The sequence below is a fragment of the Stenotrophomonas sp. Steno-C15 genome, assembly GCF_056393265.1.
The window spans coordinates 227821-342431 of record NZ_JBWJPF010000001.1 but is presented as its reverse complement, the minus strand read 5'-3'; the positions used below and the strand labels follow the sequence as shown (position 1 = coordinate 342431).

98 protein-coding genes (2 of these 98 only partly in view) are annotated in these 114611 nt (G+C 68.4%); 62 read left to right on the top strand and 36 right to left on the bottom strand.

The genetic code is table 11. The annotated features are described in order from the left end of the window. The 3 genes in view from modA to AC06FB_RS01480 are tightly spaced (at most 3 nt apart) and all read left to right on the top strand, a layout consistent with a single transcriptional unit that may run on beyond the window. Positions 1–430 carry the 3' portion of a molybdate ABC transporter substrate-binding protein gene (gene modA, locus AC06FB_RS01490; RefSeq protein WP_111186846.1) on the top strand. The gene continues 314 nt to the left of window position 1, outside the view, so 430 of the gene's 744 nt are visible here — the last part of the coding sequence; its start codon lies beyond the left edge, outside the window; its stop codon occupies positions 428–430. 3 nt (positions 431–433) lie between these two features. Next, entirely contained in the window at positions 434–1117 is a 684-nt protein-coding gene (modB, locus tag AC06FB_RS01485) for a molybdate ABC transporter permease subunit (protein WP_065176130.1), read from the top strand. After that, the gene (locus AC06FB_RS01480) at positions 1107–1775 is read left to right on the top strand and encodes a sulfate/molybdate ABC transporter ATP-binding protein (protein WP_111186847.1); all 669 of its coding nucleotides are present in this window, start codon (positions 1107–1109) and stop codon (positions 1773–1775) included. The genes modB and AC06FB_RS01480 overlap by 11 nt, the downstream gene beginning before the upstream one ends. Positions 1776–1820: 45 nt before the next feature. Here AC06FB_RS01480 and AC06FB_RS01475 read toward each other — a convergent pair whose 3' ends face one another. Continuing rightward, the gene (locus tag AC06FB_RS01475) at positions 1821–3353 is read right to left on the bottom strand and encodes a flavodoxin domain-containing protein (RefSeq protein ID WP_478053296.1); all 1533 of its coding nucleotides are present in this window, start codon (positions 3351–3353) and stop codon (positions 1821–1823) included. Next, positions 3350–3778 carry a PAS domain-containing protein gene (locus AC06FB_RS01470; RefSeq protein WP_065176127.1) on the bottom strand — a complete coding sequence of 143 codons (429 nt, stop codon included), beginning with the start codon at positions 3776–3778 and terminating at the stop codon, positions 3350–3352. Before AC06FB_RS01470 ends, AC06FB_RS01475 begins: the two co-directional genes overlap by 4 nt. Positions 3779–4209: 431 nt before the next feature. Here AC06FB_RS01470 and glgA point away from each other — a divergent pair, with 431 nt between their 5' ends. The 7 genes from glgA to glgX are packed head-to-tail and all read left to right on the top strand — an operon-like array spanning position 4210 to position 16336. Beyond that, complete coding sequence (gene glgA / locus AC06FB_RS01465; RefSeq protein ID WP_263174481.1) at positions 4210–5736, top strand: glycogen synthase GlgA; 1527 nt, start codon at positions 4210–4212, stop codon at positions 5734–5736. Next, a complete protein-coding gene (locus AC06FB_RS01460) occupies positions 5733–7967 on the top strand; it encodes a 1,4-alpha-glucan branching enzyme (protein WP_478053295.1) in 2235 nt (744 codons plus the stop codon). Before glgA ends, AC06FB_RS01460 begins: the two co-directional genes overlap by 4 nt. Next, positions 7964–9682 carry a malto-oligosyltrehalose trehalohydrolase gene (gene treZ / locus AC06FB_RS01455; RefSeq protein WP_478053294.1) on the top strand — a complete coding sequence of 573 codons (1719 nt, stop codon included), beginning with the start codon at positions 7964–7966 and terminating at the stop codon, positions 9680–9682. Before AC06FB_RS01460 ends, treZ begins: the two co-directional genes overlap by 4 nt. Next, positions 9679–11523, top strand: coding sequence for a 4-alpha-glucanotransferase (locus AC06FB_RS01450; protein WP_478053293.1), 1845 nt, complete (start codon positions 9679–9681; stop codon positions 11521–11523). The genes treZ and AC06FB_RS01450 overlap by 4 nt, the downstream gene beginning before the upstream one ends. Further along, the gene (treY, locus tag AC06FB_RS01445) at positions 11520–14093 is read left to right on the top strand and encodes a malto-oligosyltrehalose synthase (RefSeq protein ID WP_346475118.1); all 2574 of its coding nucleotides are present in this window, start codon (positions 11520–11522) and stop codon (positions 14091–14093) included. The genes AC06FB_RS01450 and treY overlap by 4 nt, the downstream gene beginning before the upstream one ends. After that, complete coding sequence (locus AC06FB_RS01440; RefSeq protein ID WP_080375226.1) at positions 14062–14232, top strand: DUF2934 domain-containing protein; 171 nt, start codon at positions 14062–14064, stop codon at positions 14230–14232. The genes treY and AC06FB_RS01440 overlap by 32 nt, the downstream gene beginning before the upstream one ends. Continuing rightward, entirely contained in the window at positions 14219–16336 is a 2118-nt protein-coding gene (glgX, locus tag AC06FB_RS01435) for a glycogen debranching protein GlgX (protein ID WP_180875268.1), read from the top strand. The genes AC06FB_RS01440 and glgX overlap by 14 nt, the downstream gene beginning before the upstream one ends. Positions 16337–16402: 66 nt before the next feature. Here glgX and AC06FB_RS01430 read toward each other — a convergent pair whose 3' ends face one another. Together AC06FB_RS01430 and AC06FB_RS01425 are read right to left on the bottom strand one after the other, a co-directional pair. After that, positions 16403–16702, bottom strand: coding sequence for an AzlD family protein (locus AC06FB_RS01430; RefSeq protein ID WP_053516356.1), 300 nt, complete (start codon positions 16700–16702; stop codon positions 16403–16405). After that, positions 16699–17433 (bottom strand): AzlC family ABC transporter permease, encoded by a 735-nt coding sequence (locus tag AC06FB_RS01425; protein WP_065176122.1) that lies wholly within the window; start codon positions 17431–17433, stop codon positions 16699–16701. The genes AC06FB_RS01430 and AC06FB_RS01425 overlap by 4 nt, the downstream gene beginning before the upstream one ends. A gap of 125 nt (positions 17434–17558) precedes the next feature. Here AC06FB_RS01425 and AC06FB_RS01420 point away from each other — a divergent pair, with 125 nt between their 5' ends. From AC06FB_RS01420 to AC06FB_RS01350, 15 genes are all read left to right on the top strand, one after another. Continuing rightward, entirely contained in the window at positions 17559–18023 is a 465-nt protein-coding gene (locus AC06FB_RS01420) for an Lrp/AsnC family transcriptional regulator (protein ID WP_478053292.1), read from the top strand. Positions 18024–18170: 147 nt separating this feature from the next. Next, on the top strand, positions 18171–18851 hold the full coding sequence (locus AC06FB_RS01415) for a TonB-dependent receptor (protein ID WP_053516350.1): 681 nt from the start codon (positions 18171–18173) through the stop codon (positions 18849–18851). 16 nt (positions 18852–18867) lie between these two features. After that, positions 18868–19398, top strand: a complete 531-nt coding sequence (locus tag AC06FB_RS01410) for an RNA polymerase sigma factor (protein ID WP_346475119.1) — start codon at positions 18868–18870, stop codon at positions 19396–19398. A gap of 69 nt (positions 19399–19467) precedes the next feature. After that, entirely contained in the window at positions 19468–20448 is a 981-nt protein-coding gene (locus AC06FB_RS01405; protein WP_346475208.1) for a FecR family protein, read from the top strand. A gap of 53 nt (positions 20449–20501) precedes the next feature. Continuing rightward, positions 20502–21050 (top strand): hypothetical protein, encoded by a 549-nt coding sequence (locus AC06FB_RS01400; protein WP_180875265.1) that lies wholly within the window; start codon positions 20502–20504, stop codon positions 21048–21050. Between the two features lie 143 nt (positions 21051–21193). Beyond that, positions 21194–21754, top strand: a complete 561-nt coding sequence (locus tag AC06FB_RS01395) for a hypothetical protein (protein WP_258012752.1) — start codon at positions 21194–21196, stop codon at positions 21752–21754. 57 nt (positions 21755–21811) lie between these two features. Further along, positions 21812–22249: a type II secretion system major pseudopilin GspG gene (gene gspG, locus AC06FB_RS01390; protein WP_065176116.1), complete on the top strand. Its 438-nt coding sequence runs from the start codon at positions 21812–21814 to the stop codon at positions 22247–22249. Between the two features lie 54 nt (positions 22250–22303). Next, a complete protein-coding gene (gspK, locus tag AC06FB_RS01385) occupies positions 22304–23164 on the top strand; it encodes a type II secretion system minor pseudopilin GspK (protein ID WP_111186859.1) in 861 nt (286 codons plus the stop codon). Then, positions 23161–24327 (top strand): type II secretion system protein GspL, encoded by a 1167-nt coding sequence (gspL, locus tag AC06FB_RS01380; protein WP_263174453.1) that lies wholly within the window; start codon positions 23161–23163, stop codon positions 24325–24327. The genes gspK and gspL overlap by 4 nt, the downstream gene beginning before the upstream one ends. Then, positions 24324–24851, top strand: a complete 528-nt coding sequence (gene gspM / locus AC06FB_RS01375; protein WP_478053291.1) for a type II secretion system protein GspM — start codon at positions 24324–24326, stop codon at positions 24849–24851. The genes gspL and gspM overlap by 4 nt, the downstream gene beginning before the upstream one ends. After that, a complete protein-coding gene (gene gspD / locus AC06FB_RS01370; protein ID WP_478053290.1) occupies positions 24848–27223 on the top strand; it encodes a type II secretion system secretin GspD in 2376 nt (791 codons plus the stop codon). Before gspM ends, gspD begins: the two co-directional genes overlap by 4 nt. Positions 27224–27225: 2 nt before the next feature. Then, positions 27226–28662, top strand: a complete 1437-nt coding sequence (gene gspE / locus AC06FB_RS01365) for a type II secretion system ATPase GspE (protein ID WP_478053320.1) — start codon at positions 27226–27228, stop codon at positions 28660–28662. Positions 28663–28669: 7 nt separating this feature from the next. Continuing rightward, positions 28670–29869, top strand: coding sequence for a type II secretion system inner membrane protein GspF (gene gspF / locus AC06FB_RS01360; RefSeq protein ID WP_478053289.1), 1200 nt, complete (start codon positions 28670–28672; stop codon positions 29867–29869). Positions 29870–30081: 212 nt separating this feature from the next. Next, a complete protein-coding gene (locus AC06FB_RS01355; protein WP_478053288.1) occupies positions 30082–31257 on the top strand; it encodes a substrate-binding domain-containing protein in 1176 nt (391 codons plus the stop codon). 205 nt (positions 31258–31462) lie between these two features. Further along, positions 31463–43861 carry a filamentous haemagglutinin family protein gene (locus AC06FB_RS01350; RefSeq protein WP_478053287.1) on the top strand — a complete coding sequence of 4133 codons (12399 nt, stop codon included), beginning with the start codon at positions 31463–31465 and terminating at the stop codon, positions 43859–43861. 221 nt (positions 43862–44082) lie between these two features. On the opposite strand, the gene AC06FB_RS01345 is transcribed toward AC06FB_RS01350, so the two are convergent. Genes AC06FB_RS01345 through gspH form a run of 3 tightly spaced genes read right to left on the bottom strand, consistent with a single transcriptional unit; the run spans position 44083 to position 45499 of the window. Then, positions 44083–44697 carry a prepilin-type N-terminal cleavage/methylation domain-containing protein gene (locus tag AC06FB_RS01345; protein ID WP_461288457.1) on the bottom strand — a complete coding sequence of 205 codons (615 nt, stop codon included), beginning with the start codon at positions 44695–44697 and terminating at the stop codon, positions 44083–44085. Then, entirely contained in the window at positions 44694–45053 is a 360-nt protein-coding gene (gene gspI, locus AC06FB_RS01340) for a type II secretion system minor pseudopilin GspI (protein WP_414487427.1), read from the bottom strand. The genes AC06FB_RS01345 and gspI overlap by 4 nt, the downstream gene beginning before the upstream one ends. Beyond that, positions 45053–45499, bottom strand: a complete 447-nt coding sequence (gene gspH / locus AC06FB_RS01335) for a type II secretion system minor pseudopilin GspH (protein ID WP_053516372.1) — start codon at positions 45497–45499, stop codon at positions 45053–45055. The genes gspI and gspH overlap by 1 nt, the downstream gene beginning before the upstream one ends. A 115-nt stretch (positions 45500–45614) precedes the next feature. Here gspH and AC06FB_RS01330 point away from each other — a divergent pair, with 115 nt between their 5' ends. After that, the gene (locus AC06FB_RS01330) at positions 45615–46073 is read left to right on the top strand and encodes a hypothetical protein (RefSeq protein ID WP_461288453.1); all 459 of its coding nucleotides are present in this window, start codon (positions 45615–45617) and stop codon (positions 46071–46073) included. 7 nt (positions 46074–46080) lie between these two features. Here AC06FB_RS01330 and AC06FB_RS01325 read toward each other — a convergent pair whose 3' ends face one another. Beyond that, positions 46081–46416, bottom strand: a complete 336-nt coding sequence (locus AC06FB_RS01325) for a hypothetical protein (protein ID WP_197600049.1) — start codon at positions 46414–46416, stop codon at positions 46081–46083. 201 nt (positions 46417–46617) lie between these two features. Here AC06FB_RS01325 and AC06FB_RS01320 point away from each other — a divergent pair, with 201 nt between their 5' ends. The 6 genes from AC06FB_RS01320 to AC06FB_RS01295 all read left to right on the top strand — a co-directional run bounded on the left by AC06FB_RS01320 (position 46618) and on the right by AC06FB_RS01295 (position 53408). Then, positions 46618–48240 (top strand): ShlB/FhaC/HecB family hemolysin secretion/activation protein, encoded by a 1623-nt coding sequence (locus AC06FB_RS01320; RefSeq protein WP_263174436.1) that lies wholly within the window; start codon positions 46618–46620, stop codon positions 48238–48240. A gap of 38 nt (positions 48241–48278) precedes the next feature. Further along, positions 48279–50063, top strand: coding sequence for a DUF2341 domain-containing protein (locus tag AC06FB_RS01315; protein ID WP_478053286.1), 1785 nt, complete (start codon positions 48279–48281; stop codon positions 50061–50063). A gap of 10 nt (positions 50064–50073) precedes the next feature. Continuing rightward, positions 50074–50487, top strand: a complete 414-nt coding sequence (locus tag AC06FB_RS01310; RefSeq protein ID WP_053516303.1) for an ExbD/TolR family protein — start codon at positions 50074–50076, stop codon at positions 50485–50487. A 39-nt stretch (positions 50488–50526) separates the two neighbouring features. Beyond that, positions 50527–51192 carry a cell envelope integrity protein TolA gene (gene tolA / locus AC06FB_RS01305; protein ID WP_478053319.1) on the top strand — a complete coding sequence of 222 codons (666 nt, stop codon included), beginning with the start codon at positions 50527–50529 and terminating at the stop codon, positions 51190–51192. A gap of 42 nt (positions 51193–51234) precedes the next feature. Then, positions 51235–52980 (top strand): putative porin, encoded by a 1746-nt coding sequence (locus AC06FB_RS01300; RefSeq protein ID WP_478053285.1) that lies wholly within the window; start codon positions 51235–51237, stop codon positions 52978–52980. A gap of 98 nt (positions 52981–53078) precedes the next feature. Further along, positions 53079–53408: a hypothetical protein gene (locus tag AC06FB_RS01295; RefSeq protein WP_065182343.1), complete on the top strand. Its 330-nt coding sequence runs from the start codon at positions 53079–53081 to the stop codon at positions 53406–53408. Here the strand turns inward: AC06FB_RS01295 and AC06FB_RS01290 are convergent. Then, positions 53405–53818 (bottom strand): OsmC family protein, encoded by a 414-nt coding sequence (locus AC06FB_RS01290; RefSeq protein ID WP_065182342.1) that lies wholly within the window; start codon positions 53816–53818, stop codon positions 53405–53407. The two genes, AC06FB_RS01295 and AC06FB_RS01290, sit on opposite strands and share 4 nt — an antisense overlap. A gap of 222 nt (positions 53819–54040) precedes the next feature. On the opposite strand from AC06FB_RS01290, the gene AC06FB_RS01285 reads away from it, so the two are divergent. From AC06FB_RS01285 to AC06FB_RS01255, 7 genes are all read left to right on the top strand, one after another. Then, a complete protein-coding gene (locus AC06FB_RS01285; RefSeq protein ID WP_053516292.1) occupies positions 54041–54541 on the top strand; it encodes an RNA polymerase sigma factor in 501 nt (166 codons plus the stop codon). A gap of 82 nt (positions 54542–54623) precedes the next feature. Then, on the top strand, positions 54624–55580 hold the full coding sequence (locus AC06FB_RS01280) for a FecR family protein (protein ID WP_478053284.1): 957 nt from the start codon (positions 54624–54626) through the stop codon (positions 55578–55580). Positions 55581–55752: 172 nt separating this feature from the next. Further along, complete coding sequence (locus AC06FB_RS01275) at positions 55753–58887, top strand: TonB-dependent receptor (RefSeq protein WP_478053283.1); 3135 nt, start codon at positions 55753–55755, stop codon at positions 58885–58887. Positions 58888–58941: 54 nt separating this feature from the next. Next, positions 58942–59706 (top strand): Slam-dependent surface lipoprotein, encoded by a 765-nt coding sequence (locus AC06FB_RS01270; RefSeq protein WP_065176177.1) that lies wholly within the window; start codon positions 58942–58944, stop codon positions 59704–59706. Between the two features lie 91 nt (positions 59707–59797). Further along, entirely contained in the window at positions 59798–61252 is a 1455-nt protein-coding gene (locus AC06FB_RS01265) for a surface lipoprotein assembly modifier (RefSeq protein ID WP_478053282.1), read from the top strand. Between the two features lie 145 nt (positions 61253–61397). Further along, the gene (locus AC06FB_RS01260; protein ID WP_065176179.1) at positions 61398–61802 is read left to right on the top strand and encodes a response regulator; all 405 of its coding nucleotides are present in this window, start codon (positions 61398–61400) and stop codon (positions 61800–61802) included. 9 nt (positions 61803–61811) lie between these two features. Continuing rightward, positions 61812–63407: a sensor histidine kinase gene (locus tag AC06FB_RS01255; protein ID WP_478053281.1), complete on the top strand. Its 1596-nt coding sequence runs from the start codon at positions 61812–61814 to the stop codon at positions 63405–63407. A gap of 29 nt (positions 63408–63436) precedes the next feature. Here AC06FB_RS01255 and AC06FB_RS01250 read toward each other — a convergent pair whose 3' ends face one another. Then, positions 63437–63661, bottom strand: a complete 225-nt coding sequence (locus AC06FB_RS01250) for a hypothetical protein (protein WP_053516280.1) — start codon at positions 63659–63661, stop codon at positions 63437–63439. A 166-nt stretch (positions 63662–63827) separates the two neighbouring features. Between AC06FB_RS01250 and AC06FB_RS01245 the strand changes: the two genes are divergently transcribed. The 3 genes from AC06FB_RS01245 (at position 63828) to AC06FB_RS01235 (ending at position 67019) form a co-directional block, all read left to right on the top strand. Then, positions 63828–64244, top strand: a complete 417-nt coding sequence (locus AC06FB_RS01245; protein ID WP_053516277.1) for a baeRF12 domain-containing protein — start codon at positions 63828–63830, stop codon at positions 64242–64244. A gap of 5 nt (positions 64245–64249) precedes the next feature. Continuing rightward, positions 64250–64573 (top strand): thioredoxin family protein, encoded by a 324-nt coding sequence (locus AC06FB_RS01240; protein ID WP_053516275.1) that lies wholly within the window; start codon positions 64250–64252, stop codon positions 64571–64573. A 91-nt stretch (positions 64574–64664) separates the two neighbouring features. Further along, entirely contained in the window at positions 64665–67019 is a 2355-nt protein-coding gene (locus tag AC06FB_RS01235; protein WP_065182336.1) for a GH92 family glycosyl hydrolase, read from the top strand. A 34-nt stretch (positions 67020–67053) separates the two neighbouring features. Here AC06FB_RS01235 and AC06FB_RS01230 read toward each other — a convergent pair whose 3' ends face one another. Then, entirely contained in the window at positions 67054–67797 is a 744-nt protein-coding gene (locus AC06FB_RS01230; protein WP_065182361.1) for an SDR family oxidoreductase, read from the bottom strand. A 107-nt stretch (positions 67798–67904) separates the two neighbouring features. Here AC06FB_RS01230 and AC06FB_RS01225 point away from each other — a divergent pair, with 107 nt between their 5' ends. Beyond that, positions 67905–68798, top strand: a complete 894-nt coding sequence (locus AC06FB_RS01225) for a LysR family transcriptional regulator (RefSeq protein WP_065176182.1) — start codon at positions 67905–67907, stop codon at positions 68796–68798. Here AC06FB_RS01225 and AC06FB_RS01220 read toward each other — a convergent pair. The 5 genes from AC06FB_RS01220 to AC06FB_RS01200 all read right to left on the bottom strand — a co-directional run bounded on the left by AC06FB_RS01220 (position 68758) and on the right by AC06FB_RS01200 (position 72755). Then, entirely contained in the window at positions 68758–70152 is a 1395-nt protein-coding gene (locus tag AC06FB_RS01220) for a heavy metal sensor histidine kinase (RefSeq protein ID WP_197600038.1), read from the bottom strand. The genes AC06FB_RS01225 and AC06FB_RS01220 overlap by 41 nt on opposite strands. Continuing rightward, positions 70149–70847: a heavy metal response regulator transcription factor gene (locus AC06FB_RS01215; RefSeq protein ID WP_263174407.1), complete on the bottom strand. Its 699-nt coding sequence runs from the start codon at positions 70845–70847 to the stop codon at positions 70149–70151. Before AC06FB_RS01215 ends, AC06FB_RS01220 begins: the two co-directional genes overlap by 4 nt. A gap of 31 nt (positions 70848–70878) precedes the next feature. After that, on the bottom strand, positions 70879–71763 hold the full coding sequence (gene copD, locus AC06FB_RS01210) for a copper homeostasis membrane protein CopD (RefSeq protein ID WP_346480230.1): 885 nt from the start codon (positions 71761–71763) through the stop codon (positions 70879–70881). A gap of 9 nt (positions 71764–71772) precedes the next feature. Further along, positions 71773–72150, bottom strand: a complete 378-nt coding sequence (gene copC / locus AC06FB_RS01205; protein WP_053516266.1) for a copper homeostasis periplasmic binding protein CopC — start codon at positions 72148–72150, stop codon at positions 71773–71775. 116 nt (positions 72151–72266) lie between these two features. Beyond that, positions 72267–72755 carry a MerC domain-containing protein gene (locus AC06FB_RS01200; RefSeq protein ID WP_340044585.1) on the bottom strand — a complete coding sequence of 163 codons (489 nt, stop codon included), beginning with the start codon at positions 72753–72755 and terminating at the stop codon, positions 72267–72269. A 31-nt stretch (positions 72756–72786) separates the two neighbouring features. Here AC06FB_RS01200 and AC06FB_RS01195 point away from each other — a divergent pair, with 31 nt between their 5' ends. The 8 genes from AC06FB_RS01195 to AC06FB_RS01160 all read left to right on the top strand — a co-directional run bounded on the left by AC06FB_RS01195 (position 72787) and on the right by AC06FB_RS01160 (position 79364). Further along, positions 72787–73317, top strand: a complete 531-nt coding sequence (locus tag AC06FB_RS01195) for a ZrgA family zinc uptake protein (protein WP_346480231.1) — start codon at positions 72787–72789, stop codon at positions 73315–73317. After that, the gene (locus tag AC06FB_RS01190) at positions 73314–74006 is read left to right on the top strand and encodes an ABC transporter ATP-binding protein (RefSeq protein WP_193395843.1); all 693 of its coding nucleotides are present in this window, start codon (positions 73314–73316) and stop codon (positions 74004–74006) included. The genes AC06FB_RS01195 and AC06FB_RS01190 overlap by 4 nt, the downstream gene beginning before the upstream one ends. Next, positions 73999–75252: an ABC transporter permease gene (locus tag AC06FB_RS01185; protein WP_081284414.1), complete on the top strand. Its 1254-nt coding sequence runs from the start codon at positions 73999–74001 to the stop codon at positions 75250–75252. The genes AC06FB_RS01190 and AC06FB_RS01185 overlap by 8 nt, the downstream gene beginning before the upstream one ends. Before the next feature lie 2 nt (positions 75253–75254). After that, on the top strand, positions 75255–75800 hold the full coding sequence (locus AC06FB_RS01180) for a DUF3299 domain-containing protein (RefSeq protein ID WP_164152801.1): 546 nt from the start codon (positions 75255–75257) through the stop codon (positions 75798–75800). Then, positions 75790–76410, top strand: a complete 621-nt coding sequence (locus AC06FB_RS01175) for a DUF3299 domain-containing protein (RefSeq protein WP_346480233.1) — start codon at positions 75790–75792, stop codon at positions 76408–76410. Before AC06FB_RS01180 ends, AC06FB_RS01175 begins: the two co-directional genes overlap by 11 nt. Continuing rightward, entirely contained in the window at positions 76410–77156 is a 747-nt protein-coding gene (locus AC06FB_RS01170; RefSeq protein ID WP_253118521.1) for a hypothetical protein, read from the top strand. Before AC06FB_RS01175 ends, AC06FB_RS01170 begins: the two co-directional genes overlap by 1 nt. A 125-nt stretch (positions 77157–77281) precedes the next feature. Continuing rightward, positions 77282–78814, top strand: a complete 1533-nt coding sequence (locus tag AC06FB_RS01165) for an MFS transporter (RefSeq protein ID WP_478053280.1) — start codon at positions 77282–77284, stop codon at positions 78812–78814. A 4-nt stretch (positions 78815–78818) separates the two neighbouring features. Continuing rightward, positions 78819–79364, top strand: a complete 546-nt coding sequence (locus AC06FB_RS01160; RefSeq protein ID WP_065182328.1) for a TetR/AcrR family transcriptional regulator — start codon at positions 78819–78821, stop codon at positions 79362–79364. 44 nt (positions 79365–79408) lie between these two features. Here AC06FB_RS01160 and fdhD read toward each other — a convergent pair whose 3' ends face one another. Continuing rightward, positions 79409–80263 (bottom strand): formate dehydrogenase accessory sulfurtransferase FdhD, encoded by an 855-nt coding sequence (gene fdhD / locus AC06FB_RS01155; RefSeq protein WP_164152761.1) that lies wholly within the window; start codon positions 80261–80263, stop codon positions 79409–79411. A 212-nt stretch (positions 80264–80475) separates the two neighbouring features. On the opposite strand from fdhD, the gene AC06FB_RS01150 reads away from it, so the two are divergent. Continuing rightward, positions 80476–82767 carry an FdhF/YdeP family oxidoreductase gene (locus tag AC06FB_RS01150; protein WP_478053279.1) on the top strand — a complete coding sequence of 764 codons (2292 nt, stop codon included), beginning with the start codon at positions 80476–80478 and terminating at the stop codon, positions 82765–82767. Positions 82768–83271: 504 nt separating this feature from the next. Continuing rightward, complete coding sequence (locus AC06FB_RS01145; RefSeq protein WP_460255747.1) at positions 83272–83799, top strand: DUF411 domain-containing protein; 528 nt, start codon at positions 83272–83274, stop codon at positions 83797–83799. Between the two features lie 40 nt (positions 83800–83839). Here AC06FB_RS01145 and blaL1 read toward each other — a convergent pair whose 3' ends face one another. The 6 genes from blaL1 to AC06FB_RS01115 form a co-directional block, all read right to left on the bottom strand. After that, the gene (gene blaL1, locus AC06FB_RS01140) at positions 83840–84706 is read right to left on the bottom strand and encodes a L1 family subclass B3 metallo-beta-lactamase (RefSeq protein ID WP_478053278.1); all 867 of its coding nucleotides are present in this window, start codon (positions 84704–84706) and stop codon (positions 83840–83842) included. A gap of 85 nt (positions 84707–84791) precedes the next feature. After that, positions 84792–85433, bottom strand: a complete 642-nt coding sequence (locus AC06FB_RS01135) for a response regulator transcription factor (protein ID WP_478053277.1) — start codon at positions 85431–85433, stop codon at positions 84792–84794. Beyond that, a complete protein-coding gene (locus AC06FB_RS01130) occupies positions 85426–86481 on the bottom strand; it encodes a sensor histidine kinase (RefSeq protein ID WP_478053276.1) in 1056 nt (351 codons plus the stop codon). The genes AC06FB_RS01135 and AC06FB_RS01130 overlap by 8 nt, the downstream gene beginning before the upstream one ends. A gap of 119 nt (positions 86482–86600) precedes the next feature. Then, the gene (locus tag AC06FB_RS01125) at positions 86601–87341 is read right to left on the bottom strand and encodes an MgtC/SapB family protein (protein WP_065176105.1); all 741 of its coding nucleotides are present in this window, start codon (positions 87339–87341) and stop codon (positions 86601–86603) included. Between the two features lie 30 nt (positions 87342–87371). Beyond that, positions 87372–90131, bottom strand: coding sequence for a magnesium-translocating P-type ATPase (gene mgtA / locus AC06FB_RS01120; RefSeq protein ID WP_478053275.1), 2760 nt, complete (start codon positions 90129–90131; stop codon positions 87372–87374). Positions 90132–90194: 63 nt separating this feature from the next. Beyond that, a complete protein-coding gene (locus tag AC06FB_RS01115) occupies positions 90195–90494 on the bottom strand; it encodes a hypothetical protein (protein WP_197571384.1) in 300 nt (99 codons plus the stop codon). Positions 90495–90868: 374 nt separating this feature from the next. On the opposite strand from AC06FB_RS01115, the gene AC06FB_RS01110 reads away from it, so the two are divergent. From AC06FB_RS01110 to AC06FB_RS01095, 4 genes are read left to right on the top strand one after another with little or no spacing between them, the layout of a single operon-like run. Further along, positions 90869–92050, top strand: coding sequence for an efflux RND transporter periplasmic adaptor subunit (locus tag AC06FB_RS01110; protein WP_053515919.1), 1182 nt, complete (start codon positions 90869–90871; stop codon positions 92048–92050). Then, entirely contained in the window at positions 92047–95160 is a 3114-nt protein-coding gene (locus AC06FB_RS01105) for a multidrug efflux RND transporter permease subunit (protein WP_053515917.1), read from the top strand. Before AC06FB_RS01110 ends, AC06FB_RS01105 begins: the two co-directional genes overlap by 4 nt. Further along, entirely contained in the window at positions 95157–95846 is a 690-nt protein-coding gene (locus AC06FB_RS01100) for a heavy metal response regulator transcription factor (RefSeq protein WP_053515914.1), read from the top strand. The genes AC06FB_RS01105 and AC06FB_RS01100 overlap by 4 nt, the downstream gene beginning before the upstream one ends. Next, positions 95843–97204, top strand: coding sequence for a heavy metal sensor histidine kinase (locus AC06FB_RS01095; protein ID WP_478053274.1), 1362 nt, complete (start codon positions 95843–95845; stop codon positions 97202–97204). The genes AC06FB_RS01100 and AC06FB_RS01095 overlap by 4 nt, the downstream gene beginning before the upstream one ends. A 9-nt stretch (positions 97205–97213) precedes the next feature. On the opposite strand, the gene pip is transcribed toward AC06FB_RS01095, so the two are convergent. Further along, a complete protein-coding gene (gene pip / locus AC06FB_RS01090) occupies positions 97214–98173 on the bottom strand; it encodes a prolyl aminopeptidase (RefSeq protein ID WP_111186908.1) in 960 nt (319 codons plus the stop codon). A gap of 61 nt (positions 98174–98234) precedes the next feature. Here pip and AC06FB_RS01085 point away from each other — a divergent pair, with 61 nt between their 5' ends. Both AC06FB_RS01085 and AC06FB_RS01080 read left to right on the top strand, forming a co-directional pair. After that, entirely contained in the window at positions 98235–99344 is a 1110-nt protein-coding gene (locus AC06FB_RS01085) for a DNA glycosylase AlkZ-like family protein (RefSeq protein WP_111186909.1), read from the top strand. 127 nt (positions 99345–99471) lie between these two features. Next, a complete protein-coding gene (locus tag AC06FB_RS01080; protein ID WP_193395828.1) occupies positions 99472–100263 on the top strand; it encodes an exodeoxyribonuclease III in 792 nt (263 codons plus the stop codon). Between the two features lie 44 nt (positions 100264–100307). Here the strand turns inward: AC06FB_RS01080 and AC06FB_RS01075 are convergent, their stop codons facing one another. The 8 genes from AC06FB_RS01075 to AC06FB_RS01040 form a co-directional block, all read right to left on the bottom strand. Continuing rightward, entirely contained in the window at positions 100308–100502 is a 195-nt protein-coding gene (locus tag AC06FB_RS01075) for a hypothetical protein (protein WP_111186911.1), read from the bottom strand. Further along, positions 100499–101131 (bottom strand): DNA-3-methyladenine glycosylase, encoded by a 633-nt coding sequence (locus AC06FB_RS01070; RefSeq protein WP_065176091.1) that lies wholly within the window; start codon positions 101129–101131, stop codon positions 100499–100501. Before AC06FB_RS01070 ends, AC06FB_RS01075 begins: the two co-directional genes overlap by 4 nt. 69 nt (positions 101132–101200) lie before the next feature. Beyond that, entirely contained in the window at positions 101201–102160 is a 960-nt protein-coding gene (locus AC06FB_RS01065) for a cation diffusion facilitator family transporter (protein ID WP_478053273.1), read from the bottom strand. 70 nt (positions 102161–102230) lie between these two features. Beyond that, positions 102231–102842, bottom strand: a complete 612-nt coding sequence (locus tag AC06FB_RS01060) for an AprI/Inh family metalloprotease inhibitor (protein ID WP_478053272.1) — start codon at positions 102840–102842, stop codon at positions 102231–102233. Positions 102843–102977: 135 nt separating this feature from the next. Continuing rightward, a complete protein-coding gene (locus AC06FB_RS01055; protein WP_053515893.1) occupies positions 102978–103235 on the bottom strand; it encodes a hypothetical protein in 258 nt (85 codons plus the stop codon). Beyond that, entirely contained in the window at positions 103232–104584 is a 1353-nt protein-coding gene (locus tag AC06FB_RS01050; protein WP_460255740.1) for a TFIIB-type zinc ribbon-containing protein, read from the bottom strand. The genes AC06FB_RS01055 and AC06FB_RS01050 overlap by 4 nt, the downstream gene beginning before the upstream one ends. A gap of 21 nt (positions 104585–104605) precedes the next feature. Further along, a complete protein-coding gene (locus tag AC06FB_RS01045) occupies positions 104606–105745 on the bottom strand; it encodes an SPFH domain-containing protein (RefSeq protein WP_193395822.1) in 1140 nt (379 codons plus the stop codon). A gap of 96 nt (positions 105746–105841) precedes the next feature. After that, complete coding sequence (locus AC06FB_RS01040; RefSeq protein WP_460255739.1) at positions 105842–106714, bottom strand: NAD(P)-dependent oxidoreductase; 873 nt, start codon at positions 106712–106714, stop codon at positions 105842–105844. Between the two features lie 204 nt (positions 106715–106918). On the opposite strand from AC06FB_RS01040, the gene AC06FB_RS01035 reads away from it, so the two are divergent. Next, positions 106919–107380: a helix-turn-helix transcriptional regulator gene (locus AC06FB_RS01035; RefSeq protein ID WP_111186918.1), complete on the top strand. Its 462-nt coding sequence runs from the start codon at positions 106919–106921 to the stop codon at positions 107378–107380. A 10-nt stretch (positions 107381–107390) separates the two neighbouring features. Then, positions 107391–107816: a VOC family protein gene (locus AC06FB_RS01030; protein WP_053515885.1), complete on the top strand. Its 426-nt coding sequence runs from the start codon at positions 107391–107393 to the stop codon at positions 107814–107816. A gap of 45 nt (positions 107817–107861) precedes the next feature. Here the strand turns inward: AC06FB_RS01030 and AC06FB_RS01025 are convergent, their stop codons facing one another. After that, on the bottom strand, positions 107862–108557 hold the full coding sequence (locus AC06FB_RS01025) for an HAD family hydrolase (RefSeq protein ID WP_111186919.1): 696 nt from the start codon (positions 108555–108557) through the stop codon (positions 107862–107864). A 93-nt stretch (positions 108558–108650) separates the two neighbouring features. Continuing rightward, entirely contained in the window at positions 108651–109565 is a 915-nt protein-coding gene (locus AC06FB_RS01020; protein ID WP_478053271.1) for a hypothetical protein, read from the bottom strand. Between the two features lie 205 nt (positions 109566–109770). Between AC06FB_RS01020 and AC06FB_RS01015 the strand changes: the two genes are divergently transcribed. Next, a complete protein-coding gene (locus AC06FB_RS01015; protein ID WP_346475144.1) occupies positions 109771–111345 on the top strand; it encodes a S15 peptidase family protein in 1575 nt (524 codons plus the stop codon). Here AC06FB_RS01015 and AC06FB_RS01010 read toward each other — a convergent pair. After that, positions 111319–113751 carry an ATP-binding protein gene (locus tag AC06FB_RS01010; RefSeq protein ID WP_478053270.1) on the bottom strand — a complete coding sequence of 811 codons (2433 nt, stop codon included), beginning with the start codon at positions 113749–113751 and terminating at the stop codon, positions 111319–111321. The genes AC06FB_RS01015 and AC06FB_RS01010 overlap by 27 nt on opposite strands. 264 nt (positions 113752–114015) lie before the next feature. Then, positions 114016–114611: the 3' portion of a response regulator gene (locus tag AC06FB_RS01005; RefSeq protein WP_065182300.1), read on the bottom strand. Its footprint extends 43 nt past the window's final position; 596 of the gene's 639 nt are visible here — the last part of the coding sequence; its start codon lies beyond the right edge, outside the window; it ends in the stop codon at positions 114016–114018.

Genomic DNA, 114611 nt, shown 5'->3' with positions numbered 1-114611 from the left:
GGTGGTGCCGCCGCAGACCCGGGGCGGGCCGCGTAGCCTGAAGGATCTCGCGGGTGCCGACGTGCGGCGCCTCGCGCTGGGCAACCCGGACAGCGTGCCGGTCGGCCGCTATGCCAAGGGTGCGCTGGAAGCGGCGGGCCTGTGGCCGTCGGTGCAGGGCAGGATCGTCACCACGCAGAACGTACGCCAGTCGTTGGATTACGTGGCGCGGGGGGAGGTGGACGCCGGTTTCGTCTACGCCACCGACGCACAGGCCATGGCCGGCCGCGTGCGTCGTGCCTTCGCAGTGCCGGTGTCCGGACGCATCGCCTATCCGCTGGCGGTGACCCGGGCGAGCACGCAGCCAGCCGAAGCCAGGCGCTTCGCCACCTTCGTGCGGTCGGCACAAGGTCAGGCGATCCTGGCCAGGCACGGGTTCGGCAAGCCCTGACGGATGGACCTGGACTGGAGCGCGCTGGGGTTGTCGCTGAAGGTCGCCGGCTGGGCCACGGCGATCAATCTGGTGCTGGGCGTTGGATTGGGGGCGTTGCTGGCGCGTCGGCGCTTCCCCGGCCGCGAACTGCTGGATTCGCTGCTGACCCTGCCGATGGTGCTGCCGCCGACGGTGCTCGGTTATTACCTGCTGGTGCTGATAGGGCGCAACGGCCCCATTGGCGCGTGGTTGCAGTCGTGGTTCGGCATCAACCTGATCTTTACCTGGCAGGCGGCGGTGGTCGCCGCGGCAGTGGCTTCGCTGCCGCTGGTGTTCAAGCCGGCACGCGCGGCGTTCGAGGATGTGGACGGGCAGCTGGAGCAGGCCGCGCGCACGCTCGGCGTGTCGGAGGCGGCGGTGTTCTTCCGCATCACGCTGCCGCTGGCCTGGCGCGGCATTCTCGCCGGCCTCCTGCTGGCGTTTGCCCGGGCGATGGGTGAGTTCGGCGCGACGCTGATGGTGGCCGGCAGCATCCCGGGTCGTACGCAGACGCTGTCGATCGCCATCTACGAGGCGGTGCAGGCAGGGCAGGACGGCAGGGCCAATGCGCTGGTGATCCTGACGTCGGTAGTGTGCATCGTCATCCTGCTGCTGGCGGCACGCTTGGTGGGCGGGCATCGCAGGGAGCTGCGCGATGTGGCTTGACCTGAAGGTGCGGCGCCGGATGCAGGCAGCGGGCCAGGTCTTCGAACTGGACGTCACGCTGCAGTGCACGCAGCGCCAGGTGGTGGTGTTCGGCCCGTCCGGGGCAGGCAAAAGCCTGACGCTCAAGGCCGTGGCCGGACTGCTGCGTCCCGGACAGGGCCATGTGACGCTGCAGGGGCAGGTGCTGTTCGATTCCCACGCGCGGGTCGACCTGCCACCGCAGCGGCGTCGCCTGGGGTACGTGTTCCAGGACTACGCGCTGTTTCCCCACCTGAGCGTGCGCCAGAACGTGGCGTTCGGGCTGCAGCGGAGCTGGTTCAATCCACGCCGTGGCCAGCGCTTCGACGTCGTCGAGCAGTGGCTGCAGGCGTTCCGTATCGACCACGTGGGGGATCTGCTGCCGTCGCAGATCTCCGGCGGCCAGCGTCAGCGTACGGCCCTGGCGCGGGTCATGGTGACCCAACCGCAGGCATTGCTGCTGGACGAGCCGTTCGCTGCACTGGACCACGACCTGCGCCAGCACCTGCGCGAGGAGCTGGCGGCGGTGCTGGACAGTACCGGCATTCCGCTGCTGCTGATCAGCCACGATCCTCAGGATGCCGTTGTCTTCGGCCAGCAGGTCGCGCACATGGCGGACGGCCGGGTCGTCGGCGATTGATGCATGCGCTCGTGCCGGGCCACGGCCGGCCGAATCGATGCAGGGTCAGTACAGCTCGCAGTGAATGCGGCCCTCCCCGCGCAGCAGGTCCCAATGCCCCTGGCCGCCAATGGCGTCGATGGCCTCGCGCACCGCGTCTTCCAGGTGGCGCTTGTTGCCGCACAGGTACAGGTGCCCGCCGCGGGACAACACCTGCCTTACTTCGCGGGCGCGCTGCCGCAGCACATGCTGCACATACACCTTTTCGGTTCCGTCACGCGAGAAGGCAGGATGCAGGCCGGCGAGCACGCCGCGCGCATGCCAGTCCTGCAGCTGCTCGCGATAGAGGTAATCGTGTTCGCAATGCTTCTCGCCGAACACAAGATGCAGTTCGCGTCCGCAGCCATTGGCCTGCACCTGCTGCACCAGGCCGATCAGCGGCGCGATGCCGGTGCCGGTGCCGATCAGCAGCAGGGGCGCGCTGCCGGTGTCGGCCAGATGGAAGCCTGGATTGGAGCGGCAGTACACGCGGGCGTGGCTGCCCCCCCGCAGCAGGCTGCCGGTGGCGGTACCGGAACGCTCGCGGCCGCGCAGGGTGTAGCGCACTTCGCGTATGCACAGGCTCAGCTGGCCGTTGCCGGGATGCGAGGCGATCGAGTAGGCCCGTGGCAGGCGCGCTGACAGGATGTCGCGCAGCCTGGCCAGCGGCACGCGGTCCGGGCTGGCGTGGTCCTGCAGGATATCCAGCACGTCCAGACCGTGCAGGTAGGCATCCAGCTCGCGCTTCTGGCTGACCTTCAGCAGCGACTTCAACCGCTCGCTGCCGCCCAGCCTGGCCAGCTCGCGCAGCACGCCCCTGCCCAGCAGCCGCAGTTCGCGGTCCTGCAGCATGGCGATGGCCGCATTGTCGCCGTACCAGGTGGCAAGGGCCTGCAGCAGTGCAGGGTCGTGGTCCGGCAGCACGTGCACCGTGTCGCCGGCGCAGTAGGCCATGCCACTGCCGGCAATATCCAGCTGCAGGTGCCACGCGGCCGGATCACTGCTGTTGACGCGGTGGCGCTCGACGATGGGCGCGGCGAAGGCATTGTCGTGACCGTAGGCGGTAACCTGCAGATGCAGGTCCTGGCCGGCGGCGGCATCGCCCTCGAGCACCTGGCGGAGCACCGGCTGCCACTGCTGGAAGAACCGTTCATAGCCGAGGTCGGCGTCGACCCGTCGCAGCAGCGGCTGCGCTTGGCGTTCGCTCAGCGCCGCGTCCAGCGCTCGGGTGAAGCCGCAGAATCGAGGGTAGCCGGTGTCGCCCAGGCCGAACACCGCGTAGCGCAGGCCGGGCAGCGACCCGGTCTGGCACACGCTCTGGAAGAAGCGTTCGCCGTTCGCGGGCGGCTCGCCGTCGCCGAACGAACTGGAGATCGCCAGCAGCACATCGCCCTGGCCCAGGCTGGCAACGTCAATGTCGTTGAACGGCAGCACCTGCGGCGCGAGCGCTTGCAGGCCAGGGTCCGCGCCCAGGCGCTGGGCCAGGGCGCGGGCATTGCCCGATTCGGAGGCGAAACCCACCAGCAGGCGGCGAACCGGTGTGGCAGCGATGGTGTTCACGCGGCCTCGTAGAAGTCGTCGAATTTCTCCTTGCTGAACTCGACCTGCTCGAAGTCCTGCATCAGGTCGTTCACCACACGGCGGATGCTGATGTACGCGGTGATGTTGCCTTCGGCGTCGAACAGCGGCTGCACGGTGGTGTCGACCACATAGAGCACGCCCCCCTTGCCCAGGTTCGGCACGATGCCGGTCCAGATGCCGCCGGCCTTGATCGTGTCCCACATGTCCTTGTAGACGGCCTTGGGCACATCCGGATGGCGCACGATGCTGTGCGGCTGGCCGATCAGTTCTTCACGTGCGAAGCCGGTGAGCGTGCAGAACAGATCATTGGCGTAGGTGATGTTGCCCTGCAGGTCAGTGGTGGAGATCACCATGACCTTCTGCAGGGCGTTCAGGAGCTGGCTGTTGTCGGGGGTGTCGTGCATTGCAGGGTCCTTGTGGCTGCCGGAAACGCCGGCATGTTCGGGGCCTGCATAGAGATACCCCCGCGTGCCGGCGGCCGGTTTGACATTGGTCAAGGGGGAGGCAGGGATCGCCTGCGACGGGATGTCGCATATGGCACCCAGCCGACCGCCACCACCCAGGCCACGGGCAGCGCGCGCACGGCATCCAGGTGGATGTCCCGTCCGGGAGGCATCGATGGGCGTGATGAACGCGGCATGCGTACTCAGCTCATGACGCGTTGTCACAAAGAAATCGCCAGGGCTTCACGGCCGATTGATCGCATTCGGGGCTATTGTCCTCCTGAGCCTCTCGCTGACGTCCCCCACGTTCTGCGTCGACTTCCCTCTCCGCTTCAGCGCCCGTCCGGGCGCCGTTGGCGTCCGTCTGCCTGAACACTTCCGAGATCATCGCCATGGCCCGCGTCGTCCAGTCCGCTTCACCCGTTGCGACGCCTCCCGCTGCATCTGTACCAATCGGGACCCGCCGGGGCCACTCACAGCCGTTGAAGTTGCCGGAACTGGTACAGCGCGTGCTGTTTGTCGCGACCGAAATGGCCGACTTCGTCAAGGCGGGAGGCCTGGGCGATGTGGCCGCGGCCCTGCCACGCGCGGTGCGCGGCGCGTGTGATTCGCGCGTGCTGCTTCCCGGCTACCCGGAAGTGCTGCAGCGCCTGCCGCAGCTGCGGCCGGTGGGGCAGGTCAGCCCAAGGGCCGGCCTGCCTGCGTGCACCATCGGCATGGCGGTGCAGGCCGACGGCCTGCCGATCTACGTGCTGCTCTCGCCTGAGCTGTATGAGCGGGAAGGCTCGCCCTACGTGGATGGGCAGGGACAGGAGTGGAAGGACAACGCGGTTCGCTTCGCCACGCTGTCACACGCGGCTGCGGAGATTGCGGCCGGGCGTGCCGGGCTGGACTGGTCACCGCAGCTGCTGCACCTGAATGACTGGCCGGTGGCCATGGCCGCCGCCTACGTGCGTTGGGACCGGACGGCAGTGCCGACGCTGCTGACGATCCACAACCTGGCTTATCAGGGCCTGTTCCCGTATGCGCTTGCGCCGGTGCTGGGCGTACCGGCCGCGCACCTGGATGAACTGCACTTCCACGGACAGATGTCATTCCTGCAGGGCGGCATCACCAATGCCACGCGGCTGAACACAGTCAGCCTGCGCTATGCACAGCAGATCACCGCCCCGGATGATGGATGCGGACTGCATGACCTGCTGGCCCGGCGCGCCGCCGGCGGTCACCTGAGCGGCATCGTCAACGGCATCGACGCCAGCTGGGATCCGCGACGCGATATCCACCTCAAGGCGCACTTCGGCATCGGCGAATGGACCGGACGCGCGACCAACGCACATGCGGTGCGCAGGGCGTTCGGCCTGGCGCCCTCGACCGGCCCGCTGTTCGCGGTGGTTTCCCGCCTGGTGCACCAGAAGGGCCTGGACATCACCTGTGACGTGGCGCCACAGATCGTCGCGGCCGGGGGGCAGCTGGTCGTCATCGGCGGCGGCGAGCCGCAGGTGGAAGCACAGGTGCAGGCGCTGGCCCGGCGCTACCCGGGCCGGGTGGGCGCATTCATCGGGTTCGAGGAAGCGCTGGCGCGCCAGATGTTCGCCGGCGCGGACTTCCTGCTGATGCCTTCGCGTTTTGAACCCTGCGGGCTCAGCCAGATGTACGCGCAGCGCTTCGGCTGCCTGCCGGTCGCGCATGCGACGGGCGGGCTGGTGGACACCGTCGAGGATGGCGTGACCGGTTTCCTGTTCCACGGTGCCAATGCCGATGGCCTGCGCCGCTGCGTGGAGCGGGCGATGCGCACCTTCCGTCTGCCAGGCCTGCTGCAGGCCATGCGCCGCGCCGCCATGCTGCGGCCGGGCGGCTGGGATGCGGCCGGGCGAGCCTATCTGGCGCTGTACCAGCAGACCTGCCAGGTGGCCGCATGAGCCACGACAGCGCGCATCTGGCCGCCCTCGAGGACGACATCACCGCGGACACAGCACTGGATCACCGCATCGCGCCGGCGCTGGAGGACCTCGTCCATGCCCGCCCGGCAGATGCATTTGCCTGGCTGGGCCCGCACCGCCAGCGCGAGGGTGAACGGCGGTTGCGCGTGCTGGTGCCGCACGCGCAGCGCGTCGAGGTGATCGGAGAGGACGGGCGACGCTGGGATCTGCACCCGGGCCCCTTGCCCGGCCTGTTCGAGGGCGCCGCCGGTGAAGCGGCGGTGCCGCTGCTTGCCCTGCATTTCGAGCAGGGTGTGGAGCAGGTGCACGATGCCTATGCCTTCGGCCCGCTGCTGGACGAGGCGCTGCTGCAACGCTTCCATGCCGGTGATGCCGATGCGGCGCGCCAGCTGGGCGCGGTCCCGATGCAGGTGCAGGGGATCGCCGGCGTGCGCTTCGCGGTGTGGGCGCCCAATGCGCGGCGGGTCGCCGTGGTCGGCGATTTCAACGGATGGGATGGCCGACGCCATCCGATGCGGCTGCGCCATGCGGCTGGCGTGTGGGAACTGTTCCTGCCCGGCGTGCAGGCCGGTGCCCGCTACAAGTTCCGCATTGTCGGGGCTGATGGCCAGGTGATGCCCGACAAGTTCGACCCGATGGCGCGCTGGGCCGAACTGCCACCGGCCACCGCCTCACGCGTGCCTTCGGCGGCGCCGATGCAGTGGCATGACGAGGGTTGGAGGGCGGCCCGGCGCCAGGCGGGCGCCAGCGCGCCGCTGTCCATCTACGAGGTACATGCGGGCTCCTGGCAGCGCGGCGATGATGGCGCACCGCTGGACTGGGATGCGCTGGCCGACCGGCTGATTCCGTACGTGGCCGGACTCGGCTTCACCCACATCGAACTGCTGCCGGTCACCGAGCATCCCTTCGGCGGTTCCTGGGGCTATCAGCCGCTGGGGATCTACGCACCGACGGCACGCCATGGGACGCCGCACGCCTTTGCGCGCTTCGTGGATCGCTGTCACCAGGCCGGAGTGGGGGTGATCGTGGACTGGGTGAGCGCACACTTCCCCAACGACGCGCATGGCCTGGCCGGTTTCGACGGAACCGCGTTGTACGAGCATGCCGACCCGCGCGAAGGGGTGCACGCTGACTGGGACACGCTGATCTACAACTATGGCCGCAACGAAGTGGCCGCTTACCTGATCGGTAGTGCCTTGGAGTGGGTGGAGCGGTTCCACATTGACGGACTGCGCGTGGACGCAGTGGCGTCCATGCTGTACCGGGATTACAGCCGTGCTGACGGTGAGTGGATACCCAACGAGCAGGGCGGGCGAGAGAACCTGCAGGCGGTCGCCTTCCTGAGGCGGATGAACCAGACCCTGCGTGAGCGCTTCCCGGACGTGTTGGTGATTGCCGAGGAATCCACCGCGTGGCCGGGGGTGACCGCGCCGGTGGAGGAGGGCGGGCTTGGCTTCACCCACAAATGGAACATGGGCTGGATGCACGACACCCTGCAGTACTTGGGGCGCGATCCTGTCCATCGCCAGCATCACCACAGCGAGATCAGCTTCGGCCTGGTCTACGCCTTCTCCGAACGCTTCGTGCTTCCGCTGTCGCATGACGAGGTGGTGCATGGCAAGGGCGCGCTGCTGGCCAAGATGGCAGGCGAACCGGCGCAGCGGCTGGCCCAGCTTCGTGCGTATTACGGCTTCATGTGGGCGCACCCGGGCAGCAAACTGCTGTTCATGGGCGGCGAGTTCGGCCAGGGACATGAGTGGTCGCACGATGCAGCACTGGACTGGGAACAGGCGACCAGCAGTGAGGGCCGGGGCCTGTCGCGTCTGGTGGGCGACCTCAATGCCGTGCTCCGCTCCGAACCCGCGCTGCATCGTGACGAGCGCGATGAACGCGGTTTCGACTGGAGCGTGGCCGATGACAGCCGCAACAGCGTGTATGCCTTCATCCGCCGGGATCCTGCCGGCAGCGGCCGCACCCTGCTGGTGGTGAGCAACTTCACCCCGGTGCTGCGCGAGGGTTACCGGGTTGGCGTGCCGCAACCGGGGCGCTGGACGGAACGCCTCAACACCGACAGCGCGCATTACCACGGCGGCAATGCGGGCAACCTCGGAGCGGTGCAGACCGAGCCAAGGCCGATGCATGGCCACGCCCAGTCGCTGCGGCTGACCCTGCCGCCGCTGTCCACGCTGTACCTGCAGGTTGATGCATGACCACAGCGTCGCCGCGTCTGGGCGCTTGGCGTGCGGCCGGTGAGGGGGTGGAGTTCCGTCTGTGGGCGCCGGACGCGGACACGATGACGCTGTGCCTGCAGGGCGCGCTGCGGCCGATGCAACGCGAGCCGGACGGTTGCCACTGGCTGCGGACACAGGCATCGCATGGCGACCGGTACCGGTTCCGCCTCCCTTCAGGCCAGGACGTGCCAGATCCGGCCTCGCGCTGGCAGCCGGACGGCGTCGATGGCGACAGCGCCGTGGTGCTGGACACCGGCAGGGCGCAGGCCACGTGGCAGGGGCCCGCCTGGCAGGACCTGGTCATCTGTGAGGTGCACATCGAGGCAGGCGGCGGCCTCGCTGCACTGACCGCGCAGCTGCCGATGCTGGCCGCAACGGGCATCACCGCCATCGAGCTGATGCCGGTTGCGCAGTTTCCCGGCCGGCGCAACTGGGGCTACGACGGTGTGTTCCCCTACGCACCGGCCCATGTCTACGGCGGGCCGGCAGCGCTGAAGGCTTTCATCGACGCGGCGCATGATGCCGGACTGTCGGTGCTGCTGGATGTGGTCTACAACCACTTCGGACCGCAGGGCAACCCTCTGCGTGACTACGCGCGGGCGTTCTTCCGTGACGATCGCAGCACCCCCTGGGGTGAGGCGATCGACTTCCGCCAGCCCTGGGTGCGGCGCTTCTTCATCGACAATGCGCTGATGTGGTTGCGCGACTATGGCTTCGATGGGCTGCGCCTGGACGCGGTACACGCCATCGACGATGACCGCTTCCTGCAGCAGCTGGCCGACGAGGTGCGCGCGGAGGTGCCGCACGCGCACCTGGTGCTGGAGAACGAACGCAACCAGGCGTGGTGGCTGCGCGGTGCCTATCAGGGGCAATGGAACGACGACTTCCACAACGCGCTGCACGTGATGCTGACCGGCGAGCAGGAAGGCTATTACGCGGCCTACGCCGGTCGCGCCGACGCGCTGCTGGCCCGCTGCCTGGCAGAAGGATTCGCCTGGCAGGGTGAACCTGACCTGGGCGGCCATCCCCGCGGCGAACCCAGCAGCGACCTGTCGCCCGCGCGTTTCGTTGTATTCGCGCAGAACCACGACCAGGTGGGCAACCGTGCCTTCGGCGAGCGCCTGTCGATGCTGGTGGATCCGGCGCGGCTGCGCGCGGCACTGGCGCTGACCCTGCTGACGCCGATGATCCCGCTGCTGTTCATGGGTGAACCGTGGCAGGCGCGGTCGCCGTTCCTGTTCTTCACCGACTATGCGCCGCCGCTGGACGAGGCGGTGCGCGAGGGACGTCGCCGCGAGTTTTCCGGCTTCAGTGCCTTCGCCGATGCCGCCTCGCGTGCGCGTATTCCGGACCCGAACGATCCGGCCACCCTGCAGGTCTCGTACACGCCGCCGCCCGGCGATGATCCCTGGTCGCAGCAATGGCTGCGTTGCACAGGCGGGTTTTTGGCCCTGCGCAGACGCTATCTGCAGCCCGGCCTGCTGCAGGCCCGGTCGCTGGGTGCGCGGGTGCTTGGCGAGGGGGCGGTGCAGGCGGGTTGGCAGCTGCCATCGGGCCAATGGTGGATCGCGATCAATGTGGGCCCACGGCCCGTGGCGCATGCGGTGCCGGCCGGCGAGCGCGTTGTGGGTCCCGACGTTGCCGGTGTGCTGCCGGCAGGCGGCAGTGTTGTTGCGTGCTGGGTGGCGGCATGAGGACGGATATATCGGTTCGGGACGCCGCACGCCGGGCAGGTCTCCTGGAGCGCTGGACCGACGTGGCCGGCGTCGAGCGCGAAGTCGCGCCGGACGTGCTTCGCGCGGTGCTGGAAGGGCTGCAAGGCGATGGTGCGCCGGTGCGCGCCCGCTTGCTCACCGCCTGCTGTGGCCAGGTACTGGTGATGCCGGAGGCGACGGGGGCGGCGTGCTGGGTGGATGAACAGGGGCGCGAGCTGCCAGCACGGCCTGATGCGCAGGGGCGCTGGCGCGTTCCGGATCAACCGGGCTATTGGCAGTGGCGCCGGGGCGGGCGGCAACAGGCGGTCGCGGTGGCGCCGCCGCGAGCCTGGTGGCCACCGCGCCTGCTGCGCGGTTGGGGTCTGTCGGTGCAGGTCTACAGTCTGCGCGCCCGCGGCGATGCAGGCATCGGTGACAGCGCCGGCTGTGCGCAGTGGCGTGAGCTGCTGCAGCGGCATGGAGGCGATGCACTGGCGTTGAGTCCGCTGCACGCCGGCTTGCCACCCGGCCTGGGCCATAGCCCCTATTCGCCCAGTGACCGGCGCTGGCTCGACCCGCTGCAGGTATCTCTTCCGCAGGTGCTGCCGGAGGCTGCCGACAGCGTGCTGCGCCAGGACGAGGCACTGGCGATGGCAATTGATGCCGCCACCGCTGCACGCCGCATCGACTGGCCGCACTCGGCGGCATTGAAGTGGCGCTGGCTGCGACAGGTGCGCCACTGGCTGCGGCAGCAGGCACCGGCACAGTGCGAGCAGATCGAGACCTGGTGCGATGCGCAGGGCGAACCGCTGCTGCGCTATTGCCAGCATGCCGCCGACGGGATCACCGGGAGCGCCGACGACCATGCATTTGCGCAGTGGCTGGCGCAGCAGGGCTGGGTGCAGGTGCACGCGGCGCTGCGCAGTGATGGCGCGTCGATCGGATTGATTGCCGATCTGGCCGTGGGCTGTGCACCGCAGGGCGTCGAGGCACGCACCGGTGGCGCCGATCTGCTGCAGGGGCTTGAACTGGGTGCGCCGCCGGATGCGTTCAATCCGCTCGGCCAGGCCTGGGGCATCACCAGCTGGTCACCGTTGGCGTTGCACCGCGAGGGCTTTGCACCGTTCATCCGCGTACTGCGCGCCGTGATGGCCGGCCGCGGTGGCCTGCGCATCGACCACATCCTCGGCCTGCAGCGGCTGTGGGTGTTGCCTCACGGCGCTGGCGCCAGGCAGGGCGTGTACCTGCGCTATCCATTCGATGACCTGATCAATCTGCTGGTGCTGGAATCGTGGCGGCATCGCTGCGTGCTGATAGGTGAAGACCTGGGGGTGGTGCCGCCGGGCATCCGCCAGCGGCTGGCAGCCCGGGGCATCCTGGGCATCGAGGTGCTGCCGTTCGCCCGCAACGGCGAGCGCTTCCTGCCGGCGTCGCGGTGGCGCCGCGATGCGGTGGCCATGCCGTCCACCCACGACCTGCCGCCACTGGCCGGCTGGCTGCGCGGGCGCGACCTGCGCTGGCGTGCCCGCCTGGGTGAGCTGGAGGACCTGTCGGCGGCACTGCGCGCGCGCGCGCGGGATGTGCAGGCGCTGGCCGCGGTCTGCGGTGGTGACGGCGCGACCGTGGAGGACGGAGCGCTGTCACTGGTTGCCCACGCAGCGTCGCGGCTGGCGCTGCTGCCATTGGAAGATGTGCTGGGCAGCCGTGCGCAGGTGAACCTGCCAGGCACCGTCAGCGGGCATCCGAACTGGCGACGGCGGTTGCCGCTGGCGTGGGACGGTGCCGCCGCCGATGCGCGGCTGGCGCGCCTGAGCAGCACGCGCCGCAGGACGGGACCATGACGAGGTTGCGTGCCACCGCGCGCCTGCAGTTGCACGCAGGCTTTGACCTGGAAGCGGCCGCAGCGCAGGTGCCGTATTACGCCGCACTGGGCGTCAGTCACCTTTACCTGTCGCCGATCGCGGCTGCGGTCCCGGGGTCCTCACATGGCTACGATGGCATCGACCCGGCCAGCATCAATCCGCAGCTGGGCGGCGAAGCGGCCTTCCGCCAGCTGGCCACCGCGGCGCGCTCACACGGCCTGGGTCTGATCCTGGACATCGTGCCCAACCATCTGGCGGCATCCCCGCACAGCCACTGGTGGAGCGATGTGCTGATGCACGGGCGTCGAAGCCGCCACGCAGGCTGGTTTGACATCGACTGGGAGGCGCCGGGCTGCGAAGGCCGGCTATGGTTGCCGGTGCTGGACCGGCCACTGCACGACGCCGTGCGCGACGGCGTACTGCGGGTGGGGGTGGACGATGAGCGGCCAGGGTTGCGCCATCATGGGCTGGTCCTGCCGTTGTCGCCGCGCAGTCATCCCCTGGACGCCGCGCAGTGGCCGGCGTGGGCCGAACGCTGCAACCGCAGCGTCGAGCGGTTGCAGGCACTGCTGCAGCGGCAGCACTACCGGCTGGCGTGGTGGCGCACGGCAGGCGATCAGGTGAACTACCGGCGCTTCTTCGATATCAACGAACTGGCCGCGCTGCGGGTGGAGCGCGAGGACGTGTTCGAAGCGGTGCATGCGCTGCCGTTGCGGCTGGTGCGTGAGGGCTGGGTGGATGGCCTGCGCATCGACCATGTGGATGGCCTGTCGTCGCCCGGCGACTATCTGCAGCGCCTGCGCGAGGCGGTGGATGCTGCCTGCGCGGCCGGGAGCCGTGATCCGGAGGCGGTGACTCTGCACGTCGAGAAGATACTGGCCGAGGGCGAGCAGCTGCCCGAGGGGTGGGCCTGCGACGGGACCACCGGCTATGACTTCATGGACCAGGCCGGCGCGTGGCTGCACGATCCGGCAGCGGCGCCCGCGCTCTCACGCGCCTGGCAGGCGGCGAGCGGCGACACGCGCGACTTTGACCAGATACAGCAGGACGCGCGCGGGATGCTGCTGCGCCAGTCGCTTCACACCGACTTCCAGCGCCTGCTGCGCAGTGCGCAGCAGGTTCTGCAGCCCCGGCTGGCCGAGGCCGACATCGGTACGGCCGCCCTGGCGCGCGCGCTGGCCGCGCTGCTGCGGCACTACCGCACCTACCGCCCGTACTCGTTGCGTGACGCGGGTGAGCGGAAGGCACTGGTCGCCGCTGCTGCCACGGCACGAGCCGCGCTGGACGGTGCCGGACGGGCGGCACTGGACCTGCTGCTGCAGGCACTTCCCGGCCAGGCACCGGCTGAAAGCGAGCTGCGCGTGCGCTTCGGGCAGCTGGCCGCGCCGTTGAACGCCAAGTCGGTGGAGGATACCGGCTTCTATCGTTACTTCAGACTGCTCTCACGCAACGAAGTCGGCAGTGATCCGCAGCGGCTGGGCATGCAGGGACGCGAGCTGCTGCAGCATGCAGCGCGGCGCCTGCGACGCCATCCCGAGGCACTGCTTGCGCTGGCGACCCACGATCACAAGCGGGGCAGCGACAGCCGGGCGCGGCTGGCGGTGCTCAGCACCTGCACGGCGGAGTGGCGGGATGCTGTACGGCGCTGGAGCCGGATGGCAGCCAAGGCCGGCATGCCGCTGCCGTTGCCGGGCGCCGAGGCGTATGCGCTGTGGCAGGCGCTGGTGGCGGCGTGGCCGATGCAGGGCGCCCCCGGTGCCGACTTCGCATCGAGGATGGCGGACTGGCTGACCAAGGCCCTGCGCGAGGGCAAACGGATCAGCAACTGGTCCGATCCCGATGTGGCAGTGGAGGACGCCGCCGCGCAGTGGCTGCACGCGCTGCTGGAGGGAGCACCCTTGCTGCCGGTGCGCGAGGCGCTGGCGACCTTCGTGGCCCGCATCGCGCCGGCGGGCGCCTGCAATGGATTGGCACAGCTGTGCCTGCAGCACTGCCTGCCCGGTGTGCCTGACCTCTATCAAGGCGGCGAAGGCTGGGACCTGAGCCTGGTGGACCCGGACAACCGCCGGGCCGTGGACTATCCGGCGCGGCAGGCATGGCTGCGGGACACGCGCTCCTGGCCCGCGCTGCTGCAGGACTGGCGGGACGGCGGCATCAAGGCATTGCTGCTGCGGCAGCTGCTGGATTGCCGCCGCAGGCACCCGCACCTTTTCCTGTACGGCGAGCTGCAGCCGCTGTCCGCGCCTGCGCGCTCGCCCTGGCTGGCGTTCGTGCGCAGGCACCAGACGCAGGTACTGCTGGTGATCGTGCAGCGTGGCTCGCCCATCGCCATGCCCGGGCCCGGCCTGAACGTTGTGCGTGACGTCGCCACCGGCCCAACGCTGCGCGGGCTTCCGGCAGGACGCATGCGCAACCTCCTGGACGGACGCATCGAACATTTCAATGAAACCGCGGATGCAGCACGGCTTCTGGCTGGCAGCCCGCTGGCGGTATGGATCAACGAGGAGACGGGTAGGGATGGACAGCAGGGAACGACGGCAGCGGATTGAGGCATTGGCCCACCAGATATGGGAAGCGGAAGGGCGCCCGGACGACCAGCAGCAGCGGCACTGGCACATGGCCGAGCGGCTGGTGGAGGCCGAGATTGCCGCGGCGCGCGGCGAGGAGGGCAGCGATGGCGAGCCGTAAGTGGGCACAGACCTCGCGCGTGCGCGAAGGCCGGCCCTTCCCGCTGGGTGCAACCTGGGACGGGCTGGGCGTGAACTTCGCGCTGTACTCGCGGCATGCCACCCGGGTCGAACTCTGCCTGTTCGACGCGCGCAACCGCGAGGTGGAGCGCATCGCGCTGCCCGAGTACACCAATGAGATCTGGCACGGCTATCTGCCCGATGTAAGGCCCGGGCAGCGCTACGGCTACCGGGTGCACGGTCCGTATGCGCCGGAGGAAGGGCATCGCTTCAATCCCAACAAGCTGTTGCTGGACCCTTACGCCAAGCAGATCGTCGGCGAGCTGAAGTGGGCGCCCCACCTGTTCGGCTACACCCTGGGCCATCGCGATGGCGATCTCAGTTTCGACCGCCGCGACAGCGCCAGCTACATGCCACGCTGCGCCGTGATCGATCCGGCCTTCAGCTGGGGTGTCGAGCGTGCACCCGAAACGGCCTGGGACAGGACCGTGATCTACGAAGCGCACGTGCGCGGGTTGACCATGCAGCATCCTGATGTCCCGCAGGCCGAGCGCGGCACCTTCTCTGCACTGCGGCATGATGCGGTGGTGGACCACCTGAGCCATCTGGGTGTGACCGCCATCGAGCTGCTGCCCGTGCACGCCTACGTGGACGACCAGCAGCTGCTCGAGCGTGGGCTGCGCAACTACTGGGGGTACAACACCATCGGCTTCTTCGCCCCACAGCCGCGTTACCTGTCGACGGGCACCGTGGCCGAGTTCAAGCAGATGGTCGCGCGGCTGCACAATGCCGGCATCGAAGTGATCCTGGACGTGGTCTACAACCACACCGCCGAGGGCAACGAGCTGGGCCCCACGCTGTCGTTCAAGGGCATCGACAATGCCAGCTACTACCGATTGGCCGATGATCGCCGCTATTACATCAACGATACCGGCACCGGCAACACGTTCGACCTGACCAATGCCGGCGCGCTGCGCATGGTGATGGACTCGCTGCGCTACTGGGTGACCGAGATGCGGGTAGACGGTTTCCGCTTCGACCTGGCGACCATTCTTGGCCGTGAGCGCCATGGCTTCGACGCCTCGGGCAGCTTCCTCGATGCGGTACGCCAGGACCCGATCCTGAGCCAGGTGAAGCTGATCGCCGAGCCCTGGGACATCGGCCCGGGCGGCTACCAGCTGGGCCAGTTCCCGCCGGGTTGGGCGGAATGGAACGACCGCTTCCGCGATACAGTGCGCGCGCTGTGGCGTGGCGATGGCGGGCAGCTGCCGGAGTTCGCCACCCGTTTCACCGGCTCGGCCGACCTGTTCGAACACCACGGCAGGCGGCCGTCGGCCAGCATCAACCTGGTAACGGCACACGACGGGTTCACCCTGCACGATCTGGTGAGCTACAACGACCGCCACAACGAGGCCAACGGCGAGGACAACCGCGATGGCCATTCGCACAATCTTTCCAGCAACCACGGTGTGGAGGGCGACACCGATGATCCGGCGATCCTCTCGTTGCGTGCACGGCAGATGCGCAACCTGCTGGCCACGCTGCTGCTGTCGCAGGGCACGCCCATGCTGCTGGCCGGCGACGAGTTCGGCCATTCGCAGCAGGGCAACAACAACGCGTACTGCCAGGACAACCCGCTGAGCTGGATCGACTGGGAGCGTGCCTCGCAGCCGGCGGCGCAGGCGCAGGTGGCATTCGTGCGGCGTGCACTATCGCTGCGCCGGCGCTATGGCCTGCTGCGCAGGAACCGGTTCCTGCGCGGTGAATACGATGAAGCGCTGGGCCTGCGCGATATCGACTGGCGGCATCCGGACGGCCGCAGCATGGAGGAGGCGGACTGGCACGACCCCGAACTGCGCGCGCTGCTGATTGTGCTGGACGGTCGAAGCCCCGACAGCGGCCTGCGTGAGCCCGGGCGGCATGTCAGCCTCGCCCTGCTGTTGAATGCCGGAGACCAGCCGCAGCGGTTCCGCGTATCGGATCAGGCGCTGTCGTTCCGGCGCGTACTGCTGCAGACCGACGAGGCGCCGCTGGAGCAGGACGGCACCGGCGACTGGACCCTGCCGCCGCGCAGCCTGTGCCTGCTCGCGGCCAGCAGCGCCTGATTGCAGCGCGCCCGCTCGGCGCGAAGACCGATCGGCAGCGCCGGGTCCCGCCCGGCCTGCCGTGAATCAGCCCAGCAGATGGCGCAGCAACCCGGCCGAGACCACGCCGATCAGCACGGTCGGCAGCATCGACAGCCGGGTGGCGGCCAGCAGGGTGATGGCCAGCGCAGCCAGATCGGCGGGCTTGTCGGCGACGAAATCCGGGGCGATCACCGAGATCAGCACGCAGCCCGGCGCGGCCTCCATGACCGTCACCGCACGCTTGCCGAGGGTGCGGTTGCGCAGGGCCAGGAAGCCGATGATGCGGGTGAGGTAGGTAACGGCTGCCATCAGCACGATGGTGAGCAGCGAGCTCCACTGGATCATGCCGCGTCCTCCGCCAGCAGCCAGGCGGCCACCAGCCCGGCCAGCGCACCGCTGGCGACGTACCAGGCGCCCGGAACCAGCAGATGGGTGCCTGCGGCCACCAGCAGGCTGACCAGCCAGGGCCGCGCTGCGCGCAGGCCCTGCCACATGCCACGCAGCAGCACCAGGAACACTGCGGGGAAGGCCATGTCGAATCCATAGGCATGGATGTCGCCCAGCAGCGGGCCGGCGATCGCCCCCAGCGTCGTGCAGGTCACCCAGACCCCATACAGGCCGGCCGAGGTGCCCAGGTAGTAGGCGAGGCTGAAACCGTGCATGCGCCGCCGCGCGTCGGCGACACCCAGGGCCCAGCTTTCGTCACACATGAAGAACAACGCCGGCAGCGTGCGACGGCGTGGCAGGTGCTGCAGCAGCGGTGCCAGGCTGGCCCCCATCAATAGATGGCGACTGTTGACCAGCGCGGTGATCGCTACGATGAGCGCGATGTGCGGAGGTGACGTCCACAGCTCGATGGCGGCGAACTCCGAGCCGCCGGCGAAGTTGAGCCCGGTCATGAGCGGTACTTCAAGCGCCGACAGGCCCTTCTGCGCAGCCTGTGCACCGAGCACCAGGGCGAAGGGAACGAAGCCGATCATCACCGGCACGGCAGCGCGCAGGCCGCGCAGGAACTCGGCGCGGGGCGTGACGTGGCAGGGGGCGTCAGGCGGAAGGAGGGAGGGTTGGGCGTCCATGTAGCGGAAGCGAGCGAGGGGGGCTTCATCCTAGCGGCGACGGCACGAAATCGGGTTGCGTTGATGCCATTCGATTGAGAATGTTGCGCATCTGATGCGGCAGATGGCCATGAGGGTGGAATCCAATGCAATCTCAACTCGATAACCTTGATCGCCGGATTCTCGAGGCGCTGCAGGTCGATGGTCGTCTGCAGAACCTGGAGCTGGCCAGGCAGGTCGGTCTTTCGCCGTCGGCCTGCCTGCGCCGGGTCCGCCTGCTGGAGGACGGCGGCTACATCGACCGCTACGTGGCGCTGCTGAACGAGACCAAGGTTGGACGGGGCTTCACCGTATTCGTGCGGGTCTGGCTGCGTGGGCAGGACGAGGACACCACCAACCACTTCATAAACAGCATCAAGTCCCTGCCGGAAGTGCTTGAATGTCATCTGATGGCAGGCGATTGCGATTTTCTGCTGCGGGTGGCCGTGGCCGACCTGGATGCGTATCGCCAGTTCCAGATCCGGCATCTGAACAGGATCGCCGGGGTGCAGAACACCAAGACCGAGATCCCGATGCAGCGGATCAAGCAGACCACCCGGCTGCCGCTTTGAGGCCACGCCGCGCCGGCCCCGGTGCGGTGGTCATCGCAATGACATCTGCCCCCGGTAGGGTCTGACCCCGCTTGCCGGGCGCGCGCGGGCGACCTCCCGGTCGTGCCGCCTGCCTCCGTCACAGCTGCGGTCGCTGCCGAGGGTCATGTGTTCAACGTCAGGGGGCTGGATGGACGCCACGCGGTCAGAACATGGAGAGTGGCCATCGCTGCGTGGCTGCTGCTGGCCTTCGTCGCCACGGCCGAGGACGACGTCCGTGCCTACGACATTCCGGCGCAGCCGCTGGAGCAGGCAGTGGAGCGCTTCAGCGTCAGCAGCGGGTGGTCGGTGATGTACGCCGGCGAACTCGCTGCCGGTCGGCGCAGTTACCCGCTGCACGCCAGCCTGCCGCCGCTGCAGGCGCTGCAGACCCTGCTGCAGGAGACCGGCGTCGAAGCCGAGGTGATCGGCGCGCAGCGCGTGGTGCTTCGGCTGGGCGCGCAACCCGAACGCGCAGCCGGTACCGTCGGCCTGCTGCCGGAATCCGAGCGCAGCCGTCGTTTTGGCGGGCTGCAGCAGCGGCTGCGCGACGCGTTCTGTGACGACCCCCTGCTCGCACCGGGCCGCTACGCGGCGACGCTGCGTTTCCGCATCACCGCCGAGGGCCATGTCGACGATGCCGAACTGCTCGTCGGCAGCGGCGACGCCCGGCGCGATCGGCGCCTGTTGCTCGCCATCGGCAGGCTGGCGCCGTCCATCGACGCCGCCGCGTTGCCGCAGCCGGTGACCCTGCAGATCCAGCCCTCCCGTGCCGACCACGACTGTGGCCGGCGGCAGCCCCTTCCATGATTTCAAGGATTCGAACATGAGCAACGGAACGGCCGGGGCGGTGGACCTGATGGATCACCTGCTGGGGGCCTACGATGAACTCAAGCGCCGGCTGGTGCGCAAGCTGGGCTCGGAAGAGCTGGCGGGCGATGCGCTGCAGGACACCTGGATGCGCCTGAGCGCACGCCGCGACCGGCTGGACCCGGTGCAGAACCCAGCGGCCTATCTGCTGCGGATGGCGATGAACACCGTGATCGATCGGCAGCGCGCCGACCATCGCCTGCTCAGTCTGGAAGAAGTGGACGCGCTGATGGAGATGGCCGATCCGGGCCCCGGTCCGGCACAGGCCGCGGAGCTTGATAATGCCCTCGAAGACATGGTCGGCCTGCTGCAGCGCATGCCCGAACGCCGCCGCCGGATCCTGCTGGCGATCCGCGTGGACGGCCTGCAGCAGCGGGACGTGGCCGAGCAGCTGGGCGTGTCGCTGCGGCTGGTGCAGCGCGAACTGAAAGCGGCCCAGGACTATCTGGCCGAGCGCAGCGGGCAGGACCGGCAGGTGCGGTTCTGACCGGCGGCGTCCGTCTACACTTTGACGCCGAGCAGAACCCCGCAGCGTGCGGGCATGGCTGGACTGCGCATGGACCCTGATGATCGCCCGCACCGCACGCTCGACGCCGTGGAGCGCCAGGCGCACGCCTGGGTGGTGCGTCTGACGTCGGGCGAGGCCACGGCAGCCGACGGACGCAGGTTCCGCCAATGGTGCGCGACCGATTCGCGTCACCGCGAAGCGTTTGCCCGTGCGCGGCGGCAATGGGAGCAGGTGCGCGTGGCCGGTGAGCAGGTCCCGGCTGCGGCGCGCCAGCCGCAGGCACCGGGCCTGGCACGGCGATGGAGCCGGCGTGCATTCCTGGGGGCGGCCATCGCCGCCCCCGCCAGCCTCGCCGTGGTGGCAGCGATCCGTCCACCGTTGGGGCTGTGGCCGTCGGTGAGTGCGATGGCGGCCGACTTCCATACCGGCACCGGCGAGCGCCTCCAGCTTGCGCTGACGCCGCAGTTGACGCTGGAGCTGGATACGCAGAGCAGTCTGCGGCGCCGGATGGGTGCGGGTGGCGAGGGTTACGAGCTGGTGCAGGGGCAGGCGGCATTCGAGACCGCTGCGGGTTCACGCCTCGCACTGTACGCGGGGCCGGGCTGTGTGATCGCCGATGAGGGCGCAGCCCGGCTGGACGTGCGCAATACCGGGGGACACGTCCGGGTGACGTGCCTGCGCGGCAGCGCCCGCATCGAGCACCCGCAGGGCCGGCTGCGGCTGCAGGCCGGACAGCAGACCCGCTACGACGAGCGCCTGAGCGGGGTGGTGGCCGAGGCCGTGGCCGCCGAGGTCAGCGCCTGGACCGAAGGCATGCTGGTGTTCCGCCGCGCGCCGTTGCGCGAGGTGGTGGACGAGATCAATCGCTATCGCCGCGGCAGGGTCCTGCTCGGTGACGGCGCACAGGCGCGTGCGCCGGTCAGCGGTCGCTTCCGCATCGATGACCCGGACGCGGCGCTGGAACAGCTGCGGTTGACGCTGTCGTTGGAGCTGCGTCGCTTCCCGGGCGGTATCGCCGTCCTGGGGTAGAGTCCCCGGCCACGCGCGTCGCGTGGCTGCCGCATGCAAGGAGAAGCCAAGGAATGCGCAACGAGACCATCGGTGTGCTCGACCTGCGACGCAACCTGTCCGCATTGCTGGAGACCACGCAGCGGCGTCCATTGACGGTGCATCGCTATGGATCGCCCTGGGTCTGCGTGGTCTCCGATCCGCAGTGGCAGGAACAGTCCGTGCTGCTGGATTTCGACCCGCAGGGCCATCCGCTGGCTGCCCTGCTGAGGTTGCAGCAGGCGCTGTCGCTGCCGGAGAAGGGCAGCGTATCACCGGCAATGGCGGCCCGCGGTCTGCTGCTGATGGCGATGCATGGCATACAGGGCCTGCCACAGTTGCACGATCAGGTGATCCATCACCGCTTGTGGCACTGGTTCGTGGCCGGTGCGGTGATTGCGATGGACGGATGGCAGTTGCCGGCACTGCGCCAGGCCACGGCCGCGTTGCTGGCCGACGCGGACGCGGCCGGGTTGCTGTCCGCATTTGCCCGACGTCCCGACGTGATGGTGCTGGCACGACAATGCGGCGGCATCGCTCCGTTGCTGGATGCCGATGCCTGCAGGCGCATGACGTCGCTGTGACAGAGCGGCTGAAGCGCAACGCACGGCACATCACGCGCAACGCGCTGTCGCTTCATCGACCCTGCTGACGTCTTCTCCAGAGTACGGCGCATCCGCGTCGTGGAGCGCAGGCAGCGTCGATGGCGGAACGTCGCAGGATCAGCATGCTCGAGCTGGATCGTCACCTGAGCCGGTCGCTGGAACAGGCCCGGCACGCGCCGCTGTGCGTACAGCGCTACGGGCATCCGTGGGTCTGGGTGCTTTCCAGCGACGCCTGGGCAGACGCCGCGCGATGGGCGGCGCTGGACGTCGAGGCGCATCCGCTGCTGGCGCTGCGCCGCGCAACCGATGCGCAACTGCCGGCGTGGCCGGAAGCAGCCATCGCGACGCTGCCCCTGGACATGGACGATGTCCGCATGCTGCAGCGTGCCGCTCTGCTGCTGTGGGTGCAGGCACTGGACAGCGCGCAACGGGTACACGATGACCTGCGCCATCACCAGGTGTACCGCCGCTTCGTCGGCTTCGGCCGTGGCAGCGCCTGGTCGCCGACGCAATGCGTGCGGATCCTGCAGGCCAGTCGCCACCCGCTGCTGCGTCGCTGCGTGGAAGGCGCGTTGGCGGCGGTACCTGCAACGCTGCTGCAGTCGGCTGGCGTGCCGCCTGCGGGCGCCAGCGCAGACAGGGTGGAGCAGCAGCGAATTGCAGGTGGATGTTTATCGTACTGACACATGCGCCGCTGACCATGGTGCAGCGGTCCCTTCCAGGATGACGAGGGCGGAACAATGGCAAGACAGCTTCGTGGTGGCAGGGCCCGGCAGCACGGTTTCAGCCTGATCGAGATCATGGTGGTGGTGGTGATCATCGGCATTCTTGCCGCACTGATTGTGCCGCGCCTGATGGATCGTCCCGATCAGGCGCGGGTGGTGGCGGCACGCCAGGACATCGCCGCACTGATGCAGGCGCTGAAGCTCTATCGCCTGGACAATGGCCGCTACCCCAGCACCGAGCAGGGATTGCAGGCGTTGGTGGCGCCGCCCCAGAGCAGCGGCGCGATGCCGACAACCCCCTATCTGGACCGCCTGCCGAACGACCCGTGGGGGCATCCGTACCAGTACCAGAACCCGGGCGCGCACGGCGACATCGACGTGTTCTCCCTTGGCGCGGACAGCAAGGCCGGAGGTGATGCCGGCAATGCGGACATCGGCTCCTGGCAGCTGTGAGGTCCACCGATGTCGCCTCCGATGGCAGCCTTTCCGTGTCGTCGCCAGCAGGGCATGGCGGTGATCGTCGCGATGCTGGTGGTCGCACTGGTGGCGGTGATCGCGACCGCGCTGCTGACCCGCCAGGCCGCGCAGCTGCGTGCGCTGCGTGGCGACCAGCTGCGGGCGCAGGTACGCATGGCCGTGGATGCCGCGCTGGAGCGCGCGGGGCAGCAGCTTCGTGACGACGCGCGCGAGCAGCTGACCACCGTGCGCGACGGTCGCTGGGCACGGCCGGTGCAGCTGGATGCGCCGCTGCCGGTGCGCCTGCAGATGGTGGACGCGCAGTCGCTGTTCAACCTGCGCAACCTGTTGTCGCAGGGCCAACCGGATGCGCAGGCGCGGCAGGCCTTCGTGGCGCTGTGCGTGGAGCAGGGGGTGTCTGCGGCCGCATGCAGCGGTGCCGCGGACCACATCCAGGCACGGCTGCGCGACGGTGATCGCGCCGCGCAGGCGCCCCTGCCGCGCGAAGCCCTGATCGGGCAGGCGCTGGCCGGTGCCGAGCCACGCGCCGTCCGGGCGTTGTCCCGGCGCACGGTGGTGTTGCCGGCGCAGACGCTGGTCAACGCCAATACGACTGACCTGGCCGTGCTGCAGGCGGTTGCACCCGGCGCTGATCCGGGCCGGCTGCGGGCGCTGGTGGACGAGCGCGATGGCGGCCGCTGGCTGCTCAACCGCGGTGATATCGCCAACCGCCTGCAGGTGAGCAGCGAGCAGATGTCGGTGATGCCGCTGGGCATCCACAGCGAATGGTTCCTGGCGGTCGGACAGGTCCAGGCAGACGACCGCGACGTCGATTTCCGCGCGTTGATCTGGCGTGAGTACCGCGATGACAGCGTGCGCGTGCAGCGTGTATGGACGAGGATCGGCGCATGAGCGTGCAGCTGCGGGTGCGCCTGCCGGCGCTGGATCGACTGCAGGCCGACAGCCGGGTGGAGTGGGCGCAACTGCAACGCGGTGACGTGGCGGCGCATGGCTGCGAGGCGCTATCGGCGTTGGGACAGCGCCATCCGCAGGCACAGGTGCACGCCTGCCTCGATCCGCATGACCTGATCCTGCTGGAACTGCAGCTGCCGCCGCTGTCAGGTCGCCGGCTGCAGGCCGCGCTGCAGGGCGAGGTGGAGGCGATGCTGCTGGACGACCTGCAGGATGTTGCGCTGGCCAATGGGCCGCAGGCGGCTGACGGGACCGTGCCGGTGGCATGGCTGGGCCAGCAGGCCGTGGCCCAGGCGCAGCAGCTGCTGGCGTCGTGCGGCCTGAGCCTGCAGGGGCTGTACCCGACGCCGCTGCTGCTGCCGTGGACGGAGGGGCGGGCCACGCTGGAGGCGAAGGGCGAGCACCTGCTGGTACGCAGCGGGCGCGACCGCGGCTTCGTGCAGTGGAGTGGCGGGCGCGACGTGGCAGCCGTGCTGCAGGCAACCTCCCTGCGCCTGCAGCAGGCCGGCGTGCAGGCCGTGCAATGGGTGCATGCGGTGCCCTCGGGTTGGCCCGGACACCTGCAGACCAGCACAGTGGCCGCGGGCAGCGAGGCCAGCGGCCCGCTGCCGGCATGGGCACTACCGCTGCAGCGCGGCGGACGACGCCTGCCACGAGTGGCGATCGGGCTGGCACTGGCGGCCGCGGTGCTCGCCGCGACGGGCCTGCAGTTGCAGGTCTCGCGCTGGCGCGGCGAAGGTGAGGCGTTGCAGCGGGAAATGACGCGGCAGTTCAGCGCGCAGTATCCGGAAATCACCGAGGTACTGGATCCGGTCCTGCAGGCACGGCGTGCGTTGGCCGCACCGGTGCAGACGGCTCCACTGCCGCGGATACAGCAACAGGTCGCGCTGGCATTGCAGGCGGTTCCGGAGCTGGCCGGCCGCGTTCGCGGCATGGACTACACGCCCGGCGCGCTTGAACTGGAACTGGACGCCGATGCGCAGGCGCTGGCCGATGATGCGCAGCATCTGGAACGATGGCAGCAGGCGGCGCAGGCGCAGGGCCTGCAGCTGGTCCGCCAGGGCGGTGGCCGCCTGCGGCTGAGCACCGGAGGCAGCCGATGAGGGTACGGACTGCGTGGATGGAAGGCGGCATCGCGGCGCTGTCGCAGTGCTGGCGGCGCCTGCAGCTACGCGAACGCGTCATGCTGACGACGATGGTGGGTGCACTGCTGGTCGCTGCGCTGTGGGCATTTTGGCTGGAGCCCCTGCTGAAGCAGCGCAGCTACTGGCAGGTTGAGCTGCCGCGCCTGCAGGCACAGATGCGGGCACTGGCGCCCTTGCTGGACGCGCGCGAGCGCCAGCGCCTGGCCCGGGAGCAGCGGCCGACACTGACCAGCCTGCGTTCGCGGATCGCCGCCGCCGGCCTTGCCGATGGGGTGCGGGTCGACGCGCGCGAGGGACGCTGGCACGTGCAGGTGCAGTCGGTGCCCGCCGATGTGCTCTGGAACTGGCTCCTGCCGCTGCTGGCCGACCCGACCATCGAACTGCAACGACTGCAACTGCAACGCACAGGGGACGCGGATATGCCGGCGGCACGTATTTCAGGAAGCATCGTGATGAAGGCCGTTGCGGGTGAGCTTCGATGAGGTCGATGCACGGTCTTGCCTGTGGCGCGGTGCTGGCTCTGGTCGTGGGGATGCTCCACCTGCCCGCGCCGGCATGGGCGCAGGATGCCAGCGACGAGCCGGTGCAGTTGAATCTGGTGGATACCGATATCGGTGGCGTGCTGCGGATGGCGGCGCGTTTCACCGGCCGCCAGTTCCTGATCGATCCACGCGTGACCGGCAAGATGACGGTGGTATCGGATGGGCCTGTCAGTCGCGCGCAGGCCTATCAGCTTCTGCTCGGCGCACTGCGCATGCGTGGCTTCGCCGTGGTCGAGAACGGTGGCATCAGCCGGGTCGTGCCACAGGCCGATGCCAAGCTGCTCGGCGGCCGGGTAGGCGGCGGAGCGGCAGGTGGAGAGGTTGCCACACGGACCTTCGCGCTGCGTTACGAGAATGCGGCCGCACTGGTCGCGGTGCTGCGGCCGATGATCAGTCCGGACAACCCGATCACCGCCAACGCGGGCAACAATACGCTGGTCATCACCGACTATGCCGACAATCTGGAACGCATCGCGCGGGTGATCGCCAGCGTGGACACCCCGGCTGGCATGGACACCGACGTGGTCAAGCTGCAGCAGGGGATCGCCGTGGATGTGGCCGCGATGGTCGCACCGTTGCTGGATGCGCAGGGCGCCGAGCCGGGCCAGAAGGTGATGGTGATGGCCGATCCGCGCAGCAACAGCGTGCTGCTGCGCTCCAGCAGCCCGGGGCGCACGCGGTTGGCACGCCAGCTGGTGGAGAAGCTGGACCGGGCACAGGACGAGTCCGGCAACCTGCATGTGGTCTATCTGCGCAATGCACAGGCCACGCAGCTGGCGGGCGTGCTGCGTGGCGTGGTGGCCGGGCAGAGCGACGCGCAGGCGATGGGCAGCAGCGAGGGCATCACGCCGCTGCCTGGCGGGGCCGCTCGCAGCGCGCCGACGCAGCCGCAGCCGCAGCAGGCCGGGGCCACGGGCAATGCGCTGCCGTCGCAGCGGCTCGATCCGGACCGGCGCGACCCCGCTGATGCCGGCAGCAGTGGCTTCAGCCAGAACGGCATCTCCGTACAGGCCGATGTCGCCACCAATACGCTGCTGATCTCGGCGCCGGAGCCGGTGTACCGCAACCTGCGTCGGGTGATCGACCAGCTCGACCAGCGGCGCGCGCAGGTGCTGGTGGAAAGCCTGATCGTGGAAGTCAACCATACCGATGCCGCTGAACTGGGGGTGCAGTGGATGTTGGGCAATGGCCGCACGTTCGCAGGCACCCACTTCGGTGGTGCGACCGGCGGCAGCGGCCTCAATGGCACGGCGCGCACCACGCTGGACGTGCTGCCGCGCGATGGCCTCAACGTGGGCGTGATCGATGGCACCATCACGCTGCCGGGCGTGGGTCAGATCCTCAACATGAAGGCACTGGCCAACGCGCTGCAGAGCAAGGGCGGTGCCAACATCCTGTCCACGCCGAACCTGATGACGCTGGATAACGAGGCCGCCAGCATCATGGTCGGCCAGACCGTCCCATTCGTCAGCGGCCGCTATGTCACCGACGGCGGAGGTGGCAGCAACAATCCGTTCCAGACCATCGAGCGCGAGGACATCGGCCTGAAGCTGCGGGTGCGCCCGCAGATCTCCGAAGGCGGGACGGTGAAGCTGGACATCTATCAGGAAGTGAGCAGCATCGACGGGCAGAGCTCCGGCAGCGAGGGCATCATCACCAACAAGCGGGCACTGGACACCAGCGTGCTGCTCGACGACGGCCAGATCATGGTGCTGGGCGGCCTGCTCGAGGACAGCGTCAGCCACGGTCGCGACGCGGTGCCGGGCCTGGGCCGGATTCCGGTACTGGGCGCGTTGTTCCGCAGCGACACGCGCAGGCGCGCCAAGACCAACCTGATGGTGTTCCTGCGACCGCACGTGGTGCGTGACCCGGCGGCCGGCCAGCGCCTGACCCGCGATCGCTACGACTACATGCGCAACGCCCAGGCCGGTGCACAGCCGGTGCAGAGCTGGGCATTGCCGGCGCTGTCTGCGCCGCAGCTGCCGCCACAGGACCTGGGTACGCTCGGCCAGGGCAACGCGCGCGACGGCCAGGGGCGACCATTGCAGAACACCAGTCTGGCCGCCCTGTACCCGACCGGCGAGGGCACCGCGCAACATGTGCAGTTCGCGCAGGGCCTGGACCCCGCACGCGCCGCGCAGGCGGTGGCGCAGGTGCGGGCATTGGGGATGCAGGCGTACGCAGAAGCCACACCCGGCGCAGCGGGTCAGCGCCTGCGGGTGCGACTGCCACGCGATCCGGCACAGCTGGACCCGGCCCTGCAGCAGCTGCGGGGCTTGGGATACACCCCGGAGCTGGTGATCGGGCCGTGACCGTGGCCAACGATCTGCGATCACTGCCGTATGCCTGGGTGCGCAGCCACGGTGTGCTGCTGGCCGACACGGATGATGGGCCGGTCCTGCTGGGTACCGCCGAGACGCCGGCCTGGGCTGTCGCCGAGCTTCGCCGCCGGCATGGACCCCTGCCGTTCCAGCAACTGGACGGTGCGGCCTGGCAGCAGCGGCTGGGCGAACAGTATCGTGACGGCGGCGACGCCGCGGCGGTCGTCGGCGCGGCGGAGAGCGAAGTCGACCTTGACCGGCTGATGCAGGACATGCCGGAGATCACTGATCTGCTGGATGCACAGGATGACGCGCCGGTGATCCGCATGATCAATGCGCTGCTGGCACAGGCCGCGCGCGATGGCGCCAGCGACCTGCACATCGAGCCGTTCGAGACCCATTCGGTGGTCCGCTACCGTGTCGATGGCACGCTGCGCGACATGGTGCAGCCGCGGCGCGCCCTGCATGCCGCCCTGGTGTCGCGCATCAAGATCATGGCGCACCTGGATATTGCCGAGAAGCGCCTGCCACAGGACGGGCGCATCGCCCTCCGCGTAGGCGGCCGGCCGCTGGACATCCGCGTGTCCACCGTGCCGACCGGGCACGGCGAGCGCGCGGTGCTGCGCCTGCTGGAGAAGGATGCCGGCCGGCTGCAGCTGCAGCGCCTTGGCATGGCCGACGACACCCTGGCCACGTTCACCGGCCTGATCCGCCAGCCACACGGCATCGTGCTGGTCACCGGCCCTACCGGTAGTGGCAAGACCACCTCGCTGTACGCCGCGCTCGGCCAGCTCGACAGCAGCACCAGCAACATCCTCACCGTGGAGGATCCCGTGGAGTACGACTTCGCGGGCATCGGCCAGATCCAGGTCAATGCGCGTATCGGGATGACCTTCGGCACCGCGCTGCGCGCGATCCTGCGCCAGGATCCGGACACCATCATGATCGGTGAGATCCGCGACCTGGAAACCGCGCAGATCGCCGTGCAGTCGTCACTGACGGGTCATGGCGTGCTGGCCTCGCTGCATACCAACGATGCGATCTCGGCAGTGACCCGGCTGGCAGACATGGGGGTGGAGCCGTTCCTGCTGGCGTCTTCGCTGCGCGGTGTGCTGGCACAGCGGCTGGTAAGGCGCCTGTGCATGCAGTGCCGGCGCGCGGAGGTCGATGCCGACGGTCGCACGGTGTGGCGGGCAGTGGGCTGCACGGCCTGCGCACACAGCGGCTACCGTGGGCGAACCGGCATCCATGAGCTGTTCGTGGTTGATGATCGGGTGCGCGCGCTGATCCATGAAGGGCAGGGTGAGCCCGCGCTGCGCCAGGCGGCACGGGCCGCCGGCATGCGCAGCCTGCGCGAGGACGGCCAGCGTTGGGTCGACAGCGGGCTGACCACGCTGGAGGAAATCCTGCGCGTCAGCGGCGACGGTTGACGCGACGATGGCGCTGTTCGACTACCAGGCCGCCAACGCGCAGGGACGCATCGAAAAGGGCCAGCTGGATGCCGACAGCCCGCGTGGCGCGCGCCAGCTGCTGCGCGGGCGTGGGCTGACGCCCGTGCAGGTCAGCCCCGCGCGCGGCGCAGGCGGGGGCTGGGGAACACGCCGGCTTTCAGCGAGCGAACTGGCCTGGGCCACCCGCCAGCTGGCCAGCCTGCTCGCCGCCAGTCTGCCGCTGGAGGGCGCATTGAGTGCCGTCATCGAGCAGGCAGAGCGACCGCATGTGGCCCAGGCGCTGACCTCGGTGCGCGCCGATGTGCGTGCGGGTCAGCGCTTGACCGTGGCCCTGGCGGCCCGGCCGCGCGACTTCCCGCCGATCTATCGCGCCCTGGTCGGCGCCGGCGAGGACTCGGGCGACCTGGCGCGGGTGATGGAACGCCTGGCCGATTACATCGAGGAGCGCAATGCGCTGCAGGCCAAGGTGCTCACGGCGTTCATCTATCCAGCGGCGATCAGTCTGGTATCGGTGGCGATCGTGATCTTCCTGCTCAGCTATGTGGTGCCGCAGGTGGTGACAGCGTTCGTGCAGGCACGGCAGACACTGCCGATGCTGACCCAGGTGATGCTGGCCGCCAGCGCGTTCGTGCGCAGCTGGGGTGCATGGACAGCGCTGGGCATCGGCCTGCTGATTGCGGCATGGCGGCTGGCGTTGCGCCGCACCGATCTGCGCCTGCGCTGGGATGCGATGCTGCTGCGCGTACCGGTGATGGGCCGCTTCGTGCTTGGCGTGAACAGTGCGCGCTTCGCCTCGACGCTGGCCATCCTGCTCGATGCCGGCGTGCCATTGTTGCGTGCGCTGGAGGCAGCGCGGCAGACACTGGGAAACACGCTGCTGGCGCGCTGCGCCGAGGATGTTGCCGCGCGCGTGCGTGAGGGCGCGGCACTGGGCGCTGCGTTGAAAGTGCAGAAGGTCTATCCGCCGATCCTGGTGCATCTGGTCACCAGTGGTGAAAAGACCGGCACACTTGCGCCCCTGCTGGATCGCGCCGCGCAGACCCTCTCGCGCGAGATCGAGCGGCGCGCGATGGCACTGACCGCACTGCTCGAGCCGACCATGATCCTGGTGATGGGCGGGGTGGTGCTGACCATCGTGCTGGCGGTGCTGATGCCGATCATGGAAATGAACCAGCTCGTGCAGTGACGGGCGTGCGGCGCACAGGCCACGCTTCTCCACACAATCCTCCATACCTTTTTTCGATCTTCCACAGGTTTCTTAAGCGGCCTGTCATCGGCACGGACGAGCATGAGCCTGTCGTCGCGGAGCGGGCTGGGAGGCCCTCAGCGACAGCAGGCGTGTAGTGACCGTTCCTCCCTTGGCGTTTCCCTTCGCAGCAAACCCTTCAGGAGAAGATCATGTACAAGTACAAGACTCTGGCCGCGCTGGTTGCCACCGCGCTGCTCGCCACTGCCGGCGCCGCGTCGGCGCAGACCGTTACCGGCGGTGGTGCATCGCTGCCGGCCGACCTCTATAAGGGCCAGGCTGACAGCATCCTGCCGGCCAACTTCAGCTACGCCGTGACCGGTTCGGGCACCGGCAAGAAGGCGTTCCTGGAGAACAATTCGGCGCTGTTCTCGACCACCGGCACCGTGCATTTCGCTGGCAGCGACTCGGTGCTGAGCGCGACTGAACTGAGCACCTACACCACCAACTACAACCAGTCGACCAATGCCAACCGCTACGGCGCCCTGATCCAGGTGCCCTCGGTGGCCACCTCGGTGACCATCCCGTTCAACAAGCCGGGTTCGGCCGTCAACCTGAGCGTGGCGCAGATCTGCGGCGTGTTCTCCGGCGCGATCAGTGACTGGTCGACCATCGACTCCAACCGCAGCGGTCCGATCCGTGTGGTCTACCGCACCGAAAGCAGCGGCACCAGCGAAATGTTCACCCGCTTCCTGGCTGCGGCCTGCGCCGCTGAGCCGGCTGCGACCTCGAACCTGGTCGGCGGCACGTTCGCCGTGAAGTCGACCTTCGCCGACCTGTACAAGCGCGATGCCAACAACAATCTGCCGGCGTTCCTGGTCGCCGCGCCGGCCACGGGCGGCACCTCGCTGTACAACGCTGTCTATGCGGCGGACGGCCGCATCGGCTACGTCGGCCCGGACGTGATCCCGAGCCTGACCGATGCGACCAAGGTTGCCAAGGTCAAGGGCTTCTCGCCGGACCAGGTGAGCGTGCAGGCCACCCTGGATACCGTCGCTCCGCCGACCGGCACCGCTGCCGAGAACCCCGCCAACTGGGTGCCGGTGTTCGGCAACCCGTCGGCCGGCTATCCGATTGCCGGCTACACCAACCTGGTGATCGGCCAGTGCTACAAGGATTCGGCGGTTGCCACCAGCCTGCGCGGCTTCCTGGCCCGTCATTATCCGGCGACCTACCCGGCGGCCTACGAGGCGTCGATCACCGGCCATGGTTTCATCCCGCTGACCAAGGCCTGGCGCGATGCGATCCGCAACCGCTTCGTGCTGGCCAGCAGCGCAGCCGGCCTGAACAATCCCAGCACCTGTGCGGGCATCGGCCGTCCGCTGTAATCCGCAGCACCGCGTGAACCCTGTTTGACCCGGCGCCGGCCCCTGTGGCCGGCGTCGCCATTTCCGCCGTGCGGCGTGCAGCGCCATCGCCCCCTGCACGCTGTCGGCTTCATGTCATGCGAACCGTCTATCAGTGGCAGGGCATGCGTTGCGCGTGTCTGCGATCACCGCCGCCAGTGCGGTCCACCAGGTTGATGAGGTTACGATGTCGCACCCGCTCCCGTCCGCTGTTCATCCGGCCGCGCCGATGCGCCGCAATCATCCGATGGCCTGGGCCATCGCGGTCGCACTGGGAAGCGTGGTCGCCCCGGCCAGCCAGGCCCAGCAGGCGTTCAGCCCGGCCTGGTTCGCCGAGCGCGGCGCAGCGCAGGGCGCGGCCAGCCAGAGCGGGCGCATGCCCAACGGCGTGCCCATCCAGTTCCAGTTGCCGGCCCAGCAGCAGGATGCTGCGCGGCAGAAGCTGCAGCAGTCGATCGACAATCTCGGCACCGCCGCGCAGGCCATCGCCCTGCAGCAGCGCCTGCAGGATCAGGCGCGGCAATCGCGGCGGCAGGCCGGGTTCATCGTTGCCGACGGACTGGGCAGGGACGGGTTGAAGGTCGATGAGAATCCGTTGACCCGGGGCTGGATCAACGCCCGCGAGGCGATCCAGTCACAGGGCAGTGACGGACGTGTCCAGGTCAGCATCGAGCAGACCGCGGACAAGGCGATCCTGAACTGGGAGACCTTCAATATCGGCGGCAGCACCACGCTGAACTTCGTGCAGAACCCGGACTGGGCCGTGCTCAACCGGATCAACGATCCGAATGCGCGGCCCAGCCAGATTCTCGGCCAGCTCACCGCGGGCGGCACCGTGTTCGTGGCCAACCGCAACGGCGTGGTGTTCGGCAACAACAGCCAGGTCAACGTCCGCAACCTGGTCGCGGCGGCGGCGCGCATCAGCGATGGCCAGTTCCGCGACACCGGGTTGTACAGCGCGGATACGAATACGGCCGCCCTCAGCGATGCCGTTGGCAAGGTGATGGTGGAGCGGGGCGCACGTATCGCGACCCACGAGCCGACCAGCGCCACGCGTGGCGGCGGTTACGTGCTGCTGGCGGGACACAGCGTGGAGAACGCCGGCCAGATCGAGGCACGAAAGGGCCAGGTGCAGCTGGCGGCGGGCGACAGTTTCGTGATCCGGCGCGGCGTTGGCACCGCAGCCAATACCAGCTCGACCACGCGTGGCAATGAAATCGCGCCGCGCTTCATCGCCGACAGTACCGCGGGCAGCGTGCGCAATACCGGCCTGCTGCGTGCCCGCGAGGGTGACGTGACCCTGGCCGGACGCAACGTCGAGCAGGCCGGCGTGGCCGTGGCCAGCACGACGCTCGCACAGCGCGGCACCGTGCATCTTCTGACCTCGGCCAGTGATGCCGGCAGCACCGTCACGCTCGCCGATGGATCGACCACGGCGGTGCTGATCGAGGACGATGGCAAGGCCACGGCACTGGACACCCAGCGCGACAGCCTCATCAGGGAATCGGCAGAGCAGGATGCGATCCGCGCGGGTGCGCGCTCGGCAACCTTCGACAATCTCTCCCAGCACAACGACCGACGCGACCAGTCGCGGGTGGAGATCGTCTCCGGTGGCAACATCCATTTCCGCCCCGATTCGCTCACGGTTGCCACGGGCGGCCAGGTCATCGCCGACGCGGCGGCCCGCAGCTACGTCGACGATGCAGCACGCGTGGACGTGTCGGGTGCCGTGGGCGTGCAGGTCTCGATGGAAAGCAACAATGTCCAGATCAAGGTGCAGGGCAACGAACTGCGCGATGCGCTGGACAACCGCGACAGCGGCAAGCTGACCAGCAGCGAGGTCTGGGTCGACCGCCGCAGGCTCATCCACGTGCCAGCCGGAACCGGGGGCTACGACGGTGAGCGCTGGTATGCCGCAGGCGGCCTGCTGGAAGTGGGCGGCTACCTCGACAACCAGGGGCATTCGATCGGCGAATGGGCCGCGCAGGGAGGCACCGTCCTGCTGGGTGGCAGTGAAGTGATCACGCATGGTGGGTCACGCATCAACCTTGCGGGTGGCAGCCTGGATGTGCAGAGCGGCGTGATCCGGCAGAGCTGGGTGCGCGGCGTGGATGGCCAGGTGTACCGCCTTGATGACGCACCGGCGGAGATGCTGTTCGACGGGGTGTACAACGGCCATGAGGTGAAACAGGATCGCTGGGGCGTCACCGAGACGTTCCGCGATCCGGTCGTGTTCGCGGCGCAGCGTGTCGACAACGGGTATACGGTCGGCCGCGATGCAGGACGCCTGATCGTCTCCGCCCCGACGGCGGTGCTGGACGGCCACGTGGAGACCGCCACCTTCCAGGGCGCGCAGCAGAACCGCCGGCCCGATGCCGCACTGGACGGCTATGCACAGGCGCAGACGGCAGCAGCGCGCAACGCACAGCTCTACCTCGGGCGTTATGACGGCCAGGGCCGCAGCGGCGTGTTCGGTTCGGACGTGCGCGTGGATGACAAGGCGCCGAAGACGGCGGCGTGGTCACTGCTGGCACCGGTCGGGGAAGAGCGACGCGACACGGTGTGGCTGGACATCGCAGAGTTGAGTGCCCAGCAGTGGGGGCGGATCGATCTGGCGAGCGCCGATCGCATCAGCATTGACGGCCGCCTTCGGTTGCAGGCGGGTGGACAGCTGAATCTGACCGGCAGCGAGGTGGAACTGGCGGGCGACATCGGCATTGCCGGCGGCCAGCTGTCGGCGGGCAACCTGCTGGAGGTGCAGGGCAGGCCGACGGCACTGCTGCACGATGGCCGCGCACGCACCGTTATTGCCGACGGTACCCACATCGATCTTGCCGGTGAATGGAGCAACGCAGCGTTGGGAGAGCCACTGGATGCGGGTGGTGCCTGGACGGATGGCGGCCGCTTGAGCCTGAGCAACAGCCATGACGTGAGGGTGGGCGCGGGGGCGACGGTCGACGTCGAGGCCGGCGCCGCGCTGGACCTGCGCGGCAAGGGTCGTGTCGGCAAAGGGGGCAGCATCAGTCTGCAGGCGAACAGCAGCACGGTGGCAACGGACGGCAGCGGCCGGGTGCAGCTGGGCGAGGGCAGCCGGTTCAGTGGCCTTGGCCAGGGCAGCGGCACGTTCTCGCTGGGCACCGGTGGCCGGGTGCGGGTAGGCGATGCGGATCCGGCCGATGCAGCCGCGCTGCAGATCGATGCCGGCCTGTTCGGCAGCGGCTTTGCCCAGTACGACATCAATGGCCATCAAGGGCTGGAGGTTGCCGATGGCACGCAGCTGGCAGCGCGCATGCCGGGCCTTCGGATCACCGCCGACGCGCGCGCCGCGACGGACCGGAAGGATGCACTGGAGCGCTGGCTGGCACCGCTCTACAGTGCCGATCCGATGAGCGGGCTGGTCCGCCAGCGCAGCGGTGCCAGCGTGAGCCTGCGCTCGGATCGCAACAGCGTCGGCGGCGACCTGCGGGTGGGCAAGGCCGCACTGATCGAGGTCGACCCGGGGCAGGCGATCTCCCTGCTCGGCGCCGGCAACATCGACGTGGAAGGTACGCTGCGTGCGCAGGGGGGACGCATCAGCATCGACGATGTGCGCCTGCCGACCACGCTGTATGCCGGGCAGCGGAGCGAACGGACCTGGCGGTTCGCCGACGGTGCGCTGCTGGATGCCAGCGCAGATGCGGTGTCACTGGCCGATGCCGGTGGCCGCCTGCAGGGACAGGTGCGGGCCGGCGGGCGCATCGAGATCGGCGGCGCGCTCGACTGGGAGAGCTCTGCGTCGGTGGACAACCGTCCGCCTGAAGCCTTCGTCGTGCTCGAGCGTGGCGCGCAGCTGCGGGCAGCGGGCGCCTCGGCGCCGCTGCATGTCGACGGGAAGGGACGGACCCGGGTGGACAGCGACGGAGGGCAGATCGTGCTGCGTTCGGCCAACGCTCTGTACCTGGACGGCGCAATGGATGCCTCTGCCGGCGGCAGTAGCGCGCGTGGCGGCACCTTGGGCGTAGCCTTTGGTGGCAGCGTTCATGCGCGCGGTGCGAGCGAGGAGGTACTGCGCGCGCGTGGCATCACGCTCAGCCAGCGCAGCCCGGTCGACGCGGTGCTGCCGGACCGGCTGGAGTACGGGCACGCGGCGCTGTCGGTGGAGCAGATCCAGGCCGGTGGCTTCGACACCCTGTCCGTGTTCGGTGACGTCCGCGCGGAGGGCGATGTCGACCTGCGCATGGGCCAGAGCCTGCGCATCTACGGACAGGGGCAGTCAAGCCTCGGCATGGCCGTGGCAGCACCGCAGTCCAGCGGCATTTCGCTGAGTGCTCCGCACCTGCTGCTGGCACAGTCGCACTGGCAGTCGCTGCCGGGTGAGAACCTGGTGGTCACCGATACCGTAGCGTCGGCTGCGGAAGGCGACCACGTGCTGTCGGCGAGGGCGGATCTGATCGACATCCGTGATGTCACCTGGCTGCCCGGCTTCAACCAGGTCGTGCTGGACAGCCGCAGCGACGTGCGGCTGCTCAACGCGGTGTCCAACGGCGGATCGATCAGTGCGTTGATGGCGAGCGGGTCGATGGACGTGAGTGCCGCCCGCCTGTACCCCACCTCCGGTGCGACGGGCTACCTCGTCGCGGGTGCGTCTGCGGCGACCGTGGCGACGCCCGGATACTGGTCAGATCCGGATGCGGTGCTGCGCATCCGGGGTACGGGCACGGCGGCGGCCACTCCGCCGGAGTCAGCGCTGGGCGCGTTGCAGCTGGTGGCAGCGACCGTGCAGCAGGGCGGCAACGTGCAGGCGCCGATGGGGGCGCTGCAACTGGGCGGCCTGGTCCTGGGCGGCACACGTGCCAGCCGGGTCGAGCTGTTGCCGGGCAGCATCACCTCCACCAGTGGCGCAGGTCTGGCGCTGCCCTACGGCGGTACCGTGGACGGCGTGTCGTGGAGAAGGGGCAGCAGCAGCCTGGAATCACTGACGCCGGGTGGCATTGCATCCAAGGGCGTGACCCTTACCGCCAACGATGTGGATGTGCATGCCGGTGCGCTGCTGGACGTGTCAGGTGGCGGCGAACTGACCGGCGCGGCGTTTGTCTCAGGCCGCGGTGGTTCCGTCGACGTGCTGCGCACCGCGCTGGCCGATGCCAACCCGCGCTATGCGTTCAGTGCGTCCGGCAACCCGGTGTACGCGATCGTGCCGGGACGTGCCGGCAGCTTCGCACCCAGCAGCGATGATGGCTTCGCTGCTCCAGCGGTGGGCCAGCAGATCACCGTACCCGCCGGCGTTCCCGGGCTGCCCGCGGGGACCTACACATTGCTGCCGGCCAGCTTCGCGCTGCAGCCGGGTGCATTCCGCGTCGAACTGGGCGCGACGGGAACCTCCGGCGTACCGCAGCCGATCCAGACCGGCACCGGGACCTGGCGCGTGTCCGGCCAGCAGGGATCGGCACTGGGTGGGGTGGCGTCGCCGCTGCTCACCGACATCCTGCTGACGCCGGCGGCGGTGGTGCGCCGGCATTCCGGCTACAACGAAACCAGCTACAACAGCTTCGTGCAGGCCACCGCCGACCGTCGTGGCGAGGCGCGCGGCTGGCAGACCATCGATGCGCTGGGGCTGACCCTGGCACTGGGTGAAGGCGCTGGCCGCGAGGGAACCGCGGCCGTCGACTTCGCCGGCACGGCGCGCTTCTCCGCGGCCAATGAAAAGGGACGCGGTGGCACCCTGGTGGCCACGCTCGCCAGCCCGGCCGTGGGTTCGCTGGAGATCGCTGCTGCCGGCAGTCCGTCGCAGGCGCACGATCGTGGCGCGACCTTCACCGACGACGCACTGAATGCGCTGCGGCCGGAACGCATGGTGATCGGCGGACAGTTCAATGAGACGGCTTCGCTGGTGGCGGTGTCCGGCGCGGTGCGCGATGTGGCGATCCGCTCCGGTGCGACCCTGCAGGCGCCGGAGATACTGGTGGCTGCGGCGTCCGGTGGCAGCGGCATCCTGGTCGAAGCCGGGGCGACACTCGATACCTTGTCTTTCGCACGCGACACCGCGTCCGCGCCGACCGTGCCCTATCAGGTCAATGGCGGCCTGCTGGCCGTCTCGAACCAGCGCCTGAACCTGATCACCGGTACGACCGGCGTGGCGGCAGGGCCGGTCGCGATCGACATCGGCGGCTGCCAGACGGACTGCGAAGGCGAGGCACGGCTGGTATCCGATGGCAGCATCGGGGTGGCCACCGATGGCGTGCTGCAGATGCGCGATTCCGCCCGTTATGGCACGCGCCAGCTGGGCGTGAGCATGGCGGCGCTCAACCTCGGCAGCGCCGAGGCGATCGCGCAGGCAGCGGCCGCAGGGGCGTTGCCAAATGGCATGACCATGAACCAGTCCGTGCTGCAGCAGCTGCTGCGCGGCAATGATGCCACCGGCGCACCGGCGCTGGATACGCTGAGCCTGGTCGCACGCGATTCGGTCAACGTGTTCGGCAGTGTCGACCTGGATGCGCGCGACAGTGCCACCGGCCGCGGTGGCCTGCAGACGCTGGTGCTGGGCGCGCAGGCCATCCATGGCTATGGTGCGGCGAGCGACCGTGCGCGCATCCTGGTGGACACACTGGTCTGGGACGGTTCGCTGGCGGCGACGCAGGCACCGGGCAGCGATGCGTCGGCGCCGCCGGCCGATCCCATGGTGGACCGGCTCGGCGCGGGGCAGCTGGATATCGTCACCCGCAATCTGCAGCTGGCGCGCGCGCCGTTCAGCCGTCCCAGCTCCGAGGTGCCCGCGAGCCGCCAGATACTCGGCTTCAGCGCGCTCAACCTCAGCGCATCCGGGCAGCTGCTGTTTTCCGCGCAGGGCACGCTGGACGTGTACCAGCAGCGCGGTGACTATCTCGCGGACAAGGGCTGGCAGTACAGCGGTGGCAGCATCGGCATCGACACGCCGCTGCTGACAGCCGATCCCGGTGCGCAGCTGCGGGTGCGGACCGGCGGCGACTTCCGTCTGCAGGGCGGCCGCGGCACGACCGGCGGCGACGCGCTGGGCAGCGAACTGAGCATCGATGCGCAGCGGATCGCGCTGGACAGCACGATCGCACTGGCCTCCGGCCGCCTGTCAGTGAACGCGCGCGACGGCATCGCGCTCGGCGGCCAGGCGGCGCTGGATCTGGCGGGACGCAGGGTTACGCTGTACGACGTGGACAGGTACAGCTGGGGCGGCGACGTGCTGCTGTCCAGCGATGCGGGTGACGTCAGCACTGATGCCGCCTCACGCATCGATCTGTCGGCGCGCAACAACCGCGGCGGACGGCTGACGGTGAACGCCCTGGCCGGGCGGGCCGATCTGGCCGGTGGCATTGAGGGGGCTGCCAGTGGCCGTTACGACGCAGGTGGCACCGTGGTGCCTTACGACGGCGCAGACATCGTGGTTCGCGCCAGCACGTTGCAGGACTTCGCAGGCCTGAACCAGCGCTTGAACGCGGGCGGTGTCACCGGCGGGCGCACGTTCCGGATCGGTGAGGGTGATCTGCTGATCGGTGACGAGGTGAAGGCGCGCAGGGTCGACATCAGCCTCGACGCAGGCAGCCTGCGCGTAGCGGGGCGCATCGACGCCAGCGGCGAACAGGTCGGTGCGATCCGCCTGTACGCACGTGACGGTCTGCAGGTGGAGGGAACGCTGGATACGCATGGCACCGGCCTGCGCGTGGACAGCCAGGGCAAGATCATCGACAGCCCGAACCGGGCCACGATCGAACTGGGCAGCGCCGCCGGCGGGATCGACATCGGCGCCGGCGCTCATCTGGACCTGCGCGCGGGGACGGCTGTGGCGGTGGGCGGCGGCCGCGGGCAGAACGACGGCGTGGCCCGCGGCACCCTGAAGATCGATGCGCCCCGCATCGGCGGCAACGATGCGGCGATAGCGGTCGCCAACGGTCTGCGCGTCGAAGGTGCGGCCGATATCCAGGTCAATGCGGTGCGACGCTATGAGGACGCGCCCTTGGCGGACACTGTCGACGTCAACGGCAACCGCGCGCAGCGCGTCACCCAGCAGTGGCTGGACCAGATCGTCGATCCGGACAACCGCGCGTGGATGGACGGCGCGCTGGCCAATGCGGATCTCCGACAACGCACGGCTGCGCTGGGCACGCATCGCCTGCGCCCCGGCGTGCAGGTCCTCGCCCGCCGCAGCGAGGCCAATCCCGGAGGTGACCTGACCGTATCCGGTGACATCGACCTGTCCGGCTACCGCTATGGGCCTGAGGCCGATCGCAATGATCCGGCGCGGCGCGGCTTCGGCGAGTCGGCGTCGCTGTTGCTGCGCGCGGAGGGCAACATCAACGTGCACGGCAGCATCAACGATGGCTTCGCGCCGCCACCGGCCAATCCGGACGAGGCAGGATGGCAGTTGCATGAGAGCCGCAACGGCACCGCCGGTCACACCCCGTTCGGCGGCGACCTGGTGGTGCCGGTGGAGGGCGTGAGGCTGCAGCCCGGTACGGAGTTCCGGGCCGGTACCCGCCTGAACTATGACGTGCCGGTCGAATCGGTAACGCTTCCGGTCGGTACCGTGCTGCCCGCGCCGATGGTGATCTCGCAGAACCTGCGCCTGCCCGCGGGCACGGTGCTGGGTGCGGCGGTGACCACCGACTCCGGGCAGACGCTGGCGGCGGGCACCGTGCTGCAGGAGCCGCTGGTGCTGGCGGCCGGTGCGCGACTGGGGGCCGGCTTCCGCCTGCGCAGCGATGTGCAGATGGCCGCCCAGGACTGGCCGGCCGGCGCGATGCTGCCGGTGACCCTGCGCCTGGCACGGGAAGTCGAGCTCAAGGTAGGCGCGTACATTCCATCGTTGACCAAGGTGGAGCTGCCCGGCGACGCATCGGTGAACCTGCGTCCTGCCGACGCCAACGGCAACCAGGGACGCAACTGGGCGCTTGCCCCGATGCTGGCCGAAGGTACGACATCGTGGGACATGACACTGGTGGCGGGGGCTGACAGCGACGCCGCGGATCCGCGTTCGCGACGCTGGGGAAGCGACGGCAGCGTGGTGCTTGCCGATACCCATCAGGGCTCGGTCGGCACCGTGACGACCGAGATCATCTGGGTGGGCGACCGGGTCCTGACCGAACAGGCGTCACTGGACTGGATGGGCGACACCTCCTATGCCGGCCGTCCGATTTCCGAGCTGGCAGACATGTTCGGCTTCAGCGAGGATGAGTTCTGCGCGCTTTCCGATGGCTACTGCGGCCCCGCGCCGCGACAGGTCGCCGCGCAGGGTTCGCTGGACTTCTGGGGCGATGAATCCTACGTCGGCACGCCGGCAAAGGACTTCGCCGAGCTGCTGGGCATGACCGAGGACGAATTCTGCGGAATGGCACCGGGCTACTGTGCCGGCGGTGGCACCCAGACCGAGGTCACCACCTACGGCAAGCGCGCCGGTACACCGGCCTGGAGTGTCCTGCGCACCGGCAAGGGCGACCTGGAACTGCTCGCGGCGGGCGACGTTGCGATGAAGTCCGGGTTCGGCGTCTATACCGCCGGTACGCCAAGCTCACTCGGCGAGGGCCGTGACGCCGCGTTTGATTCACCGCGCGCGGCGGCGCCCTGGAACACCGCGCTGCTGGGTGAGAACCTGGTGCCGGGCAGCTATGACGCCGCAATCGCGGGATACCAGGCCTGGTATCCCGATCATGGCGGCAACCTCCGCGTCGAAGCCGGGCGCGATATCGTCGGTGATGTCTGGACCGCGCGCGCGGAGTCGGGCAGCAGTGAACGCGATCAGGCGCAATACTCCAGTGCCGCGGTCGGCAACTGGCTGTGGCGGCAGGGGACCGGCAGCACGACCGGCGTGGAGCCGGTGCCGACCAGCTGGTGGGTGAATTTCGGTACGTACACCAATGTGTCGGCCATCGCCGGCAGTACCCCGCGGATGGTGGGCTTCACCGGCTTCGGCACATTGGGCGGTGGCAACCTGATGTTGGAGGCCGGGCGCCACGCCGGCGTACGCGATGCGATGGGTGACGCGCTGGGCTCGCTGACGGCGCCGCATTCGAGTGCAATCATCGCTGCCGTGGGATCGACCGGCCGTGTCAGTGATGGCCAGCTGCACCTGACCGGTGGCGGTGACCTGCAACTGCGCATCGGTGGCGCGCTGAACCCGAATCTGCAGGCGACGATCTCCAGCCTCAATCCATCGAGAGCCGCACAGAATCTCGACCTCAACGGTACCTTCAGCAACCTGCGTGGCAGCCTGCTGCTCGACGCGGGCCGCATCGGTGCAATGGGTGTCACCCTGGACAGCTACGCGACGCTGGGCCAGCTGCGTGCAGCCGATCTGTTCGCCGCCGACGCCGCCCGCCCGATGGGCGGGCCGGTGCTGGTGCTGGGCGATGCGGTCGCACAGCTGCAGGCGCGGGGCGATGTCGTGCTCGGCGGCGTCGCCGATGCCGGCCGGGTTCCACTGGCCAACTACAGCACGGTGGCGCAGGACAACGGCAGCCGCGCTGCGGGCAGCACCTGGTTCTCCCTATGGACCGACGCGACCGCCGTGGACCTGTTCAGCGCCGGTGGCGACCTGGCGCCGGGCCTTGCCGGGCCGGAGAACGTGACCGGCAGCAATCTGTGGCCCGAGCAGGTTGCGCTGGCACCGGGCAGCCGGGAGGAGCTGCTGAACTACTGGCTCTATCCTTCGCGCTTCAGCGCCGTTGCCGCCCAGGGTGACATCAAGCTGGACCGGATCAGTGCCGTGACGGGGACGCAGGATGTGATCCTGCTGGCGCCCTCGGCTACCGGGCGGCTGGACGTCCTGGCGGGCGGCAGCATCTTCGCCCGCAGCGGCGCGACCCAGATCACGCGCTCGGGCGCGGATGCGCGCCTGCCGGGGCCGTTCGACCCCGCATTCGTTGCCGAGCAACGCGATGCCAGCGGTAATGTGACGCGTCCGCGGCACAACCTGTCGGTCGATGGCAACATCGCCTCGCCGGAGGCATCGCTTCCGCTGTTCGCGTTCGGCCCGGGTACGCCGTTGTCCACGGTCTCCTCGGCACTGGCACCAAGCCGCTTCTACGCCGTGCAGGGCGACATCATCGGCTTGGCGACAGGCGCCCAACGCACGCTCGACGGCACCGCCTGGCAGCGCACGCAGCTGAACTGGTTCGAGGCAGCAGGCGCGGTGCAGCTGCGGGCAGGGCGGGACATCCTCGGCGTGTCGATGACCGCGTTGAACAGCGCGCCCACCGATATCACGGTGGCGGCGGCGGGACGTGACATCGTGCATCTGGACGCGACGATCGCCGGCCCCGGCAACGTCGAGATCAGTGCCGGCCGTCAGCTGCGCCAGGAGGAGGCGGGCAGCATCGTCAGCCTCGGTGGCATCGTGCAGGGTGACACCCGTCCGGGTGCCAGCATCGCGCTGACGGCCGGCAACCAGCAGATCGATTTCGCCGCCCTGCGTGCCCGCTATCTGGATCCCGCAAACCTGGCCGATCCCGCGCAATCGCTTGCGTCGCAGCCGGGCAGGGCAGTCAAGGTCTACGACCAGGAACTGAAGCAGTGGCTGCAACAACGCTTCGGCATGGCCGCCGATGGCGAGGCAGCGCTGGCTGCGTTCGATGCGTTGCCGCAGGAACAGCAGCGCATCTTCCTGCGCCAGATCTACTACACCGAGCTGCGCGAAGGCGGACGCGAGTACACCGATGCGGAAGGGCCGCGCTTCGGCTCCTATCTGCGCGGGCGCGAGGCCATCGCCACGCTGATGCCGGACAGGAATGCGGCCGGTGCGACGATCGACCGAACCGGCGATATCGTGATGTACGGTGGCTCCGGTATGCGCACCGAGGCGGGCGGCAACATCGAACTGATGGCACCGGGAGGCCAGATCGTGGTGGGTGTACAGGGGGTGGTGCCGCCTGCCAGTGCCGGCCTCGTCACCCAGGGGCAGGGCGATATCCGCCTGTTCAGCCAGGACAGCGTGCTGCTGGGCCTGTCGCGGGTGATGACCACCTTCGGTGGCGACATCCTGGCGTGGTCGGAACAGGGCGACATCAATGCCGGTCGCGGCTCGCGCACCACGCTGTTGTACACACCGCCACGGCGCGTCTATGACACCTGGGGCAATGTGATCCTGTCGCCCCAGGCGCCGGCCAGTGGTGCGGGCATTGCCACCCTCAATCCGATCGCGGAAGTCGCGCCGGGCGATGTGGATCTGATCGCGCCGCTGGGCACCATCGATGCGGGCGAGGCGGGCATCCGTGTCTCGGGGAACATCAATCTGGCCGCGCTGCAGGTACTCAACGCGGCCAACATCCAGGTGCAGGGAGACAGCAAGGGCCTGCCGGTGCTGGCGTCGGTGAACGTCAACGCGCTGGCTTCGGCCAGCGCCGCCGCCAGCAGTGCCAGCCAGGCGGCACAGGATGTGATCCGCAAGAGCCAGGAGGATGCCCGGCGCAACCAGCCTTCGGTGATCAGCGTGCAGATCCTGGGCTTCGGCAACGCCAGCAGCAGCATCAACCCGCCGGCACGCGGCACGACCGCGGCCAGCGGCTACGACGTAGACAGTGCTTTCCAGTTCCCGCAGGCCCGCGAACCGCAGGCGCGTGGAGAGGGTGGCACACAGCGTCGATAGTTGCCGGGGGTGATCCACGCGGTGCGTGGCGATCCGCAATCGGGCCCGCTGCCACGGAGCGGTGGCGGCCCCCGCCAGGACGGCACGGAGGGCAGGGAGCAGCCATCGGCGGTGAGGAGCACCCACAGGCGCCACCGGGCGCGGGACAGCGCCCGGTGGCCGGGATGGCGGACGCTACGCCCCGGATGACGTGGGTCGACGGCGTGCAGCTGCGTCTGCGGCTAGAGTTCAAGGACGCGACGGTAGCTCAACGGACCGCGGCCATCACGCAGCCGCAGCCTCAGTTCCAACCCGGTGGCCGGCAGCAGCACGCCCTGACTGGGCAGCGTCGTCCAGCCGGCGCCCGGCTGCCAGGCGCGCACATCGAAGAACTGGACATCGTGCGCCACGGCCAGCCCGCGTGACTGCTCAGGTGTCGGCAACGGATAGCGATCCGATGGCGGCCCGCTGGCCCGCCACAGGGTATTGCCCTGGCGCCACCAGCGCACCCGCTGCCAGCGCAGCCCGTCGCTGCCGACGCTGCGGGTGATCTCCAGCGCGAAGCTCCCGTCGGCCTGCCGTTCGCTGACCAGCGCCGGCGGCAGCAGCCGCTGTGGCTCGTCAGCGGGGCGTACCGCACCATTCATCAGGGCATCGTCCGCACGCATCTCGATGTCGCGCTGGAACTGCTGCAGCACCCGCAATGCGGCATTGGTGCCTGCATCAGCCTGGCGCAGTCGCTGGTCACTAGTGGACACGCTGTCCAGCGCACGCCAGCAGATCACGGCCAGCACGCCCATGAGGGTGATCGCGATCATCACTTCGATCAGGGTGAAGCCCTGCACGCGCCGTTTCACGGTGCAGCGGTCCATGGCAGCAGCATGCGTGCCAGCGACTGTGTCGGTGCATCCTCCGCCACCACGATGAGCTCCAGCAGCGGCTGCCCGTCGCTGCCGCTGCCCAGATGCTGCCGCACCAGGAAGCGGCTGCGACCCTGCACGCAGCGCTGCTGCACATCCGCGGGCGGTTGCGCGGCCAGCCGCAGTTCCTGCCAGCGGTCCTGTGCGCACAGCAGTGCCAGACGTCGGTCGCGCAGCCGCGACTGGTCATCGGTTGCCACTGCCACCGAGCGCATCACCGCCGCCAGCGCGACTGCCACGATGGCCAGTGCGATCAGTACCTCGATCAAGGTGAAACCCCGCCGCGGCCGCATCACTGCACGACCTGCAGCTGTCCACTGCCGTCGTCGCGAAGGCGCAGCTGTCGCCCCTGCAGCGACAGCGCCAGCTCCCACGGCACGCCGATCCATTCCGGACTCAGTTCGATGGCTGCCGCCGGCTGTACGGCGATGCCCGGGCTCTGCCACCGCTGGGGGCGCAGCAGGTCGTCGCGCTGCACGTCGGTCCAGCGGTCGCCCTCGCGTCGGCTGAAGCGGTAGCCCTCGGCATCCGCCTGCCAGCGGAGGCTGCGGCCATCGATGCGGGCCTCATCGCGTGCCACCTGCAGGCGTTGCGCCAATCGCTCGCCTTCCTGACGGAGCTGGCGCGCAGGATCGAGCAGTGTGCCCAGGCCCAGGCCGATGGCCGTTGTACAGATGCCGATGATGACCAGCACCACCATCAGTTCCAGCAGGGTGAAGCCGCGCGGGATGCGCCGCATCGACATCGCCTCCTGTGCCTGCCGATCGCGGACAGGGTAGCGGCGGATGATGAAACAAAAGCGTCAGCGGCGACTGCTAGCGTGGTGGCCGTCAATGTCGACGAAGGTGCGGAACATGGACAGCAGGCGCTGGGATCGCAATCACCTGCTGACACTGCTGGCGGCGACGCTGCTGCTGGCCGTGATGGCCTACTGGGGCATTGCCCTGTTCGCTGCAGGACCACCCGCGGCGGCCAGCGCGGTAAGGCCGTCGACACCGGCCCGGCCACCGTTCGACGCTGCGGCCAGCGCTCCGCTGGTGCGGCTGCTGTCACCGGGTGCGATCCACACCGAGGTAGTGGTGCTGGGTGTGATGGCCAGCGCGCACGCACCGCTGGCACTGCTGTCGGTCGATGGTGGCGCGGTCGATGCCTATGTGCCGGGGCAGCGCCTGGGACCGTCCACGGTACTGGCCGGCATCGGCGCGGAGACCATCGAACTGCAGCAGGCGGGGCGGTCGCGCAGCCTGCCGGTGCCCGCGCTGCCGCCCGTTCCTGCCGATGGCATCGTGCCTGCCGCTGCGGGGCGGCACTGAGGCGCGATCAGCGAGAGGGGCGCTGCGGTGTCACCGCGCGACCAAAGGCGTCGCCCATCCGTTGCCGGGTGCCTTCCAGGTTGTACTGCATGAGCTGGTTGCCGGGCTGCCGCATCAGCCGCTCCGACTCGGACAGGCGCGGTGATCGTGCACGTGGCGGTGCCGGTGCGAGCCTGCGCTGCAGACATTCCCAGGCCGGAATGCGCTCTCCGTTGACCTGCACGTCGATGCAGGGCGGTGTGTCCGCGCGCGTTGCGCGGTCATCGGCGTGCGCAATCGGCATCGCGATGGACGCGAGCAACGCCACGGCAGGCCAGCGCCATGCAGTCAGGATCATGCTCATCTCCTATCTCCCGCCACCCCATGTCGGCTGCTTCATGGACGGGTGGCGGGCGCAGTGTCCGCCTGCGCGCATTCCGCCGCCGTCAACAGATGACAGTGCTGTCACAAAACTGTTGGCGGCTTTGACGCGCCCTGCACGTCCTGTGGGTAGACCCACGCGCCGCTCCCTGGCCACTTCCTTCGATACGACGCGATGCCTTCAATGACGCCTGTTCCGTGCCGAGCTGTCCGACTCCCGCTGCGCCTGCGTCCGCGGGTACTCGCGCTGGCCGTGGCGTCCCTGCCATTGCCGCTGCTCGCGCAGGATGCCACGCCGGCGGCCAGGGTGAACATCAACGAGTACATCGTGCGCGGCAACACCGTACTTGATCCGCGTCTGATCGAGCGCGCCGTTGAGCCCTATCTCGGCCCGGGCAGGACGTTGGCCGACGTCGAGCAGGCGCGCGATGCAGTCAGCGCGCTGTACCAGCAGGCGGGATACCAGTCGGTGTACGTGGAACTGCCCGAGCAGCAGGTCAGTGCCGGCGTGGTGCTGCTGAAGGTGCAGCAGACGCCGATCGGCGAACTGCGCGTGGTCGGTGCGGCGCCTGCTGCGTCGGCGCGGATCCGCGCACGGGTACCGGCGCTGGCCGAGGGCCAGGTGCCGGATTTCGACCGGGCGCAGAAGGAACTGACCGCGCTCAACGAAGGCGGTCGCCGCCAGGTGATGCCGCTGGTCCGTGAGGGAAAGACGCCCGGCACGATGGACGTGGACCTGCAGGTGGAAGAAAAGTCGCCCTGGCGAGCGAGCGCCGCACTCAACAATGACCGCAGTGCCGACACCGAGAAACTGCGCCTGAGTGCCTCGCTGGCGCATGACAACCTGTGGGGACGCGGGCACAGCGCCAGTCTCGGCGTGTTCCTCGCTCCGCAAGATACCGATCAGGCCAAGGTGTTCTCGGCGTCGTACACGCTGCCGTTTGAAGGCAGCCCCTGGAGCCTGGAGGCATCGGGCTATACCTCCGACAGCCGCGTGCTCAATGCCGGCGGCCAGGGGGGCGCGGGAACCGGCACCAACGTGATCGGCAATGGTCATTCGATCGGCCTCAAGCTCAATTACCGCCTGCCCGGCAGCACTGCATGGTGGCGGCAGCTCAGCCTCGGCGTCGACTTCAAGGACACCGAGGAGGACACCTGGATGGGCAGCGACAACCTGAAGACTCCCCTGAAGTACGCACCGCTCACGCTGGCATTCGTGGGTGTGCGCCAGGGCGAACAGGACCAGCTGAGCATCAGCACGCAGCTGGTGGCCGGAACCCGCCGCCTGTTCGGCTATGGCAGCAATGGGTACGACTTCAGCCAGAAGCGGGCGTGGGCGGATCCCAGCTTCGTCGCACTCAAGGCCGATGTGTCGAATACGCATACCTTCGGCAGCGATTGGCAATGGTATGCACGCGGGGCCCTGCAGGTGACCGATGCGCCACTGGTCTCGGCCGAGCAGTTCGCCGCCGGTGGCATGTACACCGTGCGCGGCTACCTGTCGGCCGAGGCGATCGGTGACTACGGCGGTGTGGCGAACCTGGAATGGCGCACCCCGGCATGGCCGCTGTGGAGCGGCAGCCAGCTTCGCGTGTACAGCTTTGCCGACGCGGCCTACCTGCGCCTGCGGCGGCCGCTGCCCGAACAGCGCGACCAGTACAACCTGGCCTCGGTCGGGCTCGGCGCGCAGCTGCGCCTGGGAGATCACCTGCAGTTGCGCCTGGACTATGCGTGGCCCTATGCCGATGGGCCGGTGACCCGCAAGGACGACCCGCGGCTGCATTTCAACATCAGCACCAGTTACTGACCCTTCCCTTGAACATGCGTTCTCCGGAGACCCCTCGCATGGACCGTTTGCTTTCCCGGATGTTGCTGCTGCTGGCCGCGCTGATCGCGCTGCCCGCCGCTGCGGCCGATGCCAGCTGGTGGCAGGCCGAATGGAAATACCGCAAGCCGATCACGATCGACGCAGGCCCGCAGGGTGCCGGTCTGGCAGGCGATCCCGGTCGAACCCCGCTGCTGCTGCGCCTGCATACGGGCAACTTCGGTTTCGACGGCACCCAGGATGCCGGCAGCGATCTGCGTTTCGTGTCGGCGGACGGGCGCACCGTGCTGGCGCACCAGATCGAACAGTTCGACCCGGCGCTGGGGCTGGCCCTGGTGTGGGTGGATGTGCCGGCCGTCAGCGCCGCCGCACCGCAGACGATCTGGATGTACTACGGCAACGACAAGGCGCCGGCCAGTGGGAATGGACAGCAGGTATTCGATCCGGACTACACGCTGGTCTACCACTTCGCCGACGCCAATGCCCCGGCACGTGACACCACGGCCTACGGCAACAACGCGGGCGCAGTGGTGCCGGCCGCCGAAGGTTCGGTGATCGGTCGCGGCGTGCAGTTCGCCGGCACTGCGCTGCCGCTGCCAGCCAGTGCGTCGCTGGCGCAGGAGGCCGGCGCGCCATTGACCGTGTCCGCGTGGATCAAGCCGGGTGCACAGAATGCGGCGCAGGCCATCTATGCCCGTCGCGATGGCAGCGCGGAACTGCTGCTGGGCATCGACAACCGGGTGCCGTTCGTGCAGCTCAATGGCCAGCGCAGCACGCCTGCGCAGCCGATTCCGGAGGGACAGTGGGCGCATCTGGCGCTGACGGCGGAGAAGGGGTCGCTGCAGCTGTATCTCAATGGCCACGTGGTGGCGCAGCTCAGCGGCGAACTTCCGGCCATGTCCACCGCAGCGGTGGTGGGTGCTGACGCGCCGGGTGCCGAGCAGCCGCTGGCCAGCTTCGACGGTGCGCTGGATGAACTGCGGATTTCTCGCGTTGCGCGTCCGGCGGCACTGCTGCTGGCCGATGCCACCGCGCAGGGCGCTGACTCACGCCTGATCAGCTATGGCGCCGATGAGCATTCCACGGGCCAGAGCCACTTCGGCTTCATCCTGAAGGCGATGCCGTTCGACGCCTGGGTGGTGGTGGCCATCCTCGGCCTGATGATGCTGATGTCGTGGGCGATCATGATCGCCAAGAGCCGTCACTTCGGCCGCACCGGCAAGGCCAATGCGGTGTTCACTGATGCTTTCGGCAAGCTGGCCGGCGTGCCGCTGCGCACGCTCTCGGACATGGACCGGCAGGGCCAGGCACCGGCGGCCATGCGCGACGGTTCGCTGTGGCGCATCTATCAGGTGGCCATCGATGAGATGCAGCAACGCCACCAGCGCGACGGCAACGGCGGCTATCTGAGCGCGGCGACCATCGCGGCGATCCGCGCATCGATGGATGCGGTGATGGTGCGCGAGCAGGAGGCGATGTCGCGTCGCATGAACTGGCTGTCCACCACCATCGAAGGCGCGCCCTATGTGGGCCTGTTCGGTACGGTGATCGGCATCATGCTGGTGTTCGTGGTCGCGGCGATGGCCGGTGCGGTGGACATCAACTCGGTCGCGCCGGGCATGGCGGCGGCTTTGCTGTGTACGGCCGCCGGCCTCGGCGTCGCGATCCCGGCACTGTTCGGCTACAACTGGCTGGGCGCACGCGCTGAGGCCATCGGTGCCGACATGGCCGTGTTCATCGACGAATTCGCCGCCCGCCTGGCTGAAGAGCAGGACGGGCGCGGCCCGGCCACGGTGCAGGGCTGAGGAGCGCGTCATGGCCCAGAAGGCGAAGTTCGGCATCAAGAAGCGCGAGAAGGGCATCAACGTGACGCCCTTCGTCGATGTGCTGCTGGTGGTGCTGGTGATCTTCATCCTCACCAGCAACGCCTCCATTCCCGGCATCGAGGTCAACCTGCCGAAGGCCAGCAACAGTGTGGCGCTGGAGAAGCCCAAGACCAAGGCGATCACCATCGATCCCAGCGGCCAGGTGTTCCTTGACGCCTACCCGGTGACGATGGCCGAGCTGGAGGACCGCCTGAGGACAGAGCGCGCGACCTCGCCGGACTTCCCGGTAATCGTGCGTGGCGACGCCCAGGTGCAGTACGCGCGCGTGGTCGAGGTGCTGGATCTGCTGCGGCGGCTGGAACTGGCCCAGGTTGGCCTGGTCACCGGCAAGGCACAGGGCTGAGGCATGACCGGCCCTCATTCCCCACGGCCGGAGCCCGGCCTGCGTGACCGCCCGCTGCTGGTGACCGTCGCGCTGGTGCTGGCGGTGCTGCTGGTAGTGGGCGCCGTGCTGTGGTGGCTGCTGTTCAAGGACACGGCCAGCACCCGCCGCCCCGTGGTGCAGCCGCCGATGCTGGCGTTGCCACCCCCGCCGCCACCCCCACCGCCGCCGCCTGAGAAGCCCCCCGAACCGGAGACCCCGCCGGAGGAGACCCTGCCCGAGCCGGAGCCGCTGGATCAGCCGACCCCGGCCGAGAAGCCGACGCCGACGCCGGACAACGCCGACCCGGTGACCATGAACGCCGACGCGCAGGCGGGCGGTGACAACTTCGGCATCCAGGCGGGCAGTGGCGGCGGCGCGTCCGGTACCGGTCGCGGTGGTGCCGGCAATGCCACCTATGGCCGCTATCTGGGTTACCTGATGCAGCAGGCGATTGCGCGCGATGCGCGGGTCAAGCGCCTGGCCTTCCAGTTGCAGGTGAACGTGTGGCTGGCGCCGGATGGGCGCCTGGAGAAAGTCGAGCTGGTGCGCGGCAGCGGCAATGAAGAGGCCGACGCCGCCGTGCTCGACGCGCTGCGCCAGATCGGCCGGGTGGACCAGCCGCCGCCACCTTCACTGGACTTCCCCGCGCGCGTGCTTGTGCAGGGCCGCAGGCCGGGGGCGTGAACCGTGATTTCCCCGATTTCCCTTCTTCCGATGAGAACCGTGATGAACAACCACGACCGCGCTCGAACCGACTCCCGCCCGTCGCGGCCGGCCCGACGGGCGCTGCTGTGCTGCGCTGTGCTGCTCAGCCTGGCGGCGCCGGCCGGTGCAATGGCTGCTGAGACCACCATGATCAAGCTGATCAAAGGCCTGATGGCCAGTGGCGCGCTCAAGCCCGAGGACGGCCAGGCGCTGCTGGTGCAGGCCGAAGCCGAGGCAGCAGCAGCCCAGCGCGGTGCTGCCGGTGCTGCATCGGCCAGCAGTGGAGGCATCGCGCTTGAGGCGGGCGATGTGCGTGTGCCCTATGTGCCGCAGAGTGTCCGTGATGGCATCCGCGACGAAGTGCGCCAGGACGTAATGGCGCAGGCGAAGGCGGAGGGCTGGGCGGCGCCGAATGAGGTCGCCGAATGGACACAGCGCATCAAGGTGACCGGGGACGTGCGTGTGCGCAGCGAGTCGCGCTTCTATGGCGATGACAACAGCGGCATCGTCAGCAACTGGGCCGCGGTCAATGCGGGCAGTGGATTCGACACCAACACCAATACCAACCTGCAGCTGCCGCCCTTGCTCAACACCCGACAGGACCGCCGTAACCTGTGGCGCATCCGCGCCCGCCTGGGGGTCGAGGCCATGATCGGCGATCACACCACCGCTGGCATCCGCCTGGCCAGCGGCAGCAGCAATGGCCCGGTGTCCACCACCGAGCAGCTGGGGGGCGGCCTGAGCAAGAAGGACGTGTGGCTCGACCAGGCATGGCTGGCCTACAGTCCGGCTGACTGGGTGACCGTGCGTGGTGGCCGTTTCGGCAATCCGTTCTGGAGCAGCGACACCCTGTTCTCCAACGATCTGAACTTCGATGGACTGGCCGCCAACCTGAAGTACGGGTTCGGCGACGGCGATCTGGACCTGTTCGGCACCCTTGCCGTGGCGCCGCTGGAGTACACCTCGGACAGCCTGCAGAGCCGCAGCGGAGAGAAGTCGCCGAACGAGAACAAATGGCTGTCCGGCGCGCAGGCTGGCGTGAACTGGCGCTTCAACGACGACAACGCACTGCGGGCCGCACTGGGCTACTACGACTTCAAGAACATCAGCGGTCGGCTGTCCTCGCCCTGTGCCCTGTACTCCGGCGCCGTCGGCTGCGACACCGACTGGTCGCGCCCGGCGTTCATGCAGAAGGGCAACACCCTGATGCTGATCCGCGACATTGCGCTCAATCCGATGGATCCGGCCGGCACGCCGACGCCGCAGTATGTCGGCCTGGCGTCCGCCTTCCGCCTGGCCACGCTGAACCTGCGTTGGGATACCCGGCTGGCGCAGGACATCGGACTGCGCCTGGAGGGCGACTTCATCCGCAACCTGGCGTACGACACGCAGGCGATGTTCCGCCGCGCCAACAACGGCATCGTCAACAATTTCGGTGCGGGTGAAGCTCCCGGCATCGATACGTTCCGCAGCGGCGACACCGCGTGGATGCTGCAGGCAACGTTCGGCGCCACCGACCTGAAGGAGAAGGGGCAGTGGCAGGCACTGCTGGGCTACAAGCGGATCGAGGCCGATGCGCTGCCGGATGCCTACAACGATCCGAACTTCCATCTGGGTGGCACCAACGCGCGCGGCTATTACGTGGGTGGTGCCTATGCGTTGGACACGCGCAGCTGGATCAGCGGCAAGTGGATGGCTGCCAAGGCGGTGTCGGGCCCGCCGCTGGCGATCGATGTGTTCCAGCTGGAGTTCAACACCGGCTTCTGAGCCGCCAGCGATGACGGGCCGGCACGAAACGTGGCGGGGGTGCAGCGATGCGCCCGTCTAGGGAAAGGAGACCACGCGTGGCAACAAGGAGGAGTGTGATGAGCCGTCGCAAGCTGTTCGAAAATCCCGGGACGTCCAGCCAGATGCTGGGCATCGGTCCGGCCTATGTCTCGGTGGAGGGCCTGCGCCAGCACCTGGCCGAGTTCCTGCTGTACGCCGGCCGCCCGGTGGTGATCATGCGCGGGCGCAGCGAGGTGGGCTATTTCCTGCCGTCCCGCTGCTGGCGCCAGCGTGACGACGATCCGCTGGCGGCCGCCGCGGCCAACCAGATGCTGGATGCCGCGGGTTTCCAGGCCGAGGACATCCAGCAGGTGGAGCGGGAGTTCAACGCGATGCGCCGGCGCACCGTGCTGCATCCCCGCCGCTAGCACTTTCCGGGAGCGGCGTTCTGGCCGCGTTCGCTGGTGATGCGCGCCCCTTCGCGCATCACCAGGGTGACCGGGGTCTTCTCGACCACCTCCAGCAGGCGCTGCCACTGGGCATCGTCCAGCGCGGCGCTGGCATGCAGTATGCGGTGCACATGGAAACGACCATCAGGATCGCGCTCCGAGCGCAGTTCGGCATGGAACTCACCCAGCTCCCAGCCCTTGCGCTGGGCGTACATGCGCAGGGTGATGGCGGTGCAGGCGGCCAGTGAGGCCAGGTACAGGTCGAACGGGGCGAATCCCTTGCCCTGGCCACCCAGCGAGGCCGGCTCGTCGGCGTTGACATCGAAGGTGCCGTTGCTGATGTGGTGCAGATAGTTGTCAGCCGTCGAGACAATGCGTGCGTAGGCCATGGGCTTCTCCTGTGCGGGGGATGTGGGGCCGGATCAGGCGCGGTGCCGCGCGACCATCACCGGTGATGATCGGGTGGCAGGGCTATCGTGACAATGGGACTGACGATCCCGGGAGTGGCGGGTGCCGTGGTGCGGGCTGGGCGTGATGGGGTGCCGCGCCCTACAATCACGTCCCGGACCGTCGCCATCACGCCCATCATTCCCCGGTCCGGCCTGGCACCTATGTCTCCCAATGCCCTGGCGCTGGTCGAGCTGTTGATCCGCGAGCGCCGTGCGTTGTCACGCTTCATCGCGCGCTACCTGGACCCGGCCAGCACCGAGGACACCCTGCAGAACCTGTACCTGAAGGCCAGCAGCGTGCCCGGCGATCCGCCGATCCTTGAACCGCGCGGTTACCTGTACCGCATGGCGTACCATCACGCCCTCAACCGCAGCCAGGCCGACGCACGCGAACGGCGGGCGATGGCCGAGTACGCGTGCGAGGTCGGCGATGCCGTTGGTGGTGAGCAACAGGCGCTGGACCAGGCGCAGCTGCGCGAGATCACCCGGACCATCCTTGCGCTGCCGCCGCAGGTGCGGGAGTGTTTCGTGCTCAACCGCTACCTGGGCCTGAGCGAGCGTGAGATCGCCGCCCGTCTGGGCATTTCCAAGAGCCTGGTCGGCAAGCATGTGCTGCGCGCGGCAATGCTGATCCAGCAGCACCAGCAGGGCGCACGCCGATGACCCGCAATTACCGTGGGCAGAGGCCGCCCGCCCTTGTCACAACAGTCACGCGCACCGGTTCGTGGTGCGACAGGCTACGACCATGACCACGTCCGAACCCTCGCCGCGACAGGCCAGGCATGCGTTGCGCTGGGTGATCCGGTGCAGTGCAGGCCCGTTGCCGGACCGGCAGCAGCGGGCCCTGCAGCGATGGCTGCAGGCCGATCCGCGCCATGCCTTGGCCTGGCGCCGCCAGCAGGCATTCTGGGACGGCCTGGACGCGGCTGGGCCGGAGGTGCTGGCCGCACTGCCGGCACTGACCTCCGATCGCCAGGGCCTGCGCCCGATCGCCCCGCGCAGGCGCCTGTCCTGGTGGTGGGCCAGCGTGGCCGCGGTGGTGCTGGCGGTCCCAGCCCTCCCCGGGGTCGCATTGTGGGCGCGCAGCGATCTGCGTAGCGGCGATGCACCCCGTGTGGTGCAACTGGAGGATGGCAGCACGGTCGTGCTGGATGCCCGCACCGCGCTGGCCGTCGCATTCGACGGGGATCAGCGGCAACTGCGGCTGCTGCGCGGCCAGGCGTGGTTCCGGGTCGCGCATGAAGCGCGGCCGTTCCGGGTCGAGGCCGGCGGTGGCCTGGTGCGCGACATCGGTACCGCGTTCAGCGTTTCGTTGCAGGACGCGGTGGTGACCGCCCAGGTCAGCGAAGGGGTAGTGGACGTACATCCCGGTGATGGCAGCCTGCAACGGCTGCATGCAGGGCAGGCACGCGCGTTCCGTGACGGACGCTGGCTGCAGCCGGTGAGCAGCCTCGCCAGCGACGCGGTGGCACCCTGGCGGCGCGGTGAGGTTGCCATCGACGATCTGAGCGCGGCGCAGGCCATCGAACGGTTGGCGCGCTATCGGGCCGCACCGGTCTGGGTGCTGGGGACAAAAGCGGAGCAGATCCGGGTCAGTGGCCTGTTCCATCTGCGCCAGCCGGACCCGGCCATCTCCGCAGTGGCGGCCCAGGCGGGCCTGCGCGTGCAGCGGCTGCCGGGTGGCGCGCTGGTGGTCTGGTGATGCCGGCAGGGTTTAGATCGCGATGAAAAAATCCTGAAAAAAGCGTGGGCAGCCTGCAGCGTGCGCTGTCTATAGAGGTACAGCCAGAGCGAAACACCGTTTTTCCTCAAGCCAGACACACCACCGGCAGCGGCTGTGCCCGTGGTTTCCCCACGCTTGAGGAGTTCCGTCCATGCCGTCCACGGCGTCTGCCTGTCACCGTCGCGCCACCACACTGGCCCTGGCCATCTGCACCGCACTGCTGCCGCTGGCCCGGGTGCCGGCCGCGCAGGCGCAACCCAGCACAGCGGCGGCGCTGCGCCAGTACGCCATCCCGGAGCAGTCGCTGGCAGACGCGGTACGCGCGTTCGGGCGCCAGGCCGATGCGCAGGTGGTGTTCCGCAGCGACCTGGTCGAAGGGCGTCGTTCCAGCGCAGTGCAGGGCCAGTACAGCCAGATGCAGGCGCTGCAGCGGCTGCTGCAGGGCAGTGGGGTGCGTGCCCAGCGAGGCCTGGATGGCACCTGGAGCCTGCGCGCCGCGGCGGACGCAGCGCAGGCATCGGCCGAGGGGGAAGGGGTGCGGGTGACCGATACGCTGGACGTCGCCGGTCGCCTGCAGCCGGAAGGCGGCGAAGCGCGCGATCGCCGTGGCTATGACGACGTGTTCGCGCTGGACCTGACCACGGTGTATTCGGGGCGGGACCGGGTGGAGCGCTTCCGCGGCGCCAACCCGGCCGACGTGGTCAAGGATCTGGTCGGCGTTTTCAGCGGCGATGCGCGCAACAGCGGCGCGCTGGACATCAACATCCGCGGCATCCAGGGGCCGGGGCGGGTGCCGGTGAGCATTGACGGCGGTGAACAAGCCCTCACGGTATGGCGGGGCTACAACGGCGTCAGCAACCGCAACTACATCGATCCCAACCTGATCGGTGGCATCCAGGTCATCAAGGGGCCCGGCCTGGTGCGTGACGTGCACAGCGGCATCGGCGGCGCGCTGGTCATCAGGACCATCGACATCGATGACGTCGTGCCGGCGGGCGAACGCTTCGGCGGGGAGCTGAAGATAGAAGGCAGCAGCAACGCGGTGGCGCCACGCCTGCCACGCCTCCACAGCGGCGAGGACTACCGGACGGTGCCGGGTTTCCCGCAGGGGTCGCCGAACTCGCCCTATGACGACCGTACCCTGGTGGTGCCGGTGCAGTCGCGCAGCGGCAACAATCCATTCGATGGCGAGGACCAGGCGTGGCGACTGGCGCTGGGCCTGCGCGGCGAGACGGTGGACGTGATGGCGGCCTATGCCTGGCGCCGGCGTGGCAACTATTTCTCCGGCAGCCAGGGCAGCGACTACTACGACCAGGACCCACGCGAGCAGTACGAGTACCAGGGCATCGACTACATCACCACGCTGGCCCGCTACTTCAAGCCGGGTGATGAAGTGCCCAATACGTCGAGTGAACAGGAGTCGTGGCTGCTCAAGGCGACGTGGCAGATCAATGACGACCAGCAGCTGAAGGCGAGCTGGCGGCACACGCTCTCGCACTACGGCGAGATCATGCCTTCGCGCATCCTGTCGGCGCCGGACTACGGCCGCATCCAGTGGCCGCTGAGCCGCGTCGACTCGGATGCCTGGAACCTGGAGTATCGCTGGCAGCCGGCCGGCAGCCGCTGGCTGGATCTGTATGCCAATCTGTGGCGCACCGAGACCGACAGCGATACCTATACCGCGGGCGGCTTCCCCAACTTCGCGCCGGGCAATCCGCAATGGGACCCTGAAGCCAGCCCGATCCTGCGCAACACCGCTCTGGCCAACGCGCGCAACGATCGCACCGGCCTGACGGTCAGCAACCGCTTCGCGTTGCACTCCAGCCTCGACCTGACCGTAGGGGGCAACTGGCAGTACGAGAGCCTGGGTTCGCGCGATCCGTACTTCGGCACCACTGATGGCTGGCGCATGTTTCCGCGTGCCGGCCGCCGCCAGGAGGGTGAGGGCTACCTCAACCTGGAATGGCGTCCGCTCGATGTCCTCACCCTCAACGCCGGCGTCCGCTACAGCCGCTACTGGGCCTTCGACGACTTCCTCGACGCGCACCCGGAGCTTCTGACCAAGGGGGTGGGCAGCAAGCAGGCTACCTATCGGGTCAACGAGCTGCCCGAGCGACCGGCCAGCCTGCAGGCAGAGATCGATGCGCTGGAAGCAGAACGCGAGTTCTGGGAGAGCATCGGCATGGGCTCGGTGATCGATGATTCGATCCGGGGACTGCTGGCCTATTACGAAACACCGCAGGCAGTGGAGCACAACATCGCGTGGCTGCCCGACGCCAACGGCAACTATGCCCGTGCCACCAACCCGTGCCTCAACGGCGAGGTGGCTGCGATCCCGGGCGTGCTGCCGTTGTTCGCCGGCAGCGACCTGGTCTGCAGCATCGGCAACACCGTGCAGGCGCGGCCGGTGGATGGCAGCAACCGGCGCCAGCGCGATCACGCGTGGCTGCCCACTTTCTCGGCGACGGCGCATCTGTCGCCTGCCGCGCGCATCTACCTGCGCTACAGCGAAGCAGTGCGTTTCCCGAGCATGTTCGAAAGCACCATCGCCTTCTCCAGCAGCCTCAACCCGCTGTATGACCTCAAGCCGGAGCATGCCTACAACTACGAGCTGGGTTACGTGCACGACCTGTCGGCGCTGTTCGGAAACACCGCCGACGCCGACGTCAAGCTGGCCTATTACGTGCACAAGACCCGCAACGTGATCGAGCGCGATGCCTACTTCCTGTTCGACAACATCGACAAGCAGACCATCCGCGGCATCGAACTGCAGGCGCGCTTCGACAACCGCCGCTTCTTCACCGATCTGGGCATCGCCCGCACGCTGGAGAACGAGGTCTGCGACGAGAGCAGTGCCGTGCTGCTGGATGCCAACCGTGGCCTGGTCCCGAACTGCGTGCAGGACGGGTTCGTCAGCGGCTACCTGCTCACCCAGGCGATTCCGAAGCTGTCGGTCAACGCGTCACTGGGCACCCGCCTGTTCGACGAACGACTGGAGCTGGGCAGCCGCATCATCCACTACCGGCGCCACGAAAACCCGGACCTGCAGGCCTACCGCGACCGGTTGCTGGCCGGTGGCAGCAGCCTGCTCTGGCAGAACGTGCCGTTCACCTGGGGAAACATCACCACGGTGGATGCGTATGCGCGCTGGCGCTTCAACGAGCACGCCAGCGTGGAGCTGGTCGGCAGCAATCTCGGCAACCGCTACTACGTCGACCCGGCCACGCGGTCCACGCTGCCGGCGCCGGGTCGCACCCTCAAGCTGGGCATCACCGCACGCTTCTGAACACCTGCATTCAAGCGTTGTACCCGTAGTTCCCTCAACCCAAGGAGCAACACCATGAAAATGATCTCCCGTTCCGTCCTGGCGGTCGCCGCCTCCTTCGCCCTGGCCGGCGCGGCGCAGGCAGCCGACATCGTCGGTGCGGCCAGCCCGGTGACCGATGCCGAGCTGTATGTCGCCGTCGGTGATTCCCAGGTCAACGGTGGCCCGCACTCGGCCGGCAAGGCCGGTATCGGCGTCGGCACCGTGTCCAACGCCCGTCGCGTCGATTTCCAGGGCCTGGCCAGCTATTCGGTGCCGACCACCATCAATGGCACCACCGTACGCACGCTGGCCATGCCGATCACCGGTGCGCCGGGCAGCCACGCGGGCATGGGCCACTTCAACTTCGTCAAGGTCGGCAGTGGCGATGTCTGGTTCGGTGAATGGTCCAAGGACGGCGCCGCAGGTGGCTTCAACAACCGCCAGGTCTACTTCGTCGGCGACCGTGCCGGCACCACCCTGCCGGCCGGCGTGGCCACCTACAGCGTGGCTGGCCTGAACAAGTTCAACGGCAGCAACCTGCTCAGCGGCACCTTCCGCGCCAACTTCGGCACCGGCACTCTGCTGGGCGGCCTCAGCGGCGGTGGCCTGTCGGTCAACATCAACGCCACCATCAACAGCGCCACCGCCTCGTTCGCAGGCGCGGCCACCGCCAACGGTTCGGTCAGTGGCACCACCCAGGGCCAGTTCTTCGGTGCCAATGCCGCCACCCTGGCCGGTATCGCCACCTTCGCCGGCAACAGCCAGTACGACACCGCCTTCGGCGGCAGCAAGAACTGATCGCCACGCCCCTGACGGGGCAGGGCAGGGACAAGCCGCGATCCGCCAGTCCCTGCTTCGGCCCGCTGCATCGCTTCACACCGGATCGACCATGCGCCTCCCTCTTTTCTGCCTCCTTCTGCTGGCGCTGACCGCCACGGCGCACGCCCAGCAGGACGACCTGCGCCGCGTGCTGGAGCAGGGCAACGACGTGCGCCATCAACGCCAGGACCAGCAGCGGCTGCAACAGGCCGAACCGGATCGGCCGACCGTCACCCTCGATGGCCGGACCCTGCGCGTGGAGCGCACGGTCGACGACCTGGGCCAGGCGCTGTACCTGTCGTTGCAGCACCAGCAATGGCCCGCCGCGCAGGCCTTCCTGCACGAGTACATTGAACTTCCCGGCCATGACCCGCTGCTGCGCCACTACGCGCAGGGCGCGCTGGCGCGGGTTGCGGGCGAGCATCATCGCTTGGCCCTTGAGTACGAGGCCCTGCTGGCCCGGCAGCCGGATTTCCTGCCTGCGCGGCTTGAACTGGCGCGGGTCTACGCCGAGGACCAGCGTGACCGGGAGGCGACGTCGCTGTTCACCGCGATCGCCGCCGACATCGATGACCGCGACCCTGCCACCGCCGGCGTGCGCGGCCGGGTGCAGGGGTATCTGCAGGCGCTACAGGCGCGGCGGCGCTGGAAGGGCGCACTGTCCGCCGGACCTGCATGGAGCGACAACATCAACCGCAGTTCGGCCAGCCGCAGCTGCCTGTTCGGCGTGGGCGAGGACTGCATCATCGAGCGCAGGTTGCCCGATGCCCAGCGCGCACCGGGGGTGGACTACGACGGCAGCCTGGAACGCCGCTGGGCACTGGCCGGCCACCACGGCCTGTATGTGCGCGGGTTGGCCTTCGGCCAGGCATGGAAAGACAACCGCGCCTACAACGAACTCAACGCCACTGTGCAGGTGGGCTACAGCTGGCGCAGTGCGCGGCACACCCTGCTGCTGGCCCCCGGCTACGACTATCAGGCACTGGGCAACCGTACCCTGCAGGGCGCCGCAGGCGCGCATGCGGAATGGCAATACGCACTGGACCCGCGCAGCCTGCTGAAGCTGGAGGCGGACTGGAAGCGCCAGCGCTATCGGCAACCGGGGCTGGCCGACAACTACGATGGCGCGATGGGAGCACTGTACGCCACCTGGTTCCGTGCGCTCACTGCGCGCTGGACCGTCTTCGCCGGCATCGATCTGGCCGACAGCGGGGCGGCCGACGCGGCCAATGCCTATCGCCAGCGCGGCCTGCGCGTCGGCGCGGCGCGGCAGTGGAGCGGCACGACTGCCACGCTGTTCCTTTCGCTGCGCGAGCGCAGCTACGATGCCTGGAGTCCGCTGCTGGAAGCGCGCCGGCACGACGACGAGCAGAACCTCATCGCGCTGGTACGCAGCGAACGGCTGGCGGTGGCAGGCCTGGTGCCCAGCCTGAGCCTGCGCTACACCCGCATCGACAGCAATGTGGACTGGCTGTACAGCCATGACCGCAGCCTGCTGAGCCTGAAATGGGAGCGTGCGTTCTGACCGCGGGCCGGGCACACAGCGTGTTTGGCCGAGGTGAATGCGATCTCGCTGTTGTCTTCATCCGTCATCACGCGTTCTTGTAGGGCAACTCGCGCATCCTGCGGGCATTGCGGCCGGATGGGCCGCGCGTGTCAGGGAGTACAGCGTGCTGGAGTCGGGCGATGAACGGGAGGGGCTGCAGGGGCTGCGGGTGCTGGTGGCCGAAGATGAATTCGCCATTGCGATGTTCCTGGCCGACTATCTGCAGCTGAAGGGCGCGCACGTCGTGGGCCCGGCCGGTGACCTGCGCGAGTTGGCGCGTCTGGTCGATGATCACCCGATCGACGTCGCCCTGCTGGACATCAACCTGGGTGGTGAGCAGGTGTACCCGCTGGCCGACCGCCTGTCCGAGGCGGGGACGCCGTTCCTGCTGACCTCCGGTTACGACGACAACCTGCCGAGCCGCTTCGCCAGCGCGCCGCGCTGCCCCAAGCCCTACCATATCGACGCGTTGGCCCGGCAGCTGGCCGGACTGGTCGCCGCACCGCGGGCTGCTGCGGGCAAGGTCTGACTGCGCGGCATGGGCCGGCGATTGGATACCGCTGCTCCCTCGTCCGTGCGCGGCACAGCACCTCCGGCGCATCGTCTGGGTGGACTGCATGACGGCATGGATGCGCGCATCGCGCGCCATGACTGGTCAGGGACGCCGCTTGGCCCGACTGGGCGGTGGCCGGCGCATCTGCGCGCCACCGTGGACATGATGCTGGCTCATGGGTTTCCGATGATCATCCTGTGGGGCCAGGAGCTCATCCAGCTCTACAACGACGGCTATGCCGAGATCCTTGCCGACAAGCATCCCGCTGGCCTGGGGCAGCCCACCCGCGACTGCTGGCCCGAGGTCTGGCACATCAACGGGCCGATCTACGACCGGGTCTGGCAGGGTGAGACCGTCACGTTCGAGGACAAGTTGTACCCGCTGGCCCGGCAGGGCCGGCTGGAGGACGTCTGGTTCACCATCACCTACAGTCCGCTCCGCGGCGAGGAAGGGCAGGTGGGCGGTGTGCTGGTCACCATGTTCGAGACCACGGCAGCGCACGTGGCACAGGCCGCGCGTGAGCGCGAGGAGCGGCGGCGGCAGGAGAGCGACCGGCGCTTGGCGCTGGCGTTCAAGGTACTGCCGGTCGGCTTGTGCATTGTCGATGCGCAGGGGCGGATGCAGCTGTCGAACGACCAGATGCGCGCCTATCTTCCCAGCAGCCAGGTGCCCTCGGCCGATCCGGTCAACCAGCACCGATGGCAGGGCTGGCATGCCGATGGCAGCCCGATCGCCCCCGAGGATTTCGCCATCGCACGGGCCCTGCGCGGAGAAACCGTGGTGCCCGGACTGGAGTTCCAGTTCACCCATGATGATGGGTGTGTCCGCTGGACGCGGGTCGCGGCGGCGCCGCTGCGAGATGTCGACGGCGAGGTGACGGGCGTGTTCGCCATCGCGGTGGACATCGATGATCTCAAGCGTGCCACCGAGCGGCAGGCGGTATTGCTGGCCGAGCTGCAGCACCGCGTGCGCAACATCATGGCCACGATCCACGCCATCGCCTGGCGCACACGCGAGTCGGTCGACAGCGTGGACGAATACGCTGACCGCCTGTGCGCACGCCTCATGTCGCTTTCTCGCACGCAGACCCTGCTCACCCGCAGCGCCAATGCCGGGGTGAGCCTGCGTGGCATGCTGGATCAGGAGATCGCGGTGCAGGGACACGCGCCCGACGGATTCCTTCTGCAGGGCGAGGAGGACGTGCTGCTGCCGCCCAAGGCGGCCGAGGTGCTGTCGCTGGCGGTCCATGAACTGGCCAGCAACGCGCTCACGCACGGCGCATCGGTGCACAGCGATACGCGGATCGAGGTGTCCTGGTCGATGCAGGACATCGACGGTGAAGCCTGGCTGGACCTGCACTGGTGCGAGCGGCGCGCGGTGAACGACGACTGGGTCGTCCCTTCGCATCGCGGGCTGGGTCGGGCGCTGGTCGAACAGCGCATTCCCTACGAGCTTGGCGGTAGCGGCGAACTTGCGTTCTCACCCCAGGGCGTGGATGCGTGGATACGCTTGCCGCTGCGCGAGCGCGACAGCCTGCTGCAGACCGATGCCACCTCCAGCCTGTCGCCGCCGCGCGGGTAGCGCCTTCGTTCCTTCAATGGCTGGCCGGGTCAGTGCGTGGCGGCTGCGCCGATCAGGGTGCAGGCGAGCGCCATCGCGACCGGTACCGCCAGATGACGCGTCGCCAGCGCGGTGCCCGTGGTCATCAGCGAAGCCAGGGCAATGCCGAGCGCGAGCACCGGCTGGCCCTGCAGGAACTGGTGGATGCAGCCGGCGCATCCAGCGACGGCCAGGCCAACGGCGAAGCAGACATGGAGCAGGGAGGCAGCATGCATGGGGGGGTCCTCGCGGTGATGCCGTGGGTAGCGGCCGGCGCCGGGGCAAGTTGAGCCGCGATCTTCCATTCCAACGAATGGATCACATTGTGTGCGCGCCACGGTTACGGCGGGCGACCTAGGGTGGAGCTGCAGAAACATTCGAAACCCGTACGAGGAGGCAGCGATGGCACGAACGATTCCCGAGGGGACGCTGGTGGTGGTGGCCGATGGTGGTTCGGCCCGGGTGTTCACCAATGTCGGCAGCGCGCAGCAGCTCACGCTGAAGCAGGAGGGCGAACTGCGGCTGCAGGACATCAGCGAGACGGGCGTCTCCGGGCAGGGCCCGGCCGGTGCCGTTCCCAAGGACATGTCCATCGCCCAGCTCAACGAAGCCACCTTCGCCAAGCAGGTGGCCGAACAGCTCAACGAGGATGCGCTCAACAACCGCTATGCCCACCTGCTGCTGGTGGCCGACCCCACCACGCTCGGACGGATCCGTCCGCTGCTGCACAAGGAGACGCAGGCACGGTTGCTGGGCGACATCGCCAAGGACCTGACCAACGCGCCGCTGGCAGACATCCAGCGCAGCCTGGCGGGGTAACCTCGGTGCCCTTCATGCGCACGCACCTGTCCAGCGAGCCGTCACGCGCCGAAGTGGAGGCGCGCGACGGCTGGCAGCTGCTGGAATTCGGTGCGCCCTGGTGCGGCCATTGCCAGGCGGCACAGCCGGCGCTGCAGGAGGTCGTGGAAGCACATGATCTGGCGCACTGGAAGATCGAGGATGGGAAAGGGCGGGCGCTCGGGCGCTCGTTCCAGGTGAAGCTGTGGCCCACGGTGATCCTGCTGCACGACGGCCGGGAAGTGGCACGCGTGGTGCGCCCGCGCGTGCGTGCCGATCTCGCCGCGCTGGAGGGCGCGCTGCCCGACTGAGGGCACGCTGCACCGGGGACTGCGGCCGCACTGCAGCATGCGATGCACGGGCACTGGTGCTAGCATCGGTACACCATCTGAATCGATCCAAATGCCGATGCCCACGCTGGACCGTCGTCTCCTGATCGCCTTCGCCGCCACCGCCATGCTCGCCTCCGGCGCGGCCTGGGCAGCGCCTTCGAAGTCCGCCGCCGACAAGGCGTATGCCTCGGTGGACCCCTTCATCGGTACCGGTGGTGAAGGGCATACCTACCCCGGCGCGACGATACCCTTCGGCATGGTCCAGCTCAGCCCGGACACGCGCATCCAGCCGCGTGAGAAGGCCTACGGCTGGGCCGCCGGATACCGTTATGACGACAGCAGCATCGTCGGCTTTTCGCACACCCACTTCTCCGGCACCGGGCATTCTGATCTCGGCGACATCCTGGTGATGCCGTTCACCGGAAACCCGGGATTGGAACGCGGCGACCCCGAACGGCCCCGCAGTGGCTATGCGTCGCGCTTCCGCCATGACGACGAAAAGGCCGAACCGGGCTACTACGCGGTGACCCTGGACGATTACAAGGTGCGCGCCGAACTGACCACCAGCGCCCGGGTCGGTGTGCATCGCTACGCCTTCCCCAAGGGCGTCGATGCCAAGGTACTGCTGGACATGCGGACCAGCATGTACGACTACCCGGGCAAGGTGCTGTGGTCGCGGGTGCGGGTGCGTACGGACGGCACCATCACCGGTTTCCGCGAGACCCGCGGCTGGGCGCCGGGGCGCCAGCTGTATTTCGCCATGCGCTTCTCGCAACCGTTGGCAGGCCATGCGCTGCACAACACCGAGCAGGACATCGTGTACAAGGGCTTCCCGCCGCCGGGTGAGAAAGATCCGGCACAGCGCGCACAGATCGAAGGCCGCCAGCTGGTCGGCACGTTCGATTTCGGCAGGCTGGATGCTCCGCTGGTGGTGAAGGTGGCGATCTCGCCCGTGAGCGAGGCCGGTGCGATCGCCAACCTGGATGCCGAGGTCGCCGACTTCGACTTCGACCGCGTGCGCGCGCAGGCCCGGCAGGAATGGACGCAGGCACTATCGGTGCTGGACATCGATGCGCCGGAGCATGCGCGGCGTAGCGCCTACACCGCCCTGTACCACACGATGCTGGGGCCGACGCTGTTCATGGATGTGGATGGCCAGTATCGCGGCCCCGACAACGCCGTGCATGTCGCCAAGGGGTATGCCCACTATTCCACGTTCTCGTTGTGGGACACCTACCGGGCGCTGCATCCGCTGCTGACTCTGGTGCAGCCGGAAAAACGCAACAGCGACTTCATCAACTCGATGCTGGCTCACCACGAACACAGCCCGTACGGCATGCTCCCGGTGTGGTCGTTCCACGGCCTGGAAGACTGGTGCATGATCGGTTACCACGCGGTGCCGGTCATCGCCGACGCCTATGTGAAGGGCATCCGCGGCTTCGACGCCGCAAAGGCGCTCGACGCGATGGTGGAGACCGCCAATTACGGTCCCTACGACGGCATCGCGCAGTACCGTGAGCTGGGGTATGTGCCCATCGATGAAGAGGGCGAAGCGGCCAGCAAGACCCTGGAATACGCGTTCGACGACTGGACCATCGCGCGCATGGCGCAGGCGATGGGCAGGAGCGAGATCGCGGCGACATTCGACAAGCGTGCGGCGAACTGGCGCAATGCCTTCGACAAGGACACCGGCTTCATGCGTGCGCGCAAGCGCGACGGCAGTTTCCGCACCCCGTTCGATCCCAGCGCCAGCGGCTACGGCACCGACTACACCGAGGGCAATGCCTGGCAGTACTCGTGGTACGTCCCGCAGGACGTGGCGGGCCTGGCCGCCGCGCATGGCGGCAGCGACCGGCTGCTGGCGAGGCTGGACGAGGTGTTCAACGCCACGGTCGATCCGGCGGTCTTCGAGCACATGGAAGACATCACCGGCCTGATCGGCTGGTATGCGCATGGCAACGAGCCCAGCCATCACGTTGCGTACCTCTACGCCTACGCTGGTCAGCCCTGGCGCACGCAGGCGCGCCTGAAGCAGATCATGGACACCCAGTACGCCGACCGTCCCGATGGCCTGGCCGGCAACGATGACGTGGGCCAGATGTCGGCGTGGTACGTGTTCACCGCGCTGGGCTTCTATCCGGTGGCGCCGGGCTCGGGGGAGTACATCCTGGGCCGCCCGTTCCTGCCAAGGACCGCCATGCGCCTGCCCAACGGCAGGACCTTCACCATCGTGGCCGAGGGGCTGGATGACAGGCACACCTATGTGGGCAGTGTGTCCCTGAACGGCAAACCGCTGCAGCGCACCTTCCTGCGCCACGACGAGATCATGGCCGGGGGCGAGCTGCGCTTCACCATGCAGGCCGAGCCGAACAGGGACTGGCCCGGGCAGGGCGCGCAGGCGCCGTACTCGATGTCAACGCCGTAACGGTAGCGCCGGGCCATGCCCGGCGGCTTTGCTGTCACACCATCCCGCCATTGGCTCGCAGCACCTGGCCATTGATCCAGCCGCCGTCGGTTCCAGCCAGGAAAGCCACCGCGCCGGCGATGTCGTCCGGCGTGCCCAGCCGCTCCAGCGGATTCATCTGCGCCAGGCGCTCGATCAGTTCCGGCGACTTGCCCTCCAGGAACAGGTCGGTCGCGGTCGGGCCGGGTGCCACGGCATTGACCGTGATGCCACGGCCACGCAGCTCCTTGCTGAGTATCGCCGTCAGGGTTTCCACGGCCGCCTTGCTTGCGGCGTAGACACCGTAGTTCTCCAGCTTGAGGCCGACCACGCTGGTGGACAGCGCGACGATGCGGCCGCCGTCGCGGACGCGTCGCGCGCTCTCGCGCAGCACGTTGAAGGCGCCCTTGAGATTGATGGCGGTGACCCGATCGAACAACGCGTCGTCGGTGGCTGACAGCGGCGCAAGCTGCAGCACTCCGGCGCTGTTGACCACCACATCGATGCCCTCGAATCGAGCCTCGACGGCATCGAACAAGCGGCTCACCGCCTGCGGATCGGCCACGTCGGCCTGCAGCGCAATGGCTTGGCCGCCGGCGGAGACCAGCTCGGCGGCCAGGGCATCAGCCTCTTCGCGGCGGCCGGCATAGTTGATCGCAACCGCATGGCCGTCGGCCGCCAGCCGACGCGAGATCGCGGCGCCGATGCCGCGGGAGCCGCCAGTGACCAGGGCGACGGTACGGGGAGAGGAGCTGGACATGAAGGCTTCCTTCGAAGACGCGCCCGCGTGGCGCCCCATCATCTTGCTGGTTCCTGCCGCCCGGATAATCATGGAGAATCCGACAACATCATCCGGATGTTCGAACAATGGATCGATTCACCGCCCTGCGCGCTTTTGTCCGTATCGTCGAACGTCGCAGCTTCACCCGCGCTGCAGAGGACCTGGGGCTGCCGAGGGCCACGGTGACCGACGCGATCAAGGCGCTGGAGCGGCGGCTGGGGGTGAGGCTGTTGCACAGGACCACGCGACGGGTGGTGCCGACCCTCGAGGGCGAAGCCTTCTATGGCCGCTGCCTGCGCCTGATCGCCGACATGGACGATGCCGAAGCCGCATTCCGTGATGTCCCGCCGCGCGGCACGCTGCGCATCGAAGTGCACGGAACGCTTGGTCGGCACCTGTTGTTTCCGCACCTGCCCGAGTTCCTGCAGCGCTATCCCGACATCGAGCTGGACGTGAGCGAGGGGGATCGCTACGTGGATCTGCTGCGCGAAGGCGTGGATGCCGCGCTTCGGGTCGGCACCCTGGCCGACAGCGATCTGGTCGCGCGGCGACTGGCACTGCTGCGCGAAGTCACCGTTGCCTCACCGTCCTACGTGGGTTCGCATGGGCTGCCGGACAGCATCGACGCGCTGCTGTCCGGTCATCGGATGGTCGGTTTCCGTTCCGGTGCCAGCGGACAGTTGATTCCTCTGGAGTTCCAGCAGGCCGGGCAGGTGCGCCATGTGCCTCTGCCGGCAACCGTGCGGGTATCCGGCGCAGATGCCTTCCTGGGGGCGGCACTGGCGGGGCTCGGCATCATCCAGGCGCCGCGCTACCGGCTGGATCCCTATATCGAACGTGGTCAGTTGCTGGAGTTGCTGGCGGAATCGCCGCCCACACCCAGCCCGTTGAGCCTGGTTCACCCGCGCAACCGCACGCCGTCGCCGCGGTTGCGGGTATTCATCGACTGGATTGCCGGCGTGTTTGCGCCGGACCGCTAGCGCCCGGCAGGGCCAGCTCGAACACGGTGCCCGATGCGTCGGAGACCACGCTCACCGATCCACCATGGGCCTGCACGATGGCGCGGGTGATCGCCAATCCCAGCCCGGCGCCCTCGTGCCGGCCGCGCTCGCCGCGGAAGAACCGGTCGAACAAGCGGGGCAGTGCCTGCATGGGAATCGGCGGACCGAGGTTGTGGACAGCAATCCGGCTCGTGGGCCCGGTGCCGTCCAGCCGCACCACGATCTCCGTACCCGGCGTGGCGTGCTGCAGGGCGTTGGAAAGCAGGTTGGCGACCGCCCGGTGCAGCATCAGGCGGTTGCCGTTGGCCTCTGCGCTGCCTTCCCGCCGCAGCGTGAGCTGGCGCTCCTCGGCCAGCAGATCGTAGAACTCCAGCAGCGCATCGACCATCGCATCCAGCGCCACCCCCTCGCGCGAGGGCAGGGCGCCGGGTGCTTCGGCCTGGGCCAGATAGAGCAGATCGCCCACGGTCTGTGCCAGCCGTTGCAGCTCTTCCGCGCAGGAGAGCAGCGTCTCGCGATAGGACTCGTTGCTGCGGGGGTGCGCGAGCACCACCTGCACCTGGGTCAGCATGTTGGTGATCGGCGTACGTAGTTCGTGGGCGAGGTCTCCGGAGAACCCGCTGAGGCGCTCGAAGTCCTGTTGCAGCCGCGCCAGCATCCCGTTCAGGCTCTGCGCCAGCTGTTCCAGTTCGACGGGCACGTGCTCGGCCGTGAGCCGGCGCTGCAGTCGTCCGGCGGTGATATGGCGGGCCTCGTCGGCCAGCGTGCGCAGTGGGCGCAGCGTCTGCCGCACGACGTAGCCCCCCAGCAGGCTGCTGGCCACCGCAGCAGCGACCAGAGCGACGGCCAGCAGGTGGCGGAAGCGCTGCAGGAAGTCGGCATGGCGCGCATCGTCGATCGCCAGCAGGGTGGCCAGGCTACTGCCATCGGCCAGCGTCTGCCGCAGATTGAGGGCGTGCAGGCGGCTTCCGTCGGCCAGCGTCCAGTCATGGCGGCGCGGTTCAGTGTCGGCGGGTTGGGTCCGCGCATGCGCGCGCAAGGCCTCCGGCGCGGTGGAGAAGAGCACGCCGCCCTGCTCATCGACGATGTGGAAGGCGATATCGGGATGGTGGCGCAGCGCATCGCCCAGGCGCTGGGCGCGCTCATCGGACGTGCCGCTGCCGGCGAGGTCGGCGATCAACGCGGCCTTGTTCTCCAGTTCGGCGAAATCCTGTGCGACCAGATCATGGCGCGCGCTCAGATAGATCGCCACGCCCAGTGCAGCAAGCACCAGCGTACCGACCGTGGCGAACAGCACGGTGAGGCGGACGGCAATGGAGCGTCGCAGGCTCATTGCGGTTGCGCTGCTTCGACCTCGGGTGCCTCCAGCACGTAGCCCATCCCGCGCACAGTGACCACCAGCTTTTCGGCGAAGCCATCGTCGATCTTGGCGCGCAGGCGGCGTATCGCCACATCGATGACATTGGTGTCGCTGTCGAAATTCATGTCCCACACCTGTGAGGCGATCAACGAGCGTGGCAGGACCTCGCCGCGCCGTCGTGCCAGCAGCTCCAGCAGCGCGTATTCCTTCGGGCTCAGTGTGATGCGCTGGCCACCGCGCTCCACGCGCCGGCGAAGCGTATCCACCACCAGATCGGCGACGACGATGCGGTCAGGCTGAGACTGGCCCTGGCCGCGTCGCAGCAGGGTACGCACGCGTGCCAGCAGCTCGGCGAAGGCGAAAGGTTTGGCCAGGTAATCATCGGCACCCAGTTCCAGCCCCTGCACGCGGTCGGCAATGCTGCTGCGCGCCGACAGGAACAGCACCGGCACCTGCCACCCCGCATCGCGCAGGCGCGACAGGACGTTCCAGCCATCGAGACCGGGCAGCATCACATCGAGGATGACCAGCTGGTACTCGCCGCCTGCCGCCAGATGCAGGCCGTCCACGCCGTCGCAGGCGAGATCGACCACGTAGCCCGCTTCGATCAGGCCCTGTCGCAGGTAATTGCCGGTCTTGGGCTCGTCTTCGACGATCAGCAGCTTCATCGTGGGCATGCCGGCCCGCGCAGCGCCGCCCTCATGCCAGCGGGTCCAGCGTGCCGAGCACGGCCACGCAGGCCAGTACCAGCAGCCCGAGTGCGGCCTCGAAGGTGAGGCTGTGACGCAGCGAGCGCAGCGGGCGGAACTGCCAGCCGCCACGGATGGCGGTGGCGAGTGCCGGCACCAGCCGCCAGCGGTGCAGCGCGGCCAGGCCGAGCATGCCCGCGACCAGGGCCAGCTTGAACAGCAGCCAGCGCCCGTGCGCGGTGTTGAACAGGGTCTGCAGCGAGCCCTGCAGATCCACGTAGGTATAGGTGCCGGTCATCGCCAGCAGGGCCACGATTACCGTACCGGGCAGGGCGAAACCATGCGCCACCTGCCAGAGTTCATGGGTGCGTTCACGCAGGGAAGGGCCCTGGGTGCGCAGGGCCAGATGCAGCACCGCGGCGATCGCGCCGACCCATGCGCCTGCGGCGAGCAGGTGGACGGTCCCGGCGGCCAGGCGCAGCGCACCGCGGATGCCGTCGCCGGCGGCGGCGTGGCCGTTCCAGGCCAGGCTTGCCAGGGCGACCGCCGAGAGCGGCAGCAGGATGACACGGCGTGCCGCGGCCACTTTCGCGCTTGCGGCAAGCAGCGGCAGCATTGCCAGCAGCGCCAGCGCACGCACCAGTGCCGCTTCGCCGACCGGTGTGGCGGTGGTGAACCATGCGACGGTCGCTTGATCGACCGCGGCAAGCGGAAGCCCCAGCACGCCTGTCACCCGCACCGCCGCGTCCAGCAGCACGACTGCCAGCGCGATCACGGCCAGTGGCAGGAAGATGCGACGCGCAGGCGCAGGGCGGATGAACAGCATCCTGCCGAACAGCAGCATCAAGGCCAGGTACAACGCCAGCCGCAGGGCATAGGGAGACAGTTCGATCACCACCGCAGCTTACTTCACGCTGAAACGATAGTCGCCGGTGACGGGGTGGCTGTCCTGGCCGACGGCGCGCCACTGCAGGCGATAGTCTCCGGCAGGCAGCGGCTTGGCGAAACTCACGACCAGCCGGTGACCATCGTCCGACACCTGCTGGGAAAGGGCAGGCATCGCCATCAGGGTGCGGCCATGGGCCATGCTCAGTTCGATGCGGGTGGCGCGCGGCATCACCCGCTCGCTGAAGGTCAGCTCGATGCGGTTGGCAGGCGCGACGCTGGCATCGGCGGCGGGCGTTGCCTTCACCAGGCTGGGGTGTGCAAGGGCCAGCGGAGCGGCGGCGACGCCCGGCAGCAGCAGGAGCAGAGCGGCGGAGCGGCGGAGCGAAGACGACATGGTGGGTGCCTGCAGGAATGGGGCGCTCAGGCTGACGGCGGGCACCTTTCGTGGCCCTGACCCGGACATTACCGATCTGTCAGGTTGGCCGGTGCCGGGCCGACCCGCCCTTCCCATCATGGGCGCGCGCGTGGGCAGGCACGCAGGGCGCGGCGGTTGCACAGGTGGGCCATCGCCAGCAGCCCACCGCCGCAGGCGGTGGCCATGCCGTGCCAGAGCAGCGATTCCTTCAGCGGTGGATACAGCGATGCGGACAACAGCAGGCCAGCCCCAGCCAGGGCCAGTCGCATCGGCAGCCAGTGGCGGTGCCGGCGCAGGCCCGCAGCGGTGCTGGCCAGCGCCAGCAGCGAGGCGAGCAACGCGAACGCCCACTCCCAGCGTGACATCAGCAGCAGGGTGGTCATCAGGGCATGGCCGGGGTGCTGGAACGAGCGCAACGCCATCATGGCCGCCGGGACGAAGGCCAGCAGCAGCGGCAGCGCGATGCAGTGCGCTGCGCAGGCCAATGACAGCCCTGCGCCGGCCAGATCGAAACGGGGATGCCAGCGTGCCGATGCTGGCGGCTGTGGCAGACCCCTTGCAGGAACGGTGGGGATGTGGTCCATAATGTTACATAGTAACACTAACGGTACCCTCATGAAGCTTCCCGCCACGTTTCTGCTGCTGCTTTCTGCGGCGTCCGCCCACGCCCATGAGGTGCGCCAGCAGGGCGCGCATGTGCATGGCCAGGCCACGGTCGATGTGGCGCTCGAACGGGGAACACTGGACCTGGCAATGCAGGCCCCCGGTATCGGCCTGCTCGATTTCGAGCGACCGCCCGCCACCCCGCAGGAGCGCGCTGCGCTCGCACGTGCGAAGGCACTGCTGAAGGAAGGCGCATGGGTCACCCTGCCGACAGCGGCCCAGTGCCGCCTTGCCGCCAGCAGCGTGGCCGCCAACGGATTCGCTGCAGACCCGATGCGCGACGCCGGGCACCACGGCCATGCCGGCTTCAGTGCCGGACTGCGTTTCCAGTGCGCGCATCCGTCCGCGCTGCGGGTGCTGGTGGTCCGCCTGCCGGTGCTGTTCCCTGGCCTGCATGAGGTCATCGTCAACAGCACCACGCCCGCCGGACAGGGACGGCACGTGCTGACCGCCGAGACTCTGCGCGTGGTACTTGCGCAGTGAGTGCGGCGGTCATCGATGTGCAGGACCTGCGCTTCGCCTACGGCGATCGCCCGGTACTGGAGATTCCGGCATTGCGCGTCGATGCGGGCAGCAGCGTGCTGCTGCGCGGTGCCAGTGGCGGTGGCAAAAGCACCCTGCTGGGTGTGCTGGCCGGCGTGCTGCGCGCTCGCCAGGGCCGGGTCGACGTCGCCGGACACTCCCTGCATGCGATGAACGGTCCGGCCCGCGACCGCTTCCGTGCCGACCAGCTGGGCGTGATCTTCCAGCAGTTCAACCTGCTGCCGTTCCTCAGCGTGCGCGAGAACATCGCGCTGGGTCTGCGCTTCTCGCGGCTGCGCAGGCAGCGCGTCGGCGCAGCGCTGGACGAGGAGATCGCACGGCTGCTGCAGTCCCTGCAGATCGACCCGACGCTGATGGACCGTCCGGCGGGCAGGCTCAGCGTGGGCCAGCAGCAGCGCGTGGCGGCGGCACGCGCACTGATCGGGCGGCCGCAGGTGCTGCTTGCCGACGAGCCCACCTCGGCACTGGACCGGCACGCGGCGGACGCGTTCGTGCGCCTGATGACCCGGCAATGCCAGGCCTGCGGCACCACCGCGCTGGTGGTCAGCCACGATGAAAGCCTGCAGCCTCTGTTCGACCGGGTCATCGTCCTGGCCGAGATCAATCATGCCGGAGCTGCCCATGCTTGAACTTGCCTGGGCCAGCCTGCGCAGCCGCGCGCTCAGTGTTGCCCTCACGGTGCTGGTGATCGCCCTCAGCGTGGTTCTGCTGCTGGGCGTGGAGCGGGTCCGCACGCAGGCGCATGAAGGTTTTGCCAGCACCGTGTCCGGAACCGATCTGATCGTGGGTGCGCGCTCCGGACCGGTGAACCTGCTGCTCTATTCAGTGTTCCATATCGGCGATCCGACCAACAATGTCTCCTGGCAGTCCTATCAGGCGCTGTCGGCGCTGCCGCAGGTGAAGTGGTCGGTGCCGCTCTCGCTGGGCGATTCCTGGCGGGGCTACCGCGTGGTCGGCACCACCGGCGGCTACTTCGAGCATTACCGCTACGGTGCCGGTCATGAACTGGTCTTCGCACAGGGCGGGCCCTTCTCGGACCTGTACGATGCGGTGATCGGCGCGGAGGTGGCGCAGGCGCAGAACATCACGCCGGGCGACCCGATCGTGCTGGCGCATGGCACCGGGGCGGTGCCCCTGGCCACGCATGCCGACAAGCCGTTCCGCGTGGTGGGGATCCTGCAGCGCACCGGAACACCGGTGGATGCGTCGGTACTGGTATCGCTGCCGGCGATCGAAGCCATCCACATCGACTGGCGTTCCGGCGTGCAGCTGCCCGGCCAGCATGTCAGCGCGGAGCAGGCGCGGCGGCTTGATCTGACCCCGACCAGCATCACCGCCTTCATGCTTGGCCTGAATACCCGCATCGCGACGTTCTCCGTGCAGCGCACGATCAATGACTATCCGGAGGAGGCGATGCTGGCGATCCTGCCGGGCGTCACCCTGCAGCAGTTGTGGCAATCGTTGGGCACGGCCGAGCGGGCACTGCGGTTGATCAGCGCGATGGTGGTGCTGCTGGGAATGGTCTCGCTGGTAGCGCTGCTGGTATCAACCCTGCAGGAGCGGCGCCGCGAGATGGCGGTGCTGCGCGCGGTCGGCGCGCGTCCGCGCTACATCGCCGGTCTACTGGTGGTGGAGGCGGTGGCGACCAGCGCGCTGGCGTGCGGGCTGGCACTGGCGGCGCTGGTGCTGGCCAGTGCCGTGGGGCGCAGCTGGGCGCTGGCGCAGTATGGCCTGTCGATCACCCACGTCTGGCCGGATGCGCGCGAGCTGGGCTGGGTGGCGGGCCTGCTGCTGGTCAGCGCCGTGGCGGGCCTGCTGCCGGCCGCGCTGGCCTACCGGCGCACGCTCGCCGACGGTTTGGCGTCGCCGGGATGAGCATGCGCCGGCTGGGTGGCTTGCCAGTGTTGCTGATGCTGGTTGCCTGCGAGCGGCCGGTCGACACCGGCGTGCAGGCGCTGCCGCCACCGGTGGCGGATCAGGGCGCAGCGACCGTGGAAGAGCAGGAGCTGGACTGGCTGCAGATGATGCCCGCCGACGAGCTGGCGGCGCTGGAACGTGGCGAAGGCCCTGAGGTGGAACACAACGGCAGCCGACGCATGCCGCAGTTCGGCACGTTCCGCACCGTCGACGCCGTACTGCAGCGGCCGGTGCGCCTGCCGGGCTACGTGGTGCCGCTGGCCAGCACTGCGGAAGGACGGCTCAGTGAATTCCTGTTCGTCCCGTATTACGGCGCCTGCATCCATGTGCCACCACCGCCGCCGAACCAGATCGTGCACGTGGTACTGGACCGGGCAATCGAGATGCCTGACATGTACGCTCCGTTCTTCCTGGCCGGAAACCTGCACGCCGAGCGCCTGGACGATGAGCTGGCAGGCTCTGCCTACAGCATGCGCGATGCACGGCTGAAACCCTATGCGCCGTGATCGCCTTGCATGGCTCGCTGGATGCGCGCTGCTGGCCGGATGCGCCCGCGTGCCCGACGGTGCCGGACAGCACCCTGCACCGTTGCCGGCGGCGGCGCCGTCTCCGTCGGCACGCCCGATCGACCGCTGGGATGCCCTGATGCCGGACGAGGACCGTTTCCAGCGACCGCCGCCGCAGATCGGCCTGTCACGCGACGGCATGGCCGGCGTCGGTGGCCTGATTGACGACAGCGGCGCCGGCACGCCGCCCGGTCAGGCGATCGACCACTCCCGTCCGGAGCGCGCCCGGCAGTTCGGCTCTTCGCGCGTGGTGGCATCGGTGGATGGACGTGCGGTGGACCTGGACGGTTACGTCGTGCCCCTGGGCACCACCGACGATGGACGCGTGGACGAGGTGCTGTTCGTCCCTTTCTATGGTGCCTGCATCCATGTACCCCCACCACCGCCGAACCAGATGATCCACGTGACGTTGGCCACGCCGATCACGCTGGGTGCGCTGTGGGACCCCTATCGACTCGCCGGGAGGGTGCAGGTCAAGCGCTTCGACGCCGACATCGCCAGCGCTTCCTACGATGTGGCGGCCGCCACACTGACGCCGATCCACAACTGATGCGCGGGCGTCCACTACTGGCGATGGCGCTGCTGGCGGTGACAGCCACGGCGGTCGGGTGGCTGTACCTGCGGACAGCGCAGCCGCAGCCGCCGCAGGCCACTTCCGTGGCGCCCACCGATGAGATGCGGCAGCGGATCGAGCGGCGGATGGGGGACGATGCGGCCTTCCGCAACGACGTGGCATTCCTGCTGGTGGCAACCCTGCGCGACCGCTGCCGGCCGGCAGAGGCAGGGCTGCTCGCGCGCATGGCCAACCGTGCCGCGCTGCCGGTACTGGGCGCGGTGAGTGCGGTGACTGCGGAGGATCCAGGCCTTGACCGTCCCATCTACCGTTACATCCAGCACCGCGCCGACAGTGCCCGCTGCACGGATCCGCTGCCCCTCGCAGCGGCCGGTGGCCGCGTGCTGCACGTCGATATCGAGCAGTATGCTCGCACCTTCCCGGACAGCTACTTCGATCCCACGCGCAGCAGGGCGCCGCGGGATTTCGGTGGGCATACGCTGCGCGAGCGGGCCTCCAACGCATGCAACAGCGTGGTTTATTCGGTACTGCCGCTCGGCGACGCGGACTGGCGCTGTGCGTCGCTGCGGGCGAACGCGCGGGCCCGGGTGCGCAGCCTGTGCGAGGACGAGCTGCGGCGCCAGCACGGTGACATCGCGGGCGAACTCGACATGGCCGTGGGGCAGGGCATGCAGGAACAGGTGGTCGCGGCGGTGGCGGCGTTGCCGGTGGACTGCAGGTAGCACCAGCGGCGCCTGCCGGGGCTGAACAGCGCCTGGGTCGAAACCTGAACGTGTCGCTGCAGGGCTATAACTATACAGGACATCCGGTATAGTTAATGGAGCCTTCTTGCCCAGGTTTGTTTCCCATGGCCTTGTCCCAGTCCTTGGCCGATGCTCCGGCTCTGTCCCGTGCCCGGCGCTGGTCGCTGTTGTTCACGGTGGCCGCCGGCCTGCTGCTGGTGACGCTGGACAACTCGGTGCTGTACACGGCGCTGCCCACGCTGACGGCAGAACTTTCCGCCAGCGCGGGTCAGGCGCTGTGGATCATCAATGCCTATCCACTGGTGATGGCTGGCCTGCTGCTCGGTGCGGGCACGCTGGGCGACCGCATCGGTCACCGTCGCATGTTCCTGATCGGCCTGGTGGTCTTCGGCGTGGCTTCGCTGGCGGCAGCGTTCTCTGTCACCGCAGCGCAGTTGATCGCTGCCCGTGCGCTGCTCGCCGTGGGCGCCGCGGCGATGATGCCGGCCACGCTCGCGCTGATCGGCCTCAGCTTCCATGAAGAGCGTGAGCGCAACATCGCCATCGCGATCTGGGGCTCGGTGGCGATCGTCGGCGCCGCACTCGGACCGATCATCGGTGGCTGGCTGCTGCAGCATTTCTGGTGGGGATCGGTGTTCCTGGTCAACGTGCCGGTGGTGATCGTGGCCTTCGTCGCGACGCTGCTGCTGGCGCCGGAGGGGCAGCGCGACACGTCCCGGCCGTGGGATCTGCTGTCCTCGCTGCTGGCGCTGGCGGCGCTGTCGGGGCTGGTGCTGGCGATCAAATCGCTGATCGCCACGCCGCCTTCCTATGGCCTCGGCGCGGCGGCATCGGTGCTGGCGCTGGCGGCGGGCGCCGCGTTCGCCCGCCGCCAGCGGCGCCTGCCGCATCCACTGCTGGACTTCGCGATCTTCCGCAATCCGGCATTCCTGGCCGGTACGCTGTCTGCGGTGTTCACCCTGTTTGCGATGGCGGGCCTGCAACTGCTGACCACCCAGCGTTTCCAGCTGGTCGCCGGATTCACGCCATTGCAGGCGGGCCTGCTGGTATCGGTGGCGGCGCTGGGCAGCCTGCCCAGCGCGCTGCTCGGCGGCAGCATCCTGCACCGCGTCGGCCTGCGTCCGCTGATCTGCGGCGGACTGGCCGCGGGGGCACTGGGAGTGGGCGTGGTCGCGTTCGGTTTTCCGCACGGACTGGGCTGGGTCGTCGCCGGCATGGCGATCACCGGGTTCGGCATGGGCTCGGCAATCTCGGTCGCATCCACCGCCATCCTCAACAACGTGCCTGCGCACCGTGCGGGCATGGCGTCCTCCGTGGAGGAGGTCTCCTACGAATTCGGCGGCCTGCTGGCGGTGGCGATGCTGGGCAGCCTGGGCGCAGCGATGTACGGCGCCTTCCTGCCGGTATCGGCGGATGTTCCGGCACTGGCGCGGGAAGGATTCGCCCAGGCGCAGCAGGTCGCCCGCGAAGCCGGCCCGGGCGAGTGGTTCGCCGGCGCCACCGCCGCCTATGACCGCAGCTACCAGATCGTGCTGCTGGTCATCACCGCGGTGCTGGCCGTGGGTGCAGCGCTGATCGCGCGCCTGCTGCGCGGGCGGGCGGGGAGCCGCGAGGGAGCGGCCGATCGCGTAAAGTAGTGCGATGAGAACCAGCAAGCGCCAGCGCATCCTCGATGCCGCCGTCAACGTGATCAATCGAGACGGCGTGCGCGCGGTGACCTTCGAGTCGGTGGCGGCAGAAGCCGGCCTCACGCGCGGCGGCCTGCTGTATCACTTCCCGTCGCGCGAGGCACTGCTGCGCGGCATCGACGAGCACCTGGTGCACAACTGGGAGGCGTCGATGGAAGCGCTGCTCGGCAAGCGTGCCAGCGAGGCCACGGCGCTCGAGCGCTATCAGACCTTCGTCCGCGTGTCGGCGCAGAGCGCGACGCGCGCCGAGCTGATGTTCATGCTCGAATCGGTGGACCCGGAGGCCGGTGAGCGGCCATGGAGCCCGGCCGTGCAGCGCTGGGCGCCATCGCCGCCGCCGGCCGGCGTGGTTGATCCTGCGGCGCTGGACAATTTCGTGGCACGGTTGGCGGCCGATGGGCTGTGGATCTACGAGGCCATGTACGAAGGACAGCTGGACGACGCGGTGCGCGCCCAGGTGGCCGAGCGCATCGCGGGCCTGTTGTCACCCGGCCGATGATGGGGGTTGCTCACTGACGATGGCGGGTCCCGCCATGGCCGCGTTCATGCCGTTGGCATGTCTTCCGACCGCAACCGCTCTGGATGGGTGTACACATTGAATCCACTGCCGCGGGCGAAGCCGACCAGGCACAGCCCTGCGCTGCGCGCCAGATCGATCGCCAACGCCGTTGGCGCGGACACGGCGGCCAGTACGCTGGCACCGGCGCGCACTGCTTTGCTGACCATCTCGTAGCTGGCCCGGCTTGAAATCAGCAGCAGTCCACCGTCGATGGCGTGCTCGTTGTGATGCAGGGCGCCGATCAGCTTGTCCAGTGCATTGTGACGGCCCACGTCCTCGCGCACCCAGCCGATGCGCCCGTTGGCGTCGGCCCAGGCGGCCGCGTGGGTGGAGCCGCTGGCCGCATTCATCGGCTGGTGCTGCGACAGCGTGGCCAGTGCCCGCTGCAGGGCCGCCGGCGCGTAGGTCCGTCGTTCGCGTACCGGGGGCAGGGGCCGCAGCACATCCTCGAGCTGCCGTGTTCCGCACAGGCCGCAGCCGCCACGGCCAGGCAGCAGGCGGCCATCGGCCGGATCCAGACCGGCGCCCGGTGCCTCGGCGGCAACCGTCATCCGCAGTTCGATGCCTTCCAGCTGCGGCGCCACATCGATCGAGAGCAGCTGCGTCGGCGTGGTGATCAAGCCCTCGCTGAGCGAGAAACCGAGCGCAAAGTCCTCCAGGTCACAGGGCGTGGCCATCATCACCGCGAACACGGTGCCGTTGTAGTGCAGCGCTACCGGCACCTCTTCGGCGACCACGTCGGCCTGCGCCTGCACCTGCAGCCCGCCCTCACGCCAGCGCTGCAACGTGCGCTGCGCGGTGCCGGCGGGCGGAGAGGGCGGCGGGGGCGAGTCAGCCATGCGGAGTGTCCGGACAGAGTGAGCGTGTCATGGGCTGCTGGCCCACGCCCCGAGGATAGCGCAGTGCGTCCGTGGCAATGCAGCAGACTCCGTTGACCCGGAGGGGGCGCGCCGGAAGATTCGGGGCGGCTCTGGCGAAGCGGTCCCGGGCGTGCTTGACTCTGTCTGTCGTGCCCTTCGCAGTCTCGTCTCCTGGCGCCAGGTCTTCGAACATGTCCGAGCAGAAACCACCCCGTTACAAGCCCTACAACCAGCCCGCAGGCGGCTGGGGTGCGGCCGGCGCCACCGCCCGGGTTCTGCTGCAGCAGAGCGTGATCGGCAACGGCTCCAGGGCACTGCTGGCGATGAACCAGCCCGCTGGCTTCAAATGTCCCAGCTGCGCCTTCCCCGACGCCGACGAGCGCAGGAAACTGGAGTTCTGCGAGAACGGGGCCAAGGCACTGGCCTGGGAGGCGACCCGGTTCCGCGCGGATCGCGAGCTGTTCGCGCGTTATACCGTCAGCGAGCTGATGGAGCGGACCGACTACTGGCTGGAAATGCAGGGGCGGCTGACCGAGCCGATGCGTTACGACGCAGCCACCGACCACTATGTGCCATGCAGCTGGGACGAGGCGTTCGCACTCATCGGCCGTCACCTGCGGTCACTGGACAGCCCGCATCAGGCCGAGTTCTACACGTCGGGCCGCACGCCGAACGAGGCGGCGTTCCTGTATTCGATCTTCGTACGCGAGTTCGGCACCAACAACTTCCCCGATTGTTCGAACATGTGCCACGAGCCGACCAGCCGTGGCCTGCCACCTTCCATCGGTGTGGGCAAGGGCACCATCGTCCTGGAGGATTTCGAGCACGCCGAGGCGATCTTCGTGATCGGCCAGAACACCGGCACCAATTCGCCGCGGATGATGGGCAACCTGGTCGAGGCGCGCAGGCGCGGCGTGCCGATCGTGGCGGTCAACCCGATGCCCGAGCGCGCCCTGATCCGGTTTGCCGAGCCGCAGGATGTGGTGCAGATGGTGACCTTCGGCTCCACCGAGATCAGCAGCGAATTCGTGCATATCCGCATCGGCGGTGACCTGGCGCTGATCAAAGGCATGATGAAGGTGATGTTCGAGCGAGAGGCACAGGGCCAGCGCGTGCTCGACCATCGGTTCCTGGATGAACACACGGTCGGCCTGGAGGCCTTGCGCGCGGACGTGATGGCGCAGGACTGGGACGACATCGTCAGGGTCTCCGGCATCTCGGAGGCGCAGATCCGGCGCTGCGCCGAGATCTACATCCGCTCCAATGCCACGGTGATCTGCTATGGCATGGGCCTGACCCAGCACCAGTATGGTTCGCGGCTGCTGCAGCAGGTCGCCAATCTGCTGATGCTGCGCGGCAACTTCGGCAAGCCGGGGGCGGGGATCGGCCCGATCCGGGGTCATTCCAACGTGCAGGGCGATCGTACCGTCGGCATCGACGAGAAGCCGGCGGCAGCGTATCTGGATCGCCTGCAGGAGGTGTTCGGTTTCAATCCGCCGCGGGAGCACGGGCATCATGTGGTCGAGTCGATCGAGGCCATGCTCGATGGCAGCGCCAGGGTGTTCGTCGGGCTGGGCGGCAATTTCATCCATGCCGTGCCGGACACGCCCCGGGCCTACGAAGCCATGCGCAGCCTGCAGCTGACGGTGGGTATCGCCACCAAGCTCAACCGCGGGCACCTGGTGCATGGCCGCGATGCGCTGATCCTGCCGGTAGTGGCGCGCTCGGAACGTATCGTCACGCCCGCAGGCGAGCAGTTCGTGACGATCGAGGATGCGATGTCGAACGTGACCGCTTCGCGCGGTGTTCTTGAGCCGGCCAGCGACCAGCTGCTGCCGGAGGTCGAGATCGTCTGTCGCATGGCGATGGCGACGCTGCCGGACAGCAGGGTCGACTGGGCAGGTTGCAGGCATGACTATGCGCGGATCCGTGACCTGATCGCTGCCGTGTACCCGCAGATCTATGCAGGCTTCAATGAGCGCATCCGGCAGCCGCACGGCTTCCATCTGGACATTGCACCGCGCCGCCGGGTGTGGCCCACCGCCAACGGCAAGGCCAACATCCTGGTGATGCCGGGCCTGGATGTGGACGACCCGGTGCACGATCCGGACATGCTGCGACTGGCCACGGTGCGTTCGCATGACCAGTTCAACACCACCATCTACAGCTACAACGACCGCTATCGCGGCGTATACAACGATCGCAGGGTGGTGTTCATGAACATCGAAGACCGGCTGGCACGCGGTCTGGAGAAGGAGGCGCGGGTCAGCCTGGAGACGCTCAGCGCAGATGGCGTGCGGCGTCGCATCGACGGGCTGACCGTGCTCGACTACCCCATGCCACGGGGCGCGCTGGCGGGCTACTACCCTGAGTTGAATGCGCTGCTGCCGCTGGACTACTACGATCGCCTCAGCGGCACGCCTGCGGCGAAGTCGATTCCGGTACGCATGCGGGCAGACACAGGCAGCGCGGACACCGCATAGGGTCGGGCGGCGGCCCAGCCTGCCACGCCCATCGGCTATGATGCCTGCGATGAATGCTGCTGCTCTCCTGCTGCGCTGGCTGTTGCTCGTTGCCCTGGTGCTGACCACACCGGGACTGGCGCGGGCTGCATCGGGCGACGGTGGACAGGGCGACACGGAGTACTGCGCCGCGTCGCATGAGACGGCCGTGGATCCGGCCGGATGCTGCGGCGATCGATCATCGGGCGACTGCGCAGCCAGTGAGTGCCCGTGCCCTCCGGCGTGTACCGGCGTGCCTGCGACCTCTTCCGCCGTGGCGATCACACCCTGGCGCGAGGCGCCACGCGCTGCCCTTGCACGACGGCCTGTGCCGCCGCCCCTGACCGACGCGTTGCGACCTCCCATCGTGTGATGGCCTGCAGGCGCCAGCCGCCTGTTGTCCTGCCTGTCCCATTCCCGATTTTCCCGCGCCTTCGATGCGTGGGTCGCGGGCGTTCCGCCCGCATGCACAAAGGAACCAACACGATGAACCGTTCTCTCTCTCTCGGCCTGCTGCTGGCCAGCATTCTGTCCGGCGCCGGCTGCGCCCGTGCAGCCGAAGAGGTGGCCGCGGCGCCGGGCCATGCCCACGCAGCGGCCGATGCCGCCTCCGTCCCCGATGCGCAGCTGCCGACCGCCATCGTCCACAAGACCGCCAGCTGCGGTTGCTGTGGTGTCTGGATCGAACACCTGCAGGCCGCGGGCTTCGCGGTGGACGTACGGGATACCGATGACATGAACCCGATCAAGCAGCGCCTGGGTGTGCCGGTCGGCAAGGGGTCCTGCCATACCGCCGAGGTCGGCGGCTATGTGGTGGAGGGGCACGTTCCGGCCGAGGACATCAAGCGGCTGCTGAAGGAGCGTCCTGCGGCGCGTGGACTGGTGCTGCCGGGCATGCCGGCCGGTTCGCCCGGCATGGAGATGCCCGACGGTTATGTGCAGCCGTACACGGTGGAACTGGTGCGCGGTGACGGCAGCACCGAGCCGTTCGCCCACCACGGCCAGGGCGGCTGAGGGTCGCTGCTGCTGTGGCGGCTCACAGGCCGCCACGGCTTCAGTGCGCGTTGTCGCGTTCCCTGGCCAGCTGTGCCTCGAAACTGCGCTCGGCTGAATCCGCGTAGGCGCTGCAGCGCATCGCTGCAGCACTGGCCTTGGCGCCTGCGGCATAGTCCCAGCCGCTGGCGCCAGGATGCGGGGTCAACAGCACGTCGCAGGGCAGGCGGCGCACGGTCGCGAAGCTGCGGCGATAGTCCTCGATCAGGTGCGGATAGCGGGGATTGCCCTGCAACCGGTAGCCCGGCGCACTGAGGCTGTCCGCATAGGCGATGCGTACCGGCCTGCCATCGCGGGTGTCGTTCCAGGTCCAGGCGGTGCTGCCCGGTGTGTGACCCGGCATGAAATGCGCGGTGAAGTGCATTCCGCCCAGCGACACGACCTCGCCGTCCATCAGGATGCGGTCGGCATTGGTCGGAGGGAAGGTGATGTCATCGCCGAAGTGCAGATCGTTGCTGCCCCCGCGCGCCAGCAGGACGGCCGTTTCGGCGTTGCTGGCGATCTGCGCGCCGGTGCGGCGCTTGAGTTCGGCCACCGCACCGGCGTGGTCGGCATGGGCATGGCTGAGCAGGATCCAGCGCAGCTGCTGCGGTGCGACGCCGCGCTGCTGCAGGTTGGCCAGCAGGTGATCGGCCATCTGCGGCATGCCGCCATCGATCAGCACCGCGCCGTCGTCGGTCTGTACCAGCAGTGCGGTCAGGTTTTCGGTGCCGATCTGCCAGGTGTGGTCGGAGATCTGCAGCGGCCTCATCGGCTGCAGCCATGAAGCATCCACCGTGTAGGCCCGCAGCTGGGGCAGGGGCGGCTCTGCTGCGTGTACCGGCGGGACCGCCACGGCAAGGACGAGGGCAGGCAGGAGAGAGCGCATCGTGAGGGTTCGCTGGGAGGAGGCGCAGAAACTAGCATGGGCCTCGTCGGTCGCGTTCCGCATAGATTTCATGGCTCCCATAAGGCTAGGCGAGCCCGGCCCGCAGCCGGTCGTACAGGCGGACCAGGTCGACCAGCGTACGCGCGCCCATCTTGCGCATCACCTGGGCGCGGCGCACCTTCACCGTGATCTCGCTGACGCCCAGGTCCGCAGCGATCTGCTTGTTGAGCCGGCCCCGGACCACGCCATCCACCACGTCGCGCTCGCCGGCCGACAGCGACTCCCAGCGCTGCTGCAGGGCGCCCAGTTCGTCGCCTTCGCGGCGGCGCTGGCGATCGATGTCGATGCCCTTGTGGATCGCATCCAACAGTTCCTGGTCGCGGAAGGGCTTGGTCAGGAACTCGATCGCACCGTCCTTGATCGCGTTGACACCCATCGCGATGTCACCGTGGCCGGTGATGAACACCACCGGCAGGTGCAGGCCACGCTGGCGCATGCCGCGGTGGAATTCCAGGCCGCTCTGGCCCGGCATGCGCACATCCAGCACCAGGCAAGCGGGCGCATCCAGCAGCGGTTGTTCGAGGAACGCCTGGGTGGACGCGAAGCCCCGTACCTGCAGGCCCATCGAGGCCAGCAGATCCTCCAGCGCCGCGCGCACCGAGGGATCATCGTCGATCACGTACACGATGGGCGCCGGCTCGACGGCCGGTGCAGCGGGTCTACGCATGGCGGTCCCCGATGGCAACAGGCAGGTCGAACACGAAGCAGGCGCCACCGCCGGCAACGCGTTCCGCGCGGATGTGGCCGTCATTGGCCTCGATCATGGAGCGGCTCAAGCTCAGGCCCAGGCCGAGGCCGCTCGACTTCGTGGTCCAGAACGCCTCGAACACGCGCTCCGGCTGTTCCGCCGGCAGGCCGATGCCACGGTCGCGCACGCTCAGGGTGATCCGTTGCCCGTCGCGCCGGCTCAGCAGTGACAGCCGGCGTTCGGCCACCGTTACGCCTTCCATCGCATCGACGGCATTGAGAATCAGGTTGCCGATCACCTGCTGCACCTGCACGCGGTCGGCCTGCACCGGCGGCAGGTCCGGCTCCAGCAGCAGGGCCACGGTCACCCCATGCTGGTCGAGTTCGCTGCGCGACAGCGCAAGCATTTCCTCCACGGCCTGATTCAGGTCGAAGGTGTCGCGCTGGGGTGCCGCACCCCGGGTCAGTCCGCGGATGCGGGCGATCACATCGCCGGCACGATGCGCGTCGGCGAGGATGCGTGACAGCGCCTGCCGTGCCTTGTCAACATTCGGCGGTTCCTGCGCCAGCCAGCGCTGGCAGGCGTCGGCGCTGCTGGCAATGGCCGCCAGCGGCTGGTTCACCTCGTGCGCGATGGACGTGGTCAGCTCACCGACGGTGGACGCGCGGGCGACCCGCAGCAGGCGTGCCTGCGCCTCCTGCACGGCGGCCTTGGCGGCTTCCATTTTCAGCGCCAGCCAGGTGGTGATGGCGATCACCAGCATGCCGATCACCGAATTGACCAGACCGATGCGGTAGGTGCCGAAACGCGTCAGCACGAAGCTCAGGCCGGTCAGGGCGACACAGGCCACGGCCAGGGCCAGCAATCCGCGCGGCGAAAGTACCCGCGAGGCTGCCAGGATCACCGCCGCATAGAAGCAGGCGGCTGCCACCGCATAGTCCGTCAACGTGTCGAGCAGGAAGATCGCCACTACGGAGACGATCAAGGCCAGCAGCACCAGTGGACGGCGGGACGACAGCGAAGGCATCGGGACAGCTCCCTGGCGGGATGGAAAGGATAGCAAAGCCGGCTCTGCCTCCTGTGGCTGGGCGTGTGCACCTGGACGGCAGCGGCTGCCGCGCTGCACGTGCGCGCGATGATCTCGCGTCACTCCTCCAGGCTGGCATTCCAGAACCCCTGCAGGACGCCGGGCGTGGTGGATAACGCCGCCAGGACCGCATCCAGCTCGTCGCCATCGGCGGTGGTGGCATACAGTACCGCTTCGATCTCCACATCGCGCTCGCCGAAGGGATGGTGGTCCACCGCGCGCACGGGGTACTGGGCCTGTTCCAGCAACAGCAGCAGGCGATCCAGTACCTCGGCCTGCTGTTCGCGCTGGCAGACGACATTGATGGCATAGACGGCTTCGCTGAACGTCTCCGGCAAGGGCTGCCGCTGGATGCGGTTGACCACCGGCCGCAGCAGCGTGTTGGCGGCGAGCACGAACAGCGTGGCCATCACCGCCTCCGGCAACAGCTTGATGCCGGCACAGGCCCCCACTGCCGCCGAGCCCCACAGGGTGGCGGCGGTGTTCAGGCCCGAGACCTGCGCGCCCTCCTTCATGATCGCGCCCGCGCCCAGGAAGCCGACACCGGAGATCACGTAGGCGACCACGTGCAGCGGCGACGGCGGCCCGCCGTACAGGTCGTGGAAACGGACAGCCAGGTCGACGAACACCGCCGCGCCGACGGCTACCAGCGTGTTGGTGCGCAGCCCTGCGGTACGTTGGCGCAGCTGGCGCTCCAGGCCGATGGCGGCACCGAGGACGAAGGCGGTGGACAGGCTCAGCAGCGAGCCGAGCGTGGCGCCGGCGTTGAACGCGGGCAGGTTCAGGTTGATCGCGGACATCAGGATCTCCCCAGGCACGGCCGGCAACGCCTACTGCCAGCCGTAGCGACGGATGTAAAGCTTCTTCAGTGCAGTGGTCAGTGCGGCATAGCCGAACAGGATCGCCACCAGGAACGGCCAGTACCCTGCCGGCAGTGCCTGCAGCCTGAAGTAGGCGGCCAGCGGGCTCATCGGCAGGATCACGCCCAGGGCCATGATCAGTCCCGTCATCAGCAGCAGCGGTGGCGCGGCGATGCTCTGCAGGAACGGCAGCTTCGGCGTGCGGATCATGTGCACGATCAGGGTCTGGGTCAGCAGGCCGACGACGAACCAGCCTGACTGGAACAGGCCCTGGTCGGCGGGTGTGCGAGCGTCGAACACATACCACATCAGGGCGAAGCAGCTGAGGTCGAAGACCGAGCTGATCGGTCCGAAGAACACCATGAAGCGGCCGATGTCGGCCGGGTTCCATTTCAGCGGCTGCCGCACCAGGTCCTCGTCCACATTGTCGAACGGAATGGCAATCTGCGAAACGTCGTACAGCAGGTTCTGCACCAGCAGCTGCAGCGGCAGCATCGGCAGGAACGGCAGGAAGGCGGACGCTACCAGCACCGAGAACACGTTGCCGAAGTTGGAGCTGGCGGTCATGCGGATGTACTTGAGCATGTTGCAGAAGGTGCGCCGGCCCTGGATCACGCCTTCCTCCAGCACCATCAGGTTCTTTTCCAGCAGGATGATGTCGGCCGCTTCCTTGGCGATGTCCACGGCGCTGTCGACGCTGATGCCGATGTCGGCGGCGCGCAGCGCGGGCGCATCGTTGATGCCGTCGCCGAGAAAGCCGACCACCTTGCCCTGCGCGCGCAGCTGGCGTACCAGTCGTTCCTTGTGCAGCGGCGTCAGGCGGGCAAACACGCGGTGGTGCTGCAGGGCGTGTGCCAGCGCTTCATCGCCCATGCGTTCGATCTGCGGGCCGGTCAGGATCGTGTCCGCGTCGAGTCCGACCTGGGCACAGACACGGGCGGTGACCAGTTCGTTGTCGCCGGTGAACACCTTGACCTCGACGCCATGCATCGCCAGTGCCTGCAGTGCCTGTGCAGCCGATTCCTTGGGCGGATCAAGAAAGGCCACGTAGCCGATCAGGGTCAGTCCACATTCGTCGGACTGGGTGTAGGTCGCCTGCTGCGCGCTGGTTTCCTTCATCGCCACCGCCACCACCCGCAGGCCCTGTTCGTTCAGTTCCTCGGTGGTCTGCCGGACCCGCGCCAGCCGCCGTTCGTCCAGTGGCATGTCGTGGCCGTTCTCGCGCACGGTGGAGCACACCGCGAGCATCTCCTCGACCGCGCCCTTGCAGATCAGCTCATGGTGATTCCCGCATTCGGATACCACGACCGACATGCGGCGGCGCTCGAAGTCGAACGGTATCTCGTCCACCTTCCGGTAGTCCTGGCTCAGGCGCAGCGAGCTCTGCAGTTCCACGTGCTCCAGCACGGCGCGGTCCAGCAGATTGATCAGGCCGGTCTGGAAGTGGCTGTTGAGATAGGCGAACTTCAGCACGTCTTCCGAGTCACGGCCGAACACGTCGGTATGCCGTTCCAGGGCGATCCGGTCCTGGGTGAGCGTGCCGGTCTTGTCGGTGCACAGCACGTCCATGGCACCGAAGTTCTGGATGGCGTCCAGGCGCTTGACGATCACCTTGCGGCGCGACAGCAGCACCGCCCCCTTGGCCAGGGTGGAGGTGACGATCATCGGCAGCATTTCCGGGGTCAGGCCGACCGCCACCGACAGGGCAAACAGGAAGGCTTCGGTCCAGTCACCCTTGGTCCAGCCATTGACCAGCAGCACGAACGGCACCATCACCAGGGCGAAGCGGATCAGCAGCCAGCTGACACTGTTGACCCCGGCCTGGAAGGCCGTGGGCGCACGGTCGCTGGCGATGCTGCGCTCGGCCAGAGTGCCGAAATAGGTGCGGTTGCCGGTAGCCAGTACCACTGCGGTGGCCGTGCCGGAGACCACGTTGGTACCCATGAACAGCAGGTTGTGCTGATCGAGCAGGCCGGCCTGCGCATCGCCCGGATGGGCGAACTTCTCCACCGGCAGTGATTCCCCGGTCATGGCCGCCTGGGCCACGAACAGATCCTTGGCCGACAGCACCCGGCAGTCGGCCGGAATCATGTCGCCGGCCGAGAGCACGAGGTGATCGCCGGGTACCAGCTCGCGGATCGGCAGGTCCAGCAGCCGTGAGGGCCGCCGGCTGTGCAGGTGCGCACCGAAGTACTGATCGGCCAGGTCTGCCGCTTCCGTTCCAGGGGTGCGCCGCAGTACACGCGCCGTGTTCCCCACCAGTGCCTTCAGCCGTTCAGCGGCGCGGTTGGAGCGCCCTTCCTGGACGAAGCGGATCAGGGTGGACAACAGCACCATCGCGCCGATCACCACCGTGGCCTTCGCATCCTCCGTCAGCCAGGAGACCGCTGCCAGCACGGTCAACAGCAGGTTGAACGGATTGCGGTAGCACTGCCACAGGTGGCGCCACCACGGCAGCGGCTTTTCGTGATCGACTTCGTTCGGGCCGAGGGCGGCCAGCCGTACGTCCGCCTCGTGCTGGCCCAGGCCATCGGCGTGCGAGTCCAGCCTGCTCAGCAGGTGCGCTTCATCGAGCTGCGCCAAGGTGACCAGTCCGGCGGTGAGGTTGAACGGTACGCTCCCGCTGTTGCCGGGACCGAAGCCGGCTTCGGGCATCGCCCGGCGCCGGAACAGGTTGCCGGCGCGCCGGCTGCGCAGGAAAGCGTTGAACCAGGCATTGAGCAGGCTCATGGGGAACTCCTTGATGGGGCCGGCGCAGGACCGGCACGCACGGGCAGGGCGTCGCTTTGCCGTTCAGGCGGAGCGCAGGGCCAGTACGTCAGGCGACCAGGGCTGCATGCGAAGGCGCTGGCTGCCGCCGATGCACAACGGCTTCATCGCGTCGCGGAGGGGGCAGGGCAGATGGCGCAGGACGCTGATGCGCTCGCTGATCGGCAGCAACGAAAGGACGTCGGCCACCACGCGTGGCGAGCCCAGCGCCAGCGAACGGGCAAACAGCACTGGGCCATGCACCCACAGCTGGCTGCGCAGGGCGGTGACATCGCGCGTACCCATCAGGCGGCGCAGGGTGATGTAGAGGGTCTTGCAGGACATGGGGCACTCTCCAGGCAGGTGCGCCTGGCGGCCCCCCGCACTCACGCAGGCAGGGACCGGCCGCCAGGCGCCAGGTACGGGCGGAAACAGGCAGGCAGGGGCGCGTTGCGCCCGGCAGGGTCGGGATCCATCGGCGTCTCCGTGCAGGTGGGAAGGGGCTGCCGGGCGCGTTTCCCGGCGGTGGTGCCATTGTCGGCCGCTGGCCGGGCACGGCCTAGAGGCCCGTGGGTTAGCGTCGCTATACCTTGGTATAGCGGCCGCAGTCGAAGCTGACGGAATTGTCAGGCAGGCGACAGCATGGTGCCGGAGGTTGCCACCCAGGATGACGGCAGGCCTGCGCAGACCGGCGCGGGCACCGGATTGGACCCCCTGCCATGCGATTGCCTGATGTCACTGCGCTGCTGCGCCGCCGCCACCTCGCGCTGGGAGCGGCACTGCTGGTTGCCCTGTTGCTGGCGATGTTGTTCCACGGCGTTTCCCGCGGCGACGCACAGCCCAGCGCGGCGCCGCCACCGGTACCGGTGGTCACCACGCGCGTCGAGCAGCGTGATGTCCCGCACTGGCGAAGCGGCGTCGGCACGGTGCAGTCGCTGCAGAGCACCGTGCTGCGCCCGCAGGTGGATGGCGTGCTGACCGAAGTACTGTTCGAGGAAGGGCAGAAGGTGCGCAAGGGGCAACTGCTCGCGCGTATCGATGATCGCGCCATCCGTGCCGGTCTGGGCGGTGCACAGGCGGCGCTGGTGCGCGACCGCGCCACGCTGGACGCGGCGCGCTCGGATCTGTCACGGCTGCAGCATCTGTCCAGCGACCAGCTGGTGTCGCGGCAGATGCTGGAGCAGCAGGCCGCCACCGTGCAGCAGTTGCAGGCCACCGGCCGCGGCAACCAGGCTGCGGTGGACGCAGCGCAGGTGCAGCTCTCGTATACGCGCATCGTGGCGCCGATGGACGGCCGCATCGGTCTGCGCCAGGTGGATCCGGGCAATCTGGTGCGCGCCAGTGACACGCAGGGGTTGGTGACCGTGCAGCAGACCGATCCGATCTCGGTGGTGTTCGCGCTGCCGCAGGACGCGCTGCCGCAGCTGCGACAGGCGCTCGCCGCAGGCGGCGCACAGGTGCAGGCACTGGACCGCGAGGGTGGCCAGCTGCTGGCTGAGGGCACGTTGCAGGTGATCGACAACCAGGTGGACGAGGCCTCCGGTACGGTGCGGCTGCGCGCGCGCTTCAGCAATGCGTCCGACCAGCTGTGGCCCGGGCAACTGGTCAGCGTGCGGGTGCGCACCGGCCAGAGCACGGGCGCGCTGGTGCTGGATGCCGCGGCGATCCAGCGTGGCGTGCAGGGCAGCTTCGTCTACCGCGTGGTCGCTGATGGCAGCGTGGAATCGCTGCCGGTCACGGTCGGTGAACAGGACGGCGGGCAGGTGGTCGTGCAGGGTGAGCTGCGGGTCGGCGATGTGGTGGTACGCGATGGACAGTCGCGGCTGCGGCCGGGCACGGTGGTGGCCGAGGCCAAACCCGCCGCGGCGCCTGCAGCGGTCCGGCGCGGGGCGGCACCGTGAGCGCGCGCACCTCGCTGTCCAGCTGGTTCGTTCATCACCCGGTCGCCACGACCCTGTTGACCCTGGCGGTGGTGCTGCTGGGCGTGGCAGCATTGCCGCGCCTGCCGGTGGCGCCGTTGCCGGAGGCTGAGTTCCCGACCATCCGGGTCAATGCCAATCTGCCCGGTGCCAGCGCCGAGACCATGGCCTCGGCGGTGGCCACGCCACTGGAAACCCAGCTGACGGGCGTGCCCGGCATCATCGAGATGACCTCGACCAGTGCACTGGGCAGCACTTCGATCACCCTGCAGTTCGATCTGGAAAAGAACATCGACACGGCCGCGCAGGAAGTGCAGGCGGCGATCAACGCCGCCGCCGGCCGCCTGCCCAGTGAACTGCCGAACATGCCGACCTGGCGCAAGGTGAATCCGGCCGACAGTCCCATCCTGGTGCTCAGCGTGGTGTCGACCCAGATGTCGATGACCGAACTGAGCGATCTGGCCGAGAGCCGCCTCGCACGCTCGATCAGCCAGATCAGCGGCGTTTCGGAGGTCGGCATCGTCGGCCAGCAGCGTCCGGCGATCCGCATCCAGGCCCAGCCGGAGCGGCTGGCGGCGATGGGCCTGACCCTGTCCGACCTGCGTGGCGTGGCGCAGAACGCCAGCCTCAACCAGGCCAAGGGTGCATTGATGGGCGAGCAGCGCACGTCCACCTTCGAAGCCAACGACCAGCTGTTCAGTGCCCAGGACTACCGGCGCCTGGTCGTTGCCTATCGTGACGGCGCACCGGTGGCGCTGGGTGATGTCGCGCAGGTGATCGACGGCGCCGAGAATGCCTACGTGCAGGCGTGGCCCAACGGCCAGCCTGGGGTCGGCCTGATCATCAGCCGGCAGCCCGGCGCGAACATCGTGCGCACCACCGATGCGGTGCTGGCCGCCTTGCCGGAACTGAGCGCGAACCTGCCGGCCAGCGTCGATGTGGAGGTGCTCAACGACCGTACACGCACCATCCGCGCGTCGCTGCACGAGGTGGAGCTCACCCTGGTACTGACCATCGTGCTGGTGGTGCTGGTGATGGGCCTGTTCCTGCGCCAGCTTTCCGCCACGCTGATCGTCGGCGCGGTACTGGTGGTCGCACTGGTGGCGACCTTCGCCGCGATGTACGTGGCCGGCTTCAGCCTCAACAACCTGACCTTGGTGGCACTGGTGGTTGCGGTCGGCTTCGTGGTCGACGACGCGATCGTCGTGGTTGAGAACATCCACCGTCACCGCGAGGCCGGGCTCGGTCCGGTGGACGCCGCCCTGAAGGGCGCCGGCGAAATCGGCTTCACCGTGGTCTCGATCAGCCTGTCGTTGATTGCCGCCTTCATCCCGCTGCTGTTCATGGGCGGGGTGGTCGGGCGCCTGTTCGCCGAGTTCGCGCTGACCATCACCGTGGCGATCCTGATTTCCATCGTCGCCTCGTTGACCCTGGCACCGATGATGGCCGCGCACCTGATGAAGCGCATGCCGGCGCACCGGGACAGCGAGCGGACCCTGGCCGGGCGCCTGCTGGCCGGCTACGACCGCAGCCTGCAATGGGCCCTGCGCCGCCAGCGGCTGGTGCTGGCGGGCTTCGGCCTGACCGTGGCGGTGGCGGTAGCCTCGTACATAGTGATTCCCAAGGGCTTCTTCCCCCTGCAGGACACCGCCTTCGTGTTCGCCACCACCGAGGCGGCGCAGGACATCGGCTACGAGGACATGGTGGCCAAGCACCAGCAGCTCGCGCGCATCGTTGCGGATGATCCGGCCCTGCAGGCCTACAACCACGCGGTCGGCGCCACTGCCGGCAGCCAGACGCTGTCCAACGGCCGCTTCTGGTTCGTGCTGAAGGACCGCGGCGACCGCGATGTGGACGTGCACGGCTTCATTGACCGGGTGCGGGCGAAGATGGCCAGCGTGCCCGGCATCACCGTGTACATGCGCGCGGCGCAGGACATCAATCTCGGCGCCGGGCCGGCGCGGACGCAGTACCAGTACGCCCTGCGCGGACAGGACAGCCGCGAACTGTCGCAGTGGGCCGAGCAGCTGACCGAGCGGCTGCGGGGCCTGCCGCAGCTGCGCGACGTGTCCAATGACCAGCAGGTCGGCGCCAGCGTGACCCGGCTGGAGATCGACCGCACGGCAGCGGCGCGCTTCGGCCTGACCGCCAACGACATCGACCAGGTGCTCTACGATGCCTTCGGCCAGCGCCAGATCAACGAGTTCCAGACCGAAACCAACCAGTACCGGGTCATCCTGGAAATCGCGCCGGGCATGCTGGGGCAGGTCGATGCGCTGTCCTACTTCCACCTGCGTTCGCCACTGACCGGGCAGATGGTGCCGCTGTCGGCCGTGGCCCAGGTGCAGCCTCCGGGCAATGGTCCGCTGTCGATCAGCCACAACGGCATGCTGCCGGCGGTGAACCTGTCCTTCAATCTTGCCCCCGGCGTTTCACTGGGCGAAGCGGTCGGCCTGGTGGAGCAGGCGCAGGCGCAGATCGGCATGCCTGCCAGCATCAGCGGCCGCTTCCAGGGCACGGCACAGGCCTTCCAGGAGTCGCTGGCCAGCCAGCCGCTGCTGATCCTCGCGGCCCTGCTGGCGGTCTACATCATCCTCGGCGTGCTGTACGAGAGTTTCGTGCACCCGCTGACCATCCTGTCCACTCTGCCGTCGGCCGGCATCGGCGCGGTGCTGATGCTCTGGCTGTGGGGGCTGGACTTCTCGATCATGGCGCTGATCGGCATCGTGCTGCTGATCGGCATCGTCAAGAAGAACGGCATCCTGATGGTCGACTTCGCCCTCGACGCACAGCGCAACCGCGGGCTGGCGCCGCTGGAGGCGATCCACGAGGCCTGCCTGACCCGGTTCCGCCCGATCATGATGACCACGCTGGCCGCGTTGCTCGGTGCCATTCCGCTGATGATCGGTTTCGGTACGGGTTCGGAACTGCGCCAGCCGCTGGGCGTGGCGGTGGTCGGTGGCCTGCTGATCAGCCAGCTGTTGACCCTGTACAGTACCCCGGTGATCTACCTGGCCCTGGACCGCCTGTTCCTGCAGCGTCGCCGCGAGCGCAGGGAGGCGGCGGGCGCTGCCCTGGCGGACCCTGGATGAAACTGCTGATCGTGGAAGATGAAGGCAAGACCGCCCATTACCTGCGCACCGGCCTGGGCGAGCAGGGCTGGGCGGTGGATCTGGCTGCGGACGGTGTCACCGGCCTGCATCTGGCGCGCGAGTTCGACTACGACGTGATCGTGCTGGATGTGATGCTGCCGGGCATGGATGGCTTCAGCGTGCTGCGCGAGCTGCGCCGCAGCAAGCAGACACCGGTGATCATGCTGACCGCGCGGGACCGCGTGGATGATCGCGTGCACGGCCTGGGGCAGGGCGCCGACGACTACCTGGTCAAGCCGTTCTCGTTCATCGAACTGCTGGCGCGGCTGCAGGCCCTGGTGCGGCGTGGGCGCCAGCAGGAGCCGACCGAACTGCAGGTGGGCGATCTGCAGGTGAACCTGCTGGCCCGGCGGGCCTACCGCGATGGCTCGCGGCTGGACCTGACCGGCAAGGAGTTCGCGCTGCTGGCGCTGCTGGCACAGCGGCGGGGCCAGATCCTGTCCAAGACGGTGATCGCCGCCCAGGTCTGGGACATCAATTTCGACAGCAATACCAATGTGGTCGAAGTGGCGATCAAGCGCCTGCGCGGCAAGATCGACGGTCCTTACCCGAGCAAGCTGCTGCATACCGTGCGCGGCATGGGCTACGTGCTGGAAGTGCGCGAGGACGAGGGTGGGCGGGGATGAGGATGTCGATCGCCCAGCGCCTGTCGGCGATGTTCGCGTTGGCCGCACTGCTGGTGTTTGCGCTGCTGGGCGTGGGCGTCTATGGCGTGCTCGAGCGGCAGGTGGTGCGCTACCAGCATGCGGAACTGCAGACCAAGCTGCACGCGGTCAGTGGCAGCGTCGCGATCTGCGACAGCACCGAGCGCTGGAACAAGGTGCGCGAGAAGGTCGGCAACCTGATCTCCGGGGACCGCGACACCCTGGTCTGGGCATGGAGCGAGAACCCCACATTCCGCATCGGCCAGGCAGAGCCGCAGGTGCAGGCCCCCGGCAAGGGTGACAACGGCATGGGCACGCTGCCGCGTGAGGGCGGGCACCCGCTGCGCACGCTGTATGAGCGGGTGCCGGGCAAGGGCGCGCGACCGGATGTGGACCTGTGGATCGGCATCGACTCGGAGCCCTATACGCAGGCGCTGCAGCGCTTCGGCGTTGCGTTGTGGGTGGCCGGCGGGCTGGGCGTGCTGCTGGTGGCCGGGCTTGGCTACTGGATCGCCCGGCTGGGGCTGGCCCCGCTGCGGGCGCTGTCCAACGAGGCACGCTCGCTCAGCCCGCAGCGGCTGTCGCAGCGCCTGGCCGCGCAGGGACTGCCGGCCGAACTGGGCCACCTCACGCAGGCCTTCAACGGCGCGCTGGATCGGTTGGAAGCAGCGTACACGCGGCTGGACGGGTTCAACGCGGACGTCGCGCACGAGCTGCGCACCCCCCTGGCCAATCTGATGGGACAGACCCAGGTGGCCCTGTCCCGTCCGCGTGATGTGGCGGCGCTGCAGGAGGTCATGCAGTCCAACCTGGAGGAACTGGAGCGCCTGCGTGCGATCGTCAACGATATGTTGTTCCTGTCGCGGGCCGGCCAGGGCGATATCGCGGTGGAAACGCGTCAGGTCCAGCTGGCAGACGAGGTCGCCACCGCCGGTGAATTCATGGAATTCCTGTTCGAAGAGGCCCAGCTGACGTTGCATGTCGAAGGCGACGCCACCGCCCGCATCGATCCGTCGTTGTTCCGCCGCGCGCTGACCAACCTGTTGCACAACGCCGTGCAGCATGCGCGTCCAGGCAGCGACGTGCGTGTGCAGCTGCAGTCCGAAGGCGAGGGCGTGCGGGTGGCCGTGCTGAATGAAGGCAACGGCATCGCCGCCGAGCATCTGCCCCTGCTGTTCGAGCGCTTCTACCGGGTCGACCAGGCCCGTGAGTATCGGGGCGAGCGCCATCACGGGCTGGGGTTGTCCATCGTCAAGGCCATCGCCGCACTGCATGGCGGCGAAGTGTTCGTGGCCAGTTCGGACGGCCTGACGACGGTCGGCTTCACCGTGGCACGGTGAAGGGGCGATTCAGCCGGGCTGGCCGAAACGGTCGGCGAAGTCGTCGGTCGCGCGCACCAGCGCGTCGGTCGTGGCCGCTTCGTTCGCACTGTGGCCGGCAATCACCATCTCCAGCCTGGCTTCCGGCCACGCCTTGGCCAGTTCCCACGCGCTGCGTGGCGGACAGATGATGTCGTAGCGGCCCTGTACGATCACCGCCGGGAGGTGGCGGATCCGCTCCACATCGCGCAGCAGCTGGCCGGGCTCAAGGAAGGCCCCGTTGCGGAAGTAATGCGCTTCTATCCGGGCCTTGGCCAGGGTATCCATCGGGTCGCTGCTGGATTCGGCGGACACCTCGTGCTGCAGGGTCGCAGCATTGTCCTCCCAGCCCAGCCACGCCGTTGCGGCAGCAATGCGGATGGCGGGGTCCGGGCTGTCCAGGCGTGTCCAGTACGCCTGCAGCAGGTTGCCGCGCTCATCTTCGGGAATGTGCGCTTCATAGCGGTCCCAGCGCTCCGGAAATATCCAGCGCGCACCGCCCTGCGGCTCGGAAAACCATTGGTTCTCGATGTCCCGCCCCAGATACACGCCGCGCACGATGAGGCCGGTGGCGCGGGCGGGATGGGCCTGCGCGTACGCCAGCGACAACGTCGAGCCCCAGGAGCCGCCATACACCAGCCAGCGCTCGATACCGAGGTGCTCACGTACCTTCTCGATATCGGCCACCAGTTCCTGCGTGGTGTTGTCGCGCAGTTCGCCGAACGGGGTGGAACGGCCGCTGCCGCGCTGGTCGATCAGCACGATGCGGTACCGCGCCGGGTCGAAGAAGCGACGATGCGTGGGTGAGATGCCGGCACCGGGACCGCCATGCAGATACACCACCGGAATGCCGTCGGGCGTCCCGCACTCTTCGACATGCAGGGTGTGCAGCGTGCTCACGGGCAGAGTGTGCTCGCGATAGGGCGTGATCGGGGGATACAGCGTGCGCATGATGGACGTCAGTGGACCGGGGCCTGACAGCATACCCCCGGCGCGCGCCTACAATGGCGTCATGTCCAGGCAGCCCACTCTCGACGACCTGCGCCGCTACGCGGTGGCGCGCACCCTGTTCCCGCCAACAACGTTGATGGCCGCGATCCGGCGGCTGGGCTTCGTACAGGCCGATCCGATCCGCGCGCCGGCCCGGGCACAGGATCTGACACTGCGGCATCGGGTGAAGGACTATCGGGCCGGTGACCTCGAGCGGCGTTACCCGCGCCTGCCGGTAGAGGAGGACTGCCTGGTCAACTACGGCTTCCTGCCGCGCGAGTACCTGGCGTTGATGCATCCCCGCGTGGCCCGGCGTGCATGGGACGCGGACACCGAACGCCGTGCGGCGGATGTGCTGGCGTTCGTGCGCGAACGTGGCAGCGTGCATCCGCGCGAGGTCGACCAGGCGTTCGCGCACGGCCGGGTGACCAACTACTGGGGCGGCACCAGCAACGCCAGCACGCATCTGCTGGAGGGCATGCACTATCGCGGCCTGCTGCGGGTGCAGCGGCGCGACAGCGGAACGCGCATATACAGCGTGGCCGAGCATGCGCCGGCGGAGGACAGCGAGGACGGGCGCGTGCGGCGCGCGGCTGCACTGGTCGCGCTGATCGTGCGCAAGTACGCGCCGCTTCCATCGGCCAGCCTGACCTACCTGGCCCGGCTGCTGGGCTACGGCGCACCGCATCTGGCCGAGCAGACCCGGCAGGCGCTGAAGCTGGCGAAGGAACAGCTGGCGAGCGCTACCGTGGAGGGCACCACGTGGTACTGGCCGGCGGACGAGAATCCGCGCTCACGACGGCATGCGCCGGACGAGCAGGTACGCCTGCTGGCGCCGTTCGATCCGGTGGTCTGGGACCGCCGGCGGTTCGAGCTGCTGTGGGGCTGGGTCTACAGGTTCGAGGCCTACACGCCGGCGCCCAAGCGCCAGTATGGCTACTACGCGCTGCCGATGTTGTGGCACGAGCAGGTGGTGGGGTGGGCCAATGTGACTGTCCGCGACGGCCAGCTTGAGCCATCGCTCGGCTACGCGGGGCGCTCACTGGCGCGCGACCGGCTGTTCCGCAGTGCGCTGGAGGACGAGCTGCAGCGCATGGCGCTGTTTCTGGCGGGCGGGCGCGGGGCCGGGTAGCGCTCGCAGCAGGTTGCTGTGGGCGCGTTCGCCATGATCGCCGAGCGTCGTTTCGATGACGTCGACGGCGCCTGCATGACGGCGCAGGCACAGTGGTAGCTCTGCCCGCCGGCTTCAGGAGTTCTGCATGGCCCGCCGCAAGACGTTGCGCATCGCCACGTTCAACGTCAACGGTATCGGCACGCGCTTGCCCCATCTGCTTGCCTGGCTCGACAGGACATCGCCGGACGTGGTCGCATTGCAGGAGCTGAAGGCCACCGATGCTGCATTCCCGGCCGATGCGCTGGAACAGGCCGGCTACGGTGCACTGTGGCTGGGCGAAGCGCGATGGAATGGCGTGGCCCTGCTGGCAAGGGATGCGGTGCCGGTGGAGAGCCGGCGGCGGTTGCCGGGCGAACCGGCGGATGTGCAGAGCCGCTATCTGGAAGCGGCGGTGCACGGCATCGTCGTGGGTGGTCTCTACCTGCCCAACGGCAATCCCCAGCCGGGCCCCAGGTTCGACTACAAGCTGCGCTGGATGAAGCGCCTTATCCGTCACGCGCGCAGCCTCGTCGATCTCCCGCACCCTGCAGTGCTGCTGGGCGATTTCAACGTCATCCCCACCGAGGCCGATGTGTACGACCCGAAGGCATGGCGCCGCGACGCGCTGTTCCAGCCGGAGGTGCGCGAGCAGTTCGAGCATCTGCTCGCGCAGGGCTGGACCGACGCCCTGCGCAGCGTGCACGGTGACAGCACGATCTACACATTCTGGGACTACTTCCGCCAGCATGCCGAGCGCGACCGGGGACTGCGCATCGATCACCTGCTGCTGAACCCGATCCTGGCGGCACGCCTGGTGGATGCAGGCGTGGATCGTTGGGTGCGCCTGCAGGACAAGGCCAGCGATCACGCGCCAACGTGGGCGACGGTGCGCACCTGATCCGGATCCGGCGTTGTCCGTCGGCACTGTGGTGGGGCGTCCGCTCAGCGCGTCTGCAACGATGCCTGCAGGGCGGCGGCCAGGGCAGCATCACCTGACACCAGGTCACGCCAGCGCAGGACCACACCCTTGCGCCGGCCTTTTTCCACCAGCTTCAGGCCCTGCGGATCAAGCGTCAGGGTGTAGTGCTGGCCGTCGATCTCCAGTTCACGCCGCAGTGGCCGGTCCAGCGGCGTCATCTGCGTGCTGCCGATGCAGGCCGGGGGGCGCGTGCCGAGACGTGCCGATGGCCGCGGACATGCCAGCGCCACGGAAAGTCGACGGCGCGGCTGATGCCGATCCGCGGGCCGATGACCGGGTCCGTCGGCGGAGGTGTGCCGTCGCGGGCAATGACCACACCGTGGCTGCCCGTCACCAGATCGGCGCCGTCGAAGCTCTTGTCCAGGCCGAATGCCTGGGACAGCTTGCCTGGGCCGCTGGCAAGATCGCGGTCGTGCCGTGCGGCTGGCCTGAGTTCCCGCATCCTGTCGATGCCCTGCACGGGCTCCGCTGCACGCAGCAGGACTGCCACGCCCTCGTGTTCCTGCCCGCACACCACGTTGCTTCCCCAGTGGATGCCGTAGCTGAAGTACACGTACAGATGCCCGGCCTCCCCGAACATGCTGGCTGTCCGCGGCGTCGGTCCTCGGTAGGAGTGCGCGGCCGGGTCCTGGCTGCCGCCGTAGGCCTCGACCTCGACGATACGGGCCGCCCGTCCATCGCTGCGTATCAGCAGCGCATTCAGGAGTTCGGGGGCGACCTCCTGCGGCGGACGCTGGTAGAAGCGGCGCGGCAGGAGCGTCCAGTGATCGGGCAGCCAGTCAGGCACGGCGGTAGCGGGTCGGCGAACGGGGGATCAGTCTGACGCTGGCAGGGTGAAGCGGATGCGGACGCGGCGTCAATCCGGTGAACGCGGCGCGCGAAGCGCCGCACGCCGGGCGGCGTAGACTTCCGGCGTCTGCGGTTTGACGAACAGCGCCACCAGTTCCGGGTACTCACGCTTGACGGCGTTTTCGATGCGGGTGATGCAGGCCTCGATCTGCGGCGTATGCCGATCATCCTCGAACTCCGCGCTGAGCATGGCCACCACCTGCTCCGGGCCCATCTGCATGGTGGTCACGCCATTGGCGCGGCGCAGATCGGCATCGGTTTCGGCGACGGCCAGGATGCGCTTGGCCACCGCTGGATGGGCAGGCTCGCCCACCAGCAGACCCTTGGTCTCGCGTGCCAGCAGAAACGCAGTCACCGCCAGAACTGCGGCGATGCACAGCGAGGCCACGCCGTCCAGGACCGGCATGTCCAGCAGTTGCGCCGCGACCAGCCCGGCCAGCGCGAAGCCGAGACCGAGCAGGGCTGCACTGTCCTCCAGAAGCACGGTGAACGTGGACGGGTCCTTGCTGCGTCGGAACGCCTCGAAGTAGCCGAGCCTGCCCTTGGTGCGGCGGAACTCGCGCAGCGCCACCCACCACGACGCGCCTTCGAAGAGGATGGAAATGCCCAGCACGCTGTAGCTCAGCACATGGTGGGTCGCCGGTTCCGGCTGGCGGATGTGCTGGATGCCCTCGTATGCCGACACGCCCGCGCCCGCCGCAAACACCAGCAAGGCCACGATGAAGCTCCAGAAATACAGCTCGCGCCCGTAGCCGAATGGATGCACGGCGTCCGGCGCCTTGCCGGCCCTGCGCAGCCCGTACAGCAACAGCACTTCGTTCAGGGTGTCGACCAGCGAGTGCACGCCTTCACTGAGCATCGCTGAACTGCCGGAGATGCCAGCGGCGATGAATTTGGCCACGGCAATGGCGAGGTTGCCGGCCAGGGCGGCATAGATGACGAGGCGGGGACCGGTGGGGGCGGACATCGCAGGGCGGTTCAAGGAAGGTTGCCTGATCTTCCTGATGCTGCCGTCCCCGGGGCGTGCAGGGCGTCCGTCAGCGACCCTTCGGATTCAGGTAGAGCCGCGCGCCGTCGGACTCGCGAAAGCCAGACCACCGTCCGCCACCCGATGCACGGAAACGGCCGTACACCGTGTTGCTGGTGTCGGTCAGCAGCAACTGGTTACCGGAAAGCAGCCAGCGGTTGGCCGGGAAGAATCCCTCTGGACAGCCCGCCGGCACATAGGCGCTGTAGCCGCCGAACCACTCCATGCTCTTCAGTTCGATCGTGCAGGTGTTCCCGTTCTCCTCGCCCAGCGTCCACGTGCCGAACAGGTCGCTGTCACGCAGATCGCGGGGATGGCGGCGTTCCTGGCCCCAGCGATCGGTGTCATCGGGGACGCCGATCTCCAGATCCACGCCGGTGCTCTCGCTGTTCGATTCGGAATGCGTCCGGGAATGGGTGCTGGACTGCGAGGTCATCGAGCCGCTGCTGCCGAAGGCCGTGTCATCGCTGCGCTGGCTTTGGCTCTGGGTGGTCGAGGTCTGGGTGGTCTGCGAGGTCTCGGTGCTCTGCTGGCCAAAGCCGAAGGATGCATCCTGGGCCATGACGGGAAGGGACAGGCAGCACAGCGCGGCCAGGCAGGTACGCGGGAGCAGGGCGATCATGGCGGGATGCTCGGGAGGGCGACCCGGAAAGCATGCGACCGGCAGGGTGGGAGACCGCGTGATGGTGCCATGCCGGCTGCGCAACGGTCCTCGATGGCGGGCACCGTGGCGGTGCCCGTCGCCCCGGTCCGGCGCTCAGGGCCTGGGTTTCAGCCGCGCCACGCGTCGTCGGTACTGGTAGACGTTGTCGCCCTCGATGCGGGTGGCCTCGGTGCCGCGCACCTGGCCCACCTTCTGGTCCGAGCCGCTGACGGGCGCGGCCTGCACTTCGGTTTCATGCTCGAAGGCGTGTGATTTGTCGGTATTGCGGTAGTAGCGGTACAGCGCCCAGTACAGCGCGGTCGCGCCGGCCGGACCTGCCGCCAACAGCCAGAGGCCACTGTCGTCGCTCATGCGGTCGCCATCAGAATGAGGATTGCCACTGCTTCGATGATCGTGCCGGCCGTAAGGGCTGCCAGCAGCATCTTCCACTGCTGCACGGGCACGCTTCCCATGGTTTCGCCGGTACGCCCGTTCACCGCGATGTAGTGCAGCATGCCGCCGTTGCGGCCGGGCTGATGATAGGAGTACAGCCAGACCGGCAGGTACATGGATACCCAGCGGGTGCCATGCACGTCCAGCTGTTCCTGCTCCCAGCGGACGCCCCGGTTGTAGCCGCGCACCGACGCTTCCACCTGTGCGCGCGCGATCGACAGCAGCTGGTCCTCCAGCCGCGGGCGCAGCGCTTCGACATCGAGATTGCGCTTCTCGGACGTGAAGCCGGCCAGGTAGGACGCGTTCCATTTCACCGCGTTCTTGGTGTCGAACGGCAGAATGGTGTTGATGATGTTGTTGGTGTTGGCACTGATGTCCAGATTGCCGCGCTCGGCAGAGGATTCCAGCGGCAGATCGTCGACGGTGAAGTTCACCTGGCGCTCGATCTGGTAGACATCGGCATCGTATACGGTGCGCTTGTTCTTCTCGCTGCCCACGGTGTATCGGCGGGTCTGGATCTCGCCCTTCCCCGCCACGGCGGCGCTGACATTGCTGTCCACGATCATGTACGGCAGGTACACGCCGACCACGTTTTCGGGCGTGAACTGATCCTTGAAGGCTTTCAGGGCGAACAGACGGCGCTTGTCGACGAACTGGCGGATGCGGGCAACCGCATCGTCCTTGCTGATGTGGAACGGCAGTACCGCATCCGGCACCGCGCCATTGGCGATCTGCTCGTTAACGCCGAACACATGCCGGCACCAGTGGCAGCGCGCCGTCATCGTGCTCTCGGTGTTGACCGTGACTTCGGCACCGCAGCCGGTGCATTTGAAGCTCATCAGCGCCGACGCATCGGCATCGATGTCGCGTGCACCGCTGGCAATGATGGTGCCACGCAGCTGGTCGATGTTCTCGCCCAGACCGAACGCCTCTTCCACCCGGGCGCCATGCCATTCGTGACGGCAGTACAGGCAGACCAGGATGTCCGTGCCGAGCTTGGGCCGGATATCGGTGGCGCCGCATTTCGGGCACCGGTTCAGGCCGTCCTTCAACTCGGTGGCGGAGGTGTCAATGGCCAGCGGGTCCGGGGCGTCCACTTCGTCGCGGATCGCCTGCGGCAGCTGCGAGGTGTCCAGCGGGAAGCTGCCGGGTGGGGGAGGGACGTCCCGCGGAGAGCCCGGACCGTCCGACGCCGCCCCCGGCAACGGCGGCGGTGTCACAGGGCCGGAAGCGGGCAGCGGAGGCGGTCCGTTGCGTGGATCTGACATGTGCGGTTCGCGTCCTGCGGGTTACAGGCCCAGCGCCTTGGCCTTCAACGCATCATAGTCATCCTGGGTGATCAGGCCCAGGTCCAGCATCTCCTTGGCCTTTTTCAGCTTGGCCACCGGGTCATCCGCAGCCGGGGTGGCCGGCTGCTGCATGCCGCCGACACCGAACATGCCCGATGCCATGCCGACCCCCACCAGGCCTGCCGCGCCGCCGTTCTCGCCGGCGGACTGGATGCCCTGGGCGACACTGGCCTGCAGGTTGGAGTTGCCGCGCGATCCGGCCAGCGCGTCGGCGCGCTGCACGGTCTTGAGCAGTTCGCGGGTAGTGGCGTCGTATTCGATGGAGACGATCGCCGTCTTGACGATGGCCAGGCCGCGATCGCTCTGCCACTGGTAGGCCTGCTCGACGGCGGCCGACAGGCTCTGCGCGAAGCCGATCGAATCCTGCTGCAGCCGGGTGATGCGGTTGCCCTTGCCCGGATCGTTGGTGTACAGGCTGAAGGCCGGCGCCAGCGAGCCCACCACCTCATTGAACAGCTGGGTGGCGGCAGCGTTGTCCAGGTCGGTGAAGTCGAACACCTTGCCCGGCTGCAGGTAGGCTGCGGGTACGAAGTTCTTCACGAACAGGATCGGATCAACGATCTTCAACGTGTACGAACCGCGGGTGACCGCGCCGACCTGGGTGTTGAGGAAACCGTCATCCCAGTAGATCTCCGACTGGGTGCCGAAACGGTTGTCCGGCAGTTCCTTCAGCGAGACGAAGAAGGCGGCCTGCTGGCTTCCCGGCTGGCCACCGAACTTGAAGCGCTCCCAGCTCTGCTTGATGAAGGTGCTGACCAGGCCATCGCCGGCGAAGAGGGACTGCGAGTTCAGGTCGTCCGAGCGCCATTCGTATCCGCCCGGTTCGGCGACGAAGGCGGTGATCGCACCGTCCTGGAACAGCAGCAGGCCGTAGCCCTCGGGCACGACGATCTTCGAGCCGTTGCTGATGATGTTGGACGACGCGTGGGTATTGGAGCCGCGCCCGGCATTGGTGCCCTGCGGGACCGCAGCGAACAGGGCTGCGGTGGCCGGTAGGCCGGTGGGCACGGTGTAGAAGTCCTTCCACTGGTCGGCCAGCACACCACCGACCGCACCCTTCACCGCCTGTACCAGACCCATGGCCAACTCCCTGTTGTTGCGTGGACAGGCACCATGCCTGTCGAGCCCGCCTGAATATAGCAGCGGGCGGGGGCGGGCGTGCCATCCCTTGCTGAATCAGGCGGCGGGCGGCCGTCGCAGCGCCTGCAGCACGGCCGCCATGTCCAGCCCGCCCAGGCCGAGCCGCTGGGCGCGAGCGAAGAGAGCATCGCTGGCCTCGATCAGCGGTGCCGTGATGCCGGCGTCGCGCGCCGCCGCAGCCACCAGCTGGCTGTTCTTCAGCACGTCGGTGATCGACGCCTGCACCGCATAGTCGCCGCGCACCATCTTGTCGAGCTTGATCCGCGAAACGTCACTGGCCATCGGGCCGGCATCAAGCACCTGCGCGAAGCGCTCCAGCGGAATGCCGTGCGCTTCGGCGAAATGCACGGCCTCGGCCAGGCCGGTCACCAGCGTGATCAGGTACAGGTTCACGGCGAGCTTCATGCGCAATGCCGCGGGAACATTGCCGCAGGGAACGCATTGCCTGCCCAGCGGCGCCACCAGCGCGGAGGCCTGTGCGACGTCCTCGTCTTCACCTGCCAGCAGGATGACCAGCTGCGCGGCTTCGGCCTGCACCCGCGAGCCGGACACCGGGGCTTCCACATAGCGCCCGCCGGCTGCGCGCACCTGCTGTGCCAATGCCTGCGAATAGGACGCGGAGCTGGTCCCCATGTTGATCAGCAGGCGACCGGCAGCACGCGCGGCGAATTCGGGGCTGTCGCGTGCCAGCACGCTGTCGATCGCCGCGTCGTTGGCGAGCATGAGGATGATCGTGCCGCAGGCAGCGAACACGTCTTCAACGCCATCGGCCACTTCGACACCGGCGGCGACCGCCTCGGCGTCGTTGCGGCCCGAGCGCGACCATCCCAGTACCTGGCTTCCCGTCCGCGCCAGGTGCGACGCCATCGGCGTTCCCATCACTCCGAGCCCGATGAATCCGACAGGCATGACTGCTTCCGCTGGGGACAAGGCGCCCATCATGCCGCAGGGCGCCGGCGACCGGCAGGGATTGACCGCGCGCAGTCGGGGACGCAGGCTGGGCCGGTTCATGGCCGCCCGACACCCATCGCCCCTGTCCGCATCCTCGCACGCCATTGAAGGGATGGCGTGCGAGGAGGATGCGTGGCCCTGCCTCGTGCATGCGGGGAGGCCATGAACCAGAGCCCGGAACTGCTGCGCCGGTTGCTGCGTGCCCGCGACTGCATGGACCGCGCCAGCCACGAACCGTGGCCGGTCGCCCGTCTGGCCGACGTCAGCGCAGTGTCCGTGGCGCACTTCGCACGCTCCTTCAAGCAGGCGTTTGGCACACCGCCCCATCGCTACCTGCTCAGCCGGCGCATCGAGCGGGCGGTTGCCCTGCTGCGCGAGACCGAACTGCCCATCACCGAGATCGCGCTGGCGACCGGCTGGGTCAGCCTGGGCACCTTTGGCCGCATCTTCCGTGACATCACCGGCGCCAGCCCGGGTGCCATCCGCGAACGCGAGCGCGCAGGGGTGGCGGCGCAGGGTCGGGTACCGGAGTGCCACGCCCGCGCGGCGCGACGCCCTGACCTGAAGACCGCAGTTCTGGAGAAGCGGCGACGCGACAGCGCTGCTAACGTCGCTCCCGACTGAGGGAGGTCCCATGACGAACAGCGTGAATGTGGTCGGCCTGTACGTGCGCGACCAGGATGAAGCACTCGACTTCTACGTCGGCAAGCTCGGCTTCGAGGTGCACACCGATGTGCGCAACGGTGACTACCGCTGGCTGACGGTCCGCAGCCCCGGGCAGGACGGCGTCCAGCTTGGCCTGTTCCGGCCCGGCCCACCGGTCCACGACGCTGCCACCACGGCGAGCCTGCAGCAGTTGCTGGCCAAGGGCGCGATGCCGCCCCTGGTGCTCGCGGTGGACGATTGCCGGGCCACCTACGAAGCGTGGCGACAGCGCGGGGTCGAGTTCACCCAGGAACCGGTCGAGCGCTACGGCGCGGTCGATGCCGGATTCCGTGATCCTTCCGGCAATGGCTGGAAGATGATCGAGGCCCGGTCCGATGCGAGGCGGCGGCCATGAGCCGTGGGCGCGGGGCCGGCCCCACGCTGCATCCGGTTGACCGGATCACGCCACGGCGCCGGCCGCGTGGGCGGCCAGCAGGGCCGGCAGCTCGTCCATGCGCTGGAACACCCGATGGACGCCTGCGGCGCGCAGTGCCTCCGGGGTGCTGTGGTGCGGCCCGCCTTCGCTGAAGCCGAACACGGTGGCACCCGCGGCCACGCCGGCCGCAGCGCCGGTCACGGTGTCCTCGATCACCGCACAGCGTTGCGGCTCGACGCCCAGCGAAGCGGCAGCGGCCAGGTAGACATCCGGATGTGGCTTGCTGCGCGGCATGTCCTGGCCGCTGAAGACATGGCCCTCGAAGGCGTCGAACATCCCGACCTTGCGCAGTTGCAGTTCCACCTTGTGCAGGTCCGCGCCGGAGGCGCAGGCGATGCGGCCGCCGGTGGCGGCGTGGATGGCCCGCACGGCTTCAGGGGCACCTGCGATGGCGGTCAGGTCCCGCTCCAGGGCACGATTGCGCTGCTGGCGGAACTCCTCCAGCCATTCGGCGGTGAAGGGTTTTCCCGTGCGCTCCTCGATCAGGCCGGCCAATCCGGCGACGGACTTGCCGAGAAAGACCTCGCCTGCCTGGGCGGGGGTCAGCAGCCAGCCGCGCGCACTCAGCATCTCGGAGAGCACGCGGGCCACCAGCGGCTCGGAATCCACCAGTACGCCATCGCAGTCGAACAGCACCGCATCGAAGGGGTAGGGGGACATCGACAACTCCTGCCAGTGAAAAGCCCATCATTATCGCCGGTTCGCGCAGCGCCGGGTTGCCGGGTTGCGGATGCGATGCCGAGGGCGCGCCGACTACAGGCCCGGCTCCCGTCCCATGCGATGCGCCAACGCGAAGATCGCATCAGCCCCGGCCTGGGCAGCGTCCCTGTCTTCCGGCTGCAGGTCGCTGGTGAACAGGTCCTCGACCGACTCCGGCCCGCACATGCCTGCCTGACTGCACAGGCGGTTGAGCAGCGGAGAGTCGATTCCGCAGGGGACGCCGAGCCGGCATCCTGCGAGCATCCAGGCCGCTGTGGCGACCTCGCTGCCGGCGGGAACGCCCTGCAGCTGCTCGCGCCTGCCGGCTGCCGTTGAACCCATCAGGTTGGAAAGTGCCACGTACGCCTCGCCATCCTCCTGCAGGAGGACGGCTTCAATCAGTGTCCTGTGATCGGCCAGGGACAGATCAGAACGTCCATGCCTGATCTGCTCTTCTATCTGGGCCACCAGGCTGCCCTGCCGGGCGGCCAGGCTTCGGTAGTGCCGGACGTTCCTGATGCTCTCGACAGTGCCAGGCGAGAACCCGGCACAGCGCCTCTGCAACCATGCGTGGCTGCGTATCAGAGCCGCACGGCGCTCGGGAGGGATGTCGATCGTCGCGATTGCCGCGGGGTCGAGGAACATCACGCACTCGTCGTAGATCCGGCTCAGGGCCAGGCTGGCGTCGGCGTCGCCGCTGCGCGAGCGCTGCTCCAGGTCGGAGATGAGCAGATCCAGGCGGGCCGCCTCGCGGTAGCGCGCCATGGGTGAAAGCACGGGCTTGGCCTGTCCGGTACCCGCGGCGGCTGCCGACGCCGGCGCACCGTGCAGCGCAGCCTCGGCTCCGGTAGTGGCCGTGGGTGATTGCGTGCTGTCCGCAGACCGCCGCGAGGCGACGACAAGCGTCATCGCCAGGAGGACCAGCAGGGCGGCCACGCATGCGGCCATCCGGAACGGGAACTTCGCCATTGACCTCTTCTCGGCAATTGAATCTGCCGGCACCGGCCGGGAGCTGTCTGTGTGCCTGCATCGGCACGCTCGAGCCTAGCACGCCGCATTCATGTTCAGGCCTGGCGACAGGGGCGTTCCCGCCATGTTGCGTCGCAAGGTGTCTCCCACCATTCGCACTGGTACGGTCCGGCTCGTCGCACTGCAGCGACGGGGAGAAACGACGATGCGCAAGATGCTGCTGCTGTTGATCCTGTTGACCGGCCTGTCACCTGCCGCCTGGGCGGTGACCGTCACCACCACCCATCAGACGATACCCAGCTGGGACGGAACACCGCTCGGGGTATTCGTCATCCAGCCGCAGGGGCAGGGCGAGGGACGCCTTCCGCTGCTGGTCATGCCCAGCAGTTGGGCCGTTCCCAGCGTGGAATATGTCGGCGTCGCGCAGGCGCTGGCCCAGCGTGGCTATATCGTGCTCAGCTACAGTTCGCGCGGGTTCTGGGAGTCGGGTGGGGCGATCGACATCGCCGGACCCGCCACCGTCGAAGATGTCAGCGCGCTGATCGACTGGGCGCTGGACAACACCCGGGCCGATCCTGCCCGCATCGGTGTCTCCGGCATCTCCTACGGCGCCGGCACCAGCCTGCTGGCGGCGGCGCGTGATCCGCGCATCAAGGCAGTGGCCGCACTGAGCGGCTGGGCCGACCTGCAGGCGGCGCTGTACAGCAATGACACCCCCAGCGCGCAGGGCATTGCCCTGCTGGTGGCCGCCGGCCTGGCCACCGGCCGTCCCGGTGAGGAGCTGGCCACGATCAACCGCAGGGTGGTGACCGGCAACTTCCAGGGCGCGGTGGAATCGTTGCTGCCGGTTGCGGCACTGCGCAGCCCGTCCGCCAGCGTGGCGGAGATCAACGCCAACCGCCCCGCCATTTTCCTGGCCAATGCCTTCAACGACAGCCTGTTCCCGCCCGGCCAGCTGGTGGACTTCTTCAATGCGTTGACTGGCCCCAAGCAGCTGCAGCTGCGTCATGGCGATCATGCCCTCAACGAGGCGCTGGGTGCGCTGGGGGTGCCGAATGAGGTCTACGCCTCGGTGGGGGACTGGTTCGATCACTACCTCAAGGGCGTGGCGAACGGCATCGATCGTGCCCCGGCCGTGCAGCTGAAGTCGCAGAAGGGCAGCTGGAACACCTATGCAGACTGGCAGGCGACCCGTGCCGGGGCGACCCAGTACGCGCTGACCGCGCCGGGCGGACTGCTGCTTCCCACGGGCGGCCTGGTCGAGAACGGGCGCAGCAGCGGCTGGAGCTACCGCATCGGCAGTGGCCTGCCGACCGCTGCCAACTCCGGTGTCGCGATGGTGTCCGGCTCCCTGCAGATGATCAACGTTGCGCCTGGCGCCTACGTGCCCTTCATCGGCCGCAATGCCGCCGGCGTCTGGCAGAGCCCGGTCTACTGGAGCGCCCGTCGCCTGGACGGCATGCCGGAAGTGCGCGTCACCGTCACCCCCAGCCGGGCCGACACCACGCTCTATGCGTATCTGTTCGTCGAGGACGTCCTCGGCAACGGGCAGCTGATCAGCCACAAGCCGTACACCCTGCGCAGCGCGACCCCAGGGCAGGCCAGCACGCTCGATCTGCGTCTTGAAGCGAGCAGCTGGAACATCCCGGCCGGAAGCCGGCTGACCTTGGTGATCGACACCGTGGACCTGCGCTATGCCGGCGTCAGCCAGCTGGGCGGAACGGTCACCTTCAGTTCCCCGGCCAACGCACCTTCAGTCCTGCGGGTGCCCTTGCACTGAGGCGATGCCGCGTTCCTCGACGGGGACGCGGCCGCGTGCGGCGGAGGAAGCGCACGGCGCCGCTGCCAGCGGCGCCTGCTGCATCCGCGTGCCATGCGCCGCATACCATCGCAGGTCTTCGATGAGGCGGGCGATGTCACTGGCCGACGCCGGGTCTGCCGTGCGTTGGCGCAGTGCCGGCATCAGGGCCCGCGCGATGGCTTCGATGCCACGCTCGCCAGCGATGGCCGCGCTGCCGCAGATGCGGTGGGCCATGTCGCTGGCCTTGCCCCAGACGCCCGCCTCGACCGCGACCTGGAGATCCTGCAGGTCGCTGTCATACGATTCCCAGAAGATCTCCAGCATTCCGCGTGCGATCTCGTCCCCCGGTCCGCGGCCCAGCCAGGCCCTGAGCTGGAAGGTGGAGAGAGGTTTGGTCACGACGTGATCGAACCCCGCCTCGGCGCACTCCTTCGCATGTTCAACGCCCTCCATCGCTGAGATCGCCAGGATGCTGGCACGTCCTTGCCGCCGCGAGTGTTCAATCGCGCGGATCCGTCGGCACAGTGCGTAGCCGTCCATGTCGGGCAGGTTGCAGTCCAGCAGGATCGAGCCGAACTGAGGAGCCGTCCGGATCACGCGCAGGGCATGCGCAGCATCCGTCGCCAAGGTCACCGACAGCCCCATCGCCTCGATCTGCGCCTTGAACATCCGTGCACTGTAGATATGGTCCTCCACGATCAGTACCGATGGATTCCCGTGCGTGGCGGTCGCCTGCTGTTGGAGTGCGAGCGTGGGAGCGGAAGGTTCGCAGGCTCGCGCGTGACGTGCGGGAAGCACGACGTGGAAGCGACTGCCTTTTCCGGGGCTGCTCTCCACCTGGATGGAACCCCCCAGCCGCTGCGTGATGCGCGAGCAGATGGACAGGCCCAGGCCAGCACCGCCCAGGGCGCGTCCCTGCTGGCTCTGCCAGTAGTCGGAGAACAAGGCGTCGCGCTCCTCGGCACTCATGCCGATACCGCTGTCGATGACCTCGATGTTCAGCGTGCAGTGCCCGGACGTGCCGGCCTCCACCCACAGGCGTACACGTACGTCACCGTTGCGTGTGAACTTGATCGCGTTGGACAACAGGTTGACGACCACCTGCCGCACCACGATGGGATCGATCCACAGATCGCCCGGCTCGCCGCCGGGCAGTTCCACATGGCAGGTTACGTTGCGTTCGCGCGCCTGCGGGCGGAACGCGCGCACCGACTCCTCGATCAGGGGGCGCAGCGCGACCCGCGTTGGCTCCGCTGCGCGGCTGCCTCCTTCAAGTCGCGAGTACTCCAATGCGTTGTTCAGCAGAAGACTGAGGCTGGAGGCACTGGCCAGGGCTGCATCGAGGGCCCCTTCCTGCTCCGGAAGCACGGGTCCCTTGCCGAGCAGGTCGGTTGCCGAAAGCAGCGCATTGGCCGAATTGCGGATTTCATGGCTGACCACGGCCAGCATCCTTGCCTTCTCCTGCGCGGCGCGTTTGGCCAGATCCCGTGATCGCTTCATCTGGTAGGCCGCGAACGCCAGCGCCAGCAGGACGAGGGCGGCGGAAATCGCTTCCGTCCGGTAGTACAGCAGGATTGCGCCGACCGAGGGCGGCGTGCGGTACACCGTCTCCAGCCAGCCATCGATCACATCCCGGTGATGGGCGACCGAAAGCGCGCGGAGTCCGCTGTCGATGGTGTCCAGCAGCGCCTTGTCCTCGCGCCTGACCACCGCACGCACCACGATCGGCAGCTCCGCGACCGCACCGGACGCGACCAGGGTATGCTGGAAGTATCGGCGGATCACCGGGTTGTACAGCGCATCGGTTCCCAGCGCCGCATCCGCCGTTCCCGACTCGACCGCACCGAGGATCTGCGGCACTCCCGTGAACTCCAGCACCTTGATATCCGGATGATGGCGCCGGATCCAGTCGACGTACTGGCTGCCCTCGCGTACGGCGACCACGTGGCCGGACAGCGCGCCCAGCGTAGCGAAACCGGGCCCCGCCGCGCGCGAGAACAGCAGTGTCCTGCCCTCGTAGTAGGGCGGCGACACCAGGAAGCGGTCATCCTGCGGAAGATCCAGGTCCATGACCGAAGGCACCAGATCAACCGTGCCTGCCTGAAGGTGCCGATAGGCGTCCGCAGGTGATCGGGTGGGTACGAACTGGAAGCGGACGCCCGCGAGCCCGGCGATGTGCATCATGTAGCGATAGGCGGAAGCACCTTTCCCGGTGGCGAAGCCAACCGCACGCCCTCCATCCAACTGCGGATCGGCGGCCACACGGATGATGCGCGCCTGCGTGACGTCGTCGTTGCGGGAGGAGTGATGGACTCCCGTGGCAAGCGCGCAGAGCAAAAGCGCGGCTGCAGCCAGCAGCCCGGCCATTCCTGTTGATCGTTTCATCGGCCTTCCAGAGGCGGGCAAAGCACGTGAGCGGATCTCACGGGACGTTGTGCTGAAGAAGCCGTGGCGACGCGGTGCTGTCACCCCGCGGTGCTCCTCCATTTCGGTGCTGGAAGGCTAGCAAAGAGTGCCCGATGCGTCTTTGCAACTAATTGTATTGGAGAACCTGAACGAGCCGTACATCATTCGTGCCCCGGCCCGCTGCCGCCTTCCCACTACACGAGGTGCCAACGCGACCCTGGGCGCGCCCGTCGGCAGACGCGCTCATTCCAGTCCCAACTCCGATGCGAACCTGAAAAGTTCGGCATTGCTGCTCACGCCGAGCTTGCGCATTGCCGCACGCTTCTGGGTGCTGACCGTCTGCTTGGTGACCGCCAGCTCAAGCGCAATCTCATTCACGCCCTTGCCCGCCAGGAGCAGATGTACCACCTGTGCTTCGCGAGGCGAGAGCAGTTCGCCGGCGGAATCGAATCCGTTCACATCGCGGCTGGCCAGGATGGCGGGTGAGAAATACCGGCGTCCCTGGGATGCGGCCAGCAACGCTCTGGCGACATGCCGCAGGTCATCCGACTTGCTGACCACCGCGGCCACCCCGCGCGTGAGCAGAACCTGGATGATCGGCCACTGGTCCAGCGCGGTGAGAACCACGATGCGCAGTGCCGGGTACCTGCTGCACAACGTATCCACCAACGCCAGGCCATCGCAGCCGTCGCCAGCGGGCATGGAGTAGTCGACGACGGCAACATCGGCAGGCTGGACAGCGAGGAGGTCCAGCAGTTCGACGCCGTTTGCAACGCTGGCCAGGCATTGGAATCCTGCCTGCTCATCGACGATCGCCTCAACCGCAAAGCGTGTGATCG

What these genes read in the sequence shown, in the direction of transcription:
- AC06FB_RS01310 (WP_053516303.1), top strand. Translation starts at nt 50,074, where the DNA reads ATGGCCCAGAAGGCGAAGTTCGGCATCAAGAAGCGCGAGAAGGGCATC.
- gspD (WP_478053290.1), top strand. Translation starts at nt 24,848, where the DNA reads ATGAGGTCGATGCACGGTCTTGCCTGTGGCGCGGTGCTGGCTCTGGTC.
- blaL1 (WP_478053278.1), bottom strand. Translation starts at nt 84,706, where the DNA reads ATGCGCTCTCTCCTGCCTGCCCTCGTCCTTGCCGTGGCGGTCCCGCCG.
- treZ (WP_478053294.1), top strand. Translation starts at nt 7,964, where the DNA reads ATGACCACAGCGTCGCCGCGTCTGGGCGCTTGGCGTGCGGCCGGTGAG.
- AC06FB_RS01085 (WP_111186909.1), top strand. Translation starts at nt 98,235, where the DNA reads ATGTCCAGGCAGCCCACTCTCGACGACCTGCGCCGCTACGCGGTGGCG.
- AC06FB_RS01235 (WP_065182336.1), top strand. Translation starts at nt 64,665, where the DNA reads ATGCCGATGCCCACGCTGGACCGTCGTCTCCTGATCGCCTTCGCCGCC.
- AC06FB_RS01420 (WP_478053292.1), top strand. Translation starts at nt 17,559, where the DNA reads ATGCAATCTCAACTCGATAACCTTGATCGCCGGATTCTCGAGGCGCTG.
- modB (WP_065176130.1), top strand. Translation starts at nt 434, where the DNA reads ATGGACCTGGACTGGAGCGCGCTGGGGTTGTCGCTGAAGGTCGCCGGC.
- AC06FB_RS01150 (WP_478053279.1), top strand. Translation starts at nt 80,476, where the DNA reads ATGTCCGAGCAGAAACCACCCCGTTACAAGCCCTACAACCAGCCCGCA.
- AC06FB_RS01320 (WP_263174436.1), top strand. Translation starts at nt 46,618, where the DNA reads ATGACGCCTGTTCCGTGCCGAGCTGTCCGACTCCCGCTGCGCCTGCGT.
- AC06FB_RS01450 (WP_478053293.1), top strand. Translation starts at nt 9,679, where the DNA reads ATGAGGACGGATATATCGGTTCGGGACGCCGCACGCCGGGCAGGTCTC.
- AC06FB_RS01035 (WP_111186918.1), top strand. Translation starts at nt 106,919, where the DNA reads ATGAACCAGAGCCCGGAACTGCTGCGCCGGTTGCTGCGTGCCCGCGAC.
- AC06FB_RS01480 (WP_111186847.1), top strand. Translation starts at nt 1,107, where the DNA reads ATGTGGCTTGACCTGAAGGTGCGGCGCCGGATGCAGGCAGCGGGCCAG.
- AC06FB_RS01185 (WP_081284414.1), top strand. Translation starts at nt 73,999, where the DNA reads ATGCTTGAACTTGCCTGGGCCAGCCTGCGCAGCCGCGCGCTCAGTGTT.
- AC06FB_RS01280 (WP_478053284.1), top strand. Translation starts at nt 54,624, where the DNA reads ATGACCACGTCCGAACCCTCGCCGCGACAGGCCAGGCATGCGTTGCGC.
- mgtA (WP_478053275.1), bottom strand. Translation starts at nt 90,131, where the DNA reads ATGAGCCTGCTCAATGCCTGGTTCAACGCTTTCCTGCGCAGCCGGCGC.
- AC06FB_RS01425 (WP_065176122.1), bottom strand. Translation starts at nt 17,433, where the DNA reads ATGGACGCCCAACCCTCCCTCCTTCCGCCTGACGCCCCCTGCCACGTC.
- AC06FB_RS01285 (WP_053516292.1), top strand. Translation starts at nt 54,041, where the DNA reads ATGTCTCCCAATGCCCTGGCGCTGGTCGAGCTGTTGATCCGCGAGCGC.
- fdhD (WP_164152761.1), bottom strand. Translation starts at nt 80,263, where the DNA reads ATGGCTGACTCGCCCCCGCCGCCCTCTCCGCCCGCCGGCACCGCGCAG.
- AC06FB_RS01405 (WP_346475208.1), top strand. Translation starts at nt 19,468, where the DNA reads ATGGACCCTGATGATCGCCCGCACCGCACGCTCGACGCCGTGGAGCGC.
- gspL (WP_263174453.1), top strand. Translation starts at nt 23,161, where the DNA reads ATGAGCGTGCAGCTGCGGGTGCGCCTGCCGGCGCTGGATCGACTGCAG.
- AC06FB_RS01040 (WP_460255739.1), bottom strand. Translation starts at nt 106,714, where the DNA reads ATGCCTGTCGGATTCATCGGGCTCGGAGTGATGGGAACGCCGATGGCG.
- AC06FB_RS01355 (WP_478053288.1), top strand. Translation starts at nt 30,082, where the DNA reads ATGTACAAGTACAAGACTCTGGCCGCGCTGGTTGCCACCGCGCTGCTC.
- AC06FB_RS01020 (WP_478053271.1), bottom strand. Translation starts at nt 109,565, where the DNA reads ATGGCGAAGTTCCCGTTCCGGATGGCCGCATGCGTGGCCGCCCTGCTG.
- AC06FB_RS01165 (WP_478053280.1), top strand. Translation starts at nt 77,282, where the DNA reads ATGGCCTTGTCCCAGTCCTTGGCCGATGCTCCGGCTCTGTCCCGTGCC.
- gspG (WP_065176116.1), top strand. Translation starts at nt 21,812, where the DNA reads ATGGCAAGACAGCTTCGTGGTGGCAGGGCCCGGCAGCACGGTTTCAGC.
- AC06FB_RS01400 (WP_180875265.1), top strand. Translation starts at nt 20,502, where the DNA reads ATGCGCAACGAGACCATCGGTGTGCTCGACCTGCGACGCAACCTGTCC.
- AC06FB_RS01015 (WP_346475144.1), top strand. Translation starts at nt 109,771, where the DNA reads ATGCGCAAGATGCTGCTGCTGTTGATCCTGTTGACCGGCCTGTCACCT.
- AC06FB_RS01325 (WP_197600049.1), bottom strand. Translation starts at nt 46,416, where the DNA reads ATGAGCATGATCCTGACTGCATGGCGCTGGCCTGCCGTGGCGTTGCTC.
- AC06FB_RS01080 (WP_193395828.1), top strand. Translation starts at nt 99,472, where the DNA reads ATGGCCCGCCGCAAGACGTTGCGCATCGCCACGTTCAACGTCAACGGT.
- pip (WP_111186908.1), bottom strand. Translation starts at nt 98,173, where the DNA reads ATGCGCACGCTGTATCCCCCGATCACGCCCTATCGCGAGCACACTCTG.
- gspF (WP_478053289.1), top strand. Translation starts at nt 28,670, where the DNA reads ATGGCGCTGTTCGACTACCAGGCCGCCAACGCGCAGGGACGCATCGAA.
- AC06FB_RS01230 (WP_065182361.1), bottom strand. Translation starts at nt 67,797, where the DNA reads ATGTCCAGCTCCTCTCCCCGTACCGTCGCCCTGGTCACTGGCGGCTCC.
- AC06FB_RS01115 (WP_197571384.1), bottom strand. Translation starts at nt 90,494, where the DNA reads ATGTCCTGCAAGACCCTCTACATCACCCTGCGCCGCCTGATGGGTACG.
- copC (WP_053516266.1), bottom strand. Translation starts at nt 72,150, where the DNA reads ATGTCGTCTTCGCTCCGCCGCTCCGCCGCTCTGCTCCTGCTGCTGCCG.
- AC06FB_RS01025 (WP_111186919.1), bottom strand. Translation starts at nt 108,557, where the DNA reads ATGTCCCCCTACCCCTTCGATGCGGTGCTGTTCGACTGCGATGGCGTA.
- AC06FB_RS01430 (WP_053516356.1), bottom strand. Translation starts at nt 16,702, where the DNA reads ATGATCCAGTGGAGCTCGCTGCTCACCATCGTGCTGATGGCAGCCGTT.
- gspI (WP_414487427.1), bottom strand. Translation starts at nt 45,053, where the DNA reads ATGCGGCCGCGGCGGGGTTTCACCTTGATCGAGGTACTGATCGCACTG.
- AC06FB_RS01300 (WP_478053285.1), top strand. Translation starts at nt 51,235, where the DNA reads ATGAACAACCACGACCGCGCTCGAACCGACTCCCGCCCGTCGCGGCCG.
- glgA (WP_263174481.1), top strand. Translation starts at nt 4,210, where the DNA reads ATGGCCCGCGTCGTCCAGTCCGCTTCACCCGTTGCGACGCCTCCCGCT.
- AC06FB_RS01050 (WP_460255740.1), bottom strand. Translation starts at nt 104,584, where the DNA reads ATGTCAGATCCACGCAACGGACCGCCTCCGCTGCCCGCTTCCGGCCCT.
- AC06FB_RS01060 (WP_478053272.1), bottom strand. Translation starts at nt 102,842, where the DNA reads ATGATCGCCCTGCTCCCGCGTACCTGCCTGGCCGCGCTGTGCTGCCTG.
- AC06FB_RS01100 (WP_053515914.1), top strand. Translation starts at nt 95,157, where the DNA reads ATGAAACTGCTGATCGTGGAAGATGAAGGCAAGACCGCCCATTACCTG.
- AC06FB_RS01470 (WP_065176127.1), bottom strand. Translation starts at nt 3,778, where the DNA reads ATGCACGACACCCCCGACAACAGCCAGCTCCTGAACGCCCTGCAGAAG.
- AC06FB_RS01220 (WP_197600038.1), bottom strand. Translation starts at nt 70,152, where the DNA reads ATGAGCCTGCGACGCTCCATTGCCGTCCGCCTCACCGTGCTGTTCGCC.
- AC06FB_RS01180 (WP_164152801.1), top strand. Translation starts at nt 75,255, where the DNA reads ATGCGCCGGCTGGGTGGCTTGCCAGTGTTGCTGATGCTGGTTGCCTGC.
- AC06FB_RS01095 (WP_478053274.1), top strand. Translation starts at nt 95,843, where the DNA reads ATGAGGATGTCGATCGCCCAGCGCCTGTCGGCGATGTTCGCGTTGGCC.
- AC06FB_RS01175 (WP_346480233.1), top strand. Translation starts at nt 75,790, where the DNA reads ATGCGCCGTGATCGCCTTGCATGGCTCGCTGGATGCGCGCTGCTGGCC.
- AC06FB_RS01030 (WP_053515885.1), top strand. Translation starts at nt 107,391, where the DNA reads ATGACGAACAGCGTGAATGTGGTCGGCCTGTACGTGCGCGACCAGGAT.
- AC06FB_RS01110 (WP_053515919.1), top strand. Translation starts at nt 90,869, where the DNA reads ATGCGATTGCCTGATGTCACTGCGCTGCTGCGCCGCCGCCACCTCGCG.
- AC06FB_RS01270 (WP_065176177.1), top strand. Translation starts at nt 58,942, where the DNA reads ATGAAAATGATCTCCCGTTCCGTCCTGGCGGTCGCCGCCTCCTTCGCC.
- AC06FB_RS01055 (WP_053515893.1), bottom strand. Translation starts at nt 103,235, where the DNA reads ATGAGCGACGACAGTGGCCTCTGGCTGTTGGCGGCAGGTCCGGCCGGC.
- AC06FB_RS01315 (WP_478053286.1), top strand. Translation starts at nt 48,279, where the DNA reads ATGGACCGTTTGCTTTCCCGGATGTTGCTGCTGCTGGCCGCGCTGATC.
- AC06FB_RS01065 (WP_478053273.1), bottom strand. Translation starts at nt 102,160, where the DNA reads ATGTCCGCCCCCACCGGTCCCCGCCTCGTCATCTATGCCGCCCTGGCC.
- glgX (WP_180875268.1), top strand. Translation starts at nt 14,219, where the DNA reads ATGGCGAGCCGTAAGTGGGCACAGACCTCGCGCGTGCGCGAAGGCCGG.
- AC06FB_RS01395 (WP_258012752.1), top strand. Translation starts at nt 21,194, where the DNA reads ATGCTCGAGCTGGATCGTCACCTGAGCCGGTCGCTGGAACAGGCCCGG.
- gspM (WP_478053291.1), top strand. Translation starts at nt 24,324, where the DNA reads ATGAGGGTACGGACTGCGTGGATGGAAGGCGGCATCGCGGCGCTGTCG.
- AC06FB_RS01130 (WP_478053276.1), bottom strand. Translation starts at nt 86,481, where the DNA reads ATGCCTTCGCTGTCGTCCCGCCGTCCACTGGTGCTGCTGGCCTTGATC.
- AC06FB_RS01160 (WP_065182328.1), top strand. Translation starts at nt 78,819, where the DNA reads ATGAGAACCAGCAAGCGCCAGCGCATCCTCGATGCCGCCGTCAACGTG.
- AC06FB_RS01290 (WP_065182342.1), bottom strand. Translation starts at nt 53,818, where the DNA reads ATGGCCTACGCACGCATTGTCTCGACGGCTGACAACTATCTGCACCAC.
- AC06FB_RS01225 (WP_065176182.1), top strand. Translation starts at nt 67,905, where the DNA reads ATGGATCGATTCACCGCCCTGCGCGCTTTTGTCCGTATCGTCGAACGT.
- AC06FB_RS01330 (WP_461288453.1), top strand. Translation starts at nt 45,615, where the DNA reads ATGGACAGCAGGCGCTGGGATCGCAATCACCTGCTGACACTGCTGGCG.
- AC06FB_RS01075 (WP_111186911.1), bottom strand. Translation starts at nt 100,502, where the DNA reads ATGACGCCGCTGGACCGGCCACTGCGGCGTGAACTGGAGATCGACGGC.
- AC06FB_RS01135 (WP_478053277.1), bottom strand. Translation starts at nt 85,433, where the DNA reads ATGCGTAGACCCGCTGCACCGGCCGTCGAGCCGGCGCCCATCGTGTAC.
- AC06FB_RS01195 (WP_346480231.1), top strand. Translation starts at nt 72,787, where the DNA reads ATGAAGCTTCCCGCCACGTTTCTGCTGCTGCTTTCTGCGGCGTCCGCC.
- treY (WP_346475118.1), top strand. Translation starts at nt 11,520, where the DNA reads ATGACGAGGTTGCGTGCCACCGCGCGCCTGCAGTTGCACGCAGGCTTT.
- AC06FB_RS01255 (WP_478053281.1), top strand. Translation starts at nt 61,812, where the DNA reads ATGGGCCGGCGATTGGATACCGCTGCTCCCTCGTCCGTGCGCGGCACA.
- AC06FB_RS01045 (WP_193395822.1), bottom strand. Translation starts at nt 105,745, where the DNA reads ATGGGTCTGGTACAGGCGGTGAAGGGTGCGGTCGGTGGTGTGCTGGCC.
- gspK (WP_111186859.1), top strand. Translation starts at nt 22,304, where the DNA reads ATGGCGGTGATCGTCGCGATGCTGGTGGTCGCACTGGTGGCGGTGATC.
- AC06FB_RS01350 (WP_478053287.1), top strand. Translation starts at nt 31,463, where the DNA reads ATGTCGCACCCGCTCCCGTCCGCTGTTCATCCGGCCGCGCCGATGCGC.
- AC06FB_RS01170 (WP_253118521.1), top strand. Translation starts at nt 76,410, where the DNA reads ATGCGCGGGCGTCCACTACTGGCGATGGCGCTGCTGGCGGTGACAGCC.
- AC06FB_RS01440 (WP_080375226.1), top strand. Translation starts at nt 14,062, where the DNA reads ATGGACAGCAGGGAACGACGGCAGCGGATTGAGGCATTGGCCCACCAG.
- gspH (WP_053516372.1), bottom strand. Translation starts at nt 45,499, where the DNA reads ATGCGGCGCATCCCGCGCGGCTTCACCCTGCTGGAACTGATGGTGGTG.
- AC06FB_RS01250 (WP_053516280.1), bottom strand. Translation starts at nt 63,661, where the DNA reads ATGCATGCTGCCTCCCTGCTCCATGTCTGCTTCGCCGTTGGCCTGGCC.
- AC06FB_RS01245 (WP_053516277.1), top strand. Translation starts at nt 63,828, where the DNA reads ATGGCACGAACGATTCCCGAGGGGACGCTGGTGGTGGTGGCCGATGGT.
- AC06FB_RS01275 (WP_478053283.1), top strand. Translation starts at nt 55,753, where the DNA reads ATGCCGTCCACGGCGTCTGCCTGTCACCGTCGCGCCACCACACTGGCC.
- AC06FB_RS01010 (WP_478053270.1), bottom strand. Translation starts at nt 113,751, where the DNA reads ATGAAACGATCAACAGGAATGGCCGGGCTGCTGGCTGCAGCCGCGCTT.
- AC06FB_RS01460 (WP_478053295.1), top strand. Translation starts at nt 5,733, where the DNA reads ATGAGCCACGACAGCGCGCATCTGGCCGCCCTCGAGGACGACATCACC.
- AC06FB_RS01125 (WP_065176105.1), bottom strand. Translation starts at nt 87,341, where the DNA reads ATGTCCGCGATCAACCTGAACCTGCCCGCGTTCAACGCCGGCGCCACG.
- AC06FB_RS01410 (WP_346475119.1), top strand. Translation starts at nt 18,868, where the DNA reads ATGAGCAACGGAACGGCCGGGGCGGTGGACCTGATGGATCACCTGCTG.
- AC06FB_RS01145 (WP_460255747.1), top strand. Translation starts at nt 83,272, where the DNA reads ATGAACCGTTCTCTCTCTCTCGGCCTGCTGCTGGCCAGCATTCTGTCC.
- AC06FB_RS01295 (WP_065182343.1), top strand. Translation starts at nt 53,079, where the DNA reads ATGAGCCGTCGCAAGCTGTTCGAAAATCCCGGGACGTCCAGCCAGATG.
- AC06FB_RS01200 (WP_340044585.1), bottom strand. Translation starts at nt 72,755, where the DNA reads ATGGACCACATCCCCACCGTTCCTGCAAGGGGTCTGCCACAGCCGCCA.
- AC06FB_RS01215 (WP_263174407.1), bottom strand. Translation starts at nt 70,847, where the DNA reads ATGAAGCTGCTGATCGTCGAAGACGAGCCCAAGACCGGCAATTACCTG.
- AC06FB_RS01265 (WP_478053282.1), top strand. Translation starts at nt 59,798, where the DNA reads ATGCGCCTCCCTCTTTTCTGCCTCCTTCTGCTGGCGCTGACCGCCACG.